Below are 115,343 nucleotides of genomic sequence, written 5' to 3' on the forward strand. Positions count from 1 at the left end.
CAGGGCGGGTTGGGATATTACGAGAGCCCGCGTGATGCGGCAACCAACTTTTTTATAGGGCAATTACCCAAAGGAACGCACGTGTTTGAGTACCGATTAAGGGCGGCCCAAATCGGCGATTTTTCGGGCGGACTAAGCCAGATTCAGTGCCTCTACGCTCCTGAATTTACAAGCCATTCATCGGGTAAAAGACTACAGATTGGGAGCAACTAAGCTCTTTAGTTAGCCAAGTTTTTTTACCCTCAAAAACGGGCTCGACAGTACTGAAAGGCCGTTTACAGTGAGTTAAAGCATATGCAGTCTTGTCTGGGCACTATTTAGGCTCTACTTTTGCGTTCTCTTAGCCCTTTTTAAAGCTATGCTGATGCGTAAAATATATGTGCTTGCCGGCCTGCTTTTGTGCGGTGCGCCGGTACTTGCCCAAGGCAAGAAAACAACCCAACTTCCGAAGTCTTCAGGTCACTTTACAGTACCCGTTACGCCGGCTTTGCCCGGTGAGGAAAAGCTCTCCGCCCGAGAGCGCGTCGAGCGGGATCTGCTGATGCCTGTGCGTCGTAAACAAGCTGCCCTTACCTTGCAGGAAGCCAAACAAGCGTCCGCCGACATTACCGCTCAAGGTGTAGCAGCGGCCGAAGCCAACGCCGCTGAGGAAACCAAAAAAGCCCCCCAGCCCACCGCCGCCGAGCCTCACGTTATCTTCTCCACTGCCGACCGCAAGCCCGAGCCAGCTACCAAGAAATCATCCCGCCGTCGTCGCTAGCTATCGCTATAAACTGATCATAAAAAAGCCCCCCAGAATAGTTTTGGGGGGCTTTTTTATGATTGCTCGGTAAATGTAGCGAAGCAGTCCTTAAATAATGGGCATCAAACGTACTACCAAGCCATCGAGGCGGGGCGTAATGCGAATTTGACAGGAAAGGCGACTGCCGGGACTGAGTACGGGCAGTGTTTCGAGCATGTACATCTCTTCGTCGCCGGGCTCATCAAGGGCAGGGCCGGCAAGTACTTCCACGTGGCAGGTAGCGCATAAGGCCATGCCGCCGCAGGTAGCCTGAATATCGTAGCCGCTGGCCTTGAGTACTTCCATCAGGCTGAGGCTCATATCGGTAGGCGCCTCTATTTCGCGCCGCTGGCCGGGCGCTTCCTCCACGTACACTCGAACTTCGGTAGCGTCAGTCATTTAGTTGGTAGTCCTTGGTTGTTGGTAATCAGTAGTCGCAGTACCAAACTTATTAATTAAAATCGGTGCCCTACTAAAAATTGTTGTCATCCTGACAAAGGAAGGACCTTCTCACAATAGAACAACAAGCGTACAAACGACTCGTTTTCACGTGAGAAGGTCCTCCCTTTGGTACCCCAGAGTAGGGATGACAATCAATCCAACCTTACATAGTTGGCACCCCGTTCACAGTCGTGTACTTAAGCACGTACTTCTTATCCGGGAACATGTACTTGTAAGCGCCCTGAGCCATGAGTGCGGCCTCGTGGAAACCGCACAGAATCAGCTTCAGCTTGCCCGGATACGTGTTAATGTCGCCGATGGCGTATACACCCGGCACGGAGGTCGAGTAGTCTAGCGTGTCTACCTGCACCGCGTCATTGTCTAGGCCTAGATTCCACTCACCAATAGGGCCAAGCTTCGGCGTAAGGCCAAACAGCGGAATAAATGCATCCACGGGCAGGCTGTCGGTAGTGCCATCGTTGGCGGTAATGGTCACGGCCTCCAGGTTATCAATGCCGTGCACATGCGTCACATTAGACGACAGCACGAGGCGGGCCCGACCAGCTTCGTGCAGGTTCTTCACCTTCTCCGCCGAGTCAGCCGCGCCGCGGAATGTGGTGCCGCGGTGCACGAGCGTTACTTCTTTGGCAATATCAGCCAGGAAAATAGTCCAGTCGAGGGCCGAGTCGCCGCCACCGGCAATCACGATGCGCTTATCGCGGAAGGTTTCGGGGTCGCGCACCATATAGTACACGCCACGTCCCTGCTCAAAACGCTCCAGCTCGTCGATGGCGGGCTTGCGGGGCTCAAACGAACCCAGACCACCGGCAATAGCTACGGCCTTGCACAGCACCTCAGTCCCATCGGTGGTAAACAGCTGAAAGGAGCCGTCCTCGAGTTTCGCGAAACGCTCTACCCGCTCGCCCAGCGTGAAAGTAGGGTGGAAAGGCTCAATCTGGCGCATCAGGTTGCGCACCAGGTCGCCGGCCAGCACCTCCGGGAAGCCCGGAATGTCGTAAATAGGCTTCTTGGGATAAATCTCGGTCAATTGACCTCCAACGGCGGGCAGCGCGTCCACCACGTGGCAGCGCAACTTCAACAACCCAGCCTCAAACACCGCAAACAGCCCCACCGGGCCAGCTCCGATTATACAGATATCGGTCGAAATAGTATTCAGCATGCAATCAAGAATCAGCGAAAAACAAACAAACGGCATGTAGCCGCTTGAATAACAAATAAAACCTCAGAATCGTTGGGCCCGCTTTCACGAATGATGCGCGGTTGCTACATATGGGCGTTGCGGGTGCAAAGATAAGTTCAGCGGGCCGCGTTTTCTGCTTTACACTTAAAAAGTGATAGATGTTTGAGATGATGGATGTTCTCTAATCTTACTGAGAAAACCACTACAGCATGTTAAGAGAGGAAAAGATCAAATCAAAAAATGCCCGCACTTTCAAGTGCGGGCATTTTAGGCGTAAGTGCTAAAACCCGTCTAAGCTTAGGTTGCGCTCTCGCATATAGAGCTACTTAAATAGCTTATTAAAATGCGTTCTCACTACCAATGAGAGCTTGATAGATGGTTAGCGAGACAATTTGAATGTCTAGGAATAAAGACCAGTTCTGGATGTACCACAGATCGGCCTCCACTCGGTTAGCCATAGCTTGTACTTCTTTGGTCTCACCCCTATATCCTTTCACCTGAGCCCAACCAGTAATGCCAGGCGTCACAGTATGTCGCACCATAAAGTGTTCGATCACTTGTGCGTAATTATCCGTGTGCAACAGCATGTGGGGCCGGGGGCCGACCACGGACATGTCTCCGCGCAAGACGTTGATAAACTGAGGCAACTCATCGATACTAGTCTTCCGGATAAAAGCGCCGATACGCGTAATGCGGCTATCGCCCCGGCTAGCCTGGCGCGAGTCGGCATCATTGCTCAGGCGCATAGAGCGAAGCTTTAGGCAGTAGAAGGGTTTGCCATTTTTGCCCGTGCGCAACTGCTTGAAAAAGACGGGTCCGCGGCTCTCGAGCTTAATTAAAAGAGCTAGTAATGGAATTATCCAGCTAAGGACAAAGGCGGTAACAACTAAGGCAAAGAGGAAATCGAAGATACGTTTTTCGGGCGTATCAACTCTGCTTTCAACTTGAGTGGAGATGTAGCTGTATGCCATTATGCGTACTTTACGTTCTAATATTTATTAGAATAGTGTAAATGTACAGCGGTCGTAAAATCTTCGCTTGAATTCTATCTGAATGAAAGCTTTTGCTATCTGAATGGAGAGATTTTCTATCTAAATGGAATAGGCAAGTACCTAATGATGGGTTTCGTAAAGAGCTATCAGCGGGTTTAGAGTACGATATTGAAAACAGCTGTCTTGACTTGAGAAAGTGAGGCGGTACTATTGAACAAAAGCACCAAGCGTGGTGCATCTGCCAAAGAGTTGAATTGCTATTCAAGGTATAGCTCTAGACTTGTTGCATACCAAGGCAATAAAAAAGCCCCCCAGCAACATGTTGAGGAGCTTTTTCGTGGTCGTGTAAGGTGTACGGCCCCCAGCCCTTCACTTATCCGCGGATTAAAGCCAGCGGTTGCGCACCCGCATGACGGGAACCTCGAAGTAATAGTGCACAAGTGCCGACAGCGCCCACGAGAAGAGCCAGACCAAACCAAACAACACCAGCGACGGTAACGGGACAGCTAGGCCCAGTGGGTCGACCAGGGTCTGCATGACCAGCGTGCGATGCACCAAGTACAGCGCATACGAAATCAGGCTGATGTGAGTAAGGCTCCTGTAAACCAGCCCACGTCCGGTTTTCCATTGGCTTAAGTACGGCAGCAGCAGCAAGGTGCCCGCCGAAGTGAGGCTGAACGAAAAGACGTAGGCGAACAAGCCATCCGGGGGGAGAGGCAGGCGGGTGAGCACCAACAAGGCCAATCCGACACCCAACAGAACTGTTTTGTGTTGTGCCCACCGCACTGGGTGGTAATGGGCCACGTACGCGCCCACCACGCCCCGTACACGAGGCTGTCAAGCCGGGTGATGACGATTTTGCGAAACTGGTTGTCCCAGTCGTACGTGGCCGGCGACGGAATGTGCAGGTACTTGTAGTAACGGTAGGCGGTCACCAGCACCAGGACGACGAGCGAGGCCACCAGCACCGCTTTGCCTACCCCTTGCCGTCCCACCTTGACCAGCAAAAAAATGGCCAGCGGTATTAGCAAGTAAAACCATTCTTCGACGCTCAAAGACCACGCCTCGGCAAAGAACGGGGGGTGCGGGTTGCGAAAGTTTTGCAAAAACACCCAATACTTGGCAATGGCCGGCCACTCCACTTCGAACGGGCGCAACACCATGAGCACGGCCAGCACCAAAAAATAGGGGGGAAGCGTCCGCATCCAGCGCCGGCCCCAAAAAATCAACAGCACCCGGGGACGCAGGTCGCCGCCCTCCAAGGCTTTAATTAAAATGCCCCCTATCAGCAAGCCTGATAAGACAAAGAACATGGTCACGCCGTCAAAAATGAGCCAGCCCAAAAGACCGGCTGCCTGGCTGGGTAAGTAACTGAGCGAGTGGCCCAATACAACCATTAGCACTGCCGTAGCGCGCAGTACATCAAAGCCGTAAATCCGAGTTGAGTTAGAAGTCATTTAGTGGTGCAAGTAGACACAAATCTACTGGTATCGTAGAAAGCGCTCCTTTCGGCAAACCACCAGCTGTGGCCCACTACCAAGTGCCCGCCAAGCCTTGCTTGACCGACTAATGGCCGCAAGGGCTAGTGAGTAGGTCGCCCTCTAATAATTTCGTTGCTTTATAAAAAGCTCCGCGTCCTCTGATAGGGAAGGCGGGGCTTTGCCTATACAAATCCGATAATGCCATTTCTCCAAATTACTCAACCAGGGACTTTCCTATCCCCAGAATATGAGGATAGGGATTTGAAGCTCAGCTTAATGCTAACAGTATTAAGAAACCCAAACCGATACAATCAGACACCGGACAGAACAGGACACCCCAACACCTCATTCTTAGTGGTCGCTTGCACATTGTTATACCTGCGAAGGTGGTATTATAACCTTCTGTACTGTACTGGACGCTGCTTGCCAGCCCGATCAATTGCACGGGCTATTCCACAGCACTGACACTGTTTTATATCGCTGTAAAATAGTGTTTCCATCGACTTCCCCCAGTGATGCCAGCCCAGCGAACATAGTATTTTTCCCATAAGATCGTAGTCGCAAAATATAGGCCAGAGAAGGGTCGCTAGGGACGGTTGCTACCAGCCGTAAAGCCCGACGAAAAGGGAAGTTAACAGGGCCACGAAAACGAAAAAGCCCCACGCCCTCCATTGAGGAACGCGGGGCTTTTACCGCTAGGCAGAGCTGGCAACTACAACCTTAAGGGCTATAACAAAGATAAGCCACCAACCGGAAAACTTCAGCCATGATGCTCACTACTGAGTAGAAAAGTGTAGCTGTGTACCCCTACGCGTACCCTTGAGAAACAAAAAAGCCCTTTACGATATCGTAAAGGGCTTTTCGTGGTCGTGTAAGGAGTCGAACCTTAAACCTCCTGATTCGTAGTCAGGTGCTCTATCCAGTTGAGCTACACAACCATTATCCCGCTTGGGGAGCGCAAAGATAATCGCTAAAATTTCAGACGTCCAAGCCGAGGGACATTTTTAGCGTAAAATTTTGCCGAAAAACGCGCAAATGGCTGAGAGTCAGATTTTATTTTTCAATGGTTTTTTCGGGGCGGCGGTTCAGGGCCCGCTTCAAAGCGCGGTTGAAGAGGTAATAAAGCCCAAAAACGGATACTATGATCAGCCCAATTACCAACAGCTTGCCCGCCGTACCAGTGTCGGGGTCGCTGACGAGGCTGATAACATCCTGCGCTTTGGTGCCCAGCCAATAGAAAAATAGGCTACGCGGCAGCATTCCGACCACTGAGGCCAGCAGGAACTTACGCCGGTCGATGCGCATCACCGCCAGCACGAAGGTCATGAGGGCGAATGGAAGTACCGGCGAGATGCGGGTAAGGATGATGAGCTGCCAGCTTTCGGTTTTCAGCTCCCGCATCACGGCGTCGGCCTTCGGGAAGTGGCGCAGGAAGCTGAGCATGCGGCCGTGGTCGAGAGAGGTTGCTATCTGGTAGCCTACCAATGAGGCCAGCGCATACGCTACCACCATACCTGGCAATCCAGCCCAACTAAAATAGAACCCCGTTACCAGGGCCACAAACGTGGTGGGCGTGAAGGCAAAGGCCATTGTGAAGGCGATGACCACAAAATAAAGAGCAGTCTGGACAGGTGTGAGCTGGAGCAGCAGGTCCTGATTGCGATAGAGCAGGAAAGTGAGCGAAGAGCTACCCAGCACCGGCAGGGCCACCAGCAAAAACATGGAGACTAGCGTAGACGCGTTTTTTTGAAAAAGCTCTTTAAGTACAGACATAGGCAGCAAAAAATCGGGCCGACTGTGCGCAGCCGGCCCGAAGGTAGAACGTAAACTGCTCAGCAAAGGCTACGCGCTGGTGTAGGCAAAAGAAGGCGTTAGTAGTAGAAGCTATTGAGAGGTGCTTGTTTACCAAAAAATAAATGCGCGCGACATTCTACCTTTGACCTCTCTTGTCCCACCCCGTATACTCTACTCTTTTCGCTCTCGCTTCTATTATGAAATTCGGCACTAAGACTATCCACGCTGGCGTACACCCCGATCCTGAAACTGGGGCCATCATGACGCCTATCTACCAGACTTCCACGTATGTGCAGCGCTCACCCGGTGACCACCGCGGCTATGAGTACTCGCGTACGCACAATCCTACCCGTACCCAGCTCCAAGACTCACTAGCCGCTCTCGAGAATGGTAAGCATGGCTTGGCATTCGCCTCCGGCATGGCTGCGACGGACGCCATTGTGAAATTGCTTCAGCCTGGCGATGAGGTGATTTCTACGAACGACCTCTACGGTGGCAGCTACCGCATTTTCACCAAAGTATTTGCCCCCCTCGGTATCAAATTTCATTTCGTGCCCATGCACGATATGACCGCCGTACGTGAAAAAGTAACCGAGCGCACCAAGCTGATATGGGTGGAAACTCCAACTAATCCGCTGCTGAACGTGATTGACATTGAAGCCGCCGCCACCGTCGCTAAAGAAGCCGGCGCCTTACTGGTAGTGGACAACACGTTTGCTACGCCTTACCTGCAAACGCCGCTTGACTTAGGCGCCGATATGGTCGTGCATTCCCTCACCAAGTACATGGGTGGCCACTCCGATGTGGTAATGGGCGCAATCATCGTGAAAGATGACGAACTCCACGAGCGCCTGCGCTTCCTGCAAAATGCTTGCGGCGGCACACCAGGCCCCCAAGATTGCTTTTTAGTACTGCGCGGCATCAAAACGCTGCACCTTCGCATGCAGCGTCATTGCGAAAACGGCCGCGCCATTGCGGAATTTTTGAAATCTCATCCGAAAGTGGAGAAGGTATACTGGCCTGGCTTTGCCGAACATCCTAACCACGATATAGCGGCCAAACAGATGAACGACTTCGGCGGCATGATCAGCTTCGTGCTTCAGGGCGACCGCAAGGAGGATGCTATAGCCGTGCTGGAAAAGCTAGAACTCTTCGCTCTGGCCGAGAGTTTGGGGGGCGTAGAAAGCCTTTGCGGCCACCCAGCCACCATGACCCACGCCAGCATTCCAGCCGAGGAGCGTCGCAAAGCCGGCTTGTCAGACTCGCTTATCCGTCTCAGCGTAGGTATTGAAGACGTAGAGGATCTAATTGATGATCTGCGACAGGCTATTGGCCAGGAAGTGACAGAGGAGCTTGCAGTAGCTGGTAGATAATAGAGCAAATAGCCATAAAAAGCCTCCCAGATAAAATCTGGGGGGCTTTTTATGTTTAGAATTGGCTTATTTTGAAATATATAGAAATAAATCATTTATACTAGAGCTAGAATTCTACTCTCTAGGTCGCTTACGCAGTTTCGTTTCGAAATAATGCTCTCTTTTTCACCAATAACTTATGCTTTGCCCACCCCCGTGGCCGACACGCATTGTTGTTGCTGATTCTATTATAAGCTGACGCTTTTACTTTCTTTTTGAACACTAGGCACGCAGTGCAAGCGGGCTTAAGCCGCTTGTGAGACTGCGGAAAAACCACCGTTGTGGTTATTAGTCAAGTCTGCTCTACGTCTTTCCAAACCCTTCTTTTGTATGAAAAAACTACTACTCTTTCTGCTGTTCGTGCTAGTATTAGCGCCGGCATGGGCTCAGAATATCGCCGTAACCGGCCGCGTGCTGGGTGGCAACGGTTCAGCCCAGCCGGGCGTGACCGTTCTGCAAAAAGGCACCACCAATGGCACCAGCACCGATAACGACGGCAGCTACCGTATTCAAGTACCTTCCGATGCTGTCCTCGTTTTCTCAGCTATCGGCTCGGCTACCCAGCAAATCAACGTGAACGGCCGTACCAGCATTGATGTACGCATGCAGGATGCTACAACTGACCTTAACGAGGTGGTAGTAACTGGTTCGCGCGCCACGGAAGGCCGCTCCAATATCCTGACTACAGCCCCTGTTGATGTCATTTCGGCCCGCGAAATCAAGGCGTTTGCCCAAACGGAGATTTCACAAGTACTCACTTACGCGGCGCCTTCGTTTCAGTCCTCACGCCAAGCTATTTCCGATGGCACCGACCACGTGGATCCGGCTAGCTTGCGCGGCCTCGGCCCCGACCAAGTGCTGGTGTTGGTAAACGGCAAGCGTCGGCATACCTCGGCTCTAGTAAACATCAATGGTACCGTGGGCCGCGGATCGGTTGGTACCGACTTGAACGTGATTCCTCTGGCTTCTATCAAGCGCGTGGAGGTGCTCCGGGAGGGCGCAGCGGCCCAATATGGCTCCGACGCTATCGCGGGCGTGATCAATATTCAGCTAAAAGATGATACGACTGGTGTATCAGCCAGTGCTACTGGCGGCCAGCACTATGAGGGCGACGGCGATGTGTTTCAGGCCGACGCCAATGTGGGTATTGGCTTGGGCGGACGGGGTTTCGTAGATGTTAGCGGACAGTTTCTAAACCGAGGCTACACCAACCGCACTTTCGAAGATACTGCTCCACTTATGTACTTAGGGGGCAATGGCGGTAATTACCCCGGCGGAACAGCGGCCGATACGGAGCAAGAGCGTCGTGATCTGAAAGCGCAGGATGATGCCATAGTCGCAGAGAGGGGGTTTAACCGCAAAAACATGCGCGTAGGTAACTCCGAGGCGCGTAACTATGGTGGCTTCGTAAACGCGGCATATCGTCTCGGTGGAACCTTAGAAGCCTACGTGGCGGGCGGCGTTACGCACCGGACAGGTAAGGCAGCTGGTTTCTACCGTTTGCCCAATCAACTTACTCAGAGCGACTTGACCATTTTCCCCGATGGGTTCCTGCCCTTCATCAACACCACTATCAACGACCAGTCGGCTATTGTGGGGCTACGGGCTACCATAGGGGGCTTTGCAGCCGACTTGAGCAATACCTACGGCCGCAATGAGCTACGCTTCGATATCTCGAACACCGTAAACGCCTCGCTGCCTCAAGGGCCCGGTATTCGTAATCAAACGGAGTTCTATGCTGGCAAGCTGAACTTCAGCCAGAACACCACCAACCTAGGTTTTTCGCGCAAATTCAATGGAATAGGGCCATTGGCGACACTGAACGTGGCTTTTGGTGGCGAGTTTCGGGTTGATCAGTTCGAGATTAATGCTGGTGAACTTAACTCCTATACCAACGGGGGGCGCTTAATTGGTACAACGCCTACAGCCTCAGGCTCGCAGGTGTTTCCAGGCTATCAGCCAACAGATGAAGTAGATAAGTCACGCAACAACGTGGCGGGCTACGTCGATTTAGAAAGCGACATCACCGAAGATCTGTTGGTGCGCCTTGCTGGCCGGGCCGAAAACTACAGCGACTTTGGCTCCAACGTAAGTGGTCAGATAGCTGCGCGCTACAGCTTCCTCGAAGGCTTAGCGCTGCGGGGCTCGTTTGGTAATGGTTTCCGGGCGCCGTCGCTTCAGCAGCGCTACTTCACCAATACCAGCACGCAGTTTGTGAGCGGTCTGCCCAACCAAGTACTGACCGTAAACAACGACAATCCCATCGTGCGCAACAGCTTCGACGATCCTACTCAAAAAGGATTTGGGGTAGAGGCCCTGAAGCAGGAGAAATCGGTGAACTATAGCTTGGGTGTGACTGCGCGCGTAGCCCAAACCATTACCCTGACCGTGGACGCTTACCAGATTGACATTGACGACCGGATTGTATTGTCGTCGCAGTTTGTACGCGCCAATCCCACGGTAAACACCATTCTGGGGACGCAGCCCGTAAGCCGGGTGCAGTTTTTTGCGAATGCCATTGATACGCGTACACGTGGCATCGACATCGTAGCCAACGAGCGACTGACCTTGGGCGAGAAAAGCCGCTTGGGCATTACCATAGCGGCCAACTTCACAGAGACAAAAGTGCGCGGCTTTAACAGCTCGTCTTCTACCATCAACAACGACCAAACGGCTGGTACGACCAACCTGCAAAACACGCTCTTTGATCGGCAGCAGCGGACTCGCCTCGAGTCGGGCCAACCTCAAAGCAAGATTAACCTATCTGCGAACTATGGCTATGGTATCTTCGGAATCGAGGCTCGGGTGGTGCGCTTTGGCGAGATAAAGTTTGCCGATGCTGACCCTGCCCGCGCTGAGCTCGTCGATCAGACCTTCTCGGCCAAGTGGATTACGGACCTGACGTTAACCGCCCAAGTACTCCCACAAGTTGGTATTTCGCTGGGTGCCAACAACTTGTTCGACGTGTACCCCGACAAGTTTCGCCTTCACCCGCGCAACAACCCCAACAACTTCTCAGTTGACCCAACTACCAGCTTCAGCTCCGGCCTTGACAATACGAACCGCAACCGCTTCGTGTACAATGCTGGCCAATTTGGCTTCAACGGTGGTTACTACTTTGTGCGCCTCAACGTGACACTGCCTACTAAATAGGCATCTCCTCTAATTCGTAGATAATAAAAAAGCCCCCCAGAATGTTTCTGGGGGGCTTTTTTGTGTACTTGTGCTACTTAGTTGGCTGGGGGGCGCTGGTATTAGAATCCAGAATCTGAAATAGCTCGTCCAACTTCGGCGTGAGGATAATCTCTGTGCGGCGGTTCTTTTGGCGGGCAACGGGAGTCTTCGCTACATCTACGGGCACATACTTGGAGCGGCCCGACGCCGTCACGCGCTCCGGCGTAACTCCATTAGTGGTCAGCAGGCGGGCAATTTCAGTGGCGCGCAGCACGCTTAGGTCCCAGTTGTCTTGCATACCGGCAGTGCCTCGGCTGATTGGCACATCATCGGTGTGACCTTCCACTACTACGTTCACGTCGCGCTGCTCCTGCAATACGGCTGCTAGTTTCTTGAGCGCATCCTGTCCTTTAGGATCCACTTTGGTAGAGCCTGATTTGAATAATAGCTGTTCGGAGAGCGACACGTAGACTTTGCCATCCTTCAGCTGCACTTGTAGGTCGCTGTCGTTGAAGCTGAGTAGGGCTTTGCTCACCTTGGCGCGCAGGTCATTTACGGCCTTGTCTTTCTCGGCTAAGGCTTGCTGCAACTCAGCTAGCCGAGCTTCGCGGGTTTTCAGATCGGCGGTCAGCTTATCGATTTCTGTCTGGCTTTTGCCTAGCTCAGCCTCGCGGCGGGCCAGGTCCTGAGCTACTTTGCTATAGTCGGCCGATTTGTCGGCTAAGGCGCGGTCAGTGTTTTTGAGCAGCTTTTCAAAGCTGCTGTTTAGCTCGCCATATAAGTTTTGAGTTTTGCGCAGCACGTTGCCCGTCTGGGTCGAGTCAGCTACTAGGCGCTTATTGTCGAGGCGAAGCTGGGCAAGCTCGTCGCTGGCTTTTTTTAATTCGGCCACGGCTTGGCGCTGCTGGCGCTCCAAGTCGGCTTTAGCTTGTTCGGTGGCCGTTTGGCGGGCACGCAGGTCATCATATTTTTTGGAGGCAACGCAGCCGGGCAGCAGCGTAGCGGCCGTCAGGCACAGCGTCCCGAGAAAGAGCGTAGAAGTTTTTTTCACAATAGAACGGTACTTAACAAAGGGCTGGGGGGCAAATTTAGCTGAGTGCAACACCCCGCGGCAAGGTAGCCATGCCTAGCCCCAACTTCCAACCATTCATCCTTCTGAAGAGATTTTCGACCTATATTTGCCCCCCATAGTTTCCCGCTCCCGTCTCACCTAAGAAACCGCGCATGGCCTCTTATTCTGATCACAGCGCCGACACGCAGGCGTTGCTTCAGCACGAGTGCAAGACGATTGACAAAGGCTTGCTGCACCAGCCCGGACCCGATTTTCTGGACCGTTGCTTTGTGCCTTCCAATCGGACGCCGCAGGTGCTTCGCTCGCTGGGTCAACTCTATAATCATGGGCGGCTGAGTGGAACGGGTTATATGTCAATTTTGCCTGTCGATCAGGGAATTGAACACACGGCCGGTGCCTCTTTTGGCCCGAACCCCATGTATTTCGACCCCGAAAACATTATCAAACTGGCTGTGGAAGGCGGGTGCAATGCGGTGGCTACTACCTTCGGCACCTTCGGAACAGTAGCCCGCAAGTACGCTCACAAAATTCCTTTTCTGGTTAAAATAAACCACAACGAGCTCCTAACGTACCCCAATAAGTTCGACCAGATTATGTTCGGGTCGGTAGAAGAAGCCTGGAACCTAGGTGCTACGGCCGTGGGAGCAACGATTTACTTTGGCTCGGAAGAGTCGAATCGGCAGATTATTGAGGTGAGCCAAGCGTTTGAGCGGGCGCATGAGCTGGGTATGGCCACGGTGCTCTGGTGCTATACCCGCAACAACGCCTTCAAAACCGCTGACAAAGATTACCACGTGGCTACTGACCTGACTGGGCAGGCCAACCATTTGGGCGTCACGATTCAGGCGGATATCATCAAGCAGAAGCTACCCGAAAACAACGGCGGCTTCCGCGACCTGAAGTTTGGCAAAACACACAAGGCCATGTACGAGAGCCTATCGTCGGATAACCCGATTAACCTGACTCGCTACCAAGTGGCCAACTGCTACATGGGCCGCATCGGCTTGATTAACTCTGGCGGTGAAAGCCTCGGTGCCGGCGACTTGGAGCAGGCCGTTAAAACGGCTATTGTGAATAAGCGCGCTGGTGGCCAAGGACTTATTTCGGGTCGTAAGGCTTTCCAGCGGCCGTTCGCCGAAGGTGTACAATTGCTCAACGCCATTCAGGATGTGTATCTGGATAGCGAGGTGACAATTGCTTAATAATTTCATGATGAAGGAAAATGAATGAATGAGGAAACCGCTTTTGAACGTTCTTTTTGTTTAAACTCGGCCCCATTTTCTGATTTCCCCTTCTTCACTCCTCATTCCTCATTGTAGAAAGTATGTCTTGGTTTAAGCGCGTAGAGAAAGGCATCGTCACCCCGACGGAGCATAAGAAGGAGACTCCGGACGGCTTGTGGTACAAGTGCCAGGAGTGTAAAACCGTGTCGCCCATGGTGGAGCACAAACGCTTGCAGTACACCTGCCCCAAGTGCAACCACCACGCCCGCATCGATTCGGCCGAGTATTTTGAGGTGTTGTTCGATGGCAATCAGTTTACGGAGCTGGATGCCGAACTATCTTCTGCTGATCCGCTACATTTTGTGGACACCAAAGGCTATCCGCAGCGCATCGTGGCTACCCAGAACCAAACCGGGCTGCGCGACGCCGTACGTACGGCGCACGGCCAGCTTAATGGTCTTGATCTGGTGGTGGCCTGTATGGATTTCAAGTTTATTGGGGGCTCAATGGGCTCGGTGGTAGGGGAGAAGATTGCCCGCGCCATCGACTACGCCCGCCAGAACCGCGTGCCTTTCCTGATGATTTCAAAATCGGGTGGGGCACGGATGATGGAGGCGGGCTATTCTTTGATGCAGATGGCCAAAACCTCCGCCAAGCTTGCCATGCTTTCCGAGGCAGGCATACCGTACATTTCCTTGCTTACTGATCCCACCACGGGTGGCGTTACGGCTTCCTACGCCATGCTCGGCGACTTCAATATCTCGGAACCAGGCGCGTTGATCGGCTTTGCTGGCCCCCGCGTTATCAAGGAAACTATCGGTAAAGACCTGCCCAAGGACTTCCAAAGTGCTGAGTTTGTGCTGGAGCACGGCTTCCTCGACTTTATCGTGGACCGCAAGAATCTCAAAGCCCAGCTCACCGACCTGCTAACAATGCTGCGACCTGCGCCCGAAGTATTAGTAGAGGCGCTGCCCTTGCAGCGCAGCCTACGGACGGCTGGCACTGCCTGAAGCTCAGCTTACTAACAGAGAAAAAGCCCCCCAGATGCATGCCAACGCTGTCTGGGGGGCTTTTTTGCTGCCAGAATTGCGCATTTGTTTTCAGCAAGGTTTTTGATAGGGCTAACAATATATTCAACGAACTTTTTCGGTCTAAATGCAGTAAGCAGCACTGAAATCACCCGTTACACGTTTAATTTCTGTTTCACTAAGTACACTCTCTCATGAAATCTTCTAACTCAATTCTTTCTCTTTTCCTGGCCTTTACCCTGTTCTTAGGCTCTTGCGCCACGTCGCAGCAGGGGACCGCTACTGGCCCCGATACGTCGGGTAATGGCACAGGCCCACGCAAAACCGGCACTAGCCGTACGGTGAAGGGTGGTGCTATTGGTGCCGGTGCTGGTGCCGTAACGGGTGCTGTACTTGGTCGTGTGATTGGTGGTAAGTCGGGCACGGCAGCGGGCGCTATCATTGGTGCCGCAGTAGGTGGTACGGGCGGCGCACTTATCGGCCGTCGTATGGACAAGCAAGCTGAGGAATTGCAGCGTGATATGCAGAACGCCAAAGTAGAGCGCGTAGGCGAAGGCATCAAAATTACCTTCGACTCCGGTATTCTCTTCGATACGAACGCTGCCACGCTACGTCCGGCTTCGATGACTGAAATTGATAAAATGGCTGCTACGCTTCAGAAGTACCCCGACACCAATATCCTGGTGGAAGGCCACACGGATGCTAGCGGTTCAGATGCTATCAATCAGCCGCTTTCGGAGCGTCGTGCGCAGGCTGTAGCCAATTATACTACTTCTAAAGGTGTAGATGCTTCGCGCATTCAGACTAAAGGATACGGCTCATCGCAGCCTATAGCTGATAACACTACTGAGGCTGGTAAGCAGGCTAACCGTCGGGTAGAAATTGCCATCTATGCCAACGAAAAAATGAAGAAGGCCGCTGAGGAAGGCCGCTTGTAAGCAGTACGTTTTGACTAAAATATTTAAAAAGACCGTCCATATGGACGGTCTTTTTTTGTGTTGTGAGTAAGCTGAACTATAGCTGATGCTGTCGTAGCAAAATTAGGTCAACCTAAATACCCTGCTTATCGTTTACCGGTCAGATTATCACCGGTTTAATCGTGTCACCTAACGAGAAAAATCATGAAAAATATTCGTTTGTATTTTGCTGTGGCTGCGGCCATGCTGTTTTTGGGAAGTAATACTGCTGTAGCTCAGAGCGATACCAAGACCGAGAAGAAAGGCTGGAGCCGCAAAGGCAAAGGTGCTGCTATCGGGGCTGGGACTGGCGCCGCGGCAGGTGCCATTATTGCTGGTAAAGGCGACCGTGGTAAAGGCGCTGTTATTGGGGCTGGCGCTGGTGCCGTAAGTGGCGCCTTGATTGGCAAGAGGCGCGACAAGAAAAAAGACCCGGTTCGGCACCGGGAGTATACCAAGAAAGACTAGCGACAACCAAACAATGAGTTGTTGCAGTAAAAGGCTGCCCTTTGTAGGGGCAGCCTTTTTAGCTTCTTACAAAATTAACTCAACTATATTCGCTTCAGAAAAAGCCCTTTACGAGTGTGTAAGGGTATTTTTTTGTGGGTGAATAGGATAGGAGCAGGAGTTTGGCAAGGTGGTTGCCTTTCGATTAGTTATGGAAGGCAATTTATTCCAAACCCTTAACCAGCCTTTCACCAACGAATACCAAAACAAACCCCTCACATTACATCATGAAAACTTCCCGTTCGTACATCGCCTTTATCCTAGCCCTGTTGCTGCTAGGGGGCAATTTCGCCCAAGCACAGACTACGACTACCAAGAAGCCAATGAGCAAAACCGCTAAAGGCGGTTTGATTGGGGCTGGCGCTGGTGCCGTAGCTGGCGGCGTACTGGGCCGCGTGCTTGGTGGCAAAAACAGCACCGCTGGTGGTGCTATTATTGGTGCTGCCGTGGGTGGTGCTGGTGGTGCCCTCATTGGCCGCCGCATGGACAAGCAAGCTGCTGAGTTGAAGCGCGAAATGGCTGGTGCTAAAGTAGAGCGCGTAGGCGAAGGCATCAAAATCACGTTTGATTCCGGTATCCTGTTCGCCAAGAACTCGTCTAACCTGACTTCCACCGCTCAGAGCAACATTGCTGAGCTGGCTGCTACACTGAAAAAGTACGGCGACACCAATGTACTGATTGAAGGCCACACCGACACCAGCGGCAACGACGCCATCAACGACCCTTTGTCGCAGCGCCGGGCCCAGGCTGTAGCTAACTATGCCCAGAGCCAAGGCGTAGACGCTTCGCGCTTCCAGACCCAGGGTTACGGTTCGCGTCAGCCTATCGCTGACAACTCGACTGAGGCTGGCCGCACGGCTAACCGCCGCGTAGAGGTAGCCATTTATGCCAACGAAAAGCTGAAAAAGGCTGCTGAGCGCGGCACTATCTAAGCTTGGTTTATACCTTAAAAAAGCCCCCCAGAAATATTCTGGAGGGCTTTTTTGTGCGATTTTGAATCGTTAGTAAATCGGGTGCGCAACCTCAGGTAAGCCCAGTCGGTACAACCGGCTATGCCAACTACCTACGACTCGCCAGCCGCTGAGAAAACGCGTGAGAACCATGCAATTCTGAATGGTTTTTTTCCGCCGCTGACGTTGGAAACCCCGCGTCGCTCGCCCATGCGCGAACTGATATCAACGCTGCTGTCGCATCGGACTACCCACCACGATGAGGAGCTAGCCTATGACCGGATGCTGGAGGCGTTCGGAGACTGGGAAGGCGTGATGGCCGCACCAACGGCCGAGTTGGCCCACGCCGTTCGGACTACGCGCTGGCCCGATACCCAGGCTCCGCGTATTCAGGAAATATTGCGCCGCATCAAAGCCGAACACGGCGAGATTACGCTAGACTTTCTGGCGGATTGGCCTACTGAAAAAGGGCTGGCTTGGCTGATGGATATGCCCGGTATTGGTCTAAAAACGGCTTCGCTGGTGCTGCTTTTTAACTTTCATAAGCCTGTGCTGCCCGTCGATACGCACGTGCACCGCATTGCCCAGCGCGTAGGCATGATTCCGCCCAAAGCCTCCGCCGACAAAGCGCACCAATTATTACTAGCCCAACTGCCTGCCGATGCGCTGGTGTTGCTCAACTTTCACAAGCACAACTACTGGCATGGTCAAAAGATCTGCCTGTTCCTGAAGCCAGATTGCCCAAAATGCCCGCTAAAAGGCTTTTGCAACTACTATCAGGAGCATTATGGCCCCGCTACGCTTGAGGTAATAGCCGCCACACCCAAGCGCTGGGAAGAAGCCTGGGGCAAACTGCCGCATTAATCGTCGTTCATAATGGGCTACCTTTGCCGCTATGCGCCTCGTTCGACATCCGGTACTTTGTAATTATTACGTCACTTACCGGTGTAATGCACGCTGCTCATTCTGTGATATCTGGGAAAAACCATCGCCCTATATTCAGCTAGAGGATGTAGCCCGAAACCTGCGCGATCTGAAGCGCTTGGGCGTAAATGTGGTGGACTTCACGGGGGGCGAGCCGCTGCTGCACCGCCAGATTCATGAGTTTGTGGGCCTCGCTCACGACATGGGCTTTATTACCACGCTCACTACCAATTGCCTGCTTTATCCGAAATACGCCGAGCGGCTGCGAGGTAAAGTGGATATGTTGCATTTCTCCCTCGATTCGTCGGAGAGGGAAGTGCACGACAAGGGGCGTGGGGTCGCCTGCTTTGATTTTGTGCTGGAAAGTATTCGGGTAGCCAAAGAATTGGGGGAGTACCCCGATATCTTATTCACTGTATTTCGCGAAAATCTGGCTCAGCTGGAAGCTGTGTATCGCGACATTACTCAGCCCAATGGCCTGGTCCTCATCATCAATCCGGCCTTCGAGTACAACAGCGTAGCCACCGGCGAACAATTGACCACCGCCGAGCTAGATTATCTGTCGGCTTTCGGGCGACGCAAAGGCGTTTATCTCAACGAAGCGTTTATTCAGCTACGCAAAGATGGCGGCAACCACGTGGCTAAACCGGTATGCCGGGCCGCCAGCACGACGTTGGTTATTTCGCCCAGCAACGAACTTGTCCTACCTTGTTATCATCTTGGAGAGAAGAAATTCCCGATTAATGGGCAGCTCTATGAGTTGTATCAGTCGGGGGAAGTGCAGCAGCTAGCGGCGCTGGAAGGCCGCTTGCCCGCTTGTGAAGGCTGTACCATAAACTGCTACATGCAGCCCAGCTTCGCTGTGGAGACGAGTAAGTATTTCTGGCAGGCCCTGCCTAGCACGCTCAGATACAACTTAGCGAAAGGCACCTGGAAGCGAATGCTCGCTCGCTAATGCACCTGCTCAGGTCGTAGCCGCACGATAAACTGACGCAGGGCCTCGGGCTGCTGGGTGCCGAGTAATACCCGGTCGCCGTTGTGCAGTTCCAGTTGAAAGCCATAAGAGCCAGCCACGTTGTAAGCATAGTTTGATGTAGAGAGGCCTCGAATGCCCCAGCCGCCATATTCGCCCAGGGGGGAATATTTGCGTACATGGGCACTTTTTACTTCTGCCCAAGCCACTCGGCGCCAACCCATCGGATAGAGGCGATAGGAAATGCCTTCTTTATCAAAGTGTGTTTCTAGCCGCAAAAGGGCAAAAATACCCATGGTGAGGATAGTAGGCACTACTAGCACTAGCCACTTCAAACCAGTTAGGGCTGGCACCCGATCGACCATAAAGAAGGATACGAGGCTTATAGAGAGCGGAATGGCTAGGGTGAGCCACCACCAAGGCTGCCAAAAGTCCTGACGTTCGGTAAAAAGGGCTGGCAGGGTAGGAGCGTTGGTGGATGGCATAATGAATAGATAAGTAGGCGTCTAATTGAGTCTTAATATTAGACTTTCTTTGTTAATCCTTTAAGTCTTTCATCTTACCTATGCCCGCTCTGATTTTGCCCGTTAACGGAATTGCCCCCCAGCTTGGCGCCAACTGTTTTGTAGCCGAAAATGCCACAATTGTGGGCGATGTAGTACTGGGAAAAGATTGTACCGTGTGGTTCAATGCCGTGCTGCGAGGCGATGTAAACAGCATCCGTATCGGCGACAAAACGAATATTCAGGATGGCGCCGTCATCCATTGCACCTACCAGAAGGCGGCCACCACAATCGGGGCACGGGTGAGCATCGGGCATCGGGCCATCGTGCACGGCTGCACTGTGGAAGACGACGTACTTATTGGTATGGGAGCCATCGTGATGGATCATGTGGTAGTGGGCACGGGCTGCATTGTGGCGGCGGGGGCAGTGGTGCTGGAAAATACGCAGTGCGAGCCTGGCTATCTGTACGCTGGAATTCCGGCCCGCAAAATCAAGTACGTAAGTGAGGAGCAGCGCGCCATGATTGCCCGCACCGCCGATAACTATGTGCTGTACGCTAGCTGGTTTCAGCAATAGCTTTATAGATCATAAAAAAGCCCCCAGAATATTTCTGGGGGGCTTTTTTATGATCCTAACTGGAAGCTGACAGCTTACAAGTTCAGTGCTTCGTCAGCTTCTGCCTCACGCTCGGCGGTGGTAATTACCCGAAGCTGTACTAGCTCCACGGCGCGGCGGGAGCGCTTTAGCACCCGAAATTCGTAGTTATCGACAACGGCCACATCATTTACTTCCGGGATGTTGCCATAAATCATGTTGAGCAAGCCGCCTACGGTTTCATAATCGTCGCCTTCGGGCAATGGGTAGGGGAGGTACTCGTTGGCATCCGAAATGGCGGTGGAGGTATTCACCCGGTACTCATCGGCCGATACTTTCTCTACTACAGGCACTTCGTTATCGTACTCGTCCTGAATTTCGCCTACCAGCTCCTCGATAATATCCTCGATGGTGACAATACCCGACACGCCACCAAACTCGTCGGAGACGATGGCGATGTGCATATGCTTACGCTGGAACTGGCGCAGCAAGCGGTTGATTTTTTTGGTTTCCGGTACGAAGTAAGCTGGCCGCATGATCTTGGCCAGCTCCACCGACTCATTCCGCCGAATCAGTTGCAGCAAGTCCTTCACGTAGAGAATGCCCACGATGTTATCGATGGAGCCTTCATACACTGGAATGCGCGAATATCCCTCGCTGTACACCGTTTCGAGTACCTCGTCCTGGGGGGCATTTATGTCGATGGCAGCAATCTTGGTGCGGGGCACCATAATCTGCTTCACCATCCGATCATTAAACTGAAAGACATTTTCGATCAACTCGTGCTCAGAGTCCTGAATCTCACCGCTCTGCTTACTCTGATCGAGTAGCATACGAAGCTCTTCGGCAGTATGAACTTCTGAGCCGTGAATGGGCGTAACGCCAATGAGCTTTAAGAAGAAATTCGACAGTCCATTCAATACCCAGATAAAAGGCCGGAATACGAAATAGAAAAACTGCATCGGCAGCGCCACAAACAAACTCACCGTCTCAGGCCGCTGAATAGCGAGCGACTTAGGAGCCAACTCTCCAAAAACGATGTGCAGCACGGTGATGACCGCAAACGACGTTGGCAGCGCGATGCGATGCGCTAATTCAGGGTCGGCCTGGATGCCAACGAGCTCCATAAAGGCGATGATGATCTGCGAAACGACGCCTTCACCAATCCAGCCTAAGCCCAGCGAAGCCAAGGTAATGCCGAGCTGAGTAGCAGATAGGTAAGCATCCAGATGAGCCAGAATACCCTGGGTTACCTTCGCAAAGCGGTTGCCCTCTTGCGCCCGGATGTCTATTTGCGAGGCGCGTACTTTGACAATAGCGAATTCGGCTGCTACGAAAAAACCATTCGCTAACACCAGCAAAATGGTAAGAAGAATATTTAAGGCCATAGTGTCGGAAACTTCGGCTCACGCGGCCAAGTCTCCTATATAACTACAAAAGTACGAGATTCTGCCCAAGCAGTTCGGGCTCCGATCATATTAGTGACTGGGGGGCAAAATCAGAGGGCGTAAATAGCGGCGCAACCCCCGTCGGCGAAAGTGTGACACTTCCTACCGAACTTTGTTTGCCTTCGAACTGATTATCATCTTATGCTGCCTCAACGAATTCTGCTTTCCCTGCTCTTCCTTCTGCTCGCCGGCGCGAGTTCGATAGCCCAGGTGCTCACGCCTACCAAGCTTTCTACAGCCGTCAGCCAGCCGACTGCGAAAGTAGGCGACGAGTTAGAGCTGATCGTGAATGCCAAGATGAGCGACACCTGGCACCTTTACGCCACCGATTTTGACCCTGATCTTGGCCCGACAGTTTTCGCATTTACCTTCCCGAAAAGCGCGGCTTACGCGGTAGTCGGCAAACCGAAGTCGGTGGGTTCCAAAAAGAAGTATGACGACGTGTTTGGCGGCGACATTACCTACTTTGAAAAGACCGGCCAGATCCGTCAGCGCATCAAACTTCTACAATCCGGCCCGCTGACGATAAAAGCTGAAGTAGAGTACCAAACCTGCACCGACGTTGATGGTCGTTGCATTCCGGGCGATGAAACGCTCGCTTTTGGTCCTATTGAAGTAGCAGCTGCTCCCGGCGGCACTGGTGCTGTGGCTCCTCCAGCCAGCAGTCAATCCGCTACTTCATCTGCCACTTCTGGGCTGAACGCGGAGGGCAAAATAGCCGCCGCTACAACTGTTGCGCCTGCCGAAACAGCAGAGCCTACGGCTGACCTGTCGCCTACGCCGCCCGCTACAACTGCTCAGGCAGCCGTAGTAGCACCAGCAGCTTCCGTAACTACGGCCACGGTAGGCTCTGCTGCAGCGGCTGATGCTACGGGCACTGGTAGTATGTGGGGGTTTGGTGTTTTGGCCTTCTTCTCAGGGTTGGCAGCACTCATAACCCCCTGCGTATTTCCCATGGTACCTATGACGGTGTCTTTCTTCACCGGCGGCACCGACAGCCGGGCGCGGGGCATCATGAAAGCCTTGGTTTATGGCTTGTCCATCATCTTAATTTATACCATCATCGGTGTTATCGTAGCCCGCCTCCTAGGTGAGGATGGCCCTAATTTCATGGCAACCCATTGGCTGCCCAACCTAATATTCTTTGCGGTCTTTGTAATCTTCGGTCTGTCTTTTCTAGGACTATTTGAAATTACGCTGCCTAATGCGTTGGTGAATAAAGCCGATGCCCAAGCCGATAAAGGCGGCTGGTTGGGGGTATTCTTTATGGCTTTCACGTTGGTGCTGGTGTCGTTTTCGTGCACGGGTCCTATTGTAGCCACCGTGCTTGGGTTAGCGGCGCGCGGCGAAACCATTATGCCGGTAGTCGGGATGTTTGGGTTTTCTTTGGCCTTCGCGTTGCCGTTTACCCTATTTGCCATTTTCCCTTCCTGGCTCAAAAGCCTACCGCGTTCCGGCGGCTGGTTGAATACGGTGAAAGTCGTGCTGGGCTTTGTGGAGCTTATGCTAGCCCTCAAATTCTTGAGTATGGCCGACTTGGCGTATCACTGGGGCCTGCTCAACCGCGACGTGTACCTCGTGCTCTGGATTGTACTCTCGGCATTGCTGGGGCTGTATTTGCTAGGCAAGTTCAAGCTATCCCACGACAGCGAAATCACCCATTTAAGTGTGCCGCGTTTGCTACTGGCCATTTTGGCGTTCAGCTTCATGACTTATCTGGTGCCCGGCTTATTCGGCGCCCCCTTGCCTCTATTGGCCGGCTACTTGCCACCCCAATCCAACCGCGACTTCACGCTGGCAGCGTCGGGGGCCAATACCGCGGCTCCACTTGCGACTACCGCCGCTAATAAGCTATGTGAAACGCCTCTCTACGCCGACTTCCTAGAATTGCCCCACGGGCTGACAGGTTTTTTCGACTTAGAGCAGGCCAAACGTTGCGCCATCGCCCAGAAGAAACCCATTTTCATCGACTTCACGGGCCACGCCTGCGTCAATTGTCGCAAAATGGAAGCCACCGTCTGGAACGACCCGCAGGTGCTCAAACGCCTCCGCGAAGATTTCGTGGTAGTAGCGCTGTACGTAGACGATAAAAAGGAATTGCCTAAGAATGAGTGGTATATTTCTCGGCGCGACAGCAAGAAGAAAAATACGCTGGGTAAGCAGAACGCCGACTTTCAGATAGTGGAGTATGGCGTTAATGCCCAGCCTTACTATGTGTTGCTTAATGCTGAGGCCGGCAACCAGCCTTTGGTAGCGCCTGTCGCTTACGAGCCCGATGTAGCCGACTTTCTGAAGTTTCTGGATGCTGGCTTAGCTCAATACCGGCGCCAGACCCAACCAATGGCCGCCCGGTAAAAGGTAGTTAGCATAATTAAAAAAGCCCCCCAGAAAACTTCTGGGGGGCTTTTTTGCTTAAAGTAAAGTCGGATAAATTCGGCTGGAAGGGAAATAAAAAAGGCTGCACCCACCCAGATGCAGCCTCTCAATTAAGAACGTACCCACCCAGATACGTCCCGGTACTTCCCTTCCCACTATAAAATCCCCAATCAGCTGTAGAAGGAGGGCTCGAACCTCCACAGAGTAGTTAGCCGGCCGCCGGACCAGTTTTTCCCGAATCTCTACCCCCGAGAGAGGAGGGCATGTCTACCAATTCCATCATCCTACAAGATGCTCAACCACCTTTCGTGTTTGATTATGACAAATGTAGTAGAAGCTTCCGAAAAGTAAAAATATGGTAAGCTTTATCAATAAAATTTACACTATTTTTAATAAATGAGTATTTTTGTTGCAATCTAATAAATGAAAGACCGCAAAAATGGCTCGTGATTACGAACTTGACGATGTAGACCGCAAGATTCTCGCTCTACTCATCGCTGACGCGAAAACGCCCTACACCGAAATAGCCCGCAAAGTGCATGTATCTGGCGGCACAGTGCACGTACGCATGGCACGCATGGAGGAGCTAGGTATTGTACTAGGCTCCACGCTCCGTGTTGATTATCAGAAGCTAGGCTACGGCGTGAGCGCTTTTCTAGGGATTTACCTAACCAAAAGCTCGGTGTCGGATAGCGTGGCGAAGCTGCTCAGCAAGATCCCTGAGGTAATTAGCATTCACTACACCACTGGCAACTACGGGTTCTTCGCTCGCATCGTGTGCCGCGATACGCAGCACCTACGCGATGTGCTCCACGACCAAGTTCAGCTGATTGAAGGCATAGAGCGTACCGAAACGCTTATTTCCTTGGAGGAGAACCTGAACCGTTCTATTCAACTCCTCTAAAGCCGCGCTTGAGCCAACGCTTGATATAGTCATAGGTCAAAGTTGAATTGGATTGATCCTTGCGCAAAGAGCCTGATTAGCTATACTTAACAGCTCTGTTTGTCACTTGGCCGCGATTCATGCGTATGAAAGCCCTCCTGATTGCTGTGCTCCTGACCGCTTGGATAGGTCTGCCGGTGTGCACGCAGGCACAAACGTTGCCTGCTGTTTACCTGAATGCCCGCGATGAGGAAACGCTACCGGATAGCGCCACACATTACCGGGTGGTAGACTTACTTAGCGACACAGAGTTTGGTGTACGGGAGTATTCGCTGGTGGGAACGCTGTTGCTGCGCGGCACGCTCACGGCCATCGATCCCCCGGTTCGCAATGGTGTCTTTACGTGGCTTTTTCCCACGGGAGCCAAAGCCAGCGAGGTGCATTTTCGTGATAATAAGGCCCAAGGATTATTTGTAGCCTGGTACGAAGACGGGCGTGTGCGTAGTCGCGGTGAGTATGAGCTGGGACAGCGCGTGGGCCCGTGGCTGAGCGTACACCGCAATAGACACAAACGCTCTGAGGGTAGTTATCAAAAAGGTAAGCCTCACGGCGAATGGCGCTATTATCACGACAACGGCCAGCTCAGCGCCATTGAGCGCCTGTATACTGGCCGCACGCTTAGCCTGACTTATTATTTGCCGGATGGAGCCGCCTTAGCTGGTACTTCACAAAAAAGGCAGCCCCCAGAATTCCCGGGCGGTGAAGCCGCCTTACTACGTCACATTGCTCAGGCCACGGTGTATCCCAAAGAAGCCCGCCGCCGCAATCTAACGGGGCAGGTTTTCGTGAATTACACGGTGGGAGAAGACGGCCGCGTTAGTGACGTACACGTGGTGCGTGGTCTTTCACCCGAACTCGACAACGAAGCCCGACGCATAATAACCGGTCTGCCTACCTTCCGGCCCGGCCGTGAGTACAACTTGCCCACCGCCATGACGTTCACGCTGGCTATCAACTTCACGCCTAACTTCACGCTTTTTGGCAACGCGCTGCCGCCCCAAGGGCCACCCACCGAAGCGCGGGCCAGCAATCCTGACACAAACTTCTGAGCATCCGGTTGTTGCTAAAACAAGAAAAAGCCCCCTAGACTAAGTCTGGGGGGCTTTTTTAATCTACTAAAGGTAGAGCTTTAAGCTACAGTTACCTGAGCGTCTAGCTTTTGGGCCAACACGTGCTTCGGCACGGCACCTACTTGCTTATCTACGATCTGACCGTTTTTGAACACGAGCAGCGTCGGAATGCTGCGAATGCCAAACTTAGCGGAGGTTTGCGGATTCGAATCAACGTCGACCTTGCCTATAATAACGCGGCCCTCGTATTCGCCGGCCAACTCTTCCACTACGGGACCCACCATGCGGCACGGACCGCACCACTCGGCCCAGAAATCCACGAGCACGGGCTTATCAGAGTTGATTATTTCTTCAAAATTAGAATCGGTGATCTCAATTGCTTTGTGTCCCATGATAGTAGGGGTTGAATGGTGTAGTTATCTGAGTGCTTACGAGCAAACGGGCCGCAAGGTAGCAGATTGCAGTTCAACAAGCCGCACGCCGGAAAGTTCAGATTGATTCATTACCACAAAAAGTATGCGTTGGTGCCCTACTCCAGCAAGTCGCCGCTAACTTTTAATATATACTGACTTCTTGGGGTGCTTCCAGTACTTGCGGTCCTGCCAAACTCCTAATCCTGCTATCATAAGTGCTCCCAACGATGCCATATAACCAGCATTTCTTTCTTTGTTGCGGTATTCAGCCTGATCCAGTATTATTCGAGCTCCTTTGTTTATTTGATATGTGCTAAGGTTAGGTTTTTGTGTGTCAATAGTATTTTGATAATAAACACTGATACTATCGCCGACTTGAATTGCGTGTTGTAATGAATGATAGTTTTGGCTAGGGTAATACACAGCTAGGATTTGATTCACTCCTGCGATTTTGACGAAATATATTTGAGAATCTATTCTTCCCTTAGACGTAGTTATACTAGAAACCATAACGCCAGTGTCAACTACTTGACCAGATACTACATCTAGCTTTGAAAGGTCTAAGTAGGCGTTTTTAAAAGCGAGAAATGAAACGAATAAACAAACTGAACTAAGAAGTAAGGAAGCAACGGCATTCCATAGCCTCTTGATGGTTCTAGAAATTCTCATGAGTATTGTAACTTAACAAGACTATCTAAATCAACTGACAAGCATCCATTTCCATCTCCCGCATCTTGTCAATAAACGCTTTCGGCTCGATCTGAAAGCGGCGTGAGAACATGTCGAATGCCAGTTGCTCGTGCGGCTCAGCAAACTGAATTTCGAGACGCTTTTTGCCGGGAGAGGCGTGAATGGCTTCTTCGAGGCGGTCAATCATAGGGCCGGTAACCGTGCGCAGATCTAAACGAACACGGACGCCGTTAGCCATCTTCTCTGTTACCTCATTAAGCTGTTGCATATTCATGATTTTCAACTCCCATTGATCTTCAGTACCGTAGCGCAGCGTCATTTTGCCGCGCACAAACATAGGCGGCACCTGATCGTTGGCATAGTTGCGGGGGTTGATAATGGGCGCAAAGCGCGTGTACTCGTCGCGGAACAGGGCTAGCTGTAAAGACGAATCATAGTCTTCCAGCGTAAAGGCGGCGAAGGACTGGCCGTTCTTGGTGGTGCGGAAAGCTACGTTGGTAATCAGGCCGGCCACGTTGACTTCACGGTTCTTATACGCGTCGAGCTTTTCTAGAGAACACGTGCAATAGGAGTCAATTTCGAGCTTGTAGTTATCGAGTGGGTGGCCAGAGAGGTAGAAGCCTACTACTTCCTTTTCCCGCCGCAGCTGCTCGGTATTGGTCCAGGGCTCCATATCCGCTACTTTGGGCAGCGGCGCCGCCACGGCACCGAAAGCACCCGCACCAAATAAGCTGTGCTGAGCTGATTCCTTAGCAGCTTGGTGCTGCTGGCCCATGCGCATGGCCTTCTCAATCAGGTTCTGGTCGCCGGAGGGTGCTTCGATGAACTGACGGCGGTGGTAGCGCTCAAACGAGTCGAAGGCGCCGGCTTGGGCCAGGCTCTCGAAGGTTTTCTTGTTGACGGCCCGCAGATTTACGCGCTTGGCAAAGTCGAATACGTCGTTGTAGGGGCCATTTTTCTCGCGTTCCTGTACTAGCTCCTCTACGGCAGCTTCGCCGGCGCCCTTCACGGCGGCCAGACCAAAACGGATTTTGCCCTCTTGGTTTACGTTGAACTTCATGATACTCTCGTTCACGTCGGGGCCTAGCACCTGCACGCCTTGCTTGCGGGCTTCCTCGATGAAGAAAGTTACCTTCTTAATGTCACCCATGTTGTTGGTGAGCACCGCCGCCATGTACTCAGCTGGGTAGTTCGCCTTCAGATAGCCTGTCTGATAGGCTACCACCGAGTAGGCAGCAGAGTGGGAGCGGTTGAAGCCGTAGGCCGCAAATTTCTCCATCACGTCGAAGACCTCGGAGGCTTTCTTCGCCGGAATGTTGTGCAGCTTTTTGCAGCCCTCCACGAATTTCTCGCGCTCCTGAGCCATCTTTTTCAGGTCCTTCTTACCCATGGCCCGGCGCAGCAAGTCGGCGCCGCCTAGGGAATAGCCCCCCAGAATCTGCGCGGCCTGCATAATCTGCTCCTGGTACACCATGATGCCTTGGGAGTAGTTCAGGATGGGCTCCAGCAGCTCGTGCGGGTACTCTACCTCCTCGCGGCCGTGCTTGCGGTTGATGAAGTTCGGGATGAACTGCATCGGGCCGGGCCGGTACAGGGCGTTCATGGCAATCAAATCCTCAATGTTAGTGGGCTTGAGGTCTTTAAGGTACATGCGCATGCCTTCCGACTCGAACTGAAAGGTGCCGATGGTGTCGCCGCGCTGGTAGAGAGCATAGGTTTTCTCGTCGTCGAGCGGAATGTCGTCGATGTCAATCTTGACGCCGTGATTTTTCTCAATCAGACGCATGGCGTCCTCAATGATGGTCAGGGTTTTTAGACCCAAAAAGTCCATCTTGAGCATGCCCGCCGACTCAATTACCTTACCGTCGAACTGGGTAATGAGCAGTTCCGATTCCTTGGACGTAGATACCGGAATGTACTTGGTGATGTCGTCGGGGGCGATGATGATGCCGGCAGCGTGAATGCCAGTGTTGCGCATGGAGCCTTCGAGCTGCTCGGCAAGGCGCAGAATCTGTCCTTTCAGGTTGCCCGGCGTGTCGTCGCGCCGGATCATGTCTAGCTCCTGCACTTCGGCAAACGCCTTGGCCAGCGTAGTACCCACTTGCTCGGGCACCATCTTGGTCAGCTCGTTGGTCTGGGGCAGTGGCAACTCCAAGGCCCGCGCCACGTCCTTAATCGACGACTTGGCGGCCATGGTACCAAAGGTGATAATCTGGGCTACCTGGTTGCGGCCATACTTATCTACCACGTAATCAATGACTTTCTGACGATTCACGTCGTCAAAGTCAATATCAATATCGGGCATGCTCACCCGCTCCGGGTTCAGGAAACGCTCGAAGAGGAGAGAGTACTTAATAGGGTCAATGTTTGTAATACCAACGCAGTAAGCCACCGCCGAGCCCGCCGCCGAGCCCCGGCCCGGACCCACGGCTACCCCCATGCTCCGACCTTTATTGATAAAGTCCTGCACAATAAGGAAGTAGCCCGCAAAACCCATGGTCGAGATGACATTCAGCTCGAAGTTGAGGCGTTCTTCTACCTCCGCGGTGCGCTCAGAGTAGCGCGGTCTGGGTCCCGAAAAGGCCCCCAGAAACGTCAGGTGGCGTAGATAGGCGTCAGCGTTGGCGTGCTCGGGCGGAATTGGGAAGTTGGGGAGCAGAATGTCACGTTGGAGCTTGGGCGGCGTGATTTTGTCTACAATTTCATTAGTGTTGTCAAGGGCCTCGGGCACATCGTGGAAGAGCGCCGCCATCTCGGCCTGAGTCTTGAAATAGAACTGGTCGTTGGGGAAGCCGAAGCGGGAGCGGGGGCGCGGCATCTGCATCTCTTCATCTATACGCTGTAACTGCCGGCGCACAGCATCGTCGCGGCCATGCTCGCGGCGCACATTTTCAAGCGTGTCGTAGATAACTTTTTTGTCGCCGCTGACTAGGGTGAAATAGTTAGTCTGGAAGTCGCCGACGGGAATGCTGTGTTCGTCGCCGGTATTCACGCAGAGCAGCAGGTCGTGGGCGGCAAAGTCGGTTTGGTCTACGTAATGCGAGTCGTTGGTGCAAATGACTTTCACGTTGTACTTCAGCGCCCAGCGCAGCAGTACCTGGTTGATGTCTTCCTGGCTTTTGCCGGTGTTGTCGATGTTCTGGATGCCGTGGCGCTGAATTTCGATGTAATAATCATCGCCAAAGACATCGAGCCACCATTTAAAAATGGCTTCGGCCTCCGTCTCGGTTTTCCACAGAATGGCTTGGGGCACCTCGGCGCCGATGCAGCAGCTAGTGGCAATCAGACCTTCGCTGTATTGCAGCAACAGCTCTTTATCAATACGCGGCCACTTGGAATACAGACCGTCGATATAGCTCATGGAGCAGAGCTTGGCCAGGTTCTGGTAGCCGGCCTGGTCCTTGGCCAGTAACAACTGGTGGAAGCGCTGGTCTTTGCTTTCCTTGCTGAAAATCTTCTTGTGGCGGTCTTCTACCAGGTAAAACTCGCAGCCCACGATGGGCTTCACGTTGTACTTGCTGGCTTCGGCTACGAAGTTGAAGGCGCCGAACATATTGCCGTGGTCGGTGAGGGCTACGGCGGGCATACCATCTTCCTGCGCCTTTTTCATGAGCTTGCCAATGCTGGCCTGACCGTCGAGCAGGGAGTATTGGGTGTGGCAGTGAAGGTGAGAAAACGTGGGCATGGCAAGTATTTTAAGCGGACAAGAATCTAGTAAAGATACCCAGCCCTGATCGGAGTTGGAAGCTGAATTCGGCCGTTGCCTGATTTCCAGCTAGATAAAATGCCCCCCAGATCGTCGCGCAAGTGGCGGCAAGCACTTAGCTTGCAACCTAATTGTAGTTGAGTTGGTTTGCCTGGCAACTCAGGTGCTACCCAGAGGCGCAATTCCGCGTAAACTAGCGCTGGACATTCGCAAGAATCTATTTCCATATGAAATCACTTCCCGCCGTCCTCACCGACCCGGTTTATCAAAAGCCTGCTGCCTACTCGTGGTTGGAAACGCAGTTGTTGAAGGTTTGCCAGGATGAGCGTGACTTGCCGTTTGCGCGGCTGCTGTTCAATATCGCGCTCACGCTTATTCCGCTGGCCATTCTGCTGTATATCCCGGGCCTGCCTAACTGGATTTGGTGGTCGGCAGCTGTGCTGTATCATTTTTTGAACAATGTCACCTTTAAGGGCCCTTTCGGCTTAATGCTGCATTGCGTATGCCATCGGCCGCTGTTCAAAAAACAGCACGACTGGCTGAATATGTGCATTCCGTGGGTAATTGGGCCTTTCTTCGGCCAAACGCCAGAGACCTATTATACCCACCACATGGGTATGCACCACGCTGAAAACAACATGCCCGAGGATACCAGCTCGACCATGAGCTACCAGCGCGACTCGTTCTTTGGCTTTCTACAGTATCTAGGCGACTTCGTCACCGTTGGTATTTTCCGTCTGCTGTCTTACTTCGACCGCAAAAAGAAGAAGAAGTTTTACTTCAAATCCATTCGGGGCGAGGTGGCTTTTTTCGCGTGGTGCATCGGCTTGAGCTTCGTAAACTTCCCGGCTACGTTTGCGGTATTTATTCTGCCCTTCATCATCTCGCGAGTGGTAATGATGCTCGGCAACTGGACTCAGCACGCCTTCGTGAACCCCATCGATCCGGCTAATGCTTATCATAACAGCGTAACGTGCCTTAACACCAAGTACAATCATAAGTGCTGGAACGACGGTTACCACACCAGCCACCACGTACGCCCCGCTCTACACTGGACGGAACATCCCAATCATTTCCTGAAAACGCTGCCCAAATACGTGCAGAACGACGCCATTGTGTTTGAAGGCATCCACTGGCTCCACCTCTTTGCCTGGCTCATGACCAAGCGCTACGACTTGATGGCCAAGCATTTCGTTAACGTTGGCGACCGATACAAGAGCGACGAACAGATTGTGGAAATGCTGAAAACGCGGACTGCTCGCTTCGTTGAGCCCGAGCTGGCTTACGCCAAGTAACACCAACTCCTGCTTAGGCGGCGTTGTGATGTAGCGCGAAGCTTCCGCTTCGCGTATCGTTGAACAACTTGGGGGGCATTTTCCAACCAACAGCTTGTTCACCTAAACAACGATACGCGAAGCGGAAGCTTCGCGCTACAGCGAAACAACATCCAACCTCTGGAACTCATTGCAACAAAAAAGGACGGCCCAAGCCGTCCTTTTTTGTTGCAATGAGTTCTACAAAGACCTACTTCGTGGCACGAATAGTCAGGACCTCGCCGGGCCGTACGTTGAAATCAGGCTTATTATTCCATTCCATAATCTGCTTGATGGTGACACCGTACTTGCGCGAAATGGCGTACATCGACTCGCCGGCGGCTACGGTGTGGCGTATGGGGCCAGTGGTAGCTGCTGGCGCGGGCGTCACGGCTGTGGCTGGCTTGTCTGGCGTCGTTGTTGGGCGGGGGGCTGGAGTAGTTGCGGCTGGCGCAGCTGGTTTTGGTGCGGGTGCTGCCACAGTTGGCACTACGCGTAGTGTCTGACCTAGACTTAAAGCAGCGTTGGGGGGCAAATTATTCCAGGCAGCCAGATCAGCGGGGCGCAGACCATAGCGCCGGGCTATGCTATACAGCGACTCACTTTTTTGGACAATATGCTGACCACTAGCCGGTACATCCAACACCTCAGTGGCTTCGGTAACGATTGGGCTTGCCGGGACGGGACGAGGCGAAGACGAGGTTGCGGCCGGGGTTGGCTTAGCGGGCACCGACTTAGCTGGCGCTGTTTTAGGGGAAGCAGGCAAGTCCCGTAGCACTACCTGGCTCGGGTTTTTTACCACCGGCTCGGCGGCGTTGGCGGTATCGACTGTGGATGTGCGCGTCGTATCCTGTGCCTGGCTGGGGGGCAAATTCTGGCGGGCGGTCTGAACTGTGTCGGCCATAGCGGCTTTTACCGGAGGGGTTGGCTGAGGCTTTACTCGGCTTGTGTCAGGCGTAGCTGCTGTGGGGGGCAAATCAGCCTCTTCCTGTGTCACCGGAGTGGCGGTAGGGGCCGGTGTGGCCGCCGCAACTGCAACCACTACACTGTCTTTTTGTGGTTCTTCTATGATGGCGGTCTGCTCAAGCTCAACGGGCTCCGTTGAAGTAGATTCAACTGGTGTCTTCGCTTTAGGCGTAAGAGTCCGGCGCGGAGTAGTTGGCGCTGGCTGCGACGTAGTTGTGGAAGCCATAGCTGACCCGCTTACCGGGCGCTCAAAAGCCGCCAATGCCCTTGAATCCTGACTGTCTACATACTCCACGGCTACCTCGCGCGGCCGCGTAAACTGGAGCCAAAGCATGCGGCCGGGCCGCAGCTCCTCAGTGCGGCGCATCCGGTTTTTGGCCAGAATAGCCCGAGTACGCATGCCGTATTTCTGGCCAACAGTAGTCACGGTTTCGCCCGGCTGGGCCACGTGGTATTGCACCGACGACTTATCTCGCTTCTTCTGCACGAAATAAGGCTGGCCCACTACAATGTTGTCAAACGCGTACAAATCGTTGTACTGCATGAAGCGTTTCATCTTCAAATTGGCCCGGCGCGCCAGACTTTCCTTGGTATCACCGGGCAAGGCCACAATGGCGCGCAACCCGTTGATGCGCACGAAATCAGCGTTTTCGGGGTCTATTTCGGGCTGAGTAAGAAGCTGACCTGTTGTAGCAGTACGCTGATTAGCAAGTAAGGCGGTACGCTGCAGCTCGTCGGTGATGGGCACCAGCACGGTGTAGGGTTTGCCCGCGGGTACGGCGCTGCCGCGAGAAAGCCAATAATTGTGGCGGGCCAGATAGGTGGGGTCGGTTTGCAAGGTTTGCGCCAACGCTTCAAGGCGCTGGCCTGGCTGCACCGGAAACTCTTGGAGCAGCATGGGCGGCTGCGGATTCAGGCCCACGGCGGGTTCGTAGGCTATTTTGTGCGCTAAAAAGGTAATAATGTAGGGGTGCGTTTTTTCGGAAATCTCCATTTCCGTCGCACCTACATCGGTGGGCAGGGTGTAGGGCTTGGTGCCGGTGAGGCCGAGGTTGTAGCTAAGCAGCGTATTTATCCAGTTGCGAAACGTGGCGTTGTTGCGCTTGAAATAAGCCGCCGCGCCGCGCGAGGAAGCTACAATGTGCTTGCGCTCGTCCACGGTGCCGTCTACCTGCACGCCCAGCTCCGTCGCCGACTCGCGCTTGAACTGCCAGTAGCCCACGGCATCGTGAATAGATTGGGCCTCGCCCTGCAAACCACTTTCCTGCAACGCCAGATAGCGAAAATCCAGCGGGATTCCCTCGGCCTGAAACGTACGGTCAATCAGCGGAAAGTAGGCGTCGGCCAAATCGACGCGGGCCTGAAAGGAAGGCTGATGGCGGCGCAAGGCGTCCACTTTTTGCTGCACTGCCTGCTGGCCACCATTTGTCAGGCGAAGGAGCATACCCCCAAAAGCTAGCTCAGACGGTACCGTTACGCTTTGAGCACCCGCCAGCAGGGGCAGCACCCACAAGAGCAGCAGAATTATTCTTTTGTTCATTAGATAAGTTGAGTACACGATCAGTAACGCTTGGCTACTGAGATTATCTTACAAAGAAGGCAAATCTGTTGCGAAAATATATTTTAAGCTTCTCCCAGTTAAGCAAAACAAGCCTGCCACAAAGCAAAAAAGCCCCCCAGTAGCCGATAACTGCTGGGGGGCTTTTTTTAGATAAAGGCTAACGCGGCGAACCGGCGCCGCCTGGGCCACCACGCTCCGGACGCTCACCGGCGCCACTTGGGCTGCCAGTGCCGCTGCGCAGATTGTAAGTGAACATCACCATAAAATAGCGCTGCAAAATATCGGTGCGCGTGTCCTCGATGTAGGCTTCCGTCACGTTGCGCTGAATGCTACGGTTTTGACCCAGCATATCGAAAGCGTACAGGCGAATTTCGCCGCGCTGCTTCTCGAATATCTTCTTGCCGATGCTGGCATTCCAAAGCGCATATTGCTGGTTGAAGCCTTCAGCCAAGCCGCCGTTGTAGCGGTGCGTAAGGTCGGTTTGCAGGGTAAAGCCGTTGCCTACAATCCAGTTGAAGCGAAGCTGGCTATTTTGGGTGAAATAGTTGGTATTCAGCTGGGTACGGGCCGTGTTGCGGGCTCGGCTGAAGTTGGAGTTAGATGACACCGTAAAGTCCAGCCGCTCGCTGATATTGCTGCTTACCACCGCACCCAGGCCCAAGGTAGGCGTCTGTGAGTAGTTGATAACGTCGTTGATAAGGCCGGGCGTACGGCTGTAGCCGGCCGTGGCGTTCAGGTTCAGGTTCGACTTAATAAAGCCCACCGGCATCCCGTAGCTGAGCACGCCGCGGAAGTTGTACTGCTGCCCCAGGTTGATAGGCCGCGTTAATTGTCCCCCGGCGGGCAGGCGTACCACGCCACCGTTCAATTGTAACTCTGTGTCTTCAGTAGCGATGAAAGTGCTGTTGGTGATGTAGTTATCGGTGAAATTGCCGAGCAGCAGCGCAAAGAAAGTAGTCGATTTGCCGGGCTGGGCAGCCGAGTAGCGAATGGTAGCAGAATGCTGAGTTTGCTGCTCCAGCGCCGGGTTGCCGGTGGTGAGCTGTAAGGGGTTGGCATTGTTTACCACTTCCTGTAGCTGGCCAATGGAAGGCGGTGGCGTGCTGGAGCGGTAAAAAAAGCGCAGATTTTTCTCCCGCGAGAAATTGTAGCGCAGCATGGCGTTGGGCAGGAAATTATAAAACGAGCGGTTCAGGCTTGTCGTCAGCGGAAATTCCTGGTCGCTGCGCAAGTCGGCTTTTTGACCCGATGCGCCCACCATTACCTGCAAATCTTTGGTTTGGTGGCGGAAGCTGACGCCCAGGCCCTGAGTCAGGTAGGTGTTGGTGAATACGTTGCTCAGCGCCGGATTTAGCTCGGCGTACTCGCCTGTGTCGTCCACGAAGTCGAAGGTGCGCTTGTCGGAGTCGTTGGGGGTGTAAGCCAGCGTATAGTTGAATTGCAGCAAGTCCTGTTTGGTTAGCGGCTCGGTGTATTCCAGGCGCGTGCCCAGGTTCCAACCACTCTGATCCAAGGTTGAAAACTGATTGAGCGAATCGGTTTCAGACCTTGTTAGCAGGTTATTGTCGCCCTGCTTCTGGTTGTAATTGACGGTAGCATTTGCCGACATCGTGCGCCCCGGCTTATTGAAGCGGTGACGATACAGCAGGTCGTTATTGGAGTTGAGGCCCGTGAGAGCAGAGCGGTAGTCGCTGAGTACGTTGCTGTTGCTTATATTATCGGCGGCAGTGAAGCCATCGAGGTTGCTGTTGCCTCGGTTTTGCTGCAACGACAGGCGCGGTCGGAAAAGGATGGAATTGGCCGAGTCGATCTTGTGCTCCAGGCGCAGATTGAAGCGGTGGTTGATGTTGCGACTTGTCGCCAAGGAGTTTTCAGTATAAGTTTGGTCAACGCCGCCGTCGGCAAGGGCAAATTGACGAAACAGGTTGGTGTTAGCTCTATTCTCCGACAAGTTGAAGAAATAGCTACCGGTTACTTGGGTTTTCTTATTCCACACGTCGGAGTAGTTCAAGCCAATGGCGTGGGTAGTGGAGATACCGCCGCTGGGGCTCACCAAAAAGTCGCCGGCATTGTTGCCCCCACCACCGGGGCCACCGCCGCCCGGACGACCACCGCCCCCGCCGCCGGGGCGCCCGCCGCCCCGGTTGCCACCACCGCCTCCGGAGCTACTGGCTACACCCAGCAAATCGTCGGTGGCAAAGTTCTGCTCGTTGATATTGTTCGATTGGGCCACAACTGAGAAGCGCCGGTCACCCTCGAAGGAGTTATAATTGCCGCTCACGCGGTAGCGCTCCGGCCCAGCGCCGGCCACAAAGCGCCCAAACTGCCCAGTTTTAAACTCCGGCTTGGTCACGATGTTGATGGTTTTCTCGGTGTTGCCGTCGTTGAAGCCCGAAAACTGCGACTGCTCGCTCTGCCGGTCCAGCACCTGGATTTTATCAATCATTTCGGCCGGAATGTTCTTCAGCACCGCGTCGGGGTCGTCGCCGAAAAAGGGCTTGCCATCCACCAGAATGCGCTGCACATTTTCGCCCTGGGCTTGCACGCGGCCATCTTGCACGGTTACGCCGGGCATTTTAGTTACGAGGTCTTGGGCGTTGGCATCGGGGTTGGTTTTGAAAGCGCGGGCGTTGAACTCAGCCGTGTCGCCTTTCTGCACAGCGGCAGCGGCGCGGCCCGTTATCTCCACTTCACCCAGCTTGATTTGATTGGAGCCGAGTAAAATGCCCCCCAGCACAACCGGCGAGCCGACTACTGTGACGGGGCGGCGCTGGGTTTGGTAGCTGACGAAGGAAATGGTGAGCAGATACCGCCCCGGCGCTACCTCCGTGAAGGAAAAATTGCCCCCGGGATCGGTGGCCACGCCTTGCTTGGCGGAGTCGGGGAGGTGAATGAGCAACACGTTGGCGCCCGGTAGTGCCGATTGGTCGGTGGCATCCAGCACGCGGCCACTAACGGTTTGTTTTTGGGCGAAAACGTTGGTCGCGGTGAAGGTCAGCCAGAAGCCGAGCAGCAGGCGTAGCGCCTTTCTCATAATCGATAGATCAGGGGTAATGCGGGCGTAGACGCCTAGGAAGGAGGAAGGTTTAATCAGAAATTAAAATGGCTATCATTTTTCCCGCCAGGCTAGACGCATATTCGTTGGTTGATTTCATAAAAAAAGCCCCAATGGTTGTTGGGGGGCTTTTTTTGAAATTCAAAAAGAGATAAAAAAAATCTGTTGAAAGCCATTCAGCTAACAAGACCAATCATTGAGGTCAGATTTTGCGAAGCAGCAGCAGCCCGTCGCGGAGGGGCAAAAACACGTTTTCTACCCGTGGATCAGCCTGTATCTTATCGTTGAAGGCCCGAACGGCGTGGGTGTCTTTATCGGCGGGCTTTACGGAGTAGGAGGGCAGGACTTTGTCGCCCCAAAGCACGTTGTCGATGAGCAAAAAGCCCCCCACGCGCACTTGGTCAATGACCAGCTCGAAGTAGGCGTTGTTGTTGATTTTGTCGGCGTCGATGAACACCAGATCCCAGATTTCAGTGAGCGTAGGCAGCACGGCGCGAGCGTCACCGATGTGCAGGTGAATGCGCTCAGTTAGGTTGGCGGCGGCCACGTATCGACGGATGCGGGTTTCCAGCTCGGGGTTTTGCTCAATAGTGTGCAACTCGCCGTCCGGCGCGAGGCCTTCAGCCAGACAAAGCGCCGAATAACCCGTGAACGTCCCAATTTCGAGGATGCGGCGGGGCCGAACCATGTGGCTGATCATGCTCAGCAGCCGGCCCTGCAAATGGCCCGACAGCATACGGGGCGCCAGCACCTGCACGTGGGTTTCGCGGTTGAGGCGGCGCAGTACCTCCGATTCGGGCGTGGTGTGGGCTTCGGCGTACTGGTGGCGTTCGTCGTCGGGGGTCACAGTTGGGGCTGCTTTTGGGCGATATCGTGGGCAATATTTCGCTTCAGGGCGCGAGCAGCGCGGGCTTGCTCAGAAGGCTGAAAATACCGCCGCATCAATGTCGAGGTAATGAGCATGGATAAGCTAATGGCGCTAATGCCCGTCACAATTAAGTAAGTGAGCAAGCTGCGCGAATATGTATCGTGGATAAGCATAAAGGAAAGCCAAAACGTAGCCGTTAGCGCGCCGGTGAACGTCCAGAATAAGCGCTGAATTTTGCTGGTAGCTTTTACCAAACGCGGTTGCACAGGCAGTTTCCAAACAAACAAGGCGATAGCCACCAAGCCAATTACAGAGGAAACGTATTGCAGCCACCGATAAAGCGTAAGTGGCCCTACGCGCAGATTCAGGAAATCAATACCTACCGTAATAGGGCTATTGTTGTGCGTAAAGGCATCCCAGAAAATATGCGACAGGCTACCTACCAAAATGCCCAGGATAAGCCGCCCGCTCCAAAGGTTCCGGAGGGGCCAGGGCTCCTCAGATAGCTGCCCCAGCCGCGCCCGCAAAAACAAGGGCAGACTGCGGACTAAAGGGCGTTTTACTACACCATGAAACAGGGCCGCAATCAGTAAGCCCAAAGGCAAATCGAACCAGAAGAGTCCTGCCCACGTGTGGCCATAAGAACCATAGGGTTTTAGACGCAGAAAGTACTCAAAGTCGGGAGCCATAGTGCCTAGTACCAAGCCCGTTATCGACAGCCACCGACGGGTTCGAAAAAGCAGAGGCAATACTATAGCCGGATGTGAAAGGGTAAAGGGCATTCTGAAAAGATTAGTATCTAAAGAGAAGCACAACCAGATAGCGTACTTAAATAGTGCCTAATGAGTTGGGGATAACGGGGTTTGATGGCAGCCTCTCCAGCTTAAATCGCCAGATGCTGAAACCTGATTTTCCCATTTCCTGCCAGTGCGCCGTGATGCGGTACAGTCCATCGTACCGGTAGAAAAAAAGCCCCCCAGCGTTTTGAACGCGGCGTACCACGCGCACGGGCTGACCAGTAGATTGGCTGCGCGCTAGCTCTAAGTTGGCGCCAGTCAGAGTTTGATCGGCTACCTGTTTGCCAGAAGTGCTGCTGCGCCCGCCCTGGCCCGTGTAGAGGATGACGTGGCCCAAGTCCACGTCATCCTCGTATCCTTCGGCTAATACAATTGATTCGGCGCCCAAGCCGCTCCGCGCTCCAATGCCAGCCCGCGTAGGGCGGTGCACCCCGGAAGCACTCAGCTCCAGCCGATTCAGGAACTCGTAGCCTTCCTGAAAACCGGCAACGGCTCCAAAAGTGGCAGGCTGCTTGGCCATCGTGGCGCTCTACTCGGGCATGTACTGCAGCACGCTCAGATTGTCTTCGCGCAGCACGTCGTTAGCCAGCTCACTCAGCTCGGAAGCGGTAATAGCGCGGATGCGGTCGAAAATCTCGGTGAGCGGCTCCACGCGGCCAATGTCAAGGGTGCTTTTGCCGAGGAGCTGCATCAGGCCGCTGTTGCTTTCCTCCGACATGGCCAACTGGCCCATTAGCTGCTCTTTGGCCGTGTGCAGTTGCAAGGAGCCTAAGGGCTTTTCGCGCAGAATTTTTAGCTCCTTTTGCACTAACGCTAACGTGCGCTTCACCTGCTTTTTCTCCGTGCCGAAATAAATACCGAACAACCCCGTATCGGTGTAGGGCGAATACGTAGCGTCGATGGTGTACACCAAACCATATTTTTCGCGCACACCTAAGTTCAGGCGAGAGTTCATGCCAGGGCCGCCGAGAATGTTGGTCAGCATGAAAAACGGAATGCGGCGCGGATCTTCAATCGCATACGCCGGGCCTCCAATCAGGCAGTGGGCCTGCGTGATAGGCTTGCGCTCCAATTGCTCTACCCGCTGATAAGAGGAGAAAGGCGTACGCGGCCGTGGACCTAAGCGGACAGGCAGCGGCGCCAAGTATTTCTCGGCCAAGCGCTTCACTTCCGTAAACGGTAGATTGCTCACGGAGCTAAATACGAGCCGATCGGTGCGGATATTATCAGTCAGGAACTGGCGGAAATCCTGCTGCTGAAAGCCCGAAACGCTCTGGCGAGTACCCAGAATGTTGTGGCCCAAGGCGTGATTTCCAAAAATAACGGCGTCGAAGTCGTCGATGATGGCGTCCTCGGGAGCGTCGTGGTACATAGCCATTTCCTCCAGAATTACGCCGCGCTCCTTCTCAATCTCACGCTCCGGGAACACGGAGTGAAAGGTGAGATCGGTGAGCAGCTCGAAGGCGCGCTCGAAGTGCGTGCTGAGCAGAGAGGCGTAAAAGCAGATTTTCTCTTTCGTGGTGTACGCGTTCAATTCGCCCCCCACGGTTTCGAGGCGGTTGAGAATATGGAAGGAGCGACGCTTTTCGGTGCCTTTAAAGGCCATATGCTCCCAGAAGTGAGCCAGGCCTAATTGATGCAAGTCCTCATCGCGCGAGCCAATATCGAGCAGGAAGCCGCAATGCGCGATTTTGGTGTGCAGTACTTGTTTGTGCAGCACGCGGATGCCATTAGGCAACTCGTGCAAATCGTAATCGGCCATTTAATACGGGCTTGGAGTCTTGATAACAGCAGAAGGCAAAATGGGTAAACGCACCCACAATTTTGCCCCCCGACTAGTAATAACCAGCTTCGGGCTTGACTGGTTTCCTTCTATTTTCTGGAAGGTGGGGAAGGGCACAAAGGTACAAAAAAGCCCCCCGCAACGAAGTTTGTTTGCCTTAGTGCTGGGCGGCGGCCCACGCCTCAGCCTCGGTCAGTGCCTCGATGAGCTGCTGGGTTTGGATACCGCGGGCGCAGTAGAAATGGCCCAGGGGGCATTTTTTGTAGCCATGCAAGCCGCAAGGCTGACAATCCAACTCTTCTTCTATCTGCACTACCCGCGAAAACGGACTTAGGGGCCCAAAGCCAAAAAACGGTACCGTGGAGCAGAAGACAGCACATGTCGGCGCGCCCATTGCGGAGCACAGGTGCAAAGGCGCTGAGTCGTTCACGTAATTAAGGACTGCTCCGCGCATCAACGCCGCCGACGCCAGCAAGGGGAGCTGACCCGCCAAGTTCACGACGCCTGCCCGCCCGCTTTCTTGGCGCAGGCGCTCACATACGGCGCTGTCGGGGGGCGCACCCAACAGGTACACACTATAATGAGGCGGTAACGCGCGAAGCAGCTTTAGCCATTGCTCCTCCGGAAACTGCTTCGTAAACCACACCGACGTGGGCGCAATGCAGACATAAGGCCCACGACTTACATAGGAAGCCACAATAGCCTCATCGGCGGGGGTGGGGAAAAGGCGGGGAGGTGTAAGCGGTGCCTCCGACTCAGGATAGAGCAGGTGCAGATTGCGCGTTACCTCATGAATGCCCTGGCCCATGAGGTGGGGCGTAACCTGTGTAAAGGCAAACGAAAGCGGGTTTTTGTCGAAGCCAATGCGCTTGGGAGCACCCGAAAAGGCGGTAAGAAAGCCCGTGGAGGCAAAGCGCTGCAACGTGATAACCCGTTCGTAGTCGCCGGCCCGGATGGTGCGCAGCAAGCGCCATAGGTCGCGGTACTTATGGTTTTTCTTGTCCCAGATCAGCACATCGCGCACATGCGGGTGCTGCTCTATCAGTGCCTCGTTGCCTTTGCGGACCAAAAAATCGACGGGCGTATTCGGTTCCGTCTGACGCAGGCGTTCCAGCAAGGCCGTAGCCAGAATAACGTCGCCAATAAAAGCGGTTTGAATAAGCAGAATGGCGCGGCGCGGGTGCGACTTGGGCGGCATTAGAAACGGGAAGGAGCGGACAGAGCGGGGGGCGAAAATACCCAAGCTACCATAGGATACAAGCTTATGGCAAGCCTAGTAAGTCCATATTTTTGATTTTAACGCAATAACACCAAATAGCCTGCCTAAAGTGCAGCCCACGAGCCAGAATGTATGCAACTGCTGATTTACCACATTCATCGAACTACAGCTGCAGGGGAAAACGCTTGTGTAAGATTGGTTTCTGGACAAAAAAGCCCCCCAGTTCTCTAGAAATCGAGGCAGAATCAGCCGTATCCCGAATTAGCTGGTCGCAGCCGTTTGCGTAAGCGCCTTGTGCGATAAAAGCGGAAGTATGCGGGCTTGTGCTCATTCTCCTAACTTGCAACCGCACCCCGGTGCGTTTTATCTTCTTCCCAAACCTAGCCCGTTCTATGCGTTACGGACCTCTCGATCCCCAGCTTTTCATTGAAAATCGCCGCAATTTCATTCAGCAGCTGCTTCCGGCTTCGTTAGCCATTTTCCACGCCAACGACACCATGCCCACCAATGCGGACGGCACGATGGCGTTTCGGCAGAATAATGACCTGTTCTACCTTTCCGGCGTCGATCAGGAGGAGAGCATCCTGCTTCTGTTTCCTGATGCCAAGCTGCCCCAGTACCGCGAAATCCTGTTTTTGAAGGAAACCAGTGAGCATATTCTCATCTGGGAAGGCTATAAGCTGACGAAAGATGAAGCCCGCGCCAACTCCGGTGTTCGGACTATTCTGTGGCTCGATAGCTTTCAGCAGGTATTACATGCTCTGATGAATGAGGCAGAGAATGTGTACCTCAATACCAATGAGCACATCCGGGCGGTAGTAGAGGTCGAAACCCGGGATGCACGTTTTGTTAAGGAGATAAAGGCAAAGTATCCGCTGCACCAGTACCGTCGGGCTGCGCCCTTGCTGCACCATTTGCGGGCAATCAAGAGTCAGGAGGAAATCCGGCTGATGCGGGAGGCGGTCAATATTACAGAGAAGGCGTTTCGTCGTTTGCTAGGCTTTGTGAAGCCGGGCGTGTGGGAATACGAGATTGAGGCCGAGATTCTGCACGAGTTTGTGCGCAACCGCTCGCGCGGCCCAGCCTACGGTAGCATTATCGCCTCGGGTGCCAGCGCCTGCATTCTGCACTACGTGAGCAACGACCGTCAGTGCCAGGATGGCGACGTGCTGCTGCTCGATTTTGGGGCCGAATTTGGTAACTACGCCGCCGACCTTTCGCGCAGCATTCCCGTGAATGGAAAGTTCACCAAGCGCCAGCGCGATGTGTACGAGGCCGTGCTGTCCGTCATGAAGTTTGCTACTTCGCACCTTGTGGCCGGCAATAATATAGAGGACTACCACGCGGCCGTGGGCAAGCATATGGAGCAAGAACTGATTAAGCTGGACTTGCTCAACGAAGCTGATGTTCGCAACCAGGATCCGGCCGCGCCGCTCTATAAAAAATACTTCATGCACGGTACCTCGCATTACCTGGGCCTCGATGTACATGATGTGGGGGGCAAATACCGCACGTTTGAGCCGGGCATGGTATACACCTGCGAGCCGGGTATCTATATCCGGGAGGAGGGACTAGGTATCCGGCTGGAGAACGATATTCTAATTACCCGCAGTCAGCCCGAGGACTTGATGGCCTCTATCCCGCTGGAAATCGCCGACATCGAGCGCCTCATGAGGGAGTAGGTATTTAGCCAACCGGAGTTACGGCCCAACCGTAAGCTCAAAAAAGGGCGTTCCACCAAGGAGCGCCCTTTTTTGGGACCGTTTCAACTGAGAAAATCAGTTTTTTTGAAAATTTTGAAAATTAAAAAAGATAAATATTTCTTTGTTGTCACATAGGCAGGCCTGAAAATCAGGCGGAAACGTTGATTTGGCAGAAATAAGTTCACAAAAATGCTCCACGATTGAGTCCTAAACAACAACCTTATTCGTAATGGAAAGTATAGGCAGTCAGTTAAGGCTCTCATTCAACCCCGAATAAGCTGCTAAAACCAAAGAAAATGTTTTCACCTAACCTGTATGCTATGAGACACCTTCTAGCAAAATCTGCGGTCTTGGGATTAGCGCTGCTAGCGGCGGCCCCCGAGGGTCACGCTCAAAGCGCGGACCGCAAGACCGGCATTAGCCTTTACGGCAGCACCCTGCAATACCACGGCGACCTGGGCTCGGAGTGGTTCAAGTCCAACAAGATCGAAGGTGGTGGAGGCATCACGCTCTCGCGTTACCTCACGCCGGGTATCGACATTGGCCTGTCGGCCAACTACGGGGACATGAAGTTCTCCACCAAGACGCTTAAGCCCATTGAGGATTTGGCCCCCGCGATCCGCCGCTTCGACGCGAACGTGACTACCATCGGGGTACCTGTCAAGTTCAAGCTCAACAACGGCTGGGCGTTAAAAGAGGACGCCATCTTCGCCCCCTACCTGAGCTTAGCGCCGGGCTTGATGATTGCTTCCTCAGATAAGTTTATCAACACCGGTGTCGGTGGGGAGCAACTCCAGGGCAACAAAGACCACTACGCCGCTTATCTGCACGGTGCAGCCGGTATTGCCCTGAACTTCTCGCCTTCCTTCGGCATCTTCGTGCAGACAGGCCAGATTTATGCCCTGACTAACACGATTGACAACGTCGACAAGGGTGACCTGAATGACCGTTACCTCCAGCACTCGGCCGGTATCACTTACAACTTTGGTAAGCCCAAGGATGAGGATATGGACGGTGTGCCAGATCGCAAAGACAAGTGCCCTGCCACTCCAGCCGGCGTAGCCGTAGACGAAGCTGGTTGCCCATTAGACGGTGACGGCGACGGTGTGCCGGATTACCAAGATAAGTGCCCCACCGAGAAAGGCTTGGCCAACCTCGAAGGCTGCCCAGACCGTGATAACGACGGTGTACGTGACTCAGAAGATGAATGCCCAGACCAAGCTGGTACGGCTGCACTCCGTGGTTGCCCTGACGCTGATGGCGACGGTGTAGCTGATAAGAACGATACTTGCCCAGACACCCCTGCTGGTACCCAAGTTGATGCTACAGGCTGCCCTGTAAATCTCGACCAAGACGGTGATGGTATCAAGGATGATGTCGATAAGTGCCCCGGCACTCCAGCTGGCGCCACTGTAGACTCTACTGGTTGCCGCGTGATTGACCCTGCGTTGATGCAGAAAGTACGTCCAGTGCAGTTCGAAACCAACAGCACGGTTATCCGTCGTCAGTCGTATGGCACGCTTGACAACATGATCAAGATTCTGGAGCAATACCCTGAGTATAGCCTCCGCATCGCTGGTCACGCTGACAGCCGCGGTACGAATGAGTACAACCAAGGTCTGTCGGAGCGTCGTGCGGCCTCGGCCAAGCGCTACTTCACTGGCAAAACAGTTGATCCGAACCGTATCACTACGGTAGGCTTCGGCGAAGATCAGCCTGCTGCACCGAACACTTCGGCTGCCGGCATGGCTAAGAACCGCCGCGTAGAATTCACCTTCGAGTTCTACATCCCAAGCCAGCCTCAGCCTTAATCGCTGACCGGCTTTAGACCCAAAAAGCGGCGGACCCACAAGGTCCGCCGCTTTTTTTGTGCGTGGCTGCTGTTAAGTGCAGCGCTCTATTATGAAAAAGCCCCCCAGAACCTTTTGGGGGGCTTTTTCATAATAGAGCGCTGCACTTAACAGCAGCCAGCCTTAGATATAAGAATAGAGTATAGATGGTGAATTATAGCTTGAGTTTATCTGAGGCGTTGCTTCATCTATCATCGCGATAAGCTGATTTATGAGCTGGTCAGCTTCAGACATTAAAGTGGCTATTGAGGCTAGCTATTATAGCTGCTACACTCTCGCACACTCAATAATCTACAGCAGTTCTGCAAATGGTGTAGAGACGCGTATTCGCGTCTCAATCGTCACGGTCGTTGTTTGAATTGGTGCGGCGTAGGTCGTTCAACAAGTAGATGCAAATACGCGTCTCTACACCGTTCTAGAAGTGTTATGAAGCTGCACAGAATAGTATATGTAAAAAAGCCCCCCAGAATATTCCGGGGGGCTTTTTTTGAAATGGATAAATACAGTTTCTACTGAGTCAGTTCGCCAACAGCGCCAGGCAGAAACTTTATGAGCTCGTCAACCTGAGTGCGAGTGAAATTACCGGATACAGCTATCAAGGCAAAGGATTCGGGGACGGCTTCTACGTTGCCGGTAGCAACCAACTCCGGTACCCGGTCGCCTTGCTGGCGAATGGCGTAGCGCGTGATGGTAGTGCTGGCCGAATCGGCGGATACGGGGATGGATGTGTATCGCTCACTAGCCAGTAGGCCATCTACTTCTTTATTAAGGCCGGCTGCTACCAGGCGCTGGGCCCGATCGGTGGTAGGCGTGAAGGTGAGCATTTTAATCTCGCGTACCGACGTTAGGGCCTGTGCTAGTTCATTATTGCCCCCCAGCTTGCCTAAGCGCGCTAACAGCAGCCGGGTAGTGAAGCCAGCCGATAAGGTAGTGGCCTTGAAGCCGGAGCGGTTTTCGTATTTGCGAAAAAACTCAGCTACCGTGCGGGCTGGGGTTTCGGGGCCACTTGTGCGGCAGCTTACTGTGAGGGTGAGGCCTACTACGGCGACGAGCGAAAGCAAACGTAGTTTGGTGTACATAGGGGGAGGGAGCGAAGGTGGTTTGGCTCCCATACGTAGCTTGGCAGCGGCCCGTTCGGCCTGGGCTTTAATCGAAGGCAACAGTATTCAGAAAAAATACATCGCGCCCCCCGCCCCGGGGAGTGCGCACGTATTGATAGCCAAAGGCTAGAAACCGGCTGCCATACCACGCTTGCATGCCCTCGTAGTTGGTGCTGCCCAGCTTTTCCTTAACATCAGGATTAGCAGGCTGCAACGGCACAACCAGATCATTGGGTGTAGGCAAGCTGCGGTCAATGATTTTGTAGTGGATATTTTCCTCTTCCAGATACGTCATCACGAGGCGCTGGCCATCGGGCATGGGCCGCAGCCGCACCGTTTCTTCCAACTCATACGATTCCACATCTTTCAGGACAAAAGTGTTGTCCCAGAGTAGGTTGCCGCGCCGGTCGAAGCCACATACAATGGCGTGGGTGGTGTGGTATCCGTCGAACTGCCGGTACCGGGTTCCCACCATGCCGGGGCCGTAGCTGTCGCTGCGGTAGCGCGGATAATACACCTCCGCTACCAGCACGTAGCCGTTTTGGAAGGGCATCAAGTCGTGCACGAGCAAGCGGTAGCGCAACGGCAGTTCGCGATTGGCCGCGCGGCGCTCCTGACTACGCTGCCGAATACGAGCTGCCCGAGCCGGCTTCAGGTAATCGAAAAAATGCTTTAGCCGCGTAAAATCGTAGAATCGCAGAGACTGCCGCACGCCGGTCGGGGTGGTGCCCGCCGTGAGATCAGCCGAAAAAATGCCCTGTGAGTAGCGCGGATCTCTGAGCGTATAGGTGCCGGCCAACATACGGTCGGAGCTGTCGCCGAGGCTGACCTGAGCGGTGATCAGGCTGCGCTCACTCTCCGTTTGAACAAACTCTGAGTTGAGTAATTCGCCTTCGGCTGAAAGCTGCTTCAGCTGCAACCGCGATTTTACGCCGTTTGACTGCCGCATAATCACCTCAGCGCGCTTGGTAGCGGAGTCAGTGAGAAAGGTAAGCTCGGTGGTAAGCGGCTCGTACACCGACGGCAGCAGCTGGTGTTTGCCTGCTTTCATATCCAGCTTTACCACCGTCATGTGCTGATCCAGGAGCACCGTCACAAATAGATTGCCTGCCAATACTTTCTGGTCCAGCACGTCGCGCGTCATCTCCGTGTCGAACTTAATCAAGGCTACATCACCCGTACGACCATCGAGGCCAGCTACCAGTAAGCGCTCCGGGGCGTAGCGCGACTGAAAAAGCGCGTATACCGCCGTAGCTTCGGCGCTCATCAGCTTAAACTCGTACTCAATCGGAATCTCCACATTTCGCGTGCCCAGATCCTTGAGCTGGTGGTCAAATTTGTGGAAGGTGTAGCTGGTGCGCGAGCCTATAAAAACATCTTTTTCCACCAGCATCACCACACTGCTGTCTTCGGGGATGGCCAATACGTGCACATCCGTATCATATTGAGTAAAAGGCAACTCCAGTCGGGCAGGCTGGCTTGGAACGATGGACGTCTCGGGCTCCTGGGCTAACACTGGCTGCCCGGCTATCACCAGAGCCATCATTCCCAGCCCCCCGACTATTATATTTTTCATAGCTGACATGCGCCCTATTCGCTGTGACGCTTAGTAAGATACGACGAAGACGGCATAAAGTCATGTGGTGCAGCTTGTTGCTGGGTAGCTTTTTAAGCCTGATTCAGCAGCCAGCAAATAGGCCACGCCAAAAAAAGCCCCCCAGCCCATGAATAAGCTAAAAAGCCTGCCCTACGAATGGTAGACAGGCCTTTTAGAACGCGTAAGCTTCAGTGCTTAGTTGCCCAACTCTAGCACCACATCAAACTCCTCGCTACGCAGCGGCATCACCGACAGGCGCGACTGGCGCAAAAGGCCAATCTGACTCAGGCGTGCGTCGAGCTTTATGGCCGCTAATGACACGGGATTGGGTAATGGCTGGTGCGGACGCAGCGCCACAGCTACCCAGCCGCTTTCGGGCGGAGCGGTGGCATCGGGGGCGGCGGGAGCAGCTACCTCAGCCATGCCCACCACGGTTTTGTCGGTTACGCTGTGGTAGAACAGCACCAGGTCGCCGGGCTGCATCTGTTGCAGGTAGTTGCGCGCCTGAAAGTTGCGGACGCCAGTCCAGTCGGTGCGCCCATCGCGCACAAAGTCGGCCCAGGAATAGGCCGCGGGTTCGGATTTAACAAGCCAGTAATTCACTTTAAAAACTAAGTCAGCTGGAGATTCAGGAAAAACAACACGCAAAAAAGCCCGGCAAAAGACGCCCTAAATTTCTTTAGATTCGCTTTTGTCGGGCTTTTTTGCCTCCCAACACTAATCGGAAAGTATTTAGCGCAGGCGCAATACAACCAGCTTGTCGTTCTCTACACGTAATACGCGCAACCGGAACGGTGGGCGCAACTCTGTATTCTCGAGCGTCATGGTCAAGATGTTCTGATTTTCCTGCGTTGGCTCCCAGCGACCAACATGAGCCTCCGGAGCATCGGCGGGGCCGAAGGTGTAAAACGTAAACTGGCCATCCTTATCAAAGCGCAGCCCATCTAGATAAACCGGACCGTAGCGGGGCACGCTGGGGGGCATTATGTAGCCCTGGGGCCGGTAAATAACGGTGTCGCCGGGGCGGGCTTCGTGCGAGTTGTACCAGGAGCGGCCGTAAAGCGGCCCCGTGGGTCCCTCCGGAGTCAGCTTCATCAGGTCGCCCACGTTTTCGGTACAAGCCCCTAACACCAGCGCTACGAAGACGGTCAGGAGCGTAAGGGTAGAAATACGCATAATTGAATATAAAATAGGACAGTGACAGGAGCCGCAAGCTGAACGAAAGGTTGCAAGGCTATTGCGGCAAGCGACGAATTTTGAATAAATCCTTTTCCAGCGATACAATTTCGAGCCTGTAGCCTGGCTCCTCCTGATTATCGAAAGTGATGCGTAGTACTGCCTCGCTTTCGGCTTTCCATTGGCCTTTACGACCTTCAAGCCCATCAGTAGGAGCAATGTCGTACTGCGTGAAAAGGCCATTGTGCTCGAAGTTGAACCCAGTACGGCCCCGCGAAGGGGCAAACGAATACGTATTGGGCCGATACACTTCTATATCCTCCGTATCCTCTTCGTGCGCGTGCAGCCAGGTGCCTTCAAGCAGAAGCAGTTGCGGCGACTTGCGCGGGTCGGGTTTGCAAGTCACGGCCAGTAGCAATACGCACAGGCAGCAAAGCAGAGAAAACAGGCGCATGGCAACAGCGTAAGAGTGTAGAATGGGCTAGTAAATTAAAGGCTTTCATTTTACCATCAATAGTTGTACCCGAAAAGCCTATTGCCCTTTATTCACTCGTATTATTTAAAACATAATATTTCCCAACCCTGTACCTTTACTTTCCTTCTCCATCCCCCGCTGGGGGGCAAATTTTGCTTCTGTTTTGGACAATCGCGCCCTGATTCGCGCCTTCCGCCTAGCGGCCTCGCTGCTGGAACTGCACGACGAAAACCCCTTTAAAATCCGGGCCTACGAAGGCACGGCTGCTGCCCTCGAACGCTTGGAGTTTTCGGTGGCCGAAGTTGAGCGCACCGGCCTGCCCGACCGCACGGGCCTGAGCAAAACCGCCGCCGCCCGCGTAGCCGAAATGCTAGATACCGGCACTTTTGAGGAACTGACGCGCTTGCTCAGTATCACGCCGCCCGGTGTGGTTGAGATGCTGAGTATCAAAGGCATCGGACCCAAAAAGATTCGTGCGCTGTGGCGCGAGCTGGGCGTAGAAAGCTCTGACGCGCTCCGAGCCGCTGCTGAGCGCGACGAGGTAAGTAAGCTCAAAGGGTTCGGCAAAAAGACTCAGGATGCTATTCTGCAAGCCCTCGAATTCAGCGACCAAAGCCGGGGCAAGCTGCTGTATCCGCAAGCCGAGGAGCTAGCCGATGAACTGATTTCTCATTTGCAGGAGGCATTGTTTACGGAGTCGGTGGCGGTGGCAGGGGAGGTGCGCCGCCGCCTGGAGGTGGTCGAAAACGTGGTGCTGGTAGCGGCCACTGCCCAGCCCGAGAAAGCCCACAAGCTGCTGAATTCTCTGGATGGCCTTACCGCCGACCCCGCGCGTTCGGGGCCGTTTGCGTGGCGCGGTACAGCCACCGCTTCGGGCGTAAAAGTGGAAGTGCTGCTGGTAGCGAAGGACGATTTCACGAATCAGCTTTTTCTGCTGACGGGTGCTGAGGCTCATCTATCCGAAATATTTGCCCCCCAGGCCGCGCATGGCCAGCCGGCCACGTTGCGGCAGCTGCTGAAAAAGGAGCGCTTCTACCAGGAAACAGCCATCTACGAAAAAGCCGGTCTTCAATACGTGGAGCCTGAATTGCGGGAAGGCCTAGGCGAACTAACTCTGGCGAAAGAGCATAAGCTGCCCCAACTGCTGGAATACACCGATCTACGCGGGAGCGTGCACAACCATAGCAACTACTCCGACGGTGCGCATACGCTGCGCCAGATGGCGGAGTTCCTGCGCGATGAAGGCTACGAGTACCTGGGCATCTGTGACCACTCGCAAGCCGCGCACTATGCCAATGGCCTCAGCCCCGAGCGGGTACGCCAGCAGCACCGCGAGATAGATGAGCTGAACAAAGAATTGGCGCCTTTCCGCATTTTCAAAGGCATTGAAAGCGACATTCTCGGCGATGGTGCCCTGGATTACCAGCCTTCCGTGCTGGCATCGTTTGACTTTGTGGTGGCGTCGGTGCATAGCAACCTCAAAATGGACGAAGCCCGCGCCACAACGCGCCTGCTTCGGGCCATCGAAAACCCGTACTGTACGATGCTAGGGCACCCAACCGGACGCCTGTTGCTGCGCCGCGAAGGCTACCCAATTGACTACAAAGCTGTTATTGATGCCTGTGCCCAGCATGAGGTTATCATTGAGATAAACGCCAACCCGTGGCGGCTGGACCTCGATTGGCGCTGGGTACGCTACGCCCTCGATCAAGGCGTGAGGCTGAGTATCAACCCTGATGCGCACCACACAAATGGCTACGCGGATATGCGCTACGGCGTGTTTATGGGACGCAAAGGCGGCCTAACGAAGGAAATGACGTTCAATGCGCTGTCTCGGGAGGAAGTAGCCACGTACTTTGCGCAGCGGAAAGCCAAGATAAAGCCGGCCGAAGAATTTAAAACGACCTTGTTTTAATAGTGGCGCTGGCTGCTGTTAAATAGCTTATGAAAATTCTCGTTCTGCGCTTTTCCTCCATCGGCGACATCGTGCTGACAACGCCCGTGGTGCGGACGCTGAAACAGCAGGTAACCGGCGCGCAGGTGCATTTTTGTACCAAGCCGGCTTACCGCAGTATTATTGAGCCGAACCCGTACGTGGATAAGGCGCATTACCTTACTGGCTCGCTCACGGAACTGGTAGACGAGTTGCGAGCCGAGCGCTTCGACTACATCATCGATCTGCACAATAACCTGCGTACCCGCCTACTGAAGCTGCGGTTGGGAATACCTTCGTCGAGCTTTGACAAACTCAATCTGCGGAAATGGTTGCTGGTCAATCTGAAGATCAATACTCTGCCGCAGTTGCACATCGTGGACCGTTACCTGGCCGCTGCCGCGCCATTGGGTGTACGAAATGATGGTCAGGGGCTGGATTATTTCATTCCGGCTAATGATGAAGTAGACCTCAATACGCTCCCGGCTGGCTTTCAGCGGGGCTACGTGGCCTTTGCTATCGGGGCGCAGCATGCTACCAAGCGCCTGCCCGTCGAGCGCATTATTGAGTTGTGCGGATTGCTGCGCCGGCCGGTGGTGCTGCTCGGTGGCCCCGAGGACGAAACGACCGGCCATGTGGTGGAGCTAGCATTTGCCAAGCAAGCTGCTGCTTCGCCGCCTCCTACCCGTAAAATACCCGACAGCCCATATTACTTTCCGTCCGAACCGATTACTATCAATGCTCCAACGACCATTATTTATAATGCCTGTGGCCATTATTCGCTCAATCAATCGGCCTCGCTGGTAAAACAGGCCCAATTAGTAGTAAGCCACGATACGGGCCTGATGCATATTGCGGCGGCCTTTAAAAAAGAGATATTCAGCGTGTGGGGAAATACAGTGCCGGAGTTTGGCATGTATCCTTACCGCACCGAATTCCGCATTCTGGAAAGGCCAGGGCTTTCGTGCCGGCCGTGCTCCAAGATAGGTTACGAAAAATGCCCCCAAGGGCATTTCAAGTGTATGCGCGAAATTCAATTTGACTTGGATTTGCCCCCCACGCGCGATGGGCGTTGATAGAGTGCTTGCTGGTAGCCAACAGGGAGCGTAGGGATGCGAACATGGCCTCTGAGGGCTATATCCTTAAGCTGAATAAAAAAAGAGGGCGATATACGAATATGTTGTTTTAAAAGTTGCAAAGAAGTTGTTGATTTGCCGATAAAACCATATTCTAACCTTTCCTCTTTTACTTCATTTATGCGCCTTTTTACGCTTGGGGCTCGCGCCCTCACGCTGGTTATGCTGTTCTTATGTACAGCTTGCGGTCCTAACATTTATCTGGCGAACGACTTTCGCTCTTATGCCCCTAAACACAAAACGGTAGCCATTCTACCCGCTTCCGTGACAATGCAACTGCGCCCCAACCAAGCACGCAACACGACAGCGGAGCAGCAGCGCGATCTGGAATACAAAAGCGGTATCGACTTTCAGGAAAAAATATATGCGTGGTTGTTGCGTCGGAGCCAGCAGCGCGGCTATACAGTTCAATTTCAGGACGTAACGCAAACCAACGCCAAACTCCGTGAGCTCCAGATTCCGTACGAGGAATTGCGTACGCACTCTGCTCAAGAACTTGCTAAAGTACTCGGCGTTGATGCAGTATTGACTACCAGCGTACGCACCACCAAGCCTATGAGCGACGGAGCTGCCTTGGCTGTGGGTGTACTGGTAGGTGCTTGGGGTGCCACCAATCAAGCCAACATTACCGTCAATATCCACGAATCGGACGCCGGTAAGCTGCTGTGGAAGTATGACTACGTAGCTGCCGGCTCGGTAGGAAGCTCGACAGAAGGTATGGTGAACATGCTGATGCGCAATGCTTCGAAGAAGTTTCCTTACACGCCCAAATCCTAAACTTCCCTAGGTCTGGCATTCGTGTGATAACGCGAGGGCTTCTTCTGCCAATGGGTGGAAGTAGCCCTTTTTCGTGTGCGTTACTTTATGGTAACGAGGTAAATCAAAGAGAAAAAGAGTACATTTTATCTCTACCATTACTAACCTGCTATGCTTGATGCTACTACAAAGTCCGTTCTTGTGAAAGTGGGTGCTGACGCCTTGCTAGCCGATGTGGAGGCTGGTCGTCACACGTTTGTGCTGGATGAGCCCGAAGAAGTGGGTGGCAAAGACCGCGGCCCTACACCCTACGATATGCTGCTAGCGGCGCTGGGAGCTTGTACTGCCATCACGCTGCGCCTCTATGCCGACCAAAAAAAGTGGCCTTTGGAAGCCATAGAAGTGCGCTTACGCCATCAACGCGTGCACCGTGCCGACTGCGATAAGTGCGAACAGGAAGGCCAGATGCTGGAGGAAGTAGAAAAGGAACTGCGTCTGGTGGGGCCGCTCACACAGGAGCAGCGCCAACGCTTAGAAGTAATTTCGCAGAAATGCCCCGTACAGAAAACCCTAATGAGTGGCTTGCGCATCAGAACCCAACTGGTGCCTGAAAGCAACTGATTCTTCGTCTAAAACCGCTTTTTATGGAAGCTAAAGCGCCTTGCACTCACCTCGGTAGCTTAACTAGGATTATAGAGGATGAAGAGTATGTGTGCCCTGAATGCGTAGCCTTGGGCGACGAGTGGGTGCACTTGCGTGTATGTCAGACCTGCGGTCACGTAGGCTGCTGCGACAACTCCAAAAACAAGCACGCTACTCGTCACTTCCACGCTACCGATCATCCCGTCATCACCTCCGCCGAGCCCGGTGAGCGGTGGGCTTGGTGTTACATTGATAGCGCGTTTGCTGAGTATTAGCCTGTTATCAAGGACATATTCTAAAACTGACTTGACCAGTACAGGAAATAAAAAAGCCCCCCGGAACGCGTCTGGGGGGCTTTTTTGTACCCATAACGAAACTAGTTCGTGATCTTATCGAAGCCGCAGTAGCTGTGCAGCGCTTGGGGCAAATGGATGCCGTCCTCAGCCTGGTTGTTTTCTAATAATGCGGCTACAATACGCGGCAATGCCAGCGCCGACCCATTGAGCGTATGCAGAAGCTGAGTTTTGCCACCTTCAGCGCGGTAGCGCAGTTTAAGGCGGTTAGCCTGATACGTTTCAAAGTTACTAGCTGAGCTTACTTCTAGCCATCTACCTTGGGCCGCACTCCACACTTCGAGGTCGTAAGTGAGGGCCGAAGTGAAGCTCATATCGCCGCCGCAGAGGCGTAGCACACGGTAGGGCAACTCCAGCTTTTGCAATAAGCCCTCAATATGGGCCCGCATTTCCTCCAAAATAGTGTAGCTCTGCTCGGGTAAGGCTATTTGGACGATTTCTACCTTATCGAATTGGTGCAGGCGGTTGAGGCCGCGCACATCAGCCCCCCAAGAGCCAGCTTCGCGCCGAAAGCAGGGCGTGTAGCCCGCATTGCGGATGGGCAGCTTATCAGCGGCAATAATCTCGTCGCGGTAAAGGTTGGTAATGGGCACCTCGGCCGTCGGAATCAGGTAGAGATTATCCTGCGCATCGTGGTACATCTGGCCGTCTTTGTCGGGCAACTGGCCCGTGCCGTAGCCCGAAGCCTCATTTACCAGAATAGGTGGCTGCACCTCAAAGTAGCCGGCCTCCCGCGCTTCATCCAGGAAAAAATTGATAAGCGCACGCTGTAAACGGGCGCCTTGCCCTTTATACACCGGAAAGCCAGCACCACTGATTTTGTTCCCTAGTTCGAAATCGATGATGTCGTACTTCTTGATCAAATCCCAGTGGGGGAGGGCCGTGGGGGGTAAATCTGGCTTGGTGCCGTGCTCTAATACCACTTCGTTCTCTTGGGGAGTACGGCCTGCGGGCACACTGCTATGGGGCAGATTGGGTAGCTTAAGCAAGAGCTGCTGTAAAGCAATTTCTACCTGTCCTAGCTCATCAGCGTGGGTTTTTATGTCGGCTTTGAGAGTGGCAGTACGGGCTTTCAGGTCTTCGGCTCCGGCTTTGTCGCCGCTCTTCATCAAGCCACCAATTTGGCGCGCCAACTCATTCGCTTCAGCCTGGGCTGAGTCGTGGGTGGTTTGCAGCTGACGGCGGCGCTGATCGAGATTGAGAATGGCCGTCACGTCGGCCTCAGCAGTGGGGTAGTACTTTTTGGCTAAGCCAGCCAGCACGAGGTCAGTGTGTTCTTTTAAAACGGAAACTTGCAGCATAGGGCAAAAGTAGGGAAGTAGCGGAAGCTTTTTGTACTCGGAGCAGTCGTAAATATCAGGCTGCCCTAAACGCCCTACACAAGTAAATGAGCCGGGGCGAACCATTAAAGCAGCGCGAATGTCCTTACTATTGTGGCGAATAGCCCGAAAAAAAGCGTATCTGATTTGGCGGTTTACCCGTATTAGTCTAACATTGCGGCAACAAGCCGGCGGCTGATGCCGGGTCCGCAGTAATTTTTGCTCGCGTACGGCCCGCTTTTATTTCCAGCGCCTCCCGAGTACCCCATTTTCCCTACGTATTCTGTGCTTCGCGCCGCGCTGCGGTTGCCCTTTATGCCCCGGTTGGCCTGTGCTGCTCCCTATCCTGTCCTGTCTGGTATCTCCACCCCCCTTCTGCCCGTTTTCCTACTAGTTTAGTTTATGTACAATATTGAAGAATTGAAGGACCGTTTGCTTTCCGAGCTAAAAGAAATAGCGGAAGAGCTGAAGGTTGGTAACTTCAAAAAGCTCAGCAAGCAGGATCTGATTTATAAGATTCTCGATCAGCAGGCCATTATTCCCGCCGATCAGCTTCCCCAGAAAATAAAACCCGCCAGCGCCAAGAATGGAACTGAGCTGCCCTTTTCGGATGTAGCTGAAGCCAATGCCGTACCGGCAGCCGCACCCACGGCCCCCGCTACGCGCCCGGCCCCAGCCCGCGCCCGTGCTCCCCGAACCGCTGCTCCTGCTCCCGTTGTGGCCGTTGATGCTGCTTTGGCAATCGCGCCTGAGTTAGCGCTGGCGGAAGCACCGGCTATCGCAGCCACTCCCGCCGAGGCTACAGTAGCTGTCGATGTTGAGCCAGTACCTGATGCTGGAGCCACCCGCCCAGTAAAGTTGTATCAGCGGCCTGAGCGCCGCTTGCGCAATGGTGTTGAGCGCAACCGCACCGAAGAAGGAGCACCCGCTACGACTTTGAATGGCGTCGCCAATGGCATTGACACATCGGGTGGCGACGTGCCAGCTTCACTGACGCCTGAAGGTGCAGTTGAGGCGGCTGCCGCAGCCCACTCCGAAACGGCTGCTGCGCCTGTTTCCTTTGCGCCTAATGTACTACCAGCCCGTGAGCCGCGTACGGATCATCCTACGGCCCCACGCGAGCGCGAATACCGTGATGGCCGTGAGCCCCGTGAACCTCGGGAGCAGCGTGAACTCCGCACTGATGGCCCGCGCGAGCGTGAATACCGTAACGATGCGCCACGCGAAAACCGCGAGCCTCGGGAATTCAGGGAGCCCCGCGAACCACGCGATAATAGCCGTGAGACTCGGGAACCACGCCCTTTACGCGATGCACCCCGTGATAACCGCGAACCACGAGAACTACGCGAGCCTCGGGAAAATCGGGAGCCACGGGAATTGCGTGAGCCCCGCGAACCAAGAGAGAACCGGGAGCCGCGTGAGAATCGGGAGCCACGGGAAGGCCGCGACCAGCAGCGCCGTGATGACCGCTTCGCAGCCCGCGACCAGCAGCGCGCCCCGCGCCCTGATGGTGGTCAGCAGCCAGCCGGTCAGCCGCAGCGCCCGCGCAACGACTTTGATATTGTAGTAGATGGTGAAGGGACGTTGGAGCTAATGCCCGATGGTGGCTACGGCTTCTTGCGCTCGCCCTTCTACAACTACCTCGCCTCGCCCGACGATATATATGTGGCGCCGCAGCAGGTAAAGCAGTTTGGCTTAAAAGCCGGCGACACGGTAAAATGCACGATTCGTCCGCCCCGCGAAGGCGAAAAATACTTTGCGCTGGTAGGAGTGGAAAGCATCAACGGCCGCACGGTAGAAGAAGCCCGAGACCGAATTCCGTTCAACAACCTCACGCCGCTGTTTGCCGAGGAGCGCTTGAAGCTGACGACCAAGTCGAGCTTGCTTAGCACTCGTATTCTGGACTTGTTCGCGCCGATCGGTAAAGGCCAACGCGGTCTGATTGTAGCCCAGCCGAAAACTGGTAAGACGGTTCTGTTGCAAGAAATTGCCAACGCTATTTCCGAAAATCACCCTGAGGTCTACCTTATCATTCTGCTTATCGATGAGCGGCCGGAAGAAGTAACGGACATGGCTCGCTCGGTGAAAGCCGAAGTACTTAGCTCCACCTTCGACGAAACGGCCGACCGCCACGTGAAAATTGCCAGCATTGCCTTGGACAAAGCCAAGCGCCTTGTAGAATGTGGTCACGATGTTGTGATTCTGCTCGACTCTATCACGCGTCTGGCCCGTGCATATAACACGGTGCAGCCAGCTTCGGGCAAAATCCTGTCGGGTGGTGTGGATGCCAATGCCTTGCACAAGCCTAAGCGCTTCTTTGGTGCAGCACGCAACGTGGAGAATGGTGGCTCGCTAACTATTATCGCTACGGCCCTGATTGAAACCGGCTCCAAAATGGACGAGGTTATCTTTGAGGAATTCAAAGGTACCGGCAACATGGAATTGCAGCTGGACCGCAAACTGGCCAACAAGCGCATCTTCCCAGCCATCGACGTACCAGCTTCCGGCACTCGCCGCGAAGACTTGCTCATGGGCAAGGAAGAGTTGAGCCGCATCTGGGTGTTGCGCAAGTTCATGTCTGACATGACCGCTGTGGAGGCCATGGAGTTCCTGAAAGACCGCATTAAAGACACCAAGAACAACAACGAGTTCTTGATGTCGATGAACGGCTAGCGTACCACTTCGATAATAAAAAGCCCCCCAGATACAATCTGGGGGGCTTTTTGTTGCTTACTGAATGTAGTGTATTTATGATCCTGTTAGCTATACTGCAGGTTGACACTCAACAACAAGCATTTGCACCGCGCCTGCACAAGGCAGTACTTTGAAGCATGGAAAACACGCCCGACCTCCCCGAACTGCTCTATATCTTTGATCCGCTTTGTGGCTGGTGCTACGGCATGACGCCCGTAATACAGCGCGTGCGCACCGAGATGGCGGGCCAGATTCAGGTGTCAGTGCTCAGCGGCGGTATGGTGACCGGCGACCGAGTGGCTCCATTGGGCGCTAAGTGGAACTACATCAAAAATGCGCTGCAGGATGTAGAGCGGGCGGCGGGAGTGCGTTTTGGTGAGGCGTATCTGCAGCTGGGAGAAGAAGGCAGCGTTATTCAGGATTCCAAAACACCCTGCCGTGCCCTCACTGTTTTTCGGCAACTGAATACCGACCCCAGCCGTGTCATCGATTTTGCCCACGACATCCAGCGGGCGCATTATTTCCACGGCCTGGATTTGAATGATCCAGCTGTCTATACTGACTTGATAGCGCCCTATGCGATTGAGGTAGCTGAGTTTGAGCGTCGCTTAGCGCTGCCCGAAACAGCTCATGCCACGCGACAGGAATTTGCGGCTGTGGAGCGCATTGGAGTCCAAGGGTTTCCGACAACAATCTTGCGTGTTGGTCAGCAGGGTTATGTGCTGGCGCGGGGTTTTCAGCCGTATGAAGCGTTTAGCAAAGCCGTACGGCAAGCGTTGCAGCAAGCCGCGGAAGAGCAGTAAAATCCTGGAGGAACTCAACCGCCAAAGCTGCCGATCCGCACTACCTGCTGTTTCAGTGGCGACCAAGCTATGCGGCGGCCGTCTTCTTTACCAACTACGTATTGAAAGCCGATAGAATCGGGGCGGCGGCGCAGGTCGTTCCAAGTTGTGCGGTCGATGGTGCCAGCCTGGTAGGTGTCTCTAGTCGTAACGGCAGGCGTGCGGAAGTTCTTATCCGCAAAAAACTCGTCCATGCGGCGGCGCACAAATGCTTCGCGCTCGGCCTGCGTGGCGGTGTTGTTTTTCATTTCATACACCATAGAAGCCTCCAGATCGGCAGCAGATAGCGCCTCGCGAAAAATCGTTTCGCCACCAGAGTTGGTAATGGTAAATGTTGCTTCGCCCGCCAGCAGAGAGGGGCCGCGCAGTACGAGGCGAAACGTATCATCGGTGGATGGCGAAGAGAAACGGTGCCGGCGCTGTACCGTTTTCAATGTGTCCGATTGAGCATTGACGGCTGGTGCGCGAGTCGTATCCATAGGCTCGGCCGGGGCGGTAGCACTCGCCGTATCCGACGACTCCATACGCGTTGAATCAGGTCTGGAGCAAGCCCCGAGCACGAATAGCAGTAAAGCGGAGAAGAGAACGTGACGCATATTAGGAAGGCAATTTGGAGGCAGCTTCTCATACGTAGCCCGTTGAATTACTGTTATCGGGGGCTTTTTTGACCAGATTTCTTCGGCTTTGGCTACTGCGTTATCCAATGTCTCAGCACCAGTATCAACACGAAAGCCGCACTCAAACACAGCGACGAAACTTGGTTCATATGCATCGTGCGCTCAAAGCTGGCCGCCGACACATCGGACCACGCCAGAAAAGCCCAACGGCTGAATAAGGCCACCACCGGGCCGGTAGCTATCAGAAAGATAAGTAGGTTGCGGAGTTCGTCGCGCTGCCAATACGTGAAGCCCAACAATGCGGCACCGAACAGCAACCCCACCGCCGCAAACACAAACGTGCCCCGAATGCCCAGTACGAGGCTCAGGGTTTGGTCGCCGCGCTGGCGGTCTTCTTGGTGCTGATACACCTGCGTCAGCGGATAGGAACCACATAAAAACAGCGTACTCACTAAGGCCAGCAGCAAGTTGTCGGAAGCTAAAATCTCGGCAGAATTGCCCCCCACGCCCACTTGGGTCATCAGAAAGGTGAAGGCACCCTGGAACACTACTACCACCAGCGTACTCACAAAAGGATACTTCTTCAGCCGAATGCCTTCGTAGCTGTAGGCTTTGGAAATGAGCAGGTAGATGGCTACCAACCCCGCAAACATCGGACTAAGTAGCCAGGCGCCTACCACGGCCAGCACATCAAACAACCACACCAGATGCAGCAGCTCCTCCGATACTTTGGGGGGCTTTTTAAGGCCGCCGATGCTGCCTTCGTCGCGGTCGTAGTAGGAGTTGTAGCCGTTGGAAGCTGGGTAAGCCAGTACATGCAGCACCACAAACACGCCCACCGCGCGCCACGGACTAAACGGCTGCCGCAAGGCGCTCAGCCCAAACCAGAATACCGGCATCAGGTACACGGAGAAGGGGATACGCAGCAGCGGCACAGCACGGCGGTAAGCGAGAAGCATGGAAAGGTTTGATAGTAATTACCTGATAAGCTAGAAAGGTAAGTGGAGTTATACTTCCACCCGACAGCCTAAAGTCTGTTTTCTGGGTTTACCCCTTTTTGGCCAGCCCACTAAGTACGTCACCTGCGAGCCAGACCAATGTTTCACCTTACCGCTCCGCCACTCAAATTTGCCCCCCAGATCAGCTTTACGCGCCAAGTCAAGCAGTTGAGCCGTTGGGTACATGCGCAGAATAGATACGGTACCGTCCCAGATGGTGCAAAGTGGTATCAGGGGAATGATGAAAGTAAAAAACAGACGACTCAGCCGAAATGGCGGCATAAACGGTGTAGCTAGCACCTGCATAATGGGCAGAATCGTCCAGGCCAGCAGGATTTCGTGCCAGTGCTTGCCGGCGCCCTCAAACACCCCAATGCCCGCACCTTGCCGCACAGCGTCGGCCAGGATAGCCTCGGCCGCTGCGGGCGTAAAGTGGTGAAAGGCGGAGAATATGGTCCGGAAGCCGGTAAGATGAGCGGGTACCGCCGTAGCATCGACGGGCGCTGTTTCGTAGCCAATTTGCCCCCCAGAGCTTTCCTGAATGCCTTGCCAAGCATCAGGCTGCGGGTATAAATCGGTGAGGGTAACGCGCAGATCGGCTAGGCCCGGCAGCTGGCGTAGCGCCCGCGCTACGCCGTCGGTGCCACCGCCCGCTCCCGCACCAAGTTCTACTATATAGAGTTGCTGAGTTTGTAGAAGCGCCTCCTGTAGCACCGGCACCAGCGGCTGATAAATGCCTAAGCGGCTGGTCATAAAGCGTAAATAGTCCATCATGCCTGCCCTAATGATACTCGGGAACCAAGGCTGGTCTTCAAACTCGAATAGGTGGAGGCGGAGCTTCAAGTAATGAATGGGTTAGGGTATTTTACTAGTGCGCGGCTGCAGTAGCATTGAGATATTGTAACGGATTTGCTGCACCTAAGGGAGTTGTTTTGGCCTCATTCCAATGTAATTTGCGGTGTCGCGTCTCTATAGGTTCCGAAATTATATTGGTCACAAAGTAGAATCATCCGCTTCCTTAGTTGCGAATCAGGTTAATCTTTACAAGCTTTGCAAAACAAAGTACTTTTGTCGATATGAATCCAGCCGTCGATCCGCTCGCCCAACTTACCGAGATCCGCGCCATCATGGAGCGCTCGTCGCGTTACTTGTCGCTTAGCGGCCTTTCCGGTATTGCGGCGGGCGTTGCCGCCTTGGCAGGTGTGGGAGTGGGGTATTGGTATCTGGGCCAGAAGTATGGTAGTACGCAGGACTTTGTACGCATTATGCAAAGCTCAGAGCAAGAGCGGCTTGCAACGCTGCCATTTCTGCTGATGCTTACGGGGGGTATTATTCTGCTGGCTTTGGGTGGTGCTTACTACTTCACCCGTCGGCGGGCCAAGCAAGACAGGGTGCAGCTGTGGAGTCCTTTGGGGCGACGGCTGGCCTTGAGTTTGGCCATTCCGCTGGTGGCTGGGGGGCTTTTTTGCCTCGCTATTTATCTGCAAGGCGCGGCCGGACTGGTCGTGCCGGGCATGTTGCTGTTTTATGGCCTAGCTTTGCTGAACGCTAGCAAGTACACCTTGGAGGAAATCCGGTGGCTGGGCCTCACCGAGATTGCGCTGGGGCTGGTGGCGGTCTTATTTCCCGGCTACGGGCTGATTTTCTTTGCGCTAGGCTTTGGTCTAAGCCACATTATTTACGGCCTGATCATGTACAACCGTTACGAACGGACTGCCCGCGCCCTGTGAAGCACAACATTCACATTCTCAATAAAGCCTTCGACCACCGCGTGCGCCTGGGGGTGATGGCTGTGCTGCTGGGCCAAAGTGACCCAGTGAGCTTCAATGAGCTAAAAGAGGCTCTCGACCTAACCGATGGTAACCTAGCCAGCCACGTGGCTGCTCTCGAAAAGGCAGGCTATGTGGAGGTAAGTAAACAGTTTGTAGGTAAAAAGCCCAATACTACTTACATGCCTTCGAAGGAGGGAAAACAGGCATTTCAGGAGCATTTGAACGCTTTAGAAAAATTGTTGCGGGGGTAAACACTCTTTTTTTGCCCATTAACTTTGAAATGCAAAGTTCTTTTAAAATGTCAAATTCGATTTAGCTGCCTTATTCGCTATGGAAATCTCCACCAATTTTCCGCCCGCCCGTTCCGCCTCATCGGCTGCGGCACCTCGTCTTACACTTTCCACTTTACAGAAAGTGGCAATACCGAGTGGGGCAATCTGGTTCTACATATTATTCTGGGAAGAGCGGCCGGCTCTGAATGTGCTCCTGTATACCCTATTCGTGCTAATCGTGGGGCTGGTAGAGTTGCCGCGCCACGCCCCGCAATGGCGCTCAAGCGGGTTTCGACTGACGCTGGCGGGCACTGTGCTCAGCGCCTTCATAATGGCTTGGTATGGCTCCGGGGTGGCATTCCTTGCTTGGCTGGCCTCGTCGGCGATGTGGCTCGGCTACCGCAATCAGCCGCACCTGAAGTTGGTTGTTTATGCGCCGTTGACCGCCATCAGTAGTGCTTTGCGCGCAGTGCCAAGGCTAGTGCAGCTGCTCGTATTGCCGCGTAGCCTCGATGGACGCGTAGAGCGAGCCTGGTTTTATGGCCGACTGCTGGTGCTGCCGTTGGTGGCGCTTTTGGTATTTCACATCCTGTTTGCCATTGCCAACCCCGTATATAGTGCGCTCACGGAGCGGGTACTGAATACAATTGGGGAGTGGGTGGAGGCCTTCTTCGAGGTTTTCTCCATACCACATTTCCTGTTTTTCCTGTTTGGCTTGGCCCTGACTGGGGCGGCGCTCGTGAGTGTGCCAGTACATTACTTCGCCGACAAGGAATCACGCTTCGGTGAGTTTGTCCTGCGCCAGCGCGACCGGGTGGCTTCTTTTGCTGTGCGCCGCCCTGACTTTCGATCTAAGCGCTTCGGGGCACTCGACTTGCGCAAGGAATACCTTGTGGCCCTCAGCATGTTCGGCTTGGTGAACCTGTTGCTGCTCGTTGTCAATGCCATCGACATCAACTGGATCTGGTTTGGCTTCAAGCCCGCCGCCGACTTCGACCTTACACAGTTTGTGCACGAAGGCACTTACGTGCTTATTCTGAGCATACTCGTGGCGATGGGCATTGTGCTGTGGTTTTTCCGCCGTAACCTGAATTTCTATGAGCGAGGATTGCCATTGCTGCGCTGGCTGGCAACGGTGTGGGTGCTGCAAAATGCCGTGTTGGCCGTGTCGGTGGGGCTGCGTAACTGCTATTATATCCTCTATACAGGGCTTGCTTACAAGCGAATAGGCGTGTACTTCTTCTTGCTGCTCACCTTCTTTGGCCTAGCCACCGTGCTGCTCAAAATATGGCAACGCCGCTCAGCTTACGCGCTGGTGCGGCTGAATTCGCTGGCGGCTTACATTCTCATGATAGGCCTGGCCTGTGGCAACTGGGAAATCTGGATTGCGCGCTACAATCTGCGCCCCGAGCTGCACGAACTCGACTACGGCTTTCTGCTCGACATGCCCGACCGGGTGCTGCCCATTCTGGCTGCTCACCCCGAGGTATTGACTGAGCGCCACCTCGTGCACGAATACTACAGCAATTGGATAGAGCTCAACCCCGAGGCAGCAGCACAGCGGCTCCAGCGGCGCCTAGCCAGATTTAAAGAAAAGCAAGAGACCCGCAATTGGCCCAGCTATACCTACGCTGACTGGCAAGCCTACCAACAGTTGGAAGGCAAGAAGCTATAAGTCAAAGTTTCAGCTCATTCTACCTCACTTTAACTCTACATCTATGACTTTCGCCGATTGGGCCAACTACTTCAGCGCCAACCAAGATCATCTCGACAACCTAAGCTGGGACGATTCTTATCGTCTGACCGAACGCGAATTGCGCGCTATTCGCTTTTCATTGCCGCAGTTTCAGCAGGGAGAGCATTCGGAAGGCAAGCACCTGTACCAAAAAGCCAAAGATCTTGGCAACCCTGATTATGCAGCTGCTATCCGGCTGTTTATCAGGGAGGAGCAGGGCCATGCGCGGGTACTGGGACAGTACATGGCCATTCATCAACTGCCACGCCTGTGCAAGTCGAGCGGGCTGGATAAAGTGTTTCGCTGGCTCCGGCAATGGGCCTCGCTCGAGCACACGCTGCGGGTGCTGCTTACCGCCGAAATTATTGCTGCCGTGTATTATCAAGCCCTTTATCAATCCACCTACTCCGGCTTACTACAGCAGATTTGTCGGCGCATTCTCCGCGATGAGGAGATGCACCTAAACTTCCAGTGCTTTACGCTAACACAGATTACGCGCGGCCAAAGCGGATTCCGACGCTGGGCCACCCTCCAAGCCTACCGCACGCTGATGGCCGGCACGACGCTCGTCGTGTGGTTTACCTATCACCGCACTTTGCGAGCTGGGGGTTTTGGGCTGCTGGCCTTTGCCGACGCCGTGAGCGTAGAGCTTGGGCGGGTAGAGGAGATGCTGGCCGCGCCGGGGGGCATTTCTGTGCGCGAGCAGACTGTGAAATCAACTGTTCCAACAACGCCAAGCACAACTTTCCAGCCAACGGAAGTAGAGTTGCAGGCGCTGTAATCAGGGACTGATATGGAAATTAATTGAACCAGACCACGTATCCATGTGGTTTCATCGGGAAGTCTGGCTACGGGGCCGCGCCTAGTTGGTATATTTGCGTATCCGTCGTCGGTGCCTTCTGCTAGGAGTGGCTCCCCGGCCGCCACGTGTTTTGTTCTGCATGTCCGCTTCCGAATCGCCAAATTCAGTAAAAAAGCCGCGTCGACGCTGGCCTAATATCCTGTCGCGCATGGCGTGGGGGGCTTTTATTGTAGGCTTAGGCATCTTTCTGCTCTATCCCATTCTGGTCAGCACCAACTTCATGTTTCTCTTTGGCAAGTCGCCGGGGCTGGAGGAGTTGGAGAACCCGAAAGTGGAAAAAGCCTCCGAGCTATATACTTCTGATGGCGTACTGATCGGGACCTATTTCCGCGAAAACCGCTCGCCAATCCCATTCAGTAAGATTTCGCCGGTGTTGGTGAAGGCCCTGATTGCCACCGAGGACGCCCGTTTCTACGATCACGCTGGCATCGATCCGCGAGCTATGGCCGGCGCGGTGTGGGCCGTGGTACGCGGCGAAAAGCGCGGCGGCAGTACCATTACCCAACAGTTGGCCAAAAACCTATACAAAACCCGTCGGGGCGAAACCAGAGGCGCACTGGGTTATATTCCGGTGGTGAGTACGCTCATTAGCAAAACCAAGGAGTGGCTGACGGCCGTGGAGCTGGAGCGTCGCTATACCAAGGAGGAGATTCTGCGCATGTACTTCAATACGGTGGAGTACGGCTCGCAGGCCTTCGGTATTAAAGTGGCCGCCAAAACCTTCTTTAGCACCTCGCCCGACAGCCTTAAGCCCGAAGAAGCGGCCATGCTCGTGGGCGTACTGAATAATCCAACTGCTTACAACCCACGCTTTCACCCCGAAGCTGCGCTAAAGCGCCGTAACTTGGTACTGACCCGTATGGGCCAGGCTGGTCATTTGACAGCAAAACAGGTTGATTCGCTGCAAAAAAGCCCCCTAGCCTTACGCTATCAGGTTGATAAGCACTTTGATGGCCCTGAAGCCTACTTCCGCGGTGCAGTAAGCCAGACGGTAAATGAGTGGTGCGAGAAAAACGGCTACGACATGTACCGTGATGGGCTGAAGATTTATACTACCATCGATTCACGCATGCAAGCTCACGCTGAGGAGTCGGTGCTGCAGCGCATGAAAATATTGCAGCGTCAGTTCGATAATTTCTGGCGCAATCGGGGCGGTAATCCGTGGGTAGATGATCAGGGCAAGGAAATCCCCGATTTCATTCAAACTCAGATGAAGCGCACGGATCAGTATAAGCGGCTAGCTGAGCGCTATAAAGGCCAGCCAGCCCGTCTAGATTCAGCTTTGAACGCGAAGCGCCCAATGAAGGTGTTTACCTGGAAAGGCGACGGCGACACGACGCTTGTCATGTCGCCTCTCGATTCGCTGGCGTACTACAAGAAGTTCCTGCACGCGGGCATGATGACGATGGACCCTTTCACAGGTCATATCAAAGCATGGGTTGGTGGTCTGAACTACCGCTTCTTCCAGTACGACCACGTCAAGCAAGGGCGTCGTCAGCCGGGCTCTACTTTCAAGCCCTTTGTGTATCTAACGGCTCTTGACAACGGTTATACGCCTTGCGACCGTATCCGCGACGAGCGCGTGACTATCCGCTACGTGGAGAACGGTAAGAACATGGAGTGGAAGCCCAACAATGTGACCCGCGAATACTCTGGCTCTAATATGACTTTGCGCCATGCTATGGCTCGCTCCATTAACTCGGTAACGGCTCAGCTTACAGAGTTAGTAGGTTGGGAGAATGTGGCTAAATATGCCCACAAAGTTGGTATCCGCAGCAAACTGCTCGATGTGCCCAGCATTGGCTTGGGCTCCGGTGGTGACGTGAGCGTGTACGAAATGGTAAACGCGTACAGCACGTTCGTCAACAATGGCTTCCGCACCGAACCCTTGCTTGTAACTCGCATTGAAGACCGCAACGGCAACGTTATCAAGCAATTCGATCCTAAGCAAAAACGCGTCATCCCGGCCGAAACAGCTTGGCTGATGCTCTATATGCTGAAAGGCGGCATGGAAGAACCAGGTGGCACTTCGCAAGCCTTATGGGAATACGACTTGTGGAAGAAAGGAAACGAGATAGGGGGCAAAACGGGCACCACCTCCAACTATTCTGATGGCTGGTACATGGGCGTAACCAAAGACTTAGTGAGCGGCGTGTGGGTAGGTGGCGAAGACCGCAGTATTCACTTCTACCGTTCTCAGCAGGGGGAAGGCAGCCGTATGGCTTTGCCGGTGTACGGCACCTATATGGAGAAGCTCTACAGAGATAAGGACTTAGATATAGAATATGGCCGCTTTCCTACACCTACGGTCAAGATATCAAAGAAGTATAATTGCGTAACGCCCGCGCCGCGCCGCCGCATAATAGAACCCATGGACTCACTGGTAGCGGATAACCTGCTGGAAAAGCTGAACGCAGGGACTATAGCCGTACCAGATAGCTTATAGTTTTAGGTATCTGTCCGCCACGGAGGAGTAGGAACTGAAATTTCTTATTCCTCCGTGGCGTAAAATGACTCTAAGGCGCCCTTCAGATTGGGGTATTCAAATGTAAACCCTTGTTTCAGTACCTTCTCGGCACTTACTCGCTGCGAGGCAAGCACAATTTCACTCATTTCACCCATCATAAGGTTTAGAGCAAAGGCTGGTACTTTGGGCAGTACGAGTGGTCGATGCATTACATCAGCCAAGGTCTCAGTGAAGGTTTGGTTGGTGACCGGGTTAGGCGAAACGGCATTATATGTGCCCTGCCACTGCGGCTCGTCCAACATCTGAATGAGCAATCGACATAAGTCGTCGAGGTGGATCCAAGACATGAACTGTTTGCCTGAGCCTAAAGCAGCGCCCGCCATAAGCTTCACGGGCCGAGCCATTTGGGGCAGTGCACCGCCTTCCGTGCTTAGCACAATACCGATACGCACAACAATGGTCCGGATGCCGAGTGCTGCCACTTCATGAGCTGCTTGTTCCCACTTTCGCGATACATCGGCCAAAAAATCATCGGGGGGAGTATTGGGGGGCGTTTCTTCGTTTACTAGCTTATCACCGCTGTCGCCATAGATACCAATTGCCGACGCCGACAAGAATGCTCGGACGTGGTGTTCGCCTTTAGCTAATTCCTGCGCTAGCAGCCTTGTGCCATCTAAGCGGCTTTCCAGAATCTCGCGCTTTCGCTCCTCCGTCCACTTTCCCTCCGATACGCTTGATCCAGCTAGATTAATAATATAATCGGCATAGCGAATAGCGGCCGGGTCTAGCGTTCCGTGGTGTGGGTCCCAGCGAAAGGTGTGATAATGGCTAGCGCCGGCTTGGCGGCTGAGTAGGGCCACTTCATAGCCCGCATCAATGAGAAGTTCGGCGAGACGCGTGCCAATTAGGCCCGTACCGCCGGTGATGAGAACTTTTTGAGACATACTAATGGGTGTTGCCTATTGCAATCTGGCACTTACGTGTTTGGTCTGCAAAGGGTGTTGGGCAGGTGAGGTGGTGAATGGGGATGCAAGCTAATAGGCTGCCGACAACTCACAACCAGAATTTTACTTCCCAATCAAACGCAGGAACTCCGTGCGGAGCGCCGGGTCACGGTCGAAAGCTCCACCATACTCAGCCGTAAGCGTACCGCTGCTGGTGTCATTCACGCCCCGGCTCATCACGCATAAATGATCCGCCTCAATTAATACAGCCACATCGTTGGTGTGTAGCGTGTTCTTTAGCTCCTCGGCAATTTGCCGCGTCAGACGCTCCTGCACCTGCGGGCGACGAGCATAATATTGCACCACCCGGTTCAGCTTCGAGAGGCCCACCACATGGTCGCCAGGCAGATAGGCCACATGCGCTTTTCCAATGATAGGCACAAAATGATGCTCGCAGCAGGAGAACAAGGTGATGTCACGCTCTACCAGCATCTGATGATATTGGTAGCGGTTATCAAAAAGCTTTACATCGGGCTGATAAGCAGGGTTGAGGCCGCGAAACCACTCGTGTACATACATTTTGGCCACTCTGCGCGGAGTGCCTTTCAAGCTATCATCGTTCAGATCCAGACCTAGCAAAGTCATGATTTCGCGAAAATGGTCAGCAATGCCAGCTATTTTCTCTTCTTCGCTTAGCGTAAAGGCGTCGGGGCGCAATGGGGTGCGCAGATCAGCCGGCAAATGGGCATCATTCGGGACGGGGAGGTCCGTTGCAGCGACTGCGGGCACGGCGTTATCCATGGTATTCAACAAAGTTGCGTTCGGTCTCATACAAAGTGACCGATAAAAGTAAATGGGACTCAAGATGAGCCCGTAGTTTTTGCCAAATTACCACCGCTATATTCTCGGCTGTGGGGTTAAGGTGGCGAAACTCTTCCGTGTCCAAATTGAGGTTACGATGATCAAAGGTATCCAGAATCTCGCGCTTAATCAGGTCGCTTAAACGCTTGAGATCATACACGTAGCCTGTTTCCGGGTCGATTGCGCCTGTGAGGCGTACGATCAACTCGTAATTGTGGCCGTGGTAATTGGGGTTGTTACACTTGTCGAATACTTGCTGATTGCGCGCATCATCCCAGGCGGGATTGAAGAGCCGATGGGCAGCATTAAAGTGTTCCTTACGACAGACGGTGACTTGCATAGTGCTTGCTGAACCACAGGTATAGCGTTTTGTTCAGTTCACTTCGATAGTAACTATTTATTGTACGATCAAAAGGACATTAGCGGCTAATGAAAAACCCGACAGCACCTTAAAACGCAGCCGACAAACTCGCTGTGGTAGTTAAATGATATAGGGTATGATTTAATAAACAAAAGAGAGCGTTCTTGAAAAAAAACAACTAAAAGGGTAGGCAGTAAAGGGTAGTCTGGTATAGATTTGGCGTAGTGAGATTTGAGATAACAACACAATCTTTCTACTAATAACTTTTTCTTCAACCCTTTTCATTCATATATGAAACAAGGTGTACTACTTACTCTGCTCCTGAGCTTCATGCTAACGGTGACCGGCTACGCCCAGAAGTCGCCCGTTGATGAAACGGATATGTCGATCAAAGGCATCCCCCGCAAAGGGCAACGCATTTCCTTGCAGCTTGAAAGCAAGCGCGTGGAGGAATCATGGGCTAAGCGCCTGAACGAGAGGTTCGGTAGCAAAGTGAAGAACGACAAAGGCGTGTACTCGATGGAGGGTGTCACGATTGATGAGATTTCTAAAACGCCGGTTCGAGTTTTCAGCAAAATTGATGCTACCCCTACGGGTACTACCATTTGGTGGGCTATCGACTTGGGCAATGCTTACCTCGACAGAACTGCCACTCCCGTACAATGGAGCGCCGCGGAAAAGTACCTAAAAGACTTTGCTCGTCTGCTCTATCGTGAAGACTTAGCAGTGCAGGTAGCCGAAGCTGAAAAGTCTCTGGTTATTTCACAGAATAATCATAATGCTGTAATTGCTAAGGCTGACTTAGTAAGAAAGGATATCGAGAAAAATAAGGCTCGCAAAATGGAGATTCAGCAGGAACTGGCCAAAAATGCCGCTGAGCTTCTCCAGTACAACAACGTAGTGGACATGAACCTGAAAGAACAGGAAGCCGCCCGCGCCGACATTGTAAACATGCGCGTAGCCCTGGAGGCTGTGAAGGATCGTATGAATAAGATTGAGTAGCTTATCCTAAGCATGAAAAAAGCCCCCCAGATAAACTCCGGGGGGCTTTTTTGTTGTCCATGCATTCCTGAAGCTTGCCTAGCGCATTACACTCCGCACATGTTCGACGGCAGCCTGCTCGTCTTTCCAGCCCATGATGCGCACAATGCCCGGTGAGGCCCTGTGCTGAAACCAGAGCCGCAGTATCTGTTGGGCGGCCGGGTAGCGCTGGGTAAAATCAGTCCAGGTTCTCGTCTCAAGTAAGATCTGCTGGCTTGGCCGCGCAGGTACAGCCAATACTACCCGTTCCAAAGCTCCAGCATTATCTAGTAGCACCAAGCCAAGAGGCAACACTTCAAGCACCGTACCCATCGGCTGACTTTCGGCGAGCACCAATACAGGTAGCGGGTTACCGGTTGCGGTGCTAGTACCCGGCACAAAGCCGTAGTTGCCAGGATAAGGCAGAAACTCCAGTACTCGATCTTTGCCCGCCCGTTGCTGGGGGGCAAATTCGTGGGTGGCTGGGTCGTAGCGATGCTCAAGATTGGTGCCCGCCGGAACCTCAATGACAGCTTGAAGCAGCCTATGCTCAGCCGAAAAGGTCGGTAGCTCGGCGTAGTCGGTTTGACAACCAGCTACGCCGAGACCAATCAGAAGGCTAACTATAAGTCGTTTGGCTCCCTGCATCAATACTTGGGCTTACTTGGCCAGCTGCTCATCAAGCTGGCGGAAGGGGTTCAGTTGATCCAACCGCAGTACGAAGCGAATCCGATCGGTGAAATCCTTGCGGCTGCTGGGCAAACCGTTCTCGTATTGAGAGCCGGCTACGGGCAAGTAAAACTGGAAGATGTTTTTAATAACCGGAACCACTATGCCGGCATCGTAGAAGAAACTTTGCCCTCCACGGCTGCTATAAAGTGTGTTGTCTTCTTTAGTAGCACCAAGGTCAGCAAATAGACCTAGGCCTGTCACCGGCAGGTCAGCTTGCAGATTAAGCGTGCTAAGCCACCGCTGGCTGCCAACCGGAATAAAACCTTTGAAGGCACCGTCGCGGTCGTCGGTTTGATGCGTTTGAGCAGTAAAGGCATCCGAAATCTGCTGGCGGTCTAGGAAAGCCGTTTGGCGACGATAGTCGGGACTACCACTCAGACCGATGAAGAAGGGTGCCTCATTAGCCTTTTGCAAAAAGCGTCCGCCAAACAAACGGGCCTGCACGCGTTTCTTTGGCGAGTAATAGCGGCTGTATGAAGCCGAAGCGCGCAGCAAAGTCGCCTGGACTGACGAATTATCTACAGACAAATCGGGAGTAAGTCGGTTCAACTCCACGCTTGCTGACCAGGTTTGCAGCGCGTCGCCAGCCTGCACCTGATACAGCAACGTCTGGATGCTGCTGGTCACATCAAAATCCTCGTTGCGCACGGAAGTATTAGCAAGTTGAACCATGTGCTGAGGGGCATTATACGCCGACTTAGGTAAAGTCAGGGTCAGGCTAGGCTCCACTTTTACATAGCGCTCAAAACGCTGCACCGTGACACCCGTGATAAGCTGACGAGCGGTTTCCTTGGGCAAAATGTTCAGATTAAGCATACCAATGCCGTTTAGCTCATTGCGGTTGAAGCTGTACATCGGCATTGCCAGATAGCTCAAGCGCTTGGGAACTAGCGGGCTGCTATAAAAGGCAGCTCCTAACATGAGTTTGTCGGATGTATTTGCTCCCAGCACTGGCGCCCAGTTGATGGCGGCACGGTCCCAGCGCTCCACACTTACGAGAGGTCGGAGGCGTAAAGGCTCGAATCGAGGCAAACTGCCACTTAGATTGAGCTTATCATCTCGACGATTAAGCTGGGGTGTAACGTACGTGGGGTCAATGACGATGGAGGCAACGCCTTCGCGCCGAAAGTCAAGCTGGGTTTCTTCATCTTCCTCTCCGTTACCAAATACGGGCGTCCACTGTGTTTCGAGCACCTGGCCCTGTGAATTCAGGGTAGACACAGGCACTGCAAAGGGTGCCGGTGAATCATTGCGAACCAGCACCTTTACCTGATCATTCGTCAGCTGTATGTCACCAACAGCGGCGTTGTAGCGAGTGGTGTTTTGAAGCATGTTCTCAAAAAACCAGTCGAGCTGCTGGCCAGTGCTTTCCTCAAACGCTGCCTGCATGTCAGCTGGGGAGGGGTGCTTAAACTGCCAGCGCTGGTAATAAGCGCGCATGGCGGCATCAAATTTTTCCTGTCCCAGATAACCTGCCAGGTACTTCAGGAGAGACGCTGTTTTTGTATATACGATGATACCATAATTGATTTTGCCGTACTCAGCCGCACTGGGCCCACTTACAGGTTGATCAAGGCCCCGACTAGCGGAGGCCTGATAAGGCACCTGGTTCAAAGCGGTAGCATCCAACCCGTCGACCCCAAATAACTGGGCGGCTTTGCCTGACCGTAGTACGCTTTCGAACATGCCAGCATTTGGGTTGTCGCGCTCGGCCACGCGGTTTTCAATGTAAGAGTTTACGCCTTCGTCCAGCCAGGGAAACGTGCGCTCGTTAGAAGCCAGAATGCCATAAAACCAATTGTGACCTACCTCATGCACAATGGCCGATGGCATCGTAACGGTTACCATAGGGTATTCCATGCCCGATCCGGCGCTCAGTGCCCCATCTACGGCCGTAGCAGCGGTGTACGGATACTCACCCACCCACTGCGAATAGTAGGTAACAGCATCATTTACATCCTGTAGGCCTTTTATCCACTTCTCTACGTCCTTGTTCACGAACATCACCCAGGTATCTACCTGCTTACCCGAAGGCAGCGTAACGGCGCTCTTAAGTACGTTAAAGCGCTTGTCGGCAAACCACGCGAAGTCGTGCACGCGGTCCTGCACATAGCGAAGCGTTTTCGTTTCGGAAGCAGAGGTTGGAAAGGTCAGGTCTTTGCCATAGTCTTCCGGCTTTTTGGTCGCTGCAGCGGTAGCCAATTGCGTTAAGCGTGCCTGTTCTTCCGCGTTCTGGAGTACGCCGGTGGCACCCACAGTGTAGTTCGCGGGCAGCGTAATGCGCACATCAAACGAACCAAACTCAGAGTAGAACTCACCCTGGTCCAAATAAGGCATCGGGTGCCAGCCTTGGCTGTCATAAACGGCCGGTTTTGGATACCACTGCGTTATCTGATACGACTGCTCTACGTGCCCAAAGCGCGAAAAAGACACTGGAATCTTTACCCGAAAAGGAGTTGTAATCGTGATTTTGCCCCCCGGAGTTAGTGGTTGGGGCAAAGCTAGCTTCGCCATGTCAGCATGCTCTGGGTCGAAGCTGAGCGTAGCGGGTTGGCCGTTTACTTTGAAATCAAGCTGATCGATGAAGCCGCGCTGGTCCTGGGGGGCAAATTGAAACTTGCGGCTACCGTTACGCAATTGCTGTTTTGCAAAAGCCGTGGAGTTGTCGCGGTAAGCGTTAGGCCAGAGATGAAACCAGATGAAGGTGAGCTGATCGGGCGAATTATTGGTGTATTGAATTTCCTCCTGGGCCGTGAGCGTGTGCTGGCGGTCATCCAGGGCAACATCAATGGAATAATTAACTTCTTGCTGCCAATAACTGCCAGGTGAGGTGCTCTGCGCCCATAGCGCCAGAGGAAGAAAAGCAAGCCAGCAACTGGCTAATAACTTTTTCATGCGGTGAGGAAAGTATAACGAGCGAATAAACACGGGACGAAAGTACGCCGTTGGCTTCAGAATGCCGTGTCACAACCTTTGTGGCGGTCGGTCCGTTTTCTTAAATTCAATTACACCGTCCGCCCCTGCGGACTAACATTCACTACCTATGTCATTTAATAAAATCCCCAAAGACGATACTCAGCACCAAAACCACTTGGATGGCGCCATCAATAACCTGAACAATGACTTGCAGGAAGAGGCTTCCAAAGCCGGCTTCGACAATGTGCTTCAGCGCTGGATTGAGGACGTAAAAGACGTTAACAACCCAGAACTGCATCAAATTGTAGTTGATTTGCAGGCATTAAAGGCTCACTTCAATGGCGGCACAATTGACCATAAGCTTGTCGGTCAGCTAATGGGACGCCTTGGTGACAATACTCTTAAGGCAGCCGTTTTCGCTGAAAACCCAAACACTGCTCAGCGGGTAACCAACTTAGGTGAAGCCTTGCTGAAGGCAGCCAAGCAAGTACAAAACCCCAATGTCAATTCAACACCCGAGCAGGATTTGAAAAATTCGAACGGCTAATAGCTGCTTAATCGAATTCGTATAAACGACAAAAAGCCGGCTCCTATCAAGGGACCGGCTTTTTGTATGCTTAAGAAAGCTTGGCTTAGCCGCGCTTCTCTTTGATCTTGGCTGCTTTGCCCGATAGGCCACGCAAATAAAACAGACGAGCACGACGCACTTTGCCGCGACGAACTAGCTCAATCTTGTCGATGTTGGGCGACAGAAGCGGGAAAATACGCTCGGTGCCAATTTGGTTCGAAATCTTACGAACGGTGAAGGTCTCACCGTTGGAGTTTGGGTTCTTGCGCTGGATAACAACACCCTGGAACTGCTGAACACGCTCCTTGTTGCCCTCGCGAATCTTCACGTGAACATTAACGGTGTCGCCGGCGGCGAAAGCGGGGAAGCTGGCGCGGCGCTCCTGGGATTCCTGCTGGATAAAATCGAGTAGTACGCTCATGGCTGGGAAAAACTAAAAATAGGACGGCGCCGCCGTCCGAGTGGTTTCGGGTAAAAGAGGCGCAAATATAGCGCTCTGTTTTGAGGAAGGCAAACTTATTACGCAGTTAAATGCTGAAAGGGCCAAACGACTGCATACATGGGGTTTGTCTGCTTACTCGTCCAGTAAATCTGGGCGTCTTTGACGTGTCCTTTCAAGAGCTTGCTCGTGTCGCCAGATGTCAACTTGCGGAGTATTACCAGAAAGTAGAATGTCAGGCACAGTCTGGCCACGCCACTCAGCCGGCCGTGTATACACTGGCGGAGCCAACAGATTATCCTGAAAGGAATCACTTAAGGCTGACTCTTCATTACCAAGTACCCCAGGCAAGAGCCGAACGATTGCATCAGTCAGAATAGCGGCCCCAAGCTCGCCACCACTGAGCACGTAGTCGCCTACACTGATTTCGTGGGTGATGTAAGCCTTACGAATTCGCTCATCAATGCCTTTATAGTGCCCGCAAAGAATGATCAGGTTCTCAGTCAGTGACAGGCGGTTTACGAGCGGCTGCCGAAGCGTCTCGCCGTCTGGGGTCATATAAATGACAGCATCATAGCGGCGCTCAGCTAAGAGCCCGTCCAGGCAAGCCGCAATAGGCTCTACGCGCAGTACCATTCCCGCGCCACCACCAAATACATAGTCGTCGATCTGTCCGTGCTTATTAATAGCAAATCGCCGCAAATCGTGGACGTGAATTATAGCCAAGCCCTTATCCTGCGCCCGCTTCACGATAGAGTGAGCAAAGGGGCTGACCAATAAATCGGGCTGACAGGTTATAATATCGAGGCGCATGGTAGCACCGCCATTGGCAGTGAAGCTAGATTCGTAAAATAAATCAGTAATTGAGCGCTGGGGGGCTTTTTCAACTATGGTTCGATGAACTCATCGGGCTCGTCACGTTCCCGGGAAGAGGGCTTAAGGTAAACATCCAACAAGCCCTCGGGCAAGCTAACGTGTAGCTTACGTTCAGCCTCATCAGCGTGTAAAACCAATTCATCTACCACCGGAATCAGCACTTCCTGCCCTTGGTAGCGCATACCCATTAGATCTTGCTGAGGCATCTCATAGAAGGTCTCCACAATGCCTAGCTCACCCAACGTTCCATCAACAACGGTGTAGCCAATAACGTCGTGGAAATAAAACTGGTCATCCTCAAGTTCCGGTAACTCGTCGAGTGCCTTATAGAGCTTGGCATTTCGCAAAGGCTCAGCCGCTTCAATTGTGTCGATGCCTTTAAGCTTTAGCAAAATGCGGTCAGATGCTTGCGGCTGTACCCGCTCTACGGTGAAAGCAGTCAGTTTGCCCGGCGTGGGTGGCAATTCTAGCCACACCGACTTCATTTTACGGTAGGCTTCCACATCATCTACATCCAGGAAAGCAACAACGAAGCCTTTGAGGCCGTGTGTCTTCCCAATGCCGCCGAGTTGATAGCATTCGTCAATAGTCATAGGACAAGAATTCTAGTGAGTGAAAGGAAGGTAACAAAGTTAGCTTTGGTAGTAAAAAGCTGAGAGTTTAGAAGAGGCTGCCGCGACACAAGCCGCAAGACAACAACTCCTAAACTCTCAAACGTTTAAACTCCTAAACTAAGCTTAGGCGCCAGCTTCCTCAGTGGTTTCAGCCGGAGCAGCAGCTTCGGTCGTTTCACCTTCGGTTTCAGCAACAGGCTCAGCAGCAGGAGTCTGCTTTTTGCGAATTGCTTCGGCGCGGGCCTCTTTAACTTTGGTCTCGGCGGCAAGCTGCTGCTTGCGCGTCTCTTCCTTGGCAGTGCCCAGGCTAGTACGCTTGCCTTCGATTTTCGCGTCTTTCTGCTCTTTCCAGGCAGTGAAACGCTCGTCAGCTACGTCCTGAGCGATGGCACCTTTGATAACACCCAGTTGGAGGTGCTTGCGGTACAATACGCCACGGTAAGATAGCATAGCACGAACCGTATCGGTCGGCTGGGCGCCCTTCATGATCCAATCGAAAGCTTTGTCGCCGTCGAAGTTGATGGTAGCAGGGTTAGTATTAGGGTTGTAGGTACCGATTTTCTCGATGAAACGGCCATCGCGGGGAGCGCGGGCGTCGGCTACTACGATGTCAAATTGCGCGGCTTTTTTGCGGCCGCGGCGGGCGAGGCGGATTTTAACTGCCATAAACCTAGTTGGTTAAGCGACGGAACCCGTCCGTCTGGTTGAAAGTGAGGCGCAAAGGTACGCACATAGTTGCAAGATTGAAAACCTTTCGTCAGATTCAAGCTGATTACTTGGTGTTAGAAATACTATAGAGGCAAAAGAAAAGGCTGCCTCGTTTCCGAAACAGCCTTTCTATGATCCAGGATAACTTATGCAGCAACCCGAACTGGTACTTGTTGCTTACGCTTGATTTTGATAACGCGCATTTTATCCAGGCCCCAAATGAACACATAGGTAGGATCAAACTCCCACCACTTCACACCGAAATTAACGCGTAGTGGCAGCTTGTGATGGTTGTTCTGAAACAACTCACCGAAGGCCAGAAAGTCTAGGGCAAGCGTGTTCTTCGACTTATCATGGTTGTCGAAGTTCTGGTAGCCGTACTTATGGCCGCCCCAGTTTACAATAGCGCCGTGCAACGGACCCATCAAAAAGTGAACCGGCAGTAATAAATACATCCACCAAGCGGTAGCAAAGTTGATGTAGAAAAGTACGTAAGCTGTACCCCAGCCTAGACGCGAATACCACTGGCTGCCAAAATTTTCTACGGCTTCCCATACTGGATAATCACCTTCAAAGCGCTCAGGAGCTTCTACATTGTGCTTGAGCAGATCAGTGTAGATGACCTTCGTCTTCCACATCATCGCAAAGGGATTGGATGAGAAGTGGGGAGAGTGCGGGTCCATCTCTGTATCAGAGTATGCGTGGTGCATGCGGTGCAGGATGGCATAAGCCCGCGGCGACAGGAACGAGGAGCCCTGGCAAGCGTAGGTGAAGAGGTAGAAGAACTTCTCCCAGAACTTGTTCATCGTGAACATTTTATGCGCCGCGTACCGGTGCAGATAAAACGTCTGGGTGAACAGCGACAAATAGTAATGGGCAACGAAGAAAATAAGTATGGGCATAGAGCAGGGGTGTTGAATATCAGAGGAAGCAGAACCGGGGCGTTATTCGCAAAAGACTACGCAGTCGACTTTAGTTCAGATTTGGAGTACAAACCTACAGCCAGAGCTTCGCAGGGTCAATAAATAGGCTGAAAAGGCCAAAATCTTGTTCAGATGCTATTTTAAGCCACCGCGAAAGGAGCCAACAAGCCATTGATTGTGACTAAAGTTTTGCGCTTTTGTAAAAGCATCTTGAAAAACTTTCGGCGATTATAGGGCCAGGTTTTTCAGAGAAATTTACTTTTAAACCTGTAGATGAAGTAAAGGTTGGAAAAAGCTGAAAGTCCTAGCGCTTAATAATATGCGCAGGCTGCTTCCCAATGTGCGATAGACGGCAGGGGAGCCTCAAAGGTCATCAGCTCTTTGCTGACGGGATGAGCCAACTCAAGCCGCCGGGCGTGCAGGGCAATACTTACATCGGGAAGAGGTGCTAAAAATCCATATTTCACATCACCCACGATTGGCGTACCTAGCCCCGTGGCAAGCTGCACCCGAATCTGGTGTGGGCGACCCGTGATGGGGTTTACCTGAACAAGGTAGCGCGAGCCAGCCTGCCCTAATACTTCATAGTCCAGTTCGGAGCGCTGTCCCTGCGGGTGAGCAGTAGAATAAGCTTTAGTAACGTTGCGAATCGGGTCTTTGACAAGCCAGTGCACTAAGTGCCCGCTGGTAGGTTCAGGACGCTTGCCTACCAGCGCCCAATACGTTTTGTGCACCGTATTATCCCGAAACATCTCATTGAGGCGGCTCAGGGCTTTGGATGTTTTGGCAAGCGCTACTACGCCACTTACAGGTCTATCCAGCCGGTGCGCTACACCAACAAAGGCCGCTCCTGGCTTTTTGTATTTGAACCGCAGATACTCAGCAGCCTTTACTGATAAAGGTTCGTCGCCAGTTGAATCGCCTTGTACGAGCAAGCCAGCCGGTTTATTAATGATAAGCAGATGATTGTCTTCAAACAGAATCTCCTTCTGTTCCGACCATAGATTCGGACGAGTCACGCGGGATTAATTGACGGGTAATAATAAACTCTTGAAAAAAGCCCCCCAGAGCTACAATGGACAGAAATGAGGGCAAAAAATTGTGTTTGTAGAACTTAGTAAGCCTCTTCGGGCGAAGGAAAATCGCGCGTTTTTACATCCTGAATGTAGCGCTCCACGGCGTCGTGCATTACATCGCCAATCTCAGCATAGCGACGTAGAAAACGAGGCTTGAATTCTTTGGTGATGCCCAACATATCGTGAACCACTAACACCTGCCCGTCTACATCGGGGCCGGCGCCGATACCTATAACCGGAATAGTAAGCTTTTCGGCTACTTGCTTAGCCAAGGCGGAGGGAATTTTCTCCAGCACCAAAGCAAAGCATCCGAGTTCTTGTAGCAGCTGTGCGTCTTCAAGCAATTTTTGGGCCTCAGATTCTTCTTTGGCCCGCACCGTGTAAGTGCCGAATTTGTAGATGCTTTGAGGAGTAAGGCCCAAATGACCCATGACAGGAATGCCAGCCGTCAGAATGCGTGTGATGGATTCCCGGATTTCGGCGCCGCCCTCCAGCTTTACGCCGTGCCCACCCGATTCTTTCATGATGCGAATAGCCGAACGCAACGCCTCCGATGAATTGCCCTGATACGAGCCGAATGGCATGTCAACCACCACAAAGGCCCGTTTCACGGCCCGTACCACGGAGGAAGCGTGGTAAATCATCTGGTCGAGGGTGATGGGGAGGGTCGTTTCGTGGCCGGCCATCACGTTGGAGGCCGAGTCGCCTACCAGTAGCACATCGATACCGGCACCGTCGAGCAGGGTTGCCATCGAAAAGTCGTAGGCCGTGAGCATGGCAATTTTTTCACCCCGCCGCTTCATAGCTAGCAATTGGTGGGTGGTCACGAGCTTAACTTCTTTGTGCTGGGACATAGGGAGCGGAGAAAATGAGGGATAAAGTTGTAGGCCGGATCGGCGGTTTTTGGGACTGAACCTGAATTTGCCCCCTAGCCTTACCGATTCTGGAAGGTGCGGTTTCGGTTGAGCTTGAGGTCTTGCAGCAGGCTTGACTTGGCGGCAATAGTTACGTTGTAGCCCTGGCGGATACCGAAAGGGAACCAGCTGCCACTGATCTGCCAGCAGTGCAAATCACGGTAAAAATCGAGGGAAGTAAACGAAACCTGGTTGCTGCGAAAGTCATAGCCGCTGCTATAGCCGATGCGCAGGTTCTGGGTGAGCTTGACGGAGCCGCTCAAGTTAAGCGAAGCCACAGTAAGCGCGTCGGCACGGGGCCGGTTGGGCCGTCCCGGAATAGGTCCCGGATCTTGATAGGTAGCGCCAAAAGAGGTGCTCAGCTCCCAGGGAATATCAAAGTCAACGTAATCCTCATACGGATCGACGCGCACCGGATTGCCCAGTACAGGGTCGTTGGTGGGAGCTACCTCGCGCGCTACGGTCGACTTTTTGGTGCCTGCTGCTGGGTTGAACTGGTAGCTCAGGTTTAGGGTAGCCGTAGTAAGCTGGGCAAGCCGACGCTTTGGCTGATTGAAGAGGTATTCGTTGATAAACCGGCCTGTGGAGTCGCGCTGATAGAAGACAAAGCCAGCGTTTACCACAATGTTAAGCTTCTTAGCTACTTGGGTGCGGAATGTGACGGCCAGCGGTAGCAGGTTAAGCGAGTCAGCGGCAAAGTCGTAGCCGGTATTAAAGTCAAGACCATCAATCAAGCTCACTTTCTCAAATGGGGTAGTGCCTGTAGTGTCATTCTTGGAGCGAACCTTCATTTCTATCTGGTTCTGTAATCCAATAGTTACGGCACTGGAAGCGCGGCCATTTGCATTTCCAGCCGTAGCACCGATAAAGCGGCTGAACGCAATCGGATTGCGGGTGATGTCGTTCTGCTGGCCAAATTGGTTGTACAAGCGGCCCTGCGCATCACGCAGCGCACCTAGGTTTAGGTTAGACTCGTAGAAATTGTCGTTCCGGGAGAAATCAGGGGCGTAGCTGTAGCTAACCGATGGCGTGATCTTGTGGCGGATGGCTTCAATCTTGGCGCCTTTGATAGGCAGAATACCATAGATATTAGTCGATAAGCTGGCGCCACCGGAGTAATTGTACAACCGGCCAAATTGTGAAACCGTGTCAATGCGTACGGCTTGAGCTTCGGGCTCGAAGTTGTAATTCAAGCGTTTGAAATACCAAGATTCACCGTAGTTAATCGTGGGGTTAAGACTTAGGTACTTGAATACTGTGTAGTTGCCAAGGGTAATGCCAAACTGGTGCTGGATAGTCGGCTGCGCGTTATTCAATAGAGGCGCTAGACTCGAAAAATCGAAGGGAATAGTGCGCCCTGTAGCGGTGCCGCCAATCACGGGAATGACGCCACCGTTCAGCAAGCGCGGCTGCTCGAGGTTGCTGATCTCATTGCGGCCAATGAGGTTATACGTTATGGCAAACTGCTCATAAAATTGATCGTAGAACCGTCCCTTGGGCTCTATGCCAAACCACTGATACGGGTATTGCCGGGCTACCTGCACTGAAATGTCAGGCAGCACAAAATTCATGACACCCGTTTGAGTGTTTTGGTTTTGGCTGAGCTGAAGCGAATAGTTGATGGGCGAATTGCGGATCTGCTTTTGGTAGCTGATCGTGGAGTTGAACGAAGGCGTGAGGTAACGCCGCGTATCGAATGAGTTTTGTTGGTTGTAATCGGTGCTGCCCGCTTGCACGCTGGCCGAAAAACGCCCCCCACCGGGCCTAGGGGTGGGCGTGTGGTTCCAGTTTATCCAGATGGTTTTGGGGCTGCGCGGACGCCGAAATTCTACGTTGGTATTGAGTGCTTCGGAGCGTAAAATAAGATTAGCTGGCCGCTGGGTGTAATCAATGCTGAGCAAGCCGTTGTAATTGTAGCGCTTGATGTACTGCATCTCACCCCGCAAGGCAAAGCCGCCGAAAGCTTCGGCATTACCGGCATACACATCACCAGTTAGGCGCAGGCCAATGTATTCGTTGGGCGCGAAATAATAGCCACCATTACGCAGGAAAAAGCCCCGGTCGGCGGACTGTCCGAACGTGGGGAAAATCAGGCCCGAAGCCCGACTTTTGCCTGGAGTGGGAAAGTAGCCGAAGAGAAAACCCAGCGGAGTGGGGATATCACTAATCACCAGGTTGAAAGGGCCCGTAACGACTTTCTCCCCCGGAATCACTTTCATTTTGGTGGCGTTGATGTGAAAGTGCGGATGCTCCAGATTACACGTCGTATACTGCCCGTTGCGGCCGAAAATCTCGTTCAGCGCGTTCTTCTTCACGATGCCGGCGTGCACGAAGCCTTCGCCCTGCTGGGTGACAGCATCGGCAATTTTGCCCTTGCGCGTCTTGAAGTTATAATTGATTGTGCCGGCCTGATAAAGCCCCCCAGCATCCTTGAACACCGGCCGGCCCTGCACTTTGCCCGCGGAGTCGGGGGCGCCGTTGGCTTTAAGCAGGTTTTGACCGTAGTCAACGGTAATTACGGCTGCCTTTAGCGATAAATCACCGTAATCAACGTTGGCCTCATCGTAGAGATACGCGACCTTTTTCTGGACATCGAAACGAATGGAATCTTTAGCCGAATACTTAACCGTGGTTTTGATATCGCCTTTTACTTCGGCCCCCACGCGCAGGGAATCGCCGGCTGCGCTAGTATCGATGGCTGATACGAGACGCGTGCCACGAGCCGCTCGACTGGTGTCGGCTAGTACATTGGTGGTCTGGCGTCCGTCGGAGTTGACGCGCGGTACGACGGCAGGCACGGGCTTTGCGGGACGCTGCTGCTGGGCCCAGGCGCCGCTGATACTCAGCACCAATAGCATAACTGCGAGCAGCGGCCCGAGCCGCCCCGGATGGGGAAGTAAGCAAGATTTACGCAAGCGGAACGGCGCGGGCAAGGCCACGTAGTTTTTATCGTTTATTTTGTGGCGATTTGCAAAGGTAGCGGGTTGCTACACCAACTTAACGAACTCTGTGCGGAATATTGTAGCTGTTTGTCTGGCGAGTCTGTTGTTTATTTCTGGCTCGTCGGTAGCCGTGGCCCCAGGGTCAGCGGTTTTGCCCCCCAAGAAGTACCAACTACGCACTGTAGTACTGGATGCCGGCCATGGCGGTAAGGATAGAGGCTGCGCAGGAGTAACGGCCCGTGAGGCGGCCGTATCCCTGAAAATAATTCTGGAGCTCGGGCGGCTCATTGAAGCCAATGAGCCCGATGTGAAGGTAATATACACCCGCAAGACCGACGTATTTGTGGAGCTGGCCGACCGGGCCGGCATTGCCAATAAGAATAACGCCGATCTGTTTATCAGTGTGCACTGCAACGCCGGGCCATCGGCTGCCTACGGTACAGAGGTCTGGACGATGGGTACGGCCAAAACCGATGCTAACTTAGCAGTAGCCAAGCGTGAAAACGCAGTTATTTTACAGGAAGATAACTATAAAGCTCGCTACGGCGGCTTCGATCCCAACTCGCCCCAGAGCCATATTCTGTTCTCGCTGTTTCAGAGCGCCCACGTAGATAATAGCCTAAGATTTGCGCAAAAGGTTGATTATCAGTTTAAAACAAAGGTGGGGCGTAAGTCGCGCGGCGTGAAGCAAGCTGGATTTTTGGTGCTTTGGAAGTCAACAATGCCTTCGTCGCTGATCGAAGTTGGGTTTTTGACCAACCGCAACGAGGAACGCTACCTGAACGATAAATCGGGTCAGTCGTATATGGCCTCGGGTATATACCGGGCCTTCCGGGACTATAAGAATGAGTTAGAGGCTATGCACGGGGACTAAAAGCCCCCCATAGCAGTTAACACCTTATCTACCTGCTCTTCACCTCCCTCAATAGCTGACCCAACGTGTCAAAAGAAATCAAAGTAGCCCTGCTTGCTCTCGTGGCCATTGTAGCCCTTTACTTTGGGTTCACCTTTCTAAAAGGAAGCAATATTTTCTCCTCCAACCGTACGTTTCATGCCAAGTATGACAACGTGGACGGGCTGGCGCTAGGTAACCCAGTCATCTTGAATGGGGTGAAAGTGGGACAGGTGCGTGAAATGCACTTGGTACCGGAAGAAGGCAACCGGGTACGCGTGCAATTCGAGATAGACAAGAATATCGTGGTGGGCGACTCCACCGTGGCCAGCCTGTCGGGTACGCTGCTGGGCAGCAAGACCATCACGCTGTTTATGGGCAAGAATTCGAAGATTTACGACGGTGGCGAAGAGCTGAAATCGTACACTGTTGCCAGTATTACTGATGCGTTTCAGGCTAAAGCGCTGCCCGTACTCGGCACCGTAGATTCGACGTTGATTAAGGTGAACAGCTTCCTTACCAAAGAAGCCCGAATCAGTCTGCAAGCCACGCTGCTAAATGCGCAAGGCTCGACGGAGGCGCTGAAAAACCTGCTGATTATGAATCAGCGTAACATCAATCAGATTACGACCAACATGGCTGAGCTAACCCGTGCGCTCAACGTGACGGAGCGCAAGTTTGACCGCTTGGCCTCTAATCTAGCCCAAATTACGGACACGCTCAAAAATGCCCCCCTGAGCCAGACAGTGCGCAAAATGAACGCCACCGTGACCGAAGCCCAAGCGACCATGGCCTCGCTCAACCAGTCGTTGACCAGTACTAAAGGCTCGCTAGGCAAGCTGATCAATGATGACTCGCTGTATACTAATCTTAATGCCTCCGCAGCCAGCACCGACGCGCTGCTCGTTGACTTCAAAGCCAACCCTAAGCGCTATGTGAACTTCTCGCTGATTTCGTTTGGTGGCAAGGATAAGGCGAAGAAGGAAGTGACCAAGAAGCCTAACGGCGAAATAGAAACCGAACAGAAGATAAAGACGGACAATCCGCAAACGCTGGTGCCCGCCGACTCGGCTGTGACGCCCGTTAAATAAGGCGTCTGCCAATTTTAAGTACCTTTGAAATCCGCCTTCGGGCGGATTTTTTTGTGTCGAAACCACCCAATTTGCCCCCCATAACCCCTTTTCCCACCCGCATGAATCTGGAGTTCAACAAAAACGAAGACCAAGTCAAACAACTTATTTTCCAACTTAGCCAGCGTCAGAAGAAAGTAGCCCTGGGCGGTGGTGAAAAGCGCATTGAGGCCCACAAAGCCAAAGGCAAGCTTACCGCTCGTGAGCGGATAGACTACTTGCTGGATAAAGACAAGGAAACCGTCGAAATCGGAGCTTTTGCAGGCGAAGGCATGTACAAAGAGCACGGCGGCTGTCCTTCCGGCGGCGTAGTAGTTGTGATTGGCTACGTGAAAGGGCGGCAGTGCGTGGTGGTAGCCAACGATGCCACCGTTAAAGCAGGTGCCTGGTTTCCGATTACGGCCAAAAAGAATCTGCGGGCCCAGGAAATCAGCATCGAAAACAAGCTGCCCATTATCTATCTCGTCGATTCGGCGGGTGTGTACCTGCCTATGCAGGACGAGATTTTTCCGGATAAAGAGCACTTCGGCCGCATCTTCCGCAACAATGCCGTGATGAGTAGCATGGGCATCGTGCAGTTGGCCGCTATTATGGGGCCGTGCGTGGCCGGGGGGGCATATTTGCCCATCATGAGCGACGAGGCTATGATTGTGGACGGTACGGGCTCGGTGTTTCTGGCGGGTTCTTACTTAGTAAAATCGGCTATTGGCGAAAGCATCGACAACGAGACGCTGGGCGGCGCGACCACGCACTCCGAGATTTCGGGCGTGACCGATTATAAGTTTAAAAACGACGAGGAATGCCTCGACCATATCCGCAACATCTTCGATAAGATGGGTGGCCAACCCTCCGCTGGCTTTCACCGCGCCGCGCCCGCCGCGCCGGCTGAAAAGCCCGAGGAAATCTACGGTCTGTTGCCCGCCGACCGTGCCAAGCCCTATGATATGATGGACATTATCCGTCGCTTGGTGGATAACTCGGAATTTGAGCCTTACAAAGACCTCTATGGCCAAACGCTGATTTGCGGCTTGGCGCGCATCGATGGCTGGGCAGTTGGTATTGTGGCCAACCAGCGCAAAATCGTGAAGTCGAAGAAGACGGGGATGCAGATGGGCGGCGTTATCTACTCCGACTCGGCCGACAAAGCTGCTCGCTTCATTATGAACTGCAACCAGAAGCGCATTCCGCTGGTGTTTCTGCACGATGTGTCGGGCTTCATGGTGGGCTCGCAGAGTGAGCACGGCGGCATCATCAAGGACGGGGCGAAGATGGTAAGCGCCATGAGCAACTCGGTGGTGCCCAAGTTCACGGTCATTGTGGGTAACAGCTACGGCGCCGGCAACTACGCTATGTGCGGCAAAGCCTATGATCCGCGCCTCATTGTGGCCTGGCCCACGGCCCAGCTGGCCGTAATGAGTGGCGCCGCCGCTGCCAACACCCTCCTACAGATACAAGTAGCCAGCCTTAAAGCTAAAGGGGAAGTAATCACGCCTGAAGCCGAAAAAGAATTGCTCGACCGTATTAAGAACCGCTACGAGGAGCAGCTTTCGCCTTATTATGCCGCAGCCCGCTTGTGGGTAGATGCTGTTATTGACCCGCTGGAAACGCGCAAGGTTATTTCAATGGGTATTGACGCGGCTAATCACGCGCCGATTGAAAAGGCGTTTAATGTGGGTGTTATTCAGGTGTGATTTGAGTAGATATCAACTATTTAAGGTGACACGATAATATAATGTCAGGTACAGCTTAGTATGTCACTCGAAGTTAGCCTGACAACCCGTTCTGATAAAAAGGACTGGCTAAGAGTACTGACTTGCCTCTTGGTAGTAGTGCTTGCGCTTTTTGCGTCAAGCGCATTTTTGCAGAGGATTTTATTAGATGATAAGAGCCCATATATACTAACTGAAATTAAAGTACTGGTGCTTATTACAGGGATAGTATCTGTAGGATGTATTAGTGCTTTAGTATTGGTAATCATCTTAAACAAATTGAAAATCATACAGATGTATTACCCTAAAAAGTATGATAGACTCAGTCTCAGTGAAGATATGATTTCAGTAGATGAGCAAATTACTACCATACATGATTTACTTAGTATAACAGTAGAGTCAGATCAATATGCCGGTGCACCGCGTGGACGAAGCACAAGCTCAGGTGCAGGAAAAGTTAGACTTGTATATAAAGGCCATAAAAAGGAAGAAGAGATTTTGATAGTTGTACAGTCAGCTCATGAGTTGAAGCTACTAAGGGATTTGTCTGCTGCTTGGAGAAGGAAAGGGATAAAGGCTTTTATTATTGATTAACAGTGTTCCCTCTGGCGTGAGCTTGTAGCTCGTGACTAGCCTTGAAGTGGAAGTTGTACCTCCACTGCCGCAAAGCGGCAAACGGTGACCGCGCCGCTTGGGTAATCTGGGCGGCGTTGTCGTTCTGGTGGGGGAGGCACAGCCTCCCGGCATGGCTGGTCACGAGTTACGCTGCGCTAAACTCGCGCTAGTGAGGTAGTGAAAACAGTTCGCTTAAGCACTTTATTTGAACATTCCTCCCCATTCTACGTGTTGATTCTGGGCAACCGGCTGCGGCGAAACCGTGTCGGTTGCTTTTATTTGCTACTTCGTGCTACTCGGGGCCGCTGCACACGCCCCGATCCTCCGTTCCATGACCAATAAAGAAATCAAAGCGCTTATCTCGCTGCTCGATGACCCGGAAATTGCCCCCCAGATAGAGGAGCGGATTCAGGCATTGGGCGAAACCATTATTCCATTTCTGGAAGAGTCGTGGGAGGAGAGCCTCGACCCGCGCCAGCAGCAGCGCCTGGAGGATCTGATTCACGATTTGCAGTTCGATGGCCTGAAGCAACGCCTACGCGTGTGGCGCGATTCGGGCGGCGAAAACCTGCTTGAGGGCATGTGGCTGCTGAATTCCTACCAGTATCCCGACGCCGATTTGCAGGCGCTGAATCGGGCTATTGAGCAACTACGCTTTGAAGCCTGGGCGCTTTTGCGGCCTGAGATGCACCCTACGGATCAGGTGCAGGTGCTGAACCATGTATTGTTTCGGGTGCATAAGCTGGGTGCCAACACGCAGAACTTCCATTCACCAGCCAACTCCATGCTGCACCTGGTATTAGAAACCAAGCGTGGCAACCCGCTCACCTTGTGTGTGATATATCTGTTGGTGGCGCAGCGGCTGAATCTGCCTATTTATGGCGTGAATCTGCCCAATCTGTTTGTGCTTACTTATCAATCGCAGAGCCAGATTACGGAGCCATTTTATATCAACTGCTACAACCGCGGCCTTATTCTATCGCGCACCGACATTGAGCATTATGTGGCTCAGCTCAACCTGTCGCCCAACGATATTTTCTATGCGCCCTGCTCGCACCTCGATATCGTGCGTCGGGCTTTGCGCAATCTGGTGATGAGCTTCGAGAAGCTGCAGGAACCCGCCAAAGCAACCGAAGTAGGTAAGCTCCTGGCCATCCTGACCGACGAAATCACGCCTCCTACTGATATTGATCCTACAGAATAAGTCTCTTTAAACAAGGCATAAAAAAGCCCCCCAGAAACATTCTGGGGGGCTTTTTTATGCCTACTATTCAAAACTACATTCTCTTGATCAGACAGCCTGCCGCACGCTTATCGGCTACGCCTACAGGTTTTCCAGCTAGAATATTGTCCAGCGCCTGTGCTAAGTAATGCTCCTTGGCGTAAGCTTCCACCTGGGCATTATCGTCGATGGCGCCTTTATAACGCACTGCAAAGCCATTTCCAGCGGGCTGCAATACTACGACTTCGGGCGTTTTGGTTGCACCTAACAGGGTGCTCACCTTTTGGCCGGGGTCGGTGAGGTAAGGATAGTCATCGGTGCCAGTAGATTTCATTTTCAATTTGTCGGCGTCGGCGGCATCAGCCGTAGCTTCCAGGTTGATGGGCGCATTGATAAACAAAAACTGCACACCCTTACCGCTGTAAGCAGCATTCAAAGCACTTAGCCGGCTTTGGTACAGCTTGGAAAAAGCGCAATTAGGATTCACAAACACAACTACCACAGCCTTATTGCTGGCGTAGCTGCTCAGCGTAACGGTGGCATCGGTGGGACTGGTGAGGCTGAAGTCATTGACGGTGCGGCCATCCTGGGCTTTGGCAACGCTTACTGCAACGGTACAGAAGAGCAGGGCCGCGGCCGCGATTATAGAGATTCGACGAAGGAGCATGGGTGGGGAGATTAGGAAGTAGAATCGAGGCGCCAAATCTTACGTGAGTAGATTTTTACGTCTTCAACTTGATGAAGCAGGCGAAACTCAGCCGTGCATAGCATCTTCAACGCAATAAGTTAGCACATAGTCGGTTGCTAAGCGTTGATAGGAAATTCGGTGTTCGCTGCGGAAGTTTTCGAGCAGCAGGTGCCCCGTCAAAACACCTGCCTCCCGCAGCTCAAACGGGTTGAGCAACAATTGCTCTTTAAACACCACGCCCCGGCGACTATGCAGCTTATACAATGTCTCTTTGGCACTCCAATAGAGACTATATTTTGCTACGTCATCGCCGGCATTGACTCGTTCAGTTTCGGCTAGAAACCGGGTTGCCAAGTGTTGCGCTTTGGGTCTTATCAGTTCAACATCTGTGCCAACGCGCCCTTGGGCGGCTACAATTCCTGCTACCCACTCCCCCGAATGTGACAACGAAACCGCAAAATCAGGCAATTGCTCTAAGTAAGGTCGACCGTTGCTGTCATTAAGCAGTAGGGTCTGAGCAGAGGTCAGCTCGCGCAGGAGTGTATGCGTCAGCGCCCGACCTGCTAGCCACTGTGCTTGTCGAGTCAAATCACGCACTGCCGGCTGCTGCGCCGCATAATGAGCAGAGTGGGGAAGAAGCGAGACCAACGCCGGGGGCATTTCTGTAAGGTGCCACAGCCCCAGCAAAGCATGTTCAGATAGAGGCGTAAGCGAGTGTAAAGGCATTATAGAAGATAGAAAGTTTATCCTTTTACTTTGAACGTCATGTTACATTGAACGTCATGCAGAGCGAAGCGAAGCATCTCGCTCGCTTCGTTGATTAGTATTGCAACGTCAGCACGCGAGATGCTTCGCTTCGCTCTGTATGAAGGCCTTTTTATTATGAACTTAGTTAAAAGCAGGTCTCGAATTGTTTCGCAAAAATCAACCGCTAGCCTTTCCGCTATAGGCTTAGAAAAACCGCTGTAATTTCGCCCTAAATTACTTCCCCACTATGCCGTTGCTTTCTCGTCCGCAGGTGCAGAAACTGGCCACGCTCAGCGGCCACCGCGACTGCGTGTACGCCCTGGCCGGCTCTGCCGATGAAGACCGTTTCTTTTCGGCTGGTGCTGATGGTATGGTCGCCGCGTGGAGTATCGATGATCTTACGCGCGATGGTGAGCTGGTGGCCCGGGTCGAAAACTCGGTTTATGCTCTGCGCTACCTGCCCGAGCGTGAGCTATTGCTAATAGGACACAATTTTCAGGGAGTACAGGCCATAGCGCTGGCGGAAAGAAAGCTGGTACATAGCACCGCGCTGCCGCCAGCTGCCATCTTCGATTTTGCATACTCGGCGCCCCGTCAACGCTTGTATGGGGCCCTCGGAAACGGAGTGCTTGCGATACTGCGAGCCGCTGATTTTACCTTGGAAAAGCTGGTGCCGCTCAGTGATAAAAGTCTGCGTTGCTTGGCGCTGCACGAGGAGCGCGGCGAGTTGGCCGTAGGGGGCAGCGACACCGTCGTGCGTATTCTTGATGCCGATTCGCTGGCTGTGAAATACACACTTTCAGGTCATAGCAACTCCGTATTCACTGCTGCTTATTCGCCTGATGGTCAGCAGCTATTAACAGCTGGCCGCGATGCGCACCTGCGTACCTGGGCTGTGGGGGGCAATTATGCGGAAGTAGGCAGTATCGTCGCCCACATGTTTACCATCAACCATCTACTGTTCAGCCCCGACGGACTGCTGCTGGCCACGTGTAGCATGGATAAGTCCATTAAGGTGTGGGAGGCCGAAACGGGGCGCTTACTACGCGTCGTAGATAAGGCTCGGCACGCAGGCCACGGCACTTCCGTCAACAAGTTATTTTGGTCGGGCAGGCAGAATCGGCTAGTTTCGTGTAGTGACGACCGCAGCCTTGCCGTGTGGGGGATTTCTTGAAACAACAGGATGAGGGCCGAGAGGTAAGAACAGAAAGCAGCAGTAGCTCCCGAATGGCTAATCTGTTTCTTTTAAATACTCGCCTTGCCGCTCGCTTCGTTTCTACCCTATCTCTCCATTCATTAAGGCTCCGGTTGCCTGCCTTCGCTTCCAGCCTATTATCCATAGTTCCATGAAAATTACCGCTCTCGACATCCGGCAGAAAACCTTTGAAAAAGCCTTTCGGGGTGTAGACAAAGACGAAGTACAAGCCTTCTTAATGACGCTGTCGCAGCAGTGGGAGCGTATGGGCGATGAAAACCGGGAGCTACGCCTCAAGCTGGAGCATGCTACGCACGATGTGCAGAAAATGCGCGAAGTGGAAACCAGCCTCTACCGCACTCTCAAAACGGCCGAAGACACAGGCAACAGCATCACTGAGCAGTCGCAGCGCGATGCCGATCTGCGGATTCGCGAAGCCCAACTCAAAGCGGATCAGCTTTTAAGCGATGCCAAGCAGGAAGCCCGTCGGTTGGTAGAAGAAGCTACCCGCGAAGCCGAGAAAAGCGTGGCTGCTATGCGTACCGAAGTAAATAGCTTGGGCCAGGAGTGTCATCGACTGGAAACGCAGATGGAAAACCTCGTGCGCGATTTGCAGCACCTGGCCTCCGATGCGCTGGAAAAAGTAGCGAAAGCGAAAGCTCGGCCTAAAACAGATGCGGCCGCCATCCTTTCGCGGGCCGAGAGCGTACAGGTAAGCAGACCCGAACCTTCATCCCAAAACGACTCTGCCATGCGTGTATCTTCTGCTTCCACTTCATCAGCTGCCGCAGTGGCTGGAACATCCAGCGCCGCCTTGGGGGGTAGTTTGGCTGCTGAGCCCCGCGCTATTGGTCCACAGCCCGGTAATTATAACCCTAAGCCTGGCCAGCAGCCTGACCCTGGTGCGCCAGCCCAAACGCCCGGCCCCGAAATTCGCCCCGGCTCACCCGATGAAAACCCCGGCAAAGCTGACCCGTCCCGCATCTACCAGCCGGAGCCTTCACGTGTACCTGACCCCGGCGCTCCGGATATTGAGCGTCCAGCCCCCGATATTCAGCCTGTCGGCCCTGGTCACCCCGAAATTATGCCTCCTTCGCCGGCCACGCATCCTGGTATGGCCACGGCCGCTTCCGCCGAAAAATCGTTTTTCGACGAGATATAACCAGGCTTCGGCTGTGAAAAGCGAAAGGCCCGCAATAGCTTGCGGGCCTTTCGCTTTTTTGGCTCTTTACTTCACTTGTCAAACCAAGGCGCTAAGCCGTCATTAATCACATAACATCATGGGACAAATCGCGCTGGAGGGCATGGAGTTTTTCGCTTTTCATGGCTATTATGATGAGGAGCAGAAAATTGGGAATAAGTACGGCGTAGACCTCTACATCCAAACCGATTTGCACGCGGCTGGCGCTTCCGATAAGCTCCAGGAAACCGTGAACTATGAAGTGCTTTACCGCCTGGTAGCTGAGGAAATGCTGGCTCCGGCGCGACTACTGGAGCATGTAGGCCATCGGGTGATGGACCGGATTCTAACACAGTTTCCGCACGTGTACACCGTGAAAGTATGCGTGTCGAAGTTCAATCCGCCGCTGGGGGGCATTTGTCGTCGGGCGCGCATCACGCTCAAGCGCAAACGAGCTCAAAATGCCCCCCAGAACCCAGATAACTAGGATATACTTGCCTAAGAGCTTTCGCAGACACAAAAAAGGCGACCAGTTATGGTCGCCTTTTTTGTAAATGTGAATCTATAAGCCGCTTCGTGCTTACACGTTCCTATTCGGGTTATTTGGATTATTGGTATTGGCAGTGTTGGTAGTGGGATTATTGATCTGTTAGATATCTACTTCCGTTTTGGGCACCGTGTCGCGAATGGTTTCTTCCCGCTCGGTCACCTCTTTGCCAAGGTTGATTTCTTCTACTACCCGGGCTTCTTTGCCTACAACGGCACGCTCAGCACTCTCCATAAATTCACCTTCTCGGAAAGCGTTGAAATCAGCCTCCGTAGCCGGACGGTTTACGGCATAGCGCTCCACGTTTATGTGCTCTTCACGCAGACGCATAGCTCTTCTACTGGGCGCTCTACAATGCGGCTGTGTACACGCACGCCGCCTGTTTGCTCTACTCGCTTGCCAACTTGCAGTTGCTCTTCCATCACCTTCACCGAACCAGTTTGGTCGGTTTGGCCGGTAGTCGATTGAGTACCGGCATACGCATTGCCAATAGTACCAGCACCGTATTGCGAGGCTACATCATCAACATCTACTGCGCCAAGATCATCGAGCAGGTCACGGGCGCGCTCAGCTTCTGAAGCCGACTGGGCATGTACCGTTACCAACGATTTGCCGCTACGCACTACGTTCGAGTAATTACGGGTTGTATTATCATCGTCGCCACCAAACAGGTTGCTGAAGAAGTTGCCGATTTTGTCGCCTGCATTATCTGCAACGGCTTCGGCGCGCGTGCCGGTGGTGTTTGTGCTGGTATTGGCGCCAGTAGCATAGTTGCTGTCCGAAGCACCAGTCTGATTAAAGGGTGCTACGTCAACGTAGTCACGCTGAAAGCCATTCTGCTCAAGTTGCTGTACTGCACGCCTGGGCCTCAGCGGCGGTGTCGAAAACTCCTATTACGGTATGTGCCATGTTATGAAGGTATTTGGGTTGTGGGTGAAAGAATGATAAAAAAATAAGGGTAATGCTAAAGCTTAAGTAGTTGGTTCAGAAGGAGAAGTAGGGTTAGGAGCTACGCGTTGCAAATAGATTTCCTCTTTACGTAACGTTACCTGTTGGGGCGCGCGCGTTTCCGTCTGATGTTTCGTGATGCGCACTTCTTCGACCAATAGCAGCCGTTTTTCCACGACTAAAACCTCCCGAAGAATAGGCATAATCATCGTGTCGCCCTCATAGCGAACGGCCGGCGGAGTAGCTACATATTGATTGATGGCTACGCGCTTCACGTTTACTTCTTCCTGAATAATAGGTACGTCTACGACCTGCTGTTCTTCATGCACCGTCTTCGATACCCGAATTCGGCCGGTCTCCACCACATCCTTTCCAATCTGCAATTGTTCTTCCATCACCGGTATCGTCACCTGTGGGTCGGGCACCTGGTAAGGCTGCTGGTTTTCGAAACGATTGTTAGAAGGCTCCACAGGTGGACACGCTTATATCATCGGTTAACTAATGATACTCAGGTGTTAAATCATATGGGGTGCCTATAGCTAAGTTGAAAATTGATCATAATAATATTCCCGCCTTCTTCACAAAGCTCGACAGTGAGCGTGTGTGGTTTTATATATAAAAACATTTGACTAATATCTTTTAAATTAATTTAATTTATTGAAAATCAAATGTTTAATGATAATACGGTGGTGGTCTTATCATCATAAATTGGATTTCAGTCCTCGTGGTTAAATCTAAGTTGGTTATGTATTGTCCTGCACGCAGCTAGGCTTATTTGCTAAACGTCTTATATAGAAAGCCAAAGCAGAACCTGCCTCTGCACTTCTGATATAAAAGGCTAATACCTAGGAATGACAATGACGCTCTTATCTGCTTTACGAAAATATTCGTATGTAAACCTTGCTAGTACGATAAGTTTCGTATATGTTTGTCATACGAATTTCTTCGTACCACCATAACGTCCGAAATCAATGAGCAAGCCACCCCTCCCTAAGCCTACCGAATCGGAGCTAGAGATTTTGCAGGTGCTCTGGCAGCACGGCCCCACTACCGTTCGCTTTGTAAATGACGAGCTAAACAAAAAGCGTGATGTGGGCTACACCACCACGCTGAAGTTGCTTCAACTCATGCTCGATAAAGGCCTCGTGCTCCGCGACGATGATAGTCGCACCCATGTCTATCGGGCGGCCTTACGTGAGGAGGAAACGCAAGGGCTACTCATCGACCGTCTCTTGGATGCGGCTTTTGGTGGCTCGGCGCTCAAGCTTGTAGTGCAGGCTCTTGGTCACCAGCGCACCTCTCAGGCGGAACTGGACCAAATTCGGGATCTGCTAAACGAAATGGAAGAGCAAAAAAACACAACCGAGAAAGGAGGGACCAATGAACTGGCTTGAGCATCTTCTATCCCCAGCCGTTGTTCGGGCCTTGGGCTGGACTATCGTGCATTCGTTGTGGCAAGGAGCAGTTGTGGCGCTGGCATTGGCTGGTCTGCTGTTGCTGTTGCGTCAGCACACGGCGCGTATTCGCTACCGGGTAGCGGGCGTGGCGCTGGTCGCGATGCTGGGCTTGTCGGCAGTTACGTTTAGCCGCTACTATCTGGCTGATAGCTCTGATATAGAGGCGGGTGTACCGACTGCGTTGGCAAATACGACTGCAGCTACACCCACTGTTGTTCCTGCTAGTCTGGGGGGCAATTTGCCCTTAGTATATGCCTTTGATAAACACTCAGCGCCTGCCCCAACCGTGCAGCCTGCGGCACCAACTGCCGCCGCTGATGTGTCGTGGTTGCCGTATTTCGATCAACATTTGCCCCTTATTGTAACCGCGTGGCTGCTGGGCTTACTGGCCATGACGCTGCGTTTTCTGGGCGGATTGGCGTATCTGGACCGCTTGCGACATTATCGCGTTCGGCCCCTGCCAGCCGTGTGGCAACGTCGCCTGACGGAACTTGGTGAGCGGGCTGGCCTGCGCCGGTCGGTGACGCTATTAGAGTCGGCGCTGGTGAAAGCTCCGCTGGTGGCAGGTCATCTAAAGCCTGTTATTCTACTGCCTTTAGGCACCATTTCGGGGCTGAGTCAAGCGCACCTGGAGGCTATTCTAGCGCATGAGCTGGCACATATTATTCGGCGCGATTACCTAATGAACCTCGTGCAGTCCATCACCGAGATTCTGTTTTTCTACCATCCCGGCGTTTGGTTTGTGAATGCCTGCCTGCGCACTGAGCGCGAAAACTGCTGCGACGATATGGCTACTACCATGTGCGGCAGTCCGCTTACCCTGGCCCAAGCCCTTACCGGATTAGCCGAGCTAGGCCACGACCGTTTTTCAGCGCCTCGACTGGCGGTGGCCGCTGTCGGACCGGATGGCTCGCTGTTGAGCCGCGTGCGGCGGCTGGTGCAGCGCCGTTCGGATCCTACATTTTCCGAAGGCTTTATGGCGGCCGTTGTAGTGCTGGGGGGCATTGTGCTGCTGGGCGTGAGTACTGCCTTCTCCCTGGCTGATCCGCACTTCAAGATCAACCGCAATGAGACAATGGCCGCGGGAAATGCCTGGCGTGCTGAACTAATGCCCGGTCTGCTGGTGGCTCCATCTGTCGCCAAAATTGCCCCCCAGGGTCCTTTACTTGAGGCAGTGGAAGTGAGTGACAAGGATAAGGACAAAGATAAAAAGAAGCGCCGTCGGAAGGAAGATGACAACCGAGTCGTTATTATTCAGGATGGCGCACGGGGCCGCCGCGACGCGGGAACAGTGATACTGGAGCGCGACAAAAAAGGCCGCGTAACGGAAATGTATATTAATGGAAACCGCATTGATGCCCAAGACCTGAATGCAACTCGCAAGAAGAGCAAGGATGAAGGCACACAGGTTATTCGCCTGAACTCAGGTCGTCGGATTGTACGTGCTGAGGCGCCCGCTACTGTACGCTTCGATTATGAGAATGGAAGCAACCTAATTGTGACAGGCCGGAATTGGGATGAACTCCGTGAAGTATTGCCCACAATTACCGATAGAATTGATAGGCGCCGGTTGGTTCAGGTCGAACGCAATCTGAATGGCAGCGCGCAGCTTGCTGAACTAGTAGATATCGACAGAGGATTAGATATCGATAAAGGACGAATCCAGGCCCTACGCTCAGCTGAGCAAGCCCTGCGAGCAGCCGAGCAACGCGCGGATAGCGAAGCCGAAAAAGAAAAAATCAGACAGAAAATTGAAACGATTCGGCAAGAGCGAGAGCAAGTGCGCGACCAGCAGCAAACCGAACGGGATAAAATGCAGGTAGAGCGCGACCGGCAGCAAGTCGATCGTGACCGGGAGCGTACTGAGCGCGACAAAGCGCGGGCCGAGCGCGATGCCCGCGTTAGCAAAACGGAGGACGGCATCATTGATGAATTAGTAAAAGACGGATTGATAAAGGATAAAAGCCGATTCAACTTCGTGCTGACAGCCAAGGACTTGCATGTGGATGGGAAGAAGCAGTCTGAGGCCCTTTTTGCTAAATACAAGAAGATGTACGAGCAAGGAGTAGGTCGCACTATCGGGGCCACTGATACCATGACGCTCAGCTACAACGGTGGCAACGTCAACCGTATCTATATGAACCGGGCTCGTGGCAATAGTAATATCACGCCACCAGCACCACCGGCGGTTCCGGCCGTGCCTGGTGTGCCCGGAGTACCTGCTGCACCGGCCGCACCTAGCGCATCTGGCATACCAGCCCCACCTGCTCCACCTCGTGCGCCCCGCGCCCCGCGTGCCCCACAACCTCCTCGCGCCCCCGCTATTAATTCCGTGGATTTGGGCAACCAATTGCGGCAGGATGGTTTGATTGGAAAGAACGATAAGTCGTATCAGTTCCAGCTTAATGCTACCAGCATGACCGTGAACGGCAAGCGTCAGTCGGATGAGCTAGCAGCAAAGTATCGGCAACTGCTGGGCGAAGGCAAGAACAGTAAGTTCAATATGAACATCTCTATTCAAGAGTAGCCTTTTCCTCTGCTTTTCTGGATAAAAGCCGGCTCTCTAACGCAGAGAGCCGGCTTTTATCATTAAAAATGCCCCCCGCGGCAACTCTCAATACGCTTCATGCATCTATTGGCTTACCGGCGGGAAAGTCCGGGTTTCACATTCATATTTTATGCGGCGTTTTTTACTTTGTTGGTGTTTAGGATTGGTCATGTCAGTAGCTGTCGGGCAGAATTTGCCCCCCACAGCGCCGGTACCTAATGCCAATGCAGCGCCCAAGCGTCAACTCCAAGCCGTACGCCTCACGCAGCCTATCAAGCTCGACGGTTTGCTCGATGAATCCCAATGGCAGGAAGCACCCGTAGCCACCGATTTTATCCAGAATCGGCCGAACCCCGGTCCGCACGAGAAGAACCCGACGGAAGTGCGTATCCTTTATGACGATGCGGCCCTCTATGTGGGAGCCGTAATGCACGAAGCTTCGGCCGACTCCATCATGCGCGAACTATCTGCCCGCGATGACCTCGGCAACAGCGACTTTTTTGGCATTTTCCTCGATACCTACAACGACCAGCTCAACGGCTATGGCTTCTTTATCACGCCAGGCGGTGTGCAGCTCGACTCCCGTTACTCACCCGCGGGCGGCGAAGATTTTGCCTGGAATGCTGTCTGGGACTCACGCACAGCTGTGCGTGGCACCGACTGGGTAGTAGAAATGCGTATTCCGTATTCCGCTATTCGCTTTAGCGCCGCGCCGGAGCAACTATGGGGACTAAACTTTGCCCGCCAGCGTAAGCGTGATAACCAAAAATTCTTTTGGAACGAGTTGAAGCCCGAGGCCAATGGCTTTGTGAACCAGTGGGGCCAATTGCAAGGCATCCGCGACATTAAGCCGCCGCTGCGCCTGTCGCTCACGCCGTACGTTTCCACCTATCTCAACCACTATCCTTACCAGGAGCAGGGCGTGCGCAATACCAGCACCTCTTTCAATGGCGGCGCTGATATTAAGTACGGCATCAACGAGAGTTTCACGCTGGATGCCACGCTGGTACCCGATTTCGGCCAGACTCAGAGCGACAATGTGGTACTCAACCTCACGCCTTTTGAGGTGCAGTACAACGAAAACCGTCAGTTTTTCACGGAGGGCACTGAGCTATTTAATAAGGGCAACCTCTTTTATTCCCGCCGGGTAGGGGCGCAGCCCGTGGGTTTTCACGCCGTCAAAGGTCAGCTAGGCAAAGGCGAGCAAGTGGTGAAAAACCCTGGCGAAACCCGTCTCCTGAATGCTGCCAAAGTATCGGGCCGCACAAGTAAAGGGCTAGGTATTGGTTTGTTCAATGCTTTATCCAACGACGTATATGCCACTGTGCGCGACAGCACCGGGCAGGAGCGCGACGTGCTGACCCAGCCTTTTTCGAACTATAATATCGTGGTGCTGGACCAGTCGCTGAAGAATAACTCCTACGTGAGCCTCGTCAATACCAACGTCACGCGCTGGGGCCGCACCTATGATGCCAACGTGACTGGGGGGCTTTTTCGCTTTGCTGATAAGAAAAACGCCTATGCCATTGATGGACAGGTGGTGTACTCACGCCGCCGCGGCAAGTCTTTCGCCTCAGACGCCGACGTAAACAACCAAGATGGATTCAAATACCAGGTGGGCGTGGGCAAAATCAGCGGCAACTTCACCTGGAAAGTAAGCCACGGCATCGAATCCGATACCTACGACTCGAACGATTTGGGCTTGCTGCTTAGCAACAACAGTATCGAGCAAGCCATCGATTTCAACTACAACAAGTACAAGCCCTTCTGGAAGGTAAACAACCTCTACACTTATTGGGGCATCAGTAATCAGATGTTGTATAATCCCAGGCGCTACCGGAGCGTGCAGCTGTACGGAGGCGGTAACACTACTTTCACGAAGAGTTTTATGACGGTAGGGGCTGAATTTGACGCTGCCCCACGCCGCCACGACTACTTCGAGCCGCGCGTGTCGCCGCTCGGCCGCCTGTACGTACGGTTGCCCGCCAACGTGGGCGGCAATATGTTCATCTCATCGGATTACCGTAAAAAACTAGCGTACGACGTGAGCGTTTCCGGTCGCTATTACGCCCAAGACCGGGGCCGGCCCAACCGTACGGGCCTCGGTATTGGCATCAGTCCGCGCTACCGGGTCAGCAATCAACTTACCTTTCGCTACGACTTGAGCTGGAGCCGGCAAGACAACCAGATTGGCTACGCCGGTGGCATGAGCAGGCAGGAGCCTTTGGACGAACTTTATCTGGACGAGTCAGTACTGGGCCGCCGCCGAGTGGTTACCGTAACCAACACCGTTTCAGGGTCTTATACCTTCAACAACCGCATGTCGTTTACTATTCGCACGCGCCACTACACTAGCAACGTGCACTACTACGACTATTTGCGGCTGCTGGATAAAGGACAGGAAGAAGCCATCGACTACCGCCGCAACCGCGATACAAGCTTCAACGCCTTCAACGTGGATGCCGTGTACTCATGGTGGTTTGCGCCCGGCTCGCAGATCAGCGTAGTGTGGAAAAATGCCGTCTCGAGCTTTCTCACCGCCGACAAAGCTACCCCGCTTTACTTCGATAATCTGACTAATACCGTGAATACGCCTCATAGCAATTCGTTGTCAATCAAGGTGCTGTATTACCTCGATTATCTGATGCTGAAGCGTAAGAATAGCTAAGTCAAAGATATCCATTACTGCTTTTTTGCTCCCAGTCACTTATGTCACAGCACATCGGCTCCCTCACTCTGCTCGTCCGTGATTACGACGAAGCCATAGCATTTTACACCGGTAAGCTAGGGTTTGAACTGGTAGAGGATACCGACCTGGGGCCGGGCAAACGCTGGGTGCTGGTAGCGCCGCCGCAGTCAACTTCCACTCGATTGCTTTTGGCTCAGGCTGCTACTGAGGAGCAAGTGCAGCAAATCGGTAATCAGGCGGGAGGGCGCGTGTTCCTGTTTCTGCACACCGATGATTTTCAGCGCGATTACACCTTGTATCGGGAGCGTGGCGTACGGTTTCTGGAAGAGCCCCGGCACGAAAGCTACGGCAGCGTAGCCGTGTTCGAGGACTGCTACGGCAATACGTGGGACTTGCTGGAGCAGCGCATTGCTTCCTGATAAGCTCGGGCATCGAGCTACAACCCTAATAGCTCTGCGGCAGCTCCAAATGGGGATTTTTTGCCCCCCATCACTTGCTCACGCACCTCTGCTAGTTGCTTTTGGACGCGCGGGTTGGCGTAAAACCGCTCTTCTAACTCTTGCCGGATAGCCTCATGCAGCCAGTGCAGATTCTGCTCTTGTCGGCGCTGCTGAAAGTAGCCGCTGGCCTGCATTTGAGCTTGATACTGCTCTATTATCTCCCAGACTCCTGCCACGCCAGCGCCGGTTAGCGCCGAGCTGGTCGTAACCACGGGGGACCAGCCAGAAGCGGCTTTGGGGAAAAGGTGAAGGGCATTCTGGTACTCGCGGCGGGCACGGCGGGCGGCGAGTTCGTTGCCTGCGTCGGCTTTGGTGATGGTTACCGCGTCGGCCATTTCCATGATGCCTTTCTTGATGCCTTGCAATTCGTCGCCGGCCCCGGCCAGCATCAGCAGCAGAAAAAAGTCGACCATGCCGTGCACGGCGGTTTCGCTTTGACCAACGCCCACGGTTTCCACAAAAATGACGTCGTGGCCGGCTGCTTCGCACAGGAGCATGGCCGCCCGGGTGCTGCGCGTAACGCCGCCCAAGGAACTGCCCGCCGGCGACGGCCGAATGTAGGCTGCTGAATGCGCTGCCAGCTCACTCATCCGGGTTTTGTCGCCGAGTATGCTGCCGCCGCTGCGCTGACTAGTAGGATCGACGGCCAGCACCGCCAGCTTCTTGCCTAGCTTATTTACCAGATACAGCCCCAGCGCTTCGATAAAAGTACTTTTGCCTACACCCGGCACGCCCGTAATGCCAACTCGAATCGAGTGGCCGGCCTGAGGCATAACCGCGTCGAGAACCTGTTGGGCGAGTTGTTGATCGGTAGCCAACGTGCTTTCCGCCAGCGTAATGGCGCGGCTCAGCACCACGCGGTTGCCGGCTAGAATTCCGGCTACGTATTCGTCTGCGGTGAAGCGTTTGGCCATAGGTGCGGGCTGCCCTTACTTGACGAGGAAATTGGGCAAGCCAAACTTACTACGTTTGCCCCCCAGACTGATACCATCGTCTTTGTAGCCACAGGCTAAGCCCGCAGCATTGGGGTTATCAATAACGCCCAAAAAAGGATTGTCTTCGCGGGCCACGTAGATTTTGCCATCTGGCCCGCGCTGGAGCGCCCCGATTTTGCGGTTTTTGGAATCGCCTATTTTGGTGGCTTTACTGGTCTTCAAATCGAACTGCCAGATTTGGGCCGCCCCACCACCAGTACCGTTATTGGTGCCATACAGCTTGCTGCCATCGGGCGAAAACTCCACGCCGTAGGCTTCTTCATAGGGCCCAAATTGGCGCGGCTTGCTTACCAAGCCCGTTGTGCGGTCAAAGTCGAATACCTCGAATTTGTTGCTTTCGCGCCAGATAGCGGCGGCCAGCTTGTTGCCATCCGGCGAGAACTTCATGCAGCCGATAGCGTTGCGGCCGGGGCCAGCATGCATGGTGCCCACGTTGCTCAGAATAGGTTTGGTTTGAACGCCATCAGCCGTAACAAGGTAAGCCACAAAGGCATTGGAGTTCCAGCGGTGGCCCACCACCCATACATCGCGGCCGTTTTGATGACGAACCGCAGCTAGCTTTTCGGCCACGGGCGAAATAAGGAGCAGATTGGCGCGCGGAACGTCGCCGAGGCCATTGTCGCGGGTCATGTCGACCACAGAATAGCGCATGCCACCGGGCCGACCCTGAAAGTCGGTGGTGAACACGTAGAACACGTTGCCGCTGCCCGGGTCGGGCACAATGAGAACACCTTGTGTACTTTCCTGCCCGCCCATCAGCTTGCGGCCGTTGGGCATAGGCTGGTGCTGACGGTTGAAAACGGTGCCCCCGTTGGTGTAAAACAGCAGTTGCCCGCTTTTGGTAGTGGCTACGGCGCAGTTCTCGTAACTCACCATTTTGCTGTCGAGCAGGGGAGTGGGCTTGCCTTGAGCAAAGCTTAGCCCCGCCATATTGCCGAAGTACCAGATAGATTGCTCGGCCTGAGCCCATGCTGACGAGCTGGTTAGCAGACTAACAAGTAGGAGCAGAAAAGGAAGTCGTTTCATAGAGTTGCAAAGCGCCGGAGCAGGTGTAGTAACAAGCGCTAGTGTAGGGAAAACGGAATTTCGTGCCAAGGTAATATAGCCGGCGATGGCAGACCCCTACGGAAACCCTCAGCAAAAAAGAACAATAGGCAGTTTAAGAGTTTAAATACGATCTGGGGGGCTTTTTTGCAGTCCGTTAAACGCAAAAAAGCCCCCCAGCCAATGTTCTAGCTTCACTTATTCCATATTGCTTATGCTCCGTTCCATTCTTCTCGTGTTATTGTTCAGTGGCCTTGCTTTAGCAACGCTGGCCCAGACGCCATCATCTAAACTTTCCTTGGCTGAGCGGATAAAAGCGCAGCGGTGGCAAAAAAGGTTAGTTATTCTCTACGCGCCCACGGCCGAATCTGTGGAGCTTAAGCAGCAAAAGGCAAGTATGGCTGCTGCTCACGAGCAGGTAAAAGCCCGTGATATGCTCATCATCGAAGCTATTGAAACCAGCTTAAGCCCCAGTGAAAAGCAGTATGTGCGTCAGACTCTGGGTATAAAGCCGGGCGGTTTTGCTGTGGTGCTCATTGGTAAAGACGGTGGCGTGAAGCGAAAAGAAACCGAGCCCATTAACTCCAAGGTCTTATTCGAGACAATCGATACCATGCCCATGCGCCGCCAGGAAATGCGTGAGAAAGACAGATAGGCTTGTCTAACCGATGCTCCGTATCACGCCGCCATCTACCCGTACGGAGGCCCCATTCGTAGCGGAGGCTAGCGGACTAGCCAGATACACAACCATATTGGCTACTTCCTCGGGCGTGGCAAAGCGCTGAAGCAACGATGACGGCCGGGCATTCTGGAAGAAATCGTGCTCGGCTTCTTCTTTTGATTTGCCTTCAGCGGATAGCTTTTGCAGAAAATCCTCTACGCCCTTGGAAGCCGTGGGGCCAGGCAGCACGGAATTCACTGTTACGTTGGTGCCTTTTGTCAGTTCAGCCAAGCCACGAGCCACACCGAGCTGGGCCGTTTTAGTGGTGCCGTAGTGAATCATTTCCTGCGGAATCTGCAGGCCCGACTCACTGGAAATAAACAGGATGCGCCCCCAGTTCTGGGCGAGCATGAGCGGGAAATACTGGCGCGAGAGCCGCACTCCGCTCATCACATTTACTTCAAAAAAGCGCATCCAGTCTTCATCCGTGATATCGGCAAAGTCCTGGGGGGCAAAAATGCCGACGTTATTCACCAGGATATCCACCGTGGGCACTTCCCGCAGCAAGTGCTGCACTTCAGCGGCGCGCCCAAAGTCTACGGCAACTCCGTGTACCTGGGCTGTGGGCGTTTGGGCCAAAATAGCTGCCGTAGCCGCTTGAATTCGGGTTTCGGTACGGCCTGTAATGATGACGTGCGCGCCTTCTGCTGCCAGTTGTTGGGCAATAGCCAAGCCAATGCCAGCAGTAGAGCCTGTTATCAATGCTGTCTTATTCGTGAGCTGCAGATCCATTCAATTTCAAACGATAAAGTGAGAGGCGTTAAACCAGTGAGCCTTTATTTTGTATGTTAAGCTTTACGGGTAGCAGCTGAGTTGGTGGCATGTTACAGCGCCAGCCAACTTAGCGCTGCATCCGTATTGATTTGGTGCCTTTTTTATTTAAAACTCACTTACCGCTCATATGTCATTCTCATCCGCCCGCCCCGAAGATTTACTGTTTGATGCCGCCCGTCGGGGTGATGTTTCTTATTTGAAAGAATTGATTGCCACCAACATCGACGTAAATACGGTGAATGGTAAAGGCTTTACCCCACTGATTGTAGCTGCCTACGATGATCAACTAGAAGCTGTTCAACTTCTACTGGAGGCCGGCGCCGATGTGGATGTGCAGGATGCCGGCGGCAACAATGCCCTCATGGGCGTCTGCTTCAAAGGCCACGCCGAGGTTGCCAGCCTGCTGATAGCGCACGGTGCCGATCTGAACCTACAGAACGGTAATGGCGGCACGGCGCTTATGTTCGCCACGTTGTTTGGGCGCAATAAGCTGGTAAAACTCATGCTTGACGCCGGCGCCGATACAACTATTCGCGATATCCGGGGACTTACCGCGCTGGATCTGGCGGTGCAGCAAGGAAATGAGGAAGCTTTGCAATTGCTGCAATAACTGTTGAGCCACTTTACTGCCCATTTGCCGTATAACCCGAAATTGCTTCTGAAACACTCGTTCTGAAGCAAATAACGAGGATATACATACTCTGCTGATGGACAATTTTGCCAGATTTGCCCCCCATATCTATGCGTTGCTTCGCATTGTGGTAGGTTTGCTTTTCGCGATGCATGGTAGCCAGAAGCTACTAGGATTTCCCGGTGACAAACCGCCCGTGGAAATTGCTTCGCTCATGGGCCTTGCCGGAATAATAGAGCTAGTCGGCGGCCTTCTGATTGCTTTCGGCTTCCTGACGCGCATTGCGGCGTTTATAGCCAGCGGCACAATGGCTGTGGCTTATTTTATGGCTCACGCGCCGCAAGGAGCCATTCCACTTCTAAATCAGGGAGAGTTGGCGGTTGTGTACTGCTTTGTGTTTCTGTATATCGCCGCTCAAGGCTCCGGACCTTGGAGTGTTGATAATTTGATTCGAAAGGATCGGCGTGATGTGTTGCCGCGCTAGAGCTAGACTAGACGGAATTAGCATCAATTAGTACGAGAAAGAGGGGAGACTTACCTAATGAATTATTAGGTAAGTCTCCCCTCTTTCCTGTGTAACTTCTTATTGGACAGCCGTTAGCTTCGGCTGATAAGCGAGCTAAGCTGGCTTTGTTAGCAAATAGTAGGCATAACGCCGCCCAAGCTTTACTTCCTGCTCAATTTCCAAGGTTACGAGTTGAGGTACGAAGCCACAGCTAATAGCGTTTTCCCAAAACTCCTCGATACGATATGTTACCATGTGAGGCAGATTTTGCGCATAACCCCAGCGGTGTGGCTGACTTATAGGAGTGTTGTCCGCGTACCGAATCTGAATGAATGCCTGACCGCCTGGTTTTAACAGTTTGTACGCAATGTCTAGTACACGGGTACCGTATGCCTTAGTAGGAAAAATCTCAAAGACGTAGGTTGAGAAAAATAGATCGATAGGCTCTTTAATGACGCTCAGAACCGTCTCAGGAGTCCCCGCTTCAAATTGTACAGGAACAAAGTTGTGGTAGCCTTCCTGTACTAATTGCTTTTGACACTCTTTCACGCTGGCAGAAGTGATATCAGTCCCGTAATAGCATCTTGATCCAGGAGCAAAATGCACAGCGTTAGCACCCCCGCCACAACCCCAGTCAACAATGCTGGCTGGTTGGTTATCAAGCGTGGCTACGCCGGCTAAGCGACGGTACATCTCATAGTTATGACGTCCCATTTTGAGCCAACGCTCATCGTCATTGGTGAATATCCCTTTGCCACGCCAGTGAGCATTGCCAGGTATATACTCACGATCAATGCCCTCCCAGTAGTGCTGAGAATCGGCTATTAGCTTATCTTCTGAATCATACAGATGTAAGTTCTCCCGTACGACACGCTCACTAGAGCGATAAATCCGGGCTAAAGTATTGCGTAGCTGAGCTTTCATCAAGTTAATCGTAAGAAGTAAAGCAAATTGGTTTTGGTGCAATTTATACTTTAATGTCGTTTTAATCCTATTAGTAGCCTTGGTTTATATTTAGATAAACCAAACTAAACAGAAAACAGATGGGGAAAGCTCGTTAGTTGTGCTTTATAAGTAAGCCATAGAGCTTTGCTGTAGAATCTTTATCCCTATACTCCTTACTCACTTGCCTACTCTACAAGGTTAAACTTAGTTATAGGCAGTCACATTGTTTAGCGTATATCTACTGAAAAGACAATACATGTTTTACGCATATTCTATGCTAGAAGTGCAATTACGGAGAAATCCATAATTAGATCTTATAAAGCACAAATTTTTACTAATCAATCAGATTTTGCAATATTTCCTGAGCTGCAACCAGTGGCCTGATGGCGGCCGTATAATGCCTCAAACACATCTGAAATTTCTCCAAGCGTCGCCCGTACGCAGGCCGCTTGTACGGCCCGCCAGCGGGTTGGCTGCGCCACTACAAGCCGCTTCTGTTAGCGCTTCTTGTTCATCGTTAGCGTCGCGTTCGGCCTTGATAATTACTAGCCGGACGAGTTGGGCCTCCCGAATAGCAGCGTTGTCAATGTCGAGCGTATCAATTTTTTGCTCTTCGCTGGAACGGTATTTAGCTGGCTTAAAGGCGGACTTATTTAAATCGATGTTAGGTAAACCCGCCTTCTTTTTGTACAGTTCTTGCCAGTACAGCAGGTTGTTGGAAGGCTAGTTAAACCGGCTTGGTTAGCAAATAGTAAGCGTAGCGTTTGCCCATCCTTACTTCCTGCTCAAGTTCCAAAGTAACCAGCTGGGGCTCGAAGCCGCAGCTAATAGCTTTTTCCCAAAACTCCTCAATACGATATGTTACCATGTGAGGCATATTCTGGGCGTAACCCCAGCGGTGCGGCTTGCTGATGGGAGTATGGTCAGCATAGCGAATCTCAATAAACGCTTGTCCGCCCGGCTTGAGCAATTTAAAAGCAATATCTAACACCCGGCTACCATACGTCTTAGTAGGAAAAACACAAAAGACGTAGACGCAGAGAAAGAGATCAATAGGTTCCGTAATGACGCTAAGCACTGTCTCGGGGGTGGCAACTTTAAACGGTACTGGAACAAAGTTGTGGTACCCCTCCTGAGCCAATTGCTTTTGGCATTCCTTAACGGTGGCCTCTGTAACATCAGCGCCATAATACCGACTTGAGCCGGGAGCAAAATGCATGGCATTTGCCCCCCCGCCACAGCCCCAGTCGACAATGCGGGCTGGTTGGTCATCAAGCGTAGCTACGCCGGCCAGGCGACGATACGTATTGTAGTTATGACGGCCCATTTTGAGCCACCGTTCATCGTCGTTAACAAATATGCCTGTGCCACGCCAGTGGGCCTTGCCTGGGATGAAGTCACGATGAAAGGAATCCCAGTAATGCTGGGAGTCAGCTACTAGCTTAGTATCTGAATCGAACAGATGTAAGTTCTCTCGCACTACATACTCACTAGAGCGATAAACCCGCGCTAACATGTTTCGTAACTGAGTTTTCATATAGCTTAGATACAAGAAGTGAAACCTAAGATTCTACATCTGATGTGGTATTTAAAGATGTATTTGTCTTATATAAATTCTGTTTTTAATTGGATAAGCCAAATTGCACAGAAAATAAAGAAAGACAAGCTCAACAGTTGTACTTTTTAAGTACACCACGCAGCATTCGCTAAAGAATCTTAAGCTTATTTTACTTCACATATTTGTCAGCTATACTATGAGTACTTGAAGTGCTTTAAGACATAACTACTGAAAATTAGTGTGTATTATACGTATTTCATGTCTGAGTAAAATATTCACTCGAAAATATGTGGTTGATAATATAGGGATAAATACTTTTAGTGCTGCTCCCTAAGTTTTTGTAATATTTCCTGAGCCGCTACCGCAATTACAGTGCCCGGACCATACACACCCACAACGCCTGCCTCAAAGAGAAAGTCATAATCCTGAGCGGGAATTACGCCGCCAGCAATTACCAGAATATCTGCGCGATCGAGCTTTTTTAACTCTTCGATCAGTTGCGGAATTAACGTTTTGTGGCCAGCCGCCAAACTACTCACTCCCACCACATGCACATCGTTTTCGGTGGCTTGGCGAGCTACTTCGGCTGGTGTTTGGAATAAAGGGCCAATGTCTACATCGAAGCCTACGTCCGCGAAACTCGTAGCAATGATTTTGGAGCCGCGGTCGTGGCCGTCCTGACCCATTTTGGCCACTAGAATGCGGGGCCGACGACCTTCCATTTTGGCGTACTCATCGGCCATTCCGCGGGTTCGCTGAAACTCAGCGTCATAATCTAGCTCAGCGGAATAAACGCCCGAAATGGCTCGAATAGTCGCCTGATGGCGGCCGTATACTTTCTCCAACGCATCTGAGATTTCGCCAAGGGTAGCCCGTACGCGGGCGGCTTGCACAGCCAGGGCCAGCAGGTTGTCGGAGCCACTGCGAGCTGCGTCTGTTAGAACTTCTAACGCTGCTTGTACAGCAGCAGTATCGCGTTCAGATTTGATGGTGGCTAGTCGGGCAAGCTGGGCCTCCCGTACGGCGGCATTATCAATGTCGAGCACATCGATTTTGTGCTCTTCAGTGGGGCGGTATTTATTGACACCCACAATAATTTCCTTGCCTGAATCAATACGTGCCTGCTTGCGGGCAGCCGCTTCTTCAATGCGCATTTTGGGCAAACCAGTCTCAATAGCCTTAGCCATGCCGCCCAACTCTTCTACTTCCTGAATCAGCGCCCAGGCTTTATCGGCGAGTTGGTGGGTGAGACTTTCCACGTAATACGAGCCACCCCACGGGTCCACAACGCGGGTAATATCGGTTTCGTGCTGGAGGTAAAGCTGCGTATTGCGGGCAATCCGGGCCGAGAAATCGGTAGGAAGGGCAATGGCTTCATCCAGTGCATTGGTGTGCAGACTTTGCGTGCCGCCCAAGGCCGCAGCCAATGCCTCAATGCAGGTACGCGCCACGTTATTGAACGGGTCTTGCTCCGTAAGAGAGTAGCCCGAAGTCTGACAGTGGGTGCGCAAAGCCAAAGATTTGGGGTTCTGGGGGGCAAATTGCTGCATAAGCTTGGCCCACAACAGCCGTCCGGCGCGAAGCTTGGCGATTTCCATGAAGTGGTTCATGCCAATTGCCCAGAAAAACGACAGGCGGGGGGCAAATTGGTCCACATCCATGCCTACAGCGAGGCCAGCACGCACATATTCCAATCCATCGGCGAGGGTATAGGCTAACTCCAGATCGGCGGTAGCGCCGGCTTCCTGCATGTGGTAGCCGCTGATACTGATGGAGTTGAAGCGCGGCATGTGCTTAGCCGTATAGGCAAAGATATCGGCGATGATGCGCATACTCGGCGCGGGCGGATAGATGTAGGTGTTGCGCACCATAAACTCCTTCAGAATATCATTCTGAATGGTGCCAGCTAACCTCTCCGGACTCACCCCTTGCTCTTCAGCCGCCACAATGTAAAAAGCCATGATCGGGAGCACAGCCCCATTCATGGTCATCGACACCGACATTTGGTCCAGCGGAATCTGGTCGAAGAGAATTTTCATGTCCTCCACCGAATCGATGGCCACGCCTGCCTTACCTACATCGCCCTCTACGCGTGGGTGGTCAGAATCGTAGCCGCGGTGCGTCGCCAAATCGAAGGCGACCGAAAGCCCTTTTTGCCCCCCAGCCAGGTTGCGACGGTAAAAAGCGTTGCTTTCCTCCGCCGTAGAAAACCCCGCGTATTGCCGGATAGTCCACGGGTTTTGCACATACATGGTAGCGTAAGGGCCACGCAGATAAGGCGCCACACCTGCGCCAAAACCCATATGATCGAGGCCGGCCACATCATGGGCCGTGTAGTGGCTGCGGAGCGGAATCTGTTCGGGCGTCAGCGTTTCGGTAGGCGGAGCCGGGGCGGGCGGCAACGGCGCTGCATCGTATGGAATCCGGGAAAAATCAGGCTTCATGGACGGAGGATAGATTGGGTGGCCTGGGGTATTTAGTAGAGGAAGATTACTCGGGGAAGAGTTGCTTCAGCAAGCTGTTTTACGAGGAGTAACCCTACGTTTTTCCCTGCAATCGGGCGAGGATGTCGTCGGTTTTGTAGCTGTTGACGCTAAGCTCTTGAAAGCCGTGACGCTGAATGGCAGCCTGCATCGTTGCCACGTCGCTGGAGAGAAGAGTAGGTAGGTGAATCGATAGGTCAGCAGTGTCAGGAGCGGATACTTCACGGGCCAAAGCGTGGTATTGCTCCACGGTAGCGTACATCAAAGTCACTGTTTCGGGCGTTGAAAACAGCACCGACAGCGTATCCTCCGAAGTCTCGGGTAGAGGTAATGAGGCCCGCTCTTCCTGGGGAAGCGTTTTAAGGAAGGACTCCAGAATGGCGCGGTTCGCATCCTGACCCAGTAATACCACTGCGGCTCGCTGATTCTGCTGTAACTGCCGCCGAAAATGCATAGCTGTCACTAGGCGCAATACTTCCGTCGGATACGTGGCGCGGGTGGTATCGAAGCTGCGGCTGCGCAGAAGCTTTTTTGGATCGAACTCAAACTCTTCCTCGGCTTGCGTAAAGCGGTTGCTACCTACTATTACCTGCTCACCGGTAGCAATACGGTGAAACTGCTGGCGGCTGACCGTGCGCAACTCTTCCAGTATACTGCCCCAAGCCTTAGATAAGCCGCCTTTAGCTTCTGTGGCTTGGAAAAGTGCCCATGCCTCGCGGGCTAGGGTGTCCGTGAGCGTTTCGAGGTAGTAGGAGCCAGCGGCGGGATCAGTGACGCGGCCCAACTGAGATTCTTCCCGCAGAATAATGGATAAGTTGCGCGCCAACCGCTCAGAGAATTCGCCCGGTTCGCGGTACAAGCTGTCGAATGGAGCCACAGTAAGCGAGGTAGCGCCGCCTAATACAGCCGCCATCGCCTCTGTTGTGAAGCGCAATAGGTTGGTATGCGGATCAAGGGTCGTTTGTAGCCACGAGGACGTGCTGGTGTGAATGCGCAGCATACCTGCTAGGCTGGGGGGCAAATTGAACGCATGAAGCAGTGTAGCCCACAACCGCCGCACAGCTCTCAGCTTTGCGATTTCCAGGAAGTAGCTGGTACCGATGGCCAAGTGAAGCTGCATGGCCGCCGCGACGTCGGCCACGCTCAGGTCGGCGTTTGGCAGTGCCTCCAGATAAGTCGCTGCCACATTCAACGCATAGCCAATTTGCTGCGTATTGGTGCCGCCCCGATTACCAAAAAAGCTGGCATCAATTGTCAGCGCCTTGAACTTAGGCAGGTCCTGTGTCAACTGTAGCGCGGTTCGCAACTCGGGCAAGTGGCTAACAAACTCTGGATTATGGTAGTGAGTGAGAGGATCAGTCAGCAAAAAGCCCCCCAGCTCCTTGCTAGCCGCTAGCAGCCGACGTAGCAGACCGGTCGGGTGGTGCGGTACCGAATACCCAATGAATGTCGTGTCGAGCGGTAGGAAGCTGTGCAGGTAGTCGACGTCGAATTCGCTGGCATCGTCAGAGAAAATAAAATGCACACCGTCGGCTCCGCGGTCTAAGCTTATTCGCGCTTGGTCTACGGCCTCATGACCGCTATTCAGGGGCGCCACACGTACCACTGGCACGTTCCGCCAGGAGCGGTCGGCGGCTGTCTCTGGTAGGAGGGGAGATGGCAAATCGCCTAGCGTTTCCAGAGCCTCGCGATGATAGAAAGGCTGTATGTCAAACCCTTCACTTGAGTGCCACAGCAGGGCAGCAGGGTCAGCGCCCTTCAGGTCACGACGGATCCGCTCCTGCCAGGCCTCCGTGCTGACGGGTTGAAACTCGGGAAAGGAAACGGGTGCCGGGCGCGGGGTATCGGCCATATGGGGGTGGTAAAAAGCCTATGATTCCGGTAAGGAATGCGGGTTAAAGATACCGGATTGGGGTAATACTGGCGAATTGGGCAAGTTGTTTGTACGGCGCCGCCTAGCATCTAGCTTTATCAGTTCATGCAATTGACAGTCTTTGTGGCTTAGGTAAAAGTGGTTCCTTATAGCAAGGAAGATGATTTAAGGACTTCTACAAGAGCTTTGGGCAAAAGCCCAAAGACCAGCCTTATCTTTGCAATCCGTCTCTTCGCCTTTTGCTGTTTCTATGCATTTTCTCCGCTTCCGTGTCGTCAGCCTCGGTCTGTTTCTTGCCGTTGTTGCAACGCCAGCCTGTCAGCGTGCGGCTTACGTAGCTAAGCCTACACTGGCCCCTACCACAGCCCAGCCCGTAGGCCAAACATTGCCCCCCGATCCTAAAATCGCGGCCATCATTGAGCCTTACCAGCAGAAGGTAACGCAGCAAATGACGGAAGTAATAGGTACCGCCCCGGTAGCTATTTCTAAAAATCCCGGCGAGTCACCATTAGCTAACTTTGTGGCCGACCTTGTGCGGCAGCGAGCCACCGTCGCCACAGGCAAAAGCATTGATGTGAGCGTCATGCCAAACGGCGGCCTGCGAGCTAACTTACCTGCCGGCAAAATCACGCTGGGGGCCATTTTTGAGCTAATGCCCTTCGAAAATGAAGTGGTAGTGCTAGATGCGCCCGGCCCCGTGATGCAACAGCTATTCGACTATTCAGCTCGCATCAAGATGGCACTGTCTGGTGCTACCTATGCGGTGGGTGCCGATGGAAAACCAATGAACATAATGATTGGTGGCCGGCCCTTCAATCCGGTCCAGACTTATACTGTTGCTCTTTCCGATTATACGGCTGGCGGCGGCGATAATATGGTATTCTTCAAAACCCTCAAGCCTACGGGCACTGGCGTATTGCTGCGCAATGCCATTGCTGACCACATTCGTCAGCTTACCAAAGAAGGAAAGCCCGTGGAGGCCAAAGTAGAGGGTCGGGTAAAGGTCCTATAGCTAGGCACCATCTCTATTCCGTATTCGTTTGCCCAGCAACTTCTTAGTACATCATAAGCATGAACCGTCGCGACTTCCTTAAAAATTCGACCCTTGGCGCCGCTAGCTTAAGCCTGCTGGGTATGCCAGCACTGGCTGCCGATACCAAGAGCTCGCGCCTCACTATTCTGCACACCAACGACATGCACTCGCGGATTGATCCGTTTCCGGAAGGTAGCGGGCAATTTGCAGGCATGGGTGGTATGGCGCGGCGGGCTACACTTATCCAACAAATCCGGGCGCAGGAGCCCAACGTGTTGCTGCTCGACTCGGGCGACGTATTTCAG

Annotated in this window: 102 protein-coding genes and 1 tRNA gene (2 of these 103 cut by a window edge); 49 read left to right on the forward strand and 54 right to left on the reverse strand. The window is 53.2% G+C overall.

What is annotated here, in order from left to right; genetic code table 11:
* Together H8B13_RS06570 and H8B13_RS06575 are read left to right on the forward strand one after the other, a co-directional pair.
* A protein-coding gene (locus H8B13_RS06570) for an alpha-2-macroglobulin family protein (RefSeq protein WP_187310003.1) crosses the window boundary here: on the forward strand, positions 1-213 show its 3' end. 5,973 nt of this gene lie to the left of the window's left edge; 213 of the gene's 6,186 nt are visible here — the last part of the coding sequence; its start codon lies beyond the left edge, outside the window; the stop codon is at positions 211-213.
* Positions 214-364: 151 nt separating this feature from the next.
* Entirely contained in the window at positions 365-760 is a 396-nt protein-coding gene (locus tag H8B13_RS06575) for a hypothetical protein (RefSeq protein ID WP_187310004.1), read from the forward strand.
* A 90-nt stretch (positions 761-850) separates the two neighbouring features.
* Here the strand turns inward: H8B13_RS06575 and H8B13_RS06580 are convergent, their stop codons facing one another.
* The 7 genes from H8B13_RS06580 to H8B13_RS06610 all read right to left on the reverse strand — a co-directional run bounded on the left by H8B13_RS06580 (position 851) and on the right by H8B13_RS06610 (position 6,669).
* A complete protein-coding gene (locus tag H8B13_RS06580; RefSeq protein WP_084446342.1) occupies positions 851-1,180 on the reverse strand; it encodes a 2Fe-2S iron-sulfur cluster-binding protein in 330 nt (109 codons plus the stop codon).
* Positions 1,181-1,385: 205 nt separating this feature from the next.
* Positions 1,386-2,402: an NAD(P)/FAD-dependent oxidoreductase gene (locus H8B13_RS06585; protein ID WP_187310005.1), complete on the reverse strand. Its 1,017-nt coding sequence runs from the start codon at positions 2,400-2,402 to the stop codon at positions 1,386-1,388.
* 359 nt (positions 2,403-2,761) lie between these two features.
* A complete protein-coding gene (locus tag H8B13_RS06590) occupies positions 2,762-3,394 on the reverse strand; it encodes a sugar transferase (protein WP_187310006.1) in 633 nt (210 codons plus the stop codon).
* A gap of 405 nt (positions 3,395-3,799) precedes the next feature.
* A complete protein-coding gene (locus H8B13_RS06595) occupies positions 3,800-4,069 on the reverse strand; it encodes a hypothetical protein (protein ID WP_187310007.1) in 270 nt (89 codons plus the stop codon).
* On the reverse strand, positions 4,048-4,872 hold the full coding sequence (locus tag H8B13_RS06600; protein WP_187310008.1) for an acyltransferase family protein: 825 nt from the start codon (positions 4,870-4,872) through the stop codon (positions 4,048-4,050). The genes H8B13_RS06595 and H8B13_RS06600 overlap by 22 nt, the downstream gene beginning before the upstream one ends.
* A gap of 888 nt (positions 4,873-5,760) precedes the next feature.
* Positions 5,761-5,834, reverse strand: a tRNA-Arg gene (locus tag H8B13_RS06605).
* Positions 5,835-5,949: 115 nt separating this feature from the next.
* Positions 5,950-6,669 carry a TVP38/TMEM64 family protein gene (locus tag H8B13_RS06610; protein ID WP_261990254.1) on the reverse strand — a complete coding sequence of 240 codons (720 nt, stop codon included), beginning with the start codon at positions 6,667-6,669 and terminating at the stop codon, positions 5,950-5,952.
* Positions 6,670-6,887: 218 nt separating this feature from the next.
* Between H8B13_RS06610 and H8B13_RS06615 the strand changes: the two genes are divergently transcribed.
* Positions 6,888-8,063: a cystathionine gamma-synthase gene (locus H8B13_RS06615; RefSeq protein WP_187310009.1), complete on the forward strand. Its 1,176-nt coding sequence runs from the start codon at positions 6,888-6,890 to the stop codon at positions 8,061-8,063.
* Positions 8,064-8,432: 369 nt separating this feature from the next.
* Positions 8,433-11,255: a TonB-dependent receptor gene (locus H8B13_RS06620; protein WP_187310010.1), complete on the forward strand. Its 2,823-nt coding sequence runs from the start codon at positions 8,433-8,435 to the stop codon at positions 11,253-11,255.
* 73 nt (positions 11,256-11,328) lie between these two features.
* Here the strand turns inward: H8B13_RS06620 and H8B13_RS06625 are convergent, their stop codons facing one another.
* Positions 11,329-12,327 carry a flagellar motor protein MotB gene (locus H8B13_RS06625; RefSeq protein ID WP_315985113.1) on the reverse strand — a complete coding sequence of 333 codons (999 nt, stop codon included), beginning with the start codon at positions 12,325-12,327 and terminating at the stop codon, positions 11,329-11,331.
* Between the two features lie 173 nt (positions 12,328-12,500).
* On the opposite strand from H8B13_RS06625, the gene H8B13_RS06630 reads away from it, so the two are divergent.
* The 7 genes from H8B13_RS06630 (at position 12,501) to H8B13_RS06660 (ending at position 18,891) form a co-directional block, all read left to right on the forward strand.
* Complete coding sequence (locus H8B13_RS06630) at positions 12,501-13,550, forward strand: class I fructose-bisphosphate aldolase (protein WP_187310011.1); 1,050 nt, start codon at positions 12,501-12,503, stop codon at positions 13,548-13,550.
* A 122-nt stretch (positions 13,551-13,672) separates the two neighbouring features.
* Positions 13,673-14,581 (forward strand): acetyl-CoA carboxylase, carboxyltransferase subunit beta, encoded by a 909-nt coding sequence (gene accD / locus H8B13_RS06635; protein WP_187310012.1) that lies wholly within the window; start codon positions 13,673-13,675, stop codon positions 14,579-14,581.
* Positions 14,582-14,793: 212 nt separating this feature from the next.
* Positions 14,794-15,537, forward strand: a complete 744-nt coding sequence (locus H8B13_RS06640; RefSeq protein WP_187310013.1) for an OmpA family protein — start codon at positions 14,794-14,796, stop codon at positions 15,535-15,537.
* A 183-nt stretch (positions 15,538-15,720) separates the two neighbouring features.
* Entirely contained in the window at positions 15,721-16,023 is a 303-nt protein-coding gene (locus H8B13_RS06645) for a YMGG-like glycine zipper-containing protein (protein WP_261990255.1), read from the forward strand.
* A gap of 266 nt (positions 16,024-16,289) precedes the next feature.
* Entirely contained in the window at positions 16,290-16,994 is a 705-nt protein-coding gene (locus H8B13_RS06650; RefSeq protein ID WP_187310014.1) for an OmpA family protein, read from the forward strand.
* 120 nt (positions 16,995-17,114) lie between these two features.
* On the forward strand, positions 17,115-17,876 hold the full coding sequence (gene nth, locus H8B13_RS06655) for an endonuclease III domain-containing protein (protein WP_187310015.1): 762 nt from the start codon (positions 17,115-17,117) through the stop codon (positions 17,874-17,876).
* Between the two features lie 31 nt (positions 17,877-17,907).
* Complete coding sequence (locus H8B13_RS06660; protein WP_187310016.1) at positions 17,908-18,891, forward strand: radical SAM protein; 984 nt, start codon at positions 17,908-17,910, stop codon at positions 18,889-18,891.
* On the opposite strand, the gene H8B13_RS06665 is transcribed toward H8B13_RS06660, so the two are convergent.
* Positions 18,888-19,394, reverse strand: a complete 507-nt coding sequence (locus H8B13_RS06665) for a hypothetical protein (protein ID WP_187310017.1) — start codon at positions 19,392-19,394, stop codon at positions 18,888-18,890. The genes H8B13_RS06660 and H8B13_RS06665 overlap by 4 nt on opposite strands.
* A gap of 80 nt (positions 19,395-19,474) precedes the next feature.
* Here H8B13_RS06665 and H8B13_RS06670 point away from each other — a divergent pair, with 80 nt between their 5' ends.
* A complete protein-coding gene (locus H8B13_RS06670; protein ID WP_187310018.1) occupies positions 19,475-19,990 on the forward strand; it encodes a gamma carbonic anhydrase family protein in 516 nt (171 codons plus the stop codon).
* Between the two features lie 74 nt (positions 19,991-20,064).
* On the opposite strand, the gene H8B13_RS06675 is transcribed toward H8B13_RS06670, so the two are convergent.
* Positions 20,065-21,396 (reverse strand): hemolysin family protein, encoded by a 1,332-nt coding sequence (locus H8B13_RS06675; RefSeq protein WP_187310019.1) that lies wholly within the window; start codon positions 21,394-21,396, stop codon positions 20,065-20,067.
* A gap of 201 nt (positions 21,397-21,597) precedes the next feature.
* On the opposite strand from H8B13_RS06675, the gene H8B13_RS06680 reads away from it, so the two are divergent.
* From H8B13_RS06680 to H8B13_RS06690, 3 genes are all read left to right on the forward strand, one after another.
* A complete protein-coding gene (locus H8B13_RS06680) occupies positions 21,598-23,811 on the forward strand; it encodes a protein-disulfide reductase DsbD family protein (RefSeq protein WP_187310020.1) in 2,214 nt (737 codons plus the stop codon).
* Between the two features lie 460 nt (positions 23,812-24,271).
* Entirely contained in the window at positions 24,272-24,736 is a 465-nt protein-coding gene (locus tag H8B13_RS06685; protein ID WP_187310021.1) for an Lrp/AsnC ligand binding domain-containing protein, read from the forward strand.
* Positions 24,737-24,861: 125 nt separating this feature from the next.
* Positions 24,862-25,824 (forward strand): energy transducer TonB, encoded by a 963-nt coding sequence (locus tag H8B13_RS06690; protein WP_187310022.1) that lies wholly within the window; start codon positions 24,862-24,864, stop codon positions 25,822-25,824.
* A gap of 80 nt (positions 25,825-25,904) precedes the next feature.
* On the opposite strand, the gene trxA is transcribed toward H8B13_RS06690, so the two are convergent.
* From trxA to dnaE, 3 genes are all read right to left on the reverse strand, one after another.
* The gene (gene trxA / locus H8B13_RS06695; protein ID WP_084446370.1) at positions 25,905-26,237 is read right to left on the reverse strand and encodes a thioredoxin; all 333 of its coding nucleotides are present in this window, start codon (positions 26,235-26,237) and stop codon (positions 25,905-25,907) included.
* Between the two features lie 156 nt (positions 26,238-26,393).
* Complete coding sequence (locus H8B13_RS06700; protein ID WP_187310023.1) at positions 26,394-26,927, reverse strand: hypothetical protein; 534 nt, start codon at positions 26,925-26,927, stop codon at positions 26,394-26,396.
* 25 nt (positions 26,928-26,952) lie between these two features.
* Positions 26,953-30,633, reverse strand: coding sequence for a DNA polymerase III subunit alpha (dnaE, locus tag H8B13_RS06705; RefSeq protein ID WP_187310024.1), 3,681 nt, complete (start codon positions 30,631-30,633; stop codon positions 26,953-26,955).
* A 248-nt stretch (positions 30,634-30,881) separates the two neighbouring features.
* Between dnaE and H8B13_RS06710 the strand changes: the two genes are divergently transcribed.
* Positions 30,882-31,949, forward strand: a complete 1,068-nt coding sequence (locus H8B13_RS06710) for a fatty acid desaturase family protein (RefSeq protein WP_187310025.1) — start codon at positions 30,882-30,884, stop codon at positions 31,947-31,949.
* Between the two features lie 229 nt (positions 31,950-32,178).
* On the opposite strand, the gene H8B13_RS06715 is transcribed toward H8B13_RS06710, so the two are convergent.
* The 7 genes from H8B13_RS06715 to H8B13_RS06745 form a co-directional block, all read right to left on the reverse strand.
* Positions 32,179-34,473 (reverse strand): lytic transglycosylase domain-containing protein, encoded by a 2,295-nt coding sequence (locus H8B13_RS06715; RefSeq protein WP_187310026.1) that lies wholly within the window; start codon positions 34,471-34,473, stop codon positions 32,179-32,181.
* A 178-nt stretch (positions 34,474-34,651) separates the two neighbouring features.
* The gene (locus H8B13_RS06720; RefSeq protein WP_187310027.1) at positions 34,652-37,528 is read right to left on the reverse strand and encodes an outer membrane beta-barrel protein; all 2,877 of its coding nucleotides are present in this window, start codon (positions 37,526-37,528) and stop codon (positions 34,652-34,654) included.
* Positions 37,529-37,751: 223 nt separating this feature from the next.
* Positions 37,752-38,396, reverse strand: coding sequence for an O-methyltransferase (locus tag H8B13_RS06725; protein WP_187310028.1), 645 nt, complete (start codon positions 38,394-38,396; stop codon positions 37,752-37,754).
* A complete protein-coding gene (locus H8B13_RS06730) occupies positions 38,393-39,199 on the reverse strand; it encodes a DUF4184 family protein (RefSeq protein ID WP_187310029.1) in 807 nt (268 codons plus the stop codon). Before H8B13_RS06730 ends, H8B13_RS06725 begins: the two co-directional genes overlap by 4 nt.
* A gap of 46 nt (positions 39,200-39,245) precedes the next feature.
* Positions 39,246-39,734 carry a YDG/SRA domain-containing protein gene (locus tag H8B13_RS06735; protein WP_187310030.1) on the reverse strand — a complete coding sequence of 163 codons (489 nt, stop codon included), beginning with the start codon at positions 39,732-39,734 and terminating at the stop codon, positions 39,246-39,248.
* Positions 39,735-39,743: 9 nt separating this feature from the next.
* Positions 39,744-40,976, reverse strand: a complete 1,233-nt coding sequence (locus H8B13_RS06740) for a M16 family metallopeptidase (RefSeq protein ID WP_187310031.1) — start codon at positions 40,974-40,976, stop codon at positions 39,744-39,746.
* Between the two features lie 178 nt (positions 40,977-41,154).
* Positions 41,155-42,195: a glycosyltransferase family 9 protein gene (locus tag H8B13_RS06745; protein ID WP_187310032.1), complete on the reverse strand. Its 1,041-nt coding sequence runs from the start codon at positions 42,193-42,195 to the stop codon at positions 41,155-41,157.
* Positions 42,196-42,608: 413 nt separating this feature from the next.
* Here H8B13_RS06745 and H8B13_RS06750 point away from each other — a divergent pair, with 413 nt between their 5' ends.
* Together H8B13_RS06750 and H8B13_RS06755 are read left to right on the forward strand one after the other, a co-directional pair.
* A complete protein-coding gene (locus H8B13_RS06750; RefSeq protein WP_187310033.1) occupies positions 42,609-43,898 on the forward strand; it encodes an aminopeptidase P N-terminal domain-containing protein in 1,290 nt (429 codons plus the stop codon).
* Between the two features lie 341 nt (positions 43,899-44,239).
* Positions 44,240-45,730 carry an OmpA family protein gene (locus H8B13_RS06755; protein ID WP_187310034.1) on the forward strand — a complete coding sequence of 497 codons (1,491 nt, stop codon included), beginning with the start codon at positions 44,240-44,242 and terminating at the stop codon, positions 45,728-45,730.
* Positions 45,731-46,278: 548 nt separating this feature from the next.
* On the opposite strand, the gene H8B13_RS06760 is transcribed toward H8B13_RS06755, so the two are convergent.
* The 5 genes from H8B13_RS06760 to H8B13_RS06780 form a co-directional block, all read right to left on the reverse strand.
* A complete protein-coding gene (locus H8B13_RS06760) occupies positions 46,279-46,848 on the reverse strand; it encodes a DUF4252 domain-containing protein (protein ID WP_187310035.1) in 570 nt (189 codons plus the stop codon).
* Between the two features lie 67 nt (positions 46,849-46,915).
* Positions 46,916-48,445, reverse strand: a complete 1,530-nt coding sequence (locus tag H8B13_RS06765) for a hypothetical protein (protein ID WP_187310036.1) — start codon at positions 48,443-48,445, stop codon at positions 46,916-46,918.
* A 216-nt stretch (positions 48,446-48,661) separates the two neighbouring features.
* A complete protein-coding gene (locus H8B13_RS06770; protein WP_187310037.1) occupies positions 48,662-49,069 on the reverse strand; it encodes an EVE domain-containing protein in 408 nt (135 codons plus the stop codon).
* Positions 49,070-49,198: 129 nt separating this feature from the next.
* Positions 49,199-49,642: a hypothetical protein gene (locus tag H8B13_RS06775; RefSeq protein ID WP_187310038.1), complete on the reverse strand. Its 444-nt coding sequence runs from the start codon at positions 49,640-49,642 to the stop codon at positions 49,199-49,201.
* A gap of 58 nt (positions 49,643-49,700) precedes the next feature.
* Positions 49,701-50,096, reverse strand: coding sequence for a hypothetical protein (locus tag H8B13_RS06780; RefSeq protein WP_187310039.1), 396 nt, complete (start codon positions 50,094-50,096; stop codon positions 49,701-49,703).
* Between the two features lie 184 nt (positions 50,097-50,280).
* On the opposite strand from H8B13_RS06780, the gene polX reads away from it, so the two are divergent.
* The 5 genes from polX (at position 50,281) to H8B13_RS06805 (ending at position 54,859) form a co-directional block, all read left to right on the forward strand.
* Positions 50,281-52,032: a DNA polymerase/3'-5' exonuclease PolX gene (gene polX / locus H8B13_RS06785; protein ID WP_187310040.1), complete on the forward strand. Its 1,752-nt coding sequence runs from the start codon at positions 50,281-50,283 to the stop codon at positions 52,030-52,032.
* Between the two features lie 29 nt (positions 52,033-52,061).
* A complete protein-coding gene (locus H8B13_RS06790; protein WP_187310041.1) occupies positions 52,062-53,126 on the forward strand; it encodes a glycosyltransferase family 9 protein in 1,065 nt (354 codons plus the stop codon).
* Positions 53,127-53,306: 180 nt separating this feature from the next.
* Complete coding sequence (locus H8B13_RS06795) at positions 53,307-53,963, forward strand: hypothetical protein (protein ID WP_133271832.1); 657 nt, start codon at positions 53,307-53,309, stop codon at positions 53,961-53,963.
* A 150-nt stretch (positions 53,964-54,113) separates the two neighbouring features.
* A complete protein-coding gene (locus H8B13_RS06800; protein WP_187310042.1) occupies positions 54,114-54,563 on the forward strand; it encodes an OsmC family protein in 450 nt (149 codons plus the stop codon).
* A gap of 23 nt (positions 54,564-54,586) precedes the next feature.
* Complete coding sequence (locus H8B13_RS06805; protein ID WP_187310043.1) at positions 54,587-54,859, forward strand: UBP-type zinc finger domain-containing protein; 273 nt, start codon at positions 54,587-54,589, stop codon at positions 54,857-54,859.
* A 101-nt stretch (positions 54,860-54,960) separates the two neighbouring features.
* On the opposite strand, the gene serS is transcribed toward H8B13_RS06805, so the two are convergent.
* The gene (gene serS / locus H8B13_RS06810) at positions 54,961-56,238 is read right to left on the reverse strand and encodes a serine--tRNA ligase (protein ID WP_187310044.1); all 1,278 of its coding nucleotides are present in this window, start codon (positions 56,236-56,238) and stop codon (positions 54,961-54,963) included.
* Between the two features lie 420 nt (positions 56,239-56,658).
* Between serS and rho the strand changes: the two genes are divergently transcribed.
* On the forward strand, positions 56,659-58,929 hold the full coding sequence (gene rho, locus H8B13_RS06815) for a transcription termination factor Rho (protein ID WP_187310045.1): 2,271 nt from the start codon (positions 56,659-56,661) through the stop codon (positions 58,927-58,929).
* A 158-nt stretch (positions 58,930-59,087) separates the two neighbouring features.
* Positions 59,088-59,753, forward strand: a complete 666-nt coding sequence (locus tag H8B13_RS06820) for a DsbA family protein (RefSeq protein ID WP_187310046.1) — start codon at positions 59,088-59,090, stop codon at positions 59,751-59,753.
* A gap of 14 nt (positions 59,754-59,767) precedes the next feature.
* Here the strand turns inward: H8B13_RS06820 and H8B13_RS06825 are convergent, their stop codons facing one another.
* The 3 genes from H8B13_RS06825 to H8B13_RS06835 all read right to left on the reverse strand — a co-directional run bounded on the left by H8B13_RS06825 (position 59,768) and on the right by H8B13_RS06835 (position 62,250).
* On the reverse strand, positions 59,768-60,388 hold the full coding sequence (locus H8B13_RS06825; RefSeq protein WP_187310047.1) for a hypothetical protein: 621 nt from the start codon (positions 60,386-60,388) through the stop codon (positions 59,768-59,770).
* Positions 60,389-60,480: 92 nt separating this feature from the next.
* Positions 60,481-61,368 (reverse strand): UbiA family prenyltransferase, encoded by an 888-nt coding sequence (locus H8B13_RS06830; protein ID WP_187310048.1) that lies wholly within the window; start codon positions 61,366-61,368, stop codon positions 60,481-60,483.
* Between the two features lie 48 nt (positions 61,369-61,416).
* Complete coding sequence (locus H8B13_RS06835) at positions 61,417-62,250, reverse strand: class I SAM-dependent methyltransferase (protein ID WP_187310049.1); 834 nt, start codon at positions 62,248-62,250, stop codon at positions 61,417-61,419.
* Positions 62,251-62,483: 233 nt separating this feature from the next.
* Between H8B13_RS06835 and H8B13_RS06840 the strand changes: the two genes are divergently transcribed.
* The 5 genes from H8B13_RS06840 to H8B13_RS06860 all read left to right on the forward strand — a co-directional run bounded on the left by H8B13_RS06840 (position 62,484) and on the right by H8B13_RS06860 (position 68,494).
* The gene (locus H8B13_RS06840) at positions 62,484-63,137 is read left to right on the forward strand and encodes a hypothetical protein (RefSeq protein WP_187310050.1); all 654 of its coding nucleotides are present in this window, start codon (positions 62,484-62,486) and stop codon (positions 63,135-63,137) included.
* On the forward strand, positions 63,134-63,430 hold the full coding sequence (locus tag H8B13_RS06845) for a winged helix-turn-helix domain-containing protein (protein WP_133271841.1): 297 nt from the start codon (positions 63,134-63,136) through the stop codon (positions 63,428-63,430). The genes H8B13_RS06840 and H8B13_RS06845 overlap by 4 nt, the downstream gene beginning before the upstream one ends.
* 79 nt (positions 63,431-63,509) lie before the next feature.
* Positions 63,510-65,126 carry a DUF4173 domain-containing protein gene (locus H8B13_RS06850; RefSeq protein WP_187310051.1) on the forward strand — a complete coding sequence of 539 codons (1,617 nt, stop codon included), beginning with the start codon at positions 63,510-63,512 and terminating at the stop codon, positions 65,124-65,126.
* A 43-nt stretch (positions 65,127-65,169) separates the two neighbouring features.
* Complete coding sequence (locus tag H8B13_RS06855; protein ID WP_187310052.1) at positions 65,170-65,967, forward strand: ferritin-like domain-containing protein; 798 nt, start codon at positions 65,170-65,172, stop codon at positions 65,965-65,967.
* A 160-nt stretch (positions 65,968-66,127) separates the two neighbouring features.
* Complete coding sequence (locus H8B13_RS06860; protein WP_222841353.1) at positions 66,128-68,494, forward strand: transglycosylase domain-containing protein; 2,367 nt, start codon at positions 66,128-66,130, stop codon at positions 68,492-68,494.
* 44 nt (positions 68,495-68,538) lie between these two features.
* On the opposite strand, the gene H8B13_RS06865 is transcribed toward H8B13_RS06860, so the two are convergent.
* From H8B13_RS06865 to H8B13_RS06875, 3 genes are all read right to left on the reverse strand, one after another.
* Entirely contained in the window at positions 68,539-69,459 is a 921-nt protein-coding gene (locus H8B13_RS06865; RefSeq protein ID WP_187310053.1) for a TIGR01777 family oxidoreductase, read from the reverse strand.
* A gap of 123 nt (positions 69,460-69,582) precedes the next feature.
* A complete protein-coding gene (gene folE / locus H8B13_RS06870) occupies positions 69,583-70,260 on the reverse strand; it encodes a GTP cyclohydrolase I FolE (protein WP_187310314.1) in 678 nt (225 codons plus the stop codon).
* Positions 70,253-70,660 (reverse strand): 6-pyruvoyl trahydropterin synthase family protein, encoded by a 408-nt coding sequence (locus H8B13_RS06875; RefSeq protein WP_187310054.1) that lies wholly within the window; start codon positions 70,658-70,660, stop codon positions 70,253-70,255. The genes folE and H8B13_RS06875 overlap by 8 nt, the downstream gene beginning before the upstream one ends.
* A gap of 312 nt (positions 70,661-70,972) precedes the next feature.
* On the opposite strand from H8B13_RS06875, the gene H8B13_RS06880 reads away from it, so the two are divergent.
* Positions 70,973-71,683 carry a DNA repair ATPase gene (locus tag H8B13_RS06880; protein WP_187310055.1) on the forward strand — a complete coding sequence of 237 codons (711 nt, stop codon included), beginning with the start codon at positions 70,973-70,975 and terminating at the stop codon, positions 71,681-71,683.
* A 78-nt stretch (positions 71,684-71,761) separates the two neighbouring features.
* On the opposite strand, the gene H8B13_RS06885 is transcribed toward H8B13_RS06880, so the two are convergent.
* Both H8B13_RS06885 and H8B13_RS06890 read right to left on the reverse strand, forming a co-directional pair.
* Positions 71,762-72,349: an inorganic diphosphatase gene (locus tag H8B13_RS06885; protein ID WP_187310056.1), complete on the reverse strand. Its 588-nt coding sequence runs from the start codon at positions 72,347-72,349 to the stop codon at positions 71,762-71,764.
* Positions 72,350-72,361: 12 nt separating this feature from the next.
* Complete coding sequence (locus H8B13_RS06890) at positions 72,362-75,328, reverse strand: M1 family metallopeptidase (protein WP_187310057.1); 2,967 nt, start codon at positions 75,326-75,328, stop codon at positions 72,362-72,364.
* A gap of 148 nt (positions 75,329-75,476) precedes the next feature.
* Here H8B13_RS06890 and H8B13_RS06895 point away from each other — a divergent pair, with 148 nt between their 5' ends.
* The gene (locus H8B13_RS06895; RefSeq protein ID WP_187310058.1) at positions 75,477-75,896 is read left to right on the forward strand and encodes a hypothetical protein; all 420 of its coding nucleotides are present in this window, start codon (positions 75,477-75,479) and stop codon (positions 75,894-75,896) included.
* An 85-nt stretch (positions 75,897-75,981) separates the two neighbouring features.
* Here the strand turns inward: H8B13_RS06895 and rplS are convergent, their stop codons facing one another.
* From rplS to H8B13_RS06935, 8 genes are all read right to left on the reverse strand, one after another.
* Positions 75,982-76,338: a 50S ribosomal protein L19 gene (gene rplS, locus H8B13_RS06900; protein ID WP_133271851.1), complete on the reverse strand. Its 357-nt coding sequence runs from the start codon at positions 76,336-76,338 to the stop codon at positions 75,982-75,984.
* 153 nt (positions 76,339-76,491) lie between these two features.
* Positions 76,492-77,169, reverse strand: coding sequence for a tRNA (guanosine(37)-N1)-methyltransferase TrmD (gene trmD, locus H8B13_RS06905; RefSeq protein WP_187310059.1), 678 nt, complete (start codon positions 77,167-77,169; stop codon positions 76,492-76,494).
* Between the two features lie 74 nt (positions 77,170-77,243).
* The gene (rimM, locus tag H8B13_RS06910) at positions 77,244-77,825 is read right to left on the reverse strand and encodes a ribosome maturation factor RimM (RefSeq protein WP_187310060.1); all 582 of its coding nucleotides are present in this window, start codon (positions 77,823-77,825) and stop codon (positions 77,244-77,246) included.
* Positions 77,826-77,969: 144 nt separating this feature from the next.
* Complete coding sequence (locus H8B13_RS06915; protein WP_133271854.1) at positions 77,970-78,512, reverse strand: 30S ribosomal protein S16; 543 nt, start codon at positions 78,510-78,512, stop codon at positions 77,970-77,972.
* Between the two features lie 188 nt (positions 78,513-78,700).
* Complete coding sequence (locus H8B13_RS06920) at positions 78,701-79,456, reverse strand: acyl-CoA desaturase (RefSeq protein WP_187310061.1); 756 nt, start codon at positions 79,454-79,456, stop codon at positions 78,701-78,703.
* Between the two features lie 332 nt (positions 79,457-79,788).
* Entirely contained in the window at positions 79,789-80,496 is a 708-nt protein-coding gene (locus H8B13_RS06925) for an RluA family pseudouridine synthase (protein ID WP_133271856.1), read from the reverse strand.
* Positions 80,497-80,591: 95 nt separating this feature from the next.
* Positions 80,592-81,407, reverse strand: a complete 816-nt coding sequence (gene panB / locus H8B13_RS06930; protein WP_187310062.1) for a 3-methyl-2-oxobutanoate hydroxymethyltransferase — start codon at positions 81,405-81,407, stop codon at positions 80,592-80,594.
* 80 nt (positions 81,408-81,487) lie between these two features.
* Positions 81,488-84,325: a putative LPS assembly protein LptD gene (locus tag H8B13_RS06935; protein ID WP_187310063.1), complete on the reverse strand. Its 2,838-nt coding sequence runs from the start codon at positions 84,323-84,325 to the stop codon at positions 81,488-81,490.
* Positions 84,326-84,476: 151 nt separating this feature from the next.
* Between H8B13_RS06935 and H8B13_RS06940 the strand changes: the two genes are divergently transcribed.
* From H8B13_RS06940 to H8B13_RS06960, 5 genes are all read left to right on the forward strand, one after another.
* Entirely contained in the window at positions 84,477-85,283 is an 807-nt protein-coding gene (locus tag H8B13_RS06940; protein ID WP_187310064.1) for an N-acetylmuramoyl-L-alanine amidase, read from the forward strand.
* Between the two features lie 65 nt (positions 85,284-85,348).
* On the forward strand, positions 85,349-86,392 hold the full coding sequence (locus H8B13_RS06945; protein WP_187310065.1) for an MlaD family protein: 1,044 nt from the start codon (positions 85,349-85,351) through the stop codon (positions 86,390-86,392).
* 101 nt (positions 86,393-86,493) lie between these two features.
* Entirely contained in the window at positions 86,494-88,122 is a 1,629-nt protein-coding gene (locus H8B13_RS06950; RefSeq protein ID WP_187310315.1) for an acyl-CoA carboxylase subunit beta, read from the forward strand.
* 60 nt (positions 88,123-88,182) lie between these two features.
* Positions 88,183-88,734, forward strand: coding sequence for a hypothetical protein (locus H8B13_RS06955; protein ID WP_187310066.1), 552 nt, complete (start codon positions 88,183-88,185; stop codon positions 88,732-88,734).
* A gap of 352 nt (positions 88,735-89,086) precedes the next feature.
* Positions 89,087-89,959: a transglutaminase-like domain-containing protein gene (locus H8B13_RS06960; RefSeq protein ID WP_187310067.1), complete on the forward strand. Its 873-nt coding sequence runs from the start codon at positions 89,087-89,089 to the stop codon at positions 89,957-89,959.
* A gap of 73 nt (positions 89,960-90,032) precedes the next feature.
* Here H8B13_RS06960 and H8B13_RS06965 read toward each other — a convergent pair whose 3' ends face one another.
* Positions 90,033-90,644 carry a redoxin domain-containing protein gene (locus H8B13_RS06965; RefSeq protein WP_187310068.1) on the reverse strand — a complete coding sequence of 204 codons (612 nt, stop codon included), beginning with the start codon at positions 90,642-90,644 and terminating at the stop codon, positions 90,033-90,035.
* Between the two features lie 87 nt (positions 90,645-90,731).
* Positions 90,732-91,391 (reverse strand): 4'-phosphopantetheinyl transferase family protein, encoded by a 660-nt coding sequence (locus H8B13_RS06970; RefSeq protein WP_187310069.1) that lies wholly within the window; start codon positions 91,389-91,391, stop codon positions 90,732-90,734.
* A gap of 268 nt (positions 91,392-91,659) precedes the next feature.
* Between H8B13_RS06970 and H8B13_RS06975 the strand changes: the two genes are divergently transcribed.
* The 3 genes from H8B13_RS06975 (at position 91,660) to folB (ending at position 94,274) form a co-directional block, all read left to right on the forward strand.
* Entirely contained in the window at positions 91,660-92,586 is a 927-nt protein-coding gene (locus H8B13_RS06975) for a WD40 repeat domain-containing protein (RefSeq protein ID WP_187310070.1), read from the forward strand.
* A gap of 172 nt (positions 92,587-92,758) precedes the next feature.
* Positions 92,759-93,769, forward strand: coding sequence for a DivIVA domain-containing protein (locus H8B13_RS06980; protein ID WP_187310071.1), 1,011 nt, complete (start codon positions 92,759-92,761; stop codon positions 93,767-93,769).
* A 118-nt stretch (positions 93,770-93,887) separates the two neighbouring features.
* Entirely contained in the window at positions 93,888-94,274 is a 387-nt protein-coding gene (gene folB, locus H8B13_RS06985) for a dihydroneopterin aldolase (protein WP_187310072.1), read from the forward strand.
* 162 nt (positions 94,275-94,436) lie between these two features.
* Here folB and H8B13_RS21005 read toward each other — a convergent pair whose 3' ends face one another.
* The 3 genes from H8B13_RS21005 to H8B13_RS06995 form a co-directional block, all read right to left on the reverse strand.
* Positions 94,437-94,664, reverse strand: a complete 228-nt coding sequence (locus tag H8B13_RS21005) for a DUF2382 domain-containing protein (protein WP_222841355.1) — start codon at positions 94,662-94,664, stop codon at positions 94,437-94,439.
* Positions 94,640-94,957, reverse strand: coding sequence for a DUF2382 domain-containing protein (locus H8B13_RS21525; protein ID WP_222841356.1), 318 nt, complete (start codon positions 94,955-94,957; stop codon positions 94,640-94,642). Before H8B13_RS21525 ends, H8B13_RS21005 begins: the two co-directional genes overlap by 25 nt.
* Positions 94,958-95,305: 348 nt before the next feature.
* Positions 95,306-95,752 carry a YsnF/AvaK domain-containing protein gene (locus tag H8B13_RS06995; RefSeq protein ID WP_315985114.1) on the reverse strand — a complete coding sequence of 149 codons (447 nt, stop codon included), beginning with the start codon at positions 95,750-95,752 and terminating at the stop codon, positions 95,306-95,308.
* Between the two features lie 501 nt (positions 95,753-96,253).
* On the opposite strand from H8B13_RS06995, the gene H8B13_RS07000 reads away from it, so the two are divergent.
* The 4 genes from H8B13_RS07000 (at position 96,254) to H8B13_RS07015 (ending at position 102,395) form a co-directional block, all read left to right on the forward strand.
* Complete coding sequence (locus H8B13_RS07000; RefSeq protein WP_187310073.1) at positions 96,254-96,676, forward strand: BlaI/MecI/CopY family transcriptional regulator; 423 nt, start codon at positions 96,254-96,256, stop codon at positions 96,674-96,676.
* Positions 96,663-99,266 carry a M56 family metallopeptidase gene (locus tag H8B13_RS07005; protein ID WP_187310074.1) on the forward strand — a complete coding sequence of 868 codons (2,604 nt, stop codon included), beginning with the start codon at positions 96,663-96,665 and terminating at the stop codon, positions 99,264-99,266. Before H8B13_RS07000 ends, H8B13_RS07005 begins: the two co-directional genes overlap by 14 nt.
* 190 nt (positions 99,267-99,456) lie before the next feature.
* Positions 99,457-101,955 carry a DUF5916 domain-containing protein gene (locus tag H8B13_RS07010; RefSeq protein ID WP_187310075.1) on the forward strand — a complete coding sequence of 833 codons (2,499 nt, stop codon included), beginning with the start codon at positions 99,457-99,459 and terminating at the stop codon, positions 101,953-101,955.
* Positions 101,956-101,996: 41 nt separating this feature from the next.
* Positions 101,997-102,395: a VOC family protein gene (locus tag H8B13_RS07015; protein WP_187310076.1), complete on the forward strand. Its 399-nt coding sequence runs from the start codon at positions 101,997-101,999 to the stop codon at positions 102,393-102,395.
* 17 nt (positions 102,396-102,412) lie between these two features.
* On the opposite strand, the gene meaB is transcribed toward H8B13_RS07015, so the two are convergent.
* Both meaB and H8B13_RS07025 read right to left on the reverse strand, forming a co-directional pair.
* Positions 102,413-103,390, reverse strand: coding sequence for a methylmalonyl Co-A mutase-associated GTPase MeaB (meaB, locus tag H8B13_RS07020; RefSeq protein ID WP_187310077.1), 978 nt, complete (start codon positions 103,388-103,390; stop codon positions 102,413-102,415).
* A 15-nt stretch (positions 103,391-103,405) separates the two neighbouring features.
* Complete coding sequence (locus tag H8B13_RS07025; RefSeq protein ID WP_187310078.1) at positions 103,406-104,497, reverse strand: WD40 repeat domain-containing protein; 1,092 nt, start codon at positions 104,495-104,497, stop codon at positions 103,406-103,408.
* 232 nt (positions 104,498-104,729) lie between these two features.
* On the opposite strand from H8B13_RS07025, the gene H8B13_RS07030 reads away from it, so the two are divergent.
* Complete coding sequence (locus tag H8B13_RS07030) at positions 104,730-105,170, forward strand: DUF4174 domain-containing protein (protein WP_187310079.1); 441 nt, start codon at positions 104,730-104,732, stop codon at positions 105,168-105,170.
* 6 nt (positions 105,171-105,176) lie between these two features.
* Here the strand turns inward: H8B13_RS07030 and H8B13_RS07035 are convergent, their stop codons facing one another.
* Complete coding sequence (locus tag H8B13_RS07035) at positions 105,177-105,968, reverse strand: SDR family NAD(P)-dependent oxidoreductase (RefSeq protein WP_187310080.1); 792 nt, start codon at positions 105,966-105,968, stop codon at positions 105,177-105,179.
* 169 nt (positions 105,969-106,137) lie between these two features.
* On the opposite strand from H8B13_RS07035, the gene H8B13_RS07040 reads away from it, so the two are divergent.
* Together H8B13_RS07040 and H8B13_RS07045 are read left to right on the forward strand one after the other, a co-directional pair.
* Complete coding sequence (locus tag H8B13_RS07040; RefSeq protein ID WP_187310081.1) at positions 106,138-106,620, forward strand: ankyrin repeat domain-containing protein; 483 nt, start codon at positions 106,138-106,140, stop codon at positions 106,618-106,620.
* 97 nt (positions 106,621-106,717) lie between these two features.
* A complete protein-coding gene (locus H8B13_RS07045; protein ID WP_187310082.1) occupies positions 106,718-107,125 on the forward strand; it encodes a DoxX family protein in 408 nt (135 codons plus the stop codon).
* A gap of 135 nt (positions 107,126-107,260) precedes the next feature.
* Here H8B13_RS07045 and H8B13_RS07050 read toward each other — a convergent pair whose 3' ends face one another.
* The 4 genes from H8B13_RS07050 to H8B13_RS07065 form a co-directional block, all read right to left on the reverse strand.
* Positions 107,261-108,070: a class I SAM-dependent methyltransferase gene (locus tag H8B13_RS07050; RefSeq protein WP_187310083.1), complete on the reverse strand. Its 810-nt coding sequence runs from the start codon at positions 108,068-108,070 to the stop codon at positions 107,261-107,263.
* A gap of 748 nt (positions 108,071-108,818) precedes the next feature.
* On the reverse strand, positions 108,819-109,628 hold the full coding sequence (locus H8B13_RS07055) for a class I SAM-dependent methyltransferase (protein ID WP_187310084.1): 810 nt from the start codon (positions 109,626-109,628) through the stop codon (positions 108,819-108,821).
* A gap of 338 nt (positions 109,629-109,966) precedes the next feature.
* Positions 109,967-112,093, reverse strand: a complete 2,127-nt coding sequence (gene scpA, locus H8B13_RS07060) for a methylmalonyl-CoA mutase (RefSeq protein ID WP_187310085.1) — start codon at positions 112,091-112,093, stop codon at positions 109,967-109,969.
* Positions 112,094-112,187: 94 nt separating this feature from the next.
* Positions 112,188-113,984: a methylmalonyl-CoA mutase family protein gene (locus H8B13_RS07065; RefSeq protein ID WP_187310086.1), complete on the reverse strand. Its 1,797-nt coding sequence runs from the start codon at positions 113,982-113,984 to the stop codon at positions 112,188-112,190.
* A 271-nt stretch (positions 113,985-114,255) separates the two neighbouring features.
* On the opposite strand from H8B13_RS07065, the gene H8B13_RS07070 reads away from it, so the two are divergent.
* Positions 114,256-115,017: a 5'-nucleotidase C-terminal domain-containing protein gene (locus H8B13_RS07070; protein WP_187310087.1), complete on the forward strand. Its 762-nt coding sequence runs from the start codon at positions 114,256-114,258 to the stop codon at positions 115,015-115,017.
* A 59-nt stretch (positions 115,018-115,076) separates the two neighbouring features.
* Positions 115,077-115,343 carry the 5' end (the start) of a bifunctional metallophosphatase/5'-nucleotidase gene (locus H8B13_RS07075; RefSeq protein WP_187310088.1) on the forward strand. Its footprint extends 654 nt past the window's final position, so the window shows 267 of its 921 coding nt (coding positions 1-267); the start codon lies at positions 115,077-115,079; the stop codon falls past the right edge of the window.

This window comes from Hymenobacter sp. BT188 (genome assembly GCF_014333585.1).
GTDB lineage: Bacteria > Bacteroidota > Bacteroidia > Cytophagales > Hymenobacteraceae > Hymenobacter.

Excerpts from the sequence above, each read along its gene's own strand:
- H8B13_RS06575 (WP_187310004.1), top strand. The coding sequence starts at position 365 with ATGCGTAAAATATATGTGCTTGCCGGCCTGCTTTTGTGCGGTGCGCCG.
- H8B13_RS06580 (WP_084446342.1), bottom strand. The coding sequence starts at position 1,180 with ATGACTGACGCTACCGAAGTTCGAGTGTACGTGGAGGAAGCGCCCGGC.
- H8B13_RS06585 (WP_187310005.1), bottom strand. The coding sequence starts at position 2,402 with ATGCTGAATACTATTTCGACCGATATCTGTATAATCGGAGCTGGCCCG.
- H8B13_RS06590 (WP_187310006.1), bottom strand. The coding sequence starts at position 3,394 with ATGGCATACAGCTACATCTCCACTCAAGTTGAAAGCAGAGTTGATACG.
- H8B13_RS06600 (WP_187310008.1), bottom strand. The coding sequence starts at position 4,872 with ATGACTTCTAACTCAACTCGGATTTACGGCTTTGATGTACTGCGCGCT.
- H8B13_RS06610 (WP_261990254.1), bottom strand. The coding sequence starts at position 6,669 with ATGTCTGTACTTAAAGAGCTTTTTCAAAAAAACGCGTCTACGCTAGTC.
- H8B13_RS06615 (WP_187310009.1), top strand. The coding sequence starts at position 6,888 with ATGAAATTCGGCACTAAGACTATCCACGCTGGCGTACACCCCGATCCT.
- H8B13_RS06620 (WP_187310010.1), top strand. The coding sequence starts at position 8,433 with ATGAAAAAACTACTACTCTTTCTGCTGTTCGTGCTAGTATTAGCGCCG.
- H8B13_RS06630 (WP_187310011.1), top strand. The coding sequence starts at position 12,501 with ATGGCCTCTTATTCTGATCACAGCGCCGACACGCAGGCGTTGCTTCAG.
- accD (WP_187310012.1), top strand. The coding sequence starts at position 13,673 with ATGTCTTGGTTTAAGCGCGTAGAGAAAGGCATCGTCACCCCGACGGAG.
- H8B13_RS06640 (WP_187310013.1), top strand. The coding sequence starts at position 14,794 with ATGAAATCTTCTAACTCAATTCTTTCTCTTTTCCTGGCCTTTACCCTG.
- H8B13_RS06645 (WP_261990255.1), top strand. The coding sequence starts at position 15,721 with ATGAAAAATATTCGTTTGTATTTTGCTGTGGCTGCGGCCATGCTGTTT.
- H8B13_RS06650 (WP_187310014.1), top strand. The coding sequence starts at position 16,290 with ATGAAAACTTCCCGTTCGTACATCGCCTTTATCCTAGCCCTGTTGCTG.
- nth (WP_187310015.1), top strand. The coding sequence starts at position 17,115 with ATGCCAACTACCTACGACTCGCCAGCCGCTGAGAAAACGCGTGAGAAC.
- H8B13_RS06660 (WP_187310016.1), top strand. The coding sequence starts at position 17,908 with ATGCGCCTCGTTCGACATCCGGTACTTTGTAATTATTACGTCACTTAC.
- H8B13_RS06665 (WP_187310017.1), bottom strand. The coding sequence starts at position 19,394 with ATGCCATCCACCAACGCTCCTACCCTGCCAGCCCTTTTTACCGAACGT.
- H8B13_RS06670 (WP_187310018.1), top strand. The coding sequence starts at position 19,475 with ATGCCCGCTCTGATTTTGCCCGTTAACGGAATTGCCCCCCAGCTTGGC.
- H8B13_RS06675 (WP_187310019.1), bottom strand. The coding sequence starts at position 21,396 with ATGGCCTTAAATATTCTTCTTACCATTTTGCTGGTGTTAGCGAATGGT.
- H8B13_RS06680 (WP_187310020.1), top strand. The coding sequence starts at position 21,598 with ATGCTGCCTCAACGAATTCTGCTTTCCCTGCTCTTCCTTCTGCTCGCC.
- H8B13_RS06685 (WP_187310021.1), top strand. The coding sequence starts at position 24,272 with ATGGCTCGTGATTACGAACTTGACGATGTAGACCGCAAGATTCTCGCT.
- H8B13_RS06690 (WP_187310022.1), top strand. The coding sequence starts at position 24,862 with ATGAAAGCCCTCCTGATTGCTGTGCTCCTGACCGCTTGGATAGGTCTG.
- trxA (WP_084446370.1), bottom strand. The coding sequence starts at position 26,237 with ATGGGACACAAAGCAATTGAGATCACCGATTCTAATTTTGAAGAAATA.
- H8B13_RS06700 (WP_187310023.1), bottom strand. The coding sequence starts at position 26,927 with ATGAGAATTTCTAGAACCATCAAGAGGCTATGGAATGCCGTTGCTTCC.
- dnaE (WP_187310024.1), bottom strand. The coding sequence starts at position 30,633 with ATGCCCACGTTTTCTCACCTTCACTGCCACACCCAATACTCCCTGCTC.
- H8B13_RS06710 (WP_187310025.1), top strand. The coding sequence starts at position 30,882 with ATGAAATCACTTCCCGCCGTCCTCACCGACCCGGTTTATCAAAAGCCT.
- H8B13_RS06715 (WP_187310026.1), bottom strand. The coding sequence starts at position 34,473 with ATGAACAAAAGAATAATTCTGCTGCTCTTGTGGGTGCTGCCCCTGCTG.
- H8B13_RS06720 (WP_187310027.1), bottom strand. The coding sequence starts at position 37,528 with ATGAGAAAGGCGCTACGCCTGCTGCTCGGCTTCTGGCTGACCTTCACC.
- H8B13_RS06730 (WP_187310029.1), bottom strand. The coding sequence starts at position 39,199 with ATGCCCTTTACCCTTTCACATCCGGCTATAGTATTGCCTCTGCTTTTT.
- H8B13_RS06735 (WP_187310030.1), bottom strand. The coding sequence starts at position 39,734 with ATGGCCAAGCAGCCTGCCACTTTTGGAGCCGTTGCCGGTTTTCAGGAA.
- H8B13_RS06740 (WP_187310031.1), bottom strand. The coding sequence starts at position 40,976 with ATGGCCGATTACGATTTGCACGAGTTGCCTAATGGCATCCGCGTGCTG.
- H8B13_RS06745 (WP_187310032.1), bottom strand. The coding sequence starts at position 42,195 with ATGCCGCCCAAGTCGCACCCGCGCCGCGCCATTCTGCTTATTCAAACC.
- H8B13_RS06750 (WP_187310033.1), top strand. The coding sequence starts at position 42,609 with ATGCGTTACGGACCTCTCGATCCCCAGCTTTTCATTGAAAATCGCCGC.
- H8B13_RS06755 (WP_187310034.1), top strand. The coding sequence starts at position 44,240 with ATGAGACACCTTCTAGCAAAATCTGCGGTCTTGGGATTAGCGCTGCTA.
- H8B13_RS06760 (WP_187310035.1), bottom strand. The coding sequence starts at position 46,848 with ATGTACACCAAACTACGTTTGCTTTCGCTCGTCGCCGTAGTAGGCCTC.
- H8B13_RS06765 (WP_187310036.1), bottom strand. The coding sequence starts at position 48,445 with ATGAAAAATATAATAGTCGGGGGGCTGGGAATGATGGCTCTGGTGATA.
- H8B13_RS06775 (WP_187310038.1), bottom strand. The coding sequence starts at position 49,642 with ATGCGTATTTCTACCCTTACGCTCCTGACCGTCTTCGTAGCGCTGGTG.
- H8B13_RS06780 (WP_187310039.1), bottom strand. The coding sequence starts at position 50,096 with ATGCGCCTGTTTTCTCTGCTTTGCTGCCTGTGCGTATTGCTACTGGCC.
- H8B13_RS06790 (WP_187310041.1), top strand. The coding sequence starts at position 52,062 with ATGAAAATTCTCGTTCTGCGCTTTTCCTCCATCGGCGACATCGTGCTG.
- H8B13_RS06795 (WP_133271832.1), top strand. The coding sequence starts at position 53,307 with ATGCGCCTTTTTACGCTTGGGGCTCGCGCCCTCACGCTGGTTATGCTG.
- H8B13_RS06800 (WP_187310042.1), top strand. The coding sequence starts at position 54,114 with ATGCTTGATGCTACTACAAAGTCCGTTCTTGTGAAAGTGGGTGCTGAC.
- H8B13_RS06805 (WP_187310043.1), top strand. The coding sequence starts at position 54,587 with ATGGAAGCTAAAGCGCCTTGCACTCACCTCGGTAGCTTAACTAGGATT.
- serS (WP_187310044.1), bottom strand. The coding sequence starts at position 56,238 with ATGCTGCAAGTTTCCGTTTTAAAAGAACACACTGACCTCGTGCTGGCT.
- rho (WP_187310045.1), top strand. The coding sequence starts at position 56,659 with ATGTACAATATTGAAGAATTGAAGGACCGTTTGCTTTCCGAGCTAAAA.
- H8B13_RS06820 (WP_187310046.1), top strand. The coding sequence starts at position 59,088 with ATGGAAAACACGCCCGACCTCCCCGAACTGCTCTATATCTTTGATCCG.
- H8B13_RS06825 (WP_187310047.1), bottom strand. The coding sequence starts at position 60,388 with ATGCGTCACGTTCTCTTCTCCGCTTTACTGCTATTCGTGCTCGGGGCT.
- H8B13_RS06830 (WP_187310048.1), bottom strand. The coding sequence starts at position 61,368 with ATGCTTCTCGCTTACCGCCGTGCTGTGCCGCTGCTGCGTATCCCCTTC.
- H8B13_RS06840 (WP_187310050.1), top strand. The coding sequence starts at position 62,484 with ATGAATCCAGCCGTCGATCCGCTCGCCCAACTTACCGAGATCCGCGCC.
- H8B13_RS06850 (WP_187310051.1), top strand. The coding sequence starts at position 63,510 with ATGGAAATCTCCACCAATTTTCCGCCCGCCCGTTCCGCCTCATCGGCT.
- H8B13_RS06855 (WP_187310052.1), top strand. The coding sequence starts at position 65,170 with ATGACTTTCGCCGATTGGGCCAACTACTTCAGCGCCAACCAAGATCAT.
- H8B13_RS06860 (WP_222841353.1), top strand. The coding sequence starts at position 66,128 with ATGTCCGCTTCCGAATCGCCAAATTCAGTAAAAAAGCCGCGTCGACGC.
- H8B13_RS06865 (WP_187310053.1), bottom strand. The coding sequence starts at position 69,459 with ATGTCTCAAAAAGTTCTCATCACCGGCGGTACGGGCCTAATTGGCACG.
- folE (WP_187310314.1), bottom strand. The coding sequence starts at position 70,260 with ATGGATAACGCCGTGCCCGCAGTCGCTGCAACGGACCTCCCCGTCCCG.
- H8B13_RS06875 (WP_187310054.1), bottom strand. The coding sequence starts at position 70,660 with ATGCAAGTCACCGTCTGTCGTAAGGAACACTTTAATGCTGCCCATCGG.
- H8B13_RS06880 (WP_187310055.1), top strand. The coding sequence starts at position 70,973 with ATGAAACAAGGTGTACTACTTACTCTGCTCCTGAGCTTCATGCTAACG.
- H8B13_RS06885 (WP_187310056.1), bottom strand. The coding sequence starts at position 72,349 with ATGCAGGGAGCCAAACGACTTATAGTTAGCCTTCTGATTGGTCTCGGC.
- H8B13_RS06890 (WP_187310057.1), bottom strand. The coding sequence starts at position 75,328 with ATGAAAAAGTTATTAGCCAGTTGCTGGCTTGCTTTTCTTCCTCTGGCG.
- H8B13_RS06895 (WP_187310058.1), top strand. The coding sequence starts at position 75,477 with ATGTCATTTAATAAAATCCCCAAAGACGATACTCAGCACCAAAACCAC.
- rplS (WP_133271851.1), bottom strand. The coding sequence starts at position 76,338 with ATGAGCGTACTACTCGATTTTATCCAGCAGGAATCCCAGGAGCGCCGC.
- trmD (WP_187310059.1), bottom strand. The coding sequence starts at position 77,169 with ATGCGCCTCGATATTATAACCTGTCAGCCCGATTTATTGGTCAGCCCC.
- rimM (WP_187310060.1), bottom strand. The coding sequence starts at position 77,825 with ATGACTATTGACGAATGCTATCAACTCGGCGGCATTGGGAAGACACAC.
- H8B13_RS06915 (WP_133271854.1), bottom strand. The coding sequence starts at position 78,512 with ATGGCAGTTAAAATCCGCCTCGCCCGCCGCGGCCGCAAAAAAGCCGCG.
- H8B13_RS06920 (WP_187310061.1), bottom strand. The coding sequence starts at position 79,456 with ATGCCCATACTTATTTTCTTCGTTGCCCATTACTATTTGTCGCTGTTC.
- panB (WP_187310062.1), bottom strand. The coding sequence starts at position 81,407 with ATGTCCCAGCACAAAGAAGTTAAGCTCGTGACCACCCACCAATTGCTA.
- H8B13_RS06935 (WP_187310063.1), bottom strand. The coding sequence starts at position 84,325 with ATGCTATTGGTGCTGAGTATCAGCGGCGCCTGGGCCCAGCAGCAGCGT.
- H8B13_RS06950 (WP_187310315.1), top strand. The coding sequence starts at position 86,494 with ATGAATCTGGAGTTCAACAAAAACGAAGACCAAGTCAAACAACTTATT.
- H8B13_RS06955 (WP_187310066.1), top strand. The coding sequence starts at position 88,183 with ATGTCACTCGAAGTTAGCCTGACAACCCGTTCTGATAAAAAGGACTGG.
- H8B13_RS06960 (WP_187310067.1), top strand. The coding sequence starts at position 89,087 with ATGACCAATAAAGAAATCAAAGCGCTTATCTCGCTGCTCGATGACCCG.
- H8B13_RS06965 (WP_187310068.1), bottom strand. The coding sequence starts at position 90,644 with ATGCTCCTTCGTCGAATCTCTATAATCGCGGCCGCGGCCCTGCTCTTC.
- H8B13_RS06970 (WP_187310069.1), bottom strand. The coding sequence starts at position 91,391 with ATGCCTTTACACTCGCTTACGCCTCTATCTGAACATGCTTTGCTGGGG.
- H8B13_RS06975 (WP_187310070.1), top strand. The coding sequence starts at position 91,660 with ATGCCGTTGCTTTCTCGTCCGCAGGTGCAGAAACTGGCCACGCTCAGC.
- H8B13_RS06980 (WP_187310071.1), top strand. The coding sequence starts at position 92,759 with ATGAAAATTACCGCTCTCGACATCCGGCAGAAAACCTTTGAAAAAGCC.
- folB (WP_187310072.1), top strand. The coding sequence starts at position 93,888 with ATGGGACAAATCGCGCTGGAGGGCATGGAGTTTTTCGCTTTTCATGGC.
- H8B13_RS21005 (WP_222841355.1), bottom strand. The coding sequence starts at position 94,664 with ATGCGTCTGCGTGAAGAGCACATAAACGTGGAGCGCTATGCCGTAAAC.
- H8B13_RS07000 (WP_187310073.1), top strand. The coding sequence starts at position 96,254 with ATGAGCAAGCCACCCCTCCCTAAGCCTACCGAATCGGAGCTAGAGATT.
- H8B13_RS07005 (WP_187310074.1), top strand. The coding sequence starts at position 96,663 with ATGAACTGGCTTGAGCATCTTCTATCCCCAGCCGTTGTTCGGGCCTTG.
- H8B13_RS07010 (WP_187310075.1), top strand. The coding sequence starts at position 99,457 with ATGTCAGTAGCTGTCGGGCAGAATTTGCCCCCCACAGCGCCGGTACCT.
- H8B13_RS07015 (WP_187310076.1), top strand. The coding sequence starts at position 101,997 with ATGTCACAGCACATCGGCTCCCTCACTCTGCTCGTCCGTGATTACGAC.
- meaB (WP_187310077.1), bottom strand. The coding sequence starts at position 103,390 with ATGGCCAAACGCTTCACCGCAGACGAATACGTAGCCGGAATTCTAGCC.
- H8B13_RS07025 (WP_187310078.1), bottom strand. The coding sequence starts at position 104,497 with ATGAAACGACTTCCTTTTCTGCTCCTACTTGTTAGTCTGCTAACCAGC.
- H8B13_RS07030 (WP_187310079.1), top strand. The coding sequence starts at position 104,730 with ATGCTCCGTTCCATTCTTCTCGTGTTATTGTTCAGTGGCCTTGCTTTA.
- H8B13_RS07035 (WP_187310080.1), bottom strand. The coding sequence starts at position 105,968 with ATGGATCTGCAGCTCACGAATAAGACAGCATTGATAACAGGCTCTACT.
- H8B13_RS07040 (WP_187310081.1), top strand. The coding sequence starts at position 106,138 with ATGTCATTCTCATCCGCCCGCCCCGAAGATTTACTGTTTGATGCCGCC.
- H8B13_RS07045 (WP_187310082.1), top strand. The coding sequence starts at position 106,718 with ATGGACAATTTTGCCAGATTTGCCCCCCATATCTATGCGTTGCTTCGC.
- H8B13_RS07050 (WP_187310083.1), bottom strand. The coding sequence starts at position 108,070 with ATGAAAGCTCAGCTACGCAATACTTTAGCCCGGATTTATCGCTCTAGT.
- H8B13_RS07055 (WP_187310084.1), bottom strand. The coding sequence starts at position 109,628 with ATGAAAACTCAGTTACGAAACATGTTAGCGCGGGTTTATCGCTCTAGT.
- scpA (WP_187310085.1), bottom strand. The coding sequence starts at position 112,093 with ATGAAGCCTGATTTTTCCCGGATTCCATACGATGCAGCGCCGTTGCCG.
- H8B13_RS07065 (WP_187310086.1), bottom strand. The coding sequence starts at position 113,984 with ATGGCCGATACCCCGCGCCCGGCACCCGTTTCCTTTCCCGAGTTTCAA.
- H8B13_RS07070 (WP_187310087.1), top strand. The coding sequence starts at position 114,256 with ATGCATTTTCTCCGCTTCCGTGTCGTCAGCCTCGGTCTGTTTCTTGCC.